The organism is Kitasatospora sp. NPDC094028 (assembly GCF_049543595.1).
In the GTDB taxonomy this organism is placed as follows: domain Bacteria; phylum Actinomycetota; class Actinomycetes; order Streptomycetales; family Streptomycetaceae; genus Kitasatospora.
This window is the reverse complement of record NZ_JBMVFA010000020.1, coordinates 1-115,343: the sequence shown is the minus strand read 5'-3', so window position 1 is coordinate 115,343 and position 115,343 is coordinate 1. Positions and strand designations below refer to the sequence as shown.

The 115,343-nt window shown below is 73.8% G+C and carries 95 protein-coding genes (1 of these 95 running past the window's edge); 65 read left to right on the top strand and 30 right to left on the bottom strand.

All coding sequences use genetic code 11. From position 1 onward, the window contains the following. Positions 1 to 479 carry the end of a regulatory protein RecX gene (locus ACPC54_RS26715; RefSeq protein WP_498968320.1) on the top strand. The gene continues 550 nt to the left of window position 1, outside the view, so 479 of the gene's 1,029 nt are visible here — the last part of the coding sequence; its start codon lies off the left edge, out of view; the stop codon is at positions 477 to 479. Between the two features lie 88 nt (positions 480 to 567). Here ACPC54_RS26715 and ACPC54_RS26710 read toward each other — a convergent pair whose 3' ends face one another. The 5 genes from ACPC54_RS26710 to ACPC54_RS26690 form a co-directional block, all read right to left on the bottom strand. Then, entirely contained in the window at positions 568 to 2,280 is a 1,713-nt protein-coding gene (locus tag ACPC54_RS26710) for an FAD-dependent monooxygenase (protein WP_498968319.1), read from the bottom strand. A gap of 122 nt (positions 2,281 to 2,402) precedes the next feature. Further along, positions 2,403 to 3,251, bottom strand: coding sequence for an amino acid ABC transporter permease (locus ACPC54_RS26705; protein WP_498968318.1), 849 nt, complete (start codon positions 3,249 to 3,251; stop codon positions 2,403 to 2,405). Beyond that, positions 3,248 to 3,898 (bottom strand): amino acid ABC transporter permease, encoded by a 651-nt coding sequence (locus ACPC54_RS26700; protein ID WP_498968317.1) that lies wholly within the window; start codon positions 3,896 to 3,898, stop codon positions 3,248 to 3,250. Before ACPC54_RS26700 ends, ACPC54_RS26705 begins: the two co-directional genes overlap by 4 nt. A gap of 51 nt (positions 3,899 to 3,949) precedes the next feature. Continuing rightward, positions 3,950 to 4,858, bottom strand: a complete 909-nt coding sequence (locus ACPC54_RS26695) for a glutamate ABC transporter substrate-binding protein (protein WP_498968316.1) — start codon at positions 4,856 to 4,858, stop codon at positions 3,950 to 3,952. A 118-nt stretch (positions 4,859 to 4,976) separates the two neighbouring features. Then, positions 4,977 to 5,750: an amino acid ABC transporter ATP-binding protein gene (locus ACPC54_RS26690; protein ID WP_498968314.1), complete on the bottom strand. Its 774-nt coding sequence runs from the start codon at positions 5,748 to 5,750 to the stop codon at positions 4,977 to 4,979. A gap of 385 nt (positions 5,751 to 6,135) precedes the next feature. On the opposite strand from ACPC54_RS26690, the gene ACPC54_RS26685 reads away from it, so the two are divergent. Continuing rightward, on the top strand, positions 6,136 to 6,894 hold the full coding sequence (locus ACPC54_RS26685; RefSeq protein ID WP_498968311.1) for a response regulator transcription factor: 759 nt from the start codon (positions 6,136 to 6,138) through the stop codon (positions 6,892 to 6,894). Positions 6,895 to 6,900: 6 nt separating this feature from the next. Beyond that, complete coding sequence (locus ACPC54_RS26680) at positions 6,901 to 8,343, top strand: sensor histidine kinase (RefSeq protein ID WP_498968309.1); 1,443 nt, start codon at positions 6,901 to 6,903, stop codon at positions 8,341 to 8,343. A gap of 33 nt (positions 8,344 to 8,376) precedes the next feature. Here ACPC54_RS26680 and ACPC54_RS26675 read toward each other — a convergent pair whose 3' ends face one another. Further along, positions 8,377 to 9,396, bottom strand: a complete 1,020-nt coding sequence (locus ACPC54_RS26675) for a TAXI family TRAP transporter solute-binding subunit (RefSeq protein WP_498968308.1) — start codon at positions 9,394 to 9,396, stop codon at positions 8,377 to 8,379. 96 nt (positions 9,397 to 9,492) lie between these two features. Between ACPC54_RS26675 and miaB the strand changes: the two genes are divergently transcribed. Then, a complete protein-coding gene (gene miaB, locus ACPC54_RS26670; protein WP_498968306.1) occupies positions 9,493 to 10,995 on the top strand; it encodes a tRNA (N6-isopentenyl adenosine(37)-C2)-methylthiotransferase MiaB in 1,503 nt (500 codons plus the stop codon). Between the two features lie 78 nt (positions 10,996 to 11,073). After that, positions 11,074 to 11,772, top strand: coding sequence for a class III extradiol ring-cleavage dioxygenase family protein (locus ACPC54_RS26665; RefSeq protein ID WP_498968304.1), 699 nt, complete (start codon positions 11,074 to 11,076; stop codon positions 11,770 to 11,772). A gap of 3 nt (positions 11,773 to 11,775) precedes the next feature. On the opposite strand, the gene ACPC54_RS26660 is transcribed toward ACPC54_RS26665, so the two are convergent. After that, the gene (locus ACPC54_RS26660) at positions 11,776 to 12,045 is read right to left on the bottom strand and encodes an antitoxin (protein ID WP_498968303.1); all 270 of its coding nucleotides are present in this window, start codon (positions 12,043 to 12,045) and stop codon (positions 11,776 to 11,778) included. A 169-nt stretch (positions 12,046 to 12,214) separates the two neighbouring features. Here ACPC54_RS26660 and miaA point away from each other — a divergent pair, with 169 nt between their 5' ends. From miaA to hflX, 5 genes are all read left to right on the top strand, one after another. Further along, the gene (miaA, locus tag ACPC54_RS26655) at positions 12,215 to 13,150 is read left to right on the top strand and encodes a tRNA (adenosine(37)-N6)-dimethylallyltransferase MiaA (RefSeq protein ID WP_498968301.1); all 936 of its coding nucleotides are present in this window, start codon (positions 12,215 to 12,217) and stop codon (positions 13,148 to 13,150) included. A gap of 228 nt (positions 13,151 to 13,378) precedes the next feature. Further along, positions 13,379 to 13,891 carry a hypothetical protein gene (locus tag ACPC54_RS26650; protein ID WP_498968299.1) on the top strand — a complete coding sequence of 171 codons (513 nt, stop codon included), beginning with the start codon at positions 13,379 to 13,381 and terminating at the stop codon, positions 13,889 to 13,891. A gap of 21 nt (positions 13,892 to 13,912) precedes the next feature. Next, a complete protein-coding gene (gene dapF / locus ACPC54_RS26645; protein WP_498968297.1) occupies positions 13,913 to 14,824 on the top strand; it encodes a diaminopimelate epimerase in 912 nt (303 codons plus the stop codon). 167 nt (positions 14,825 to 14,991) lie between these two features. After that, positions 14,992 to 17,244: a RelA/SpoT family protein gene (locus ACPC54_RS26640; RefSeq protein ID WP_498968295.1), complete on the top strand. Its 2,253-nt coding sequence runs from the start codon at positions 14,992 to 14,994 to the stop codon at positions 17,242 to 17,244. Between the two features lie 271 nt (positions 17,245 to 17,515). Further along, positions 17,516 to 19,018, top strand: a complete 1,503-nt coding sequence (gene hflX, locus ACPC54_RS26635) for a GTPase HflX (protein WP_498968294.1) — start codon at positions 17,516 to 17,518, stop codon at positions 19,016 to 19,018. Between the two features lie 115 nt (positions 19,019 to 19,133). On the opposite strand, the gene ACPC54_RS26630 is transcribed toward hflX, so the two are convergent. Together ACPC54_RS26630 and ACPC54_RS26625 are read right to left on the bottom strand one after the other, a co-directional pair. Continuing rightward, complete coding sequence (locus ACPC54_RS26630; RefSeq protein ID WP_498968292.1) at positions 19,134 to 20,246, bottom strand: trypsin-like serine peptidase; 1,113 nt, start codon at positions 20,244 to 20,246, stop codon at positions 19,134 to 19,136. A 77-nt stretch (positions 20,247 to 20,323) separates the two neighbouring features. Continuing rightward, the gene (locus ACPC54_RS26625; protein WP_498968290.1) at positions 20,324 to 21,520 is read right to left on the bottom strand and encodes a trypsin-like serine peptidase; all 1,197 of its coding nucleotides are present in this window, start codon (positions 21,518 to 21,520) and stop codon (positions 20,324 to 20,326) included. 354 nt (positions 21,521 to 21,874) lie between these two features. Here ACPC54_RS26625 and ACPC54_RS26620 point away from each other — a divergent pair, with 354 nt between their 5' ends. Genes ACPC54_RS26620 through ACPC54_RS26600 form a run of 5 tightly spaced genes read left to right on the top strand, consistent with a single transcriptional unit; the run spans position 21,875 to position 29,599 of the window. After that, positions 21,875 to 23,701 (top strand): IucA/IucC family protein, encoded by a 1,827-nt coding sequence (locus ACPC54_RS26620; protein ID WP_498968288.1) that lies wholly within the window; start codon positions 21,875 to 21,877, stop codon positions 23,699 to 23,701. Continuing rightward, positions 23,593 to 24,264 carry a GNAT family N-acetyltransferase gene (locus ACPC54_RS26615; RefSeq protein WP_498968351.1) on the top strand — a complete coding sequence of 224 codons (672 nt, stop codon included), beginning with the start codon at positions 23,593 to 23,595 and terminating at the stop codon, positions 24,262 to 24,264. The genes ACPC54_RS26620 and ACPC54_RS26615 overlap by 109 nt, the downstream gene beginning before the upstream one ends. A gap of 9 nt (positions 24,265 to 24,273) precedes the next feature. Then, on the top strand, positions 24,274 to 25,656 hold the full coding sequence (locus tag ACPC54_RS26610; protein WP_498968286.1) for a lysine N(6)-hydroxylase/L-ornithine N(5)-oxygenase family protein: 1,383 nt from the start codon (positions 24,274 to 24,276) through the stop codon (positions 25,654 to 25,656). Continuing rightward, a complete protein-coding gene (locus tag ACPC54_RS26605) occupies positions 25,634 to 27,466 on the top strand; it encodes an IucA/IucC family protein (protein ID WP_498968284.1) in 1,833 nt (610 codons plus the stop codon). Before ACPC54_RS26610 ends, ACPC54_RS26605 begins: the two co-directional genes overlap by 23 nt. Before the next feature lie 12 nt (positions 27,467 to 27,478). Next, positions 27,479 to 29,599, top strand: a complete 2,121-nt coding sequence (locus tag ACPC54_RS26600) for an ATP-dependent DNA helicase (protein WP_498968283.1) — start codon at positions 27,479 to 27,481, stop codon at positions 29,597 to 29,599. 132 nt (positions 29,600 to 29,731) lie between these two features. Here the strand turns inward: ACPC54_RS26600 and lexA are convergent, their stop codons facing one another. After that, positions 29,732 to 30,427, bottom strand: coding sequence for a transcriptional repressor LexA (lexA, locus tag ACPC54_RS26595; protein ID WP_208615482.1), 696 nt, complete (start codon positions 30,425 to 30,427; stop codon positions 29,732 to 29,734). 529 nt (positions 30,428 to 30,956) lie between these two features. Here lexA and nrdR point away from each other — a divergent pair. From nrdR to ACPC54_RS26535, 12 genes are all read left to right on the top strand, one after another. Beyond that, positions 30,957 to 31,454, top strand: a complete 498-nt coding sequence (gene nrdR / locus ACPC54_RS26590) for a transcriptional regulator NrdR (protein WP_498968282.1) — start codon at positions 30,957 to 30,959, stop codon at positions 31,452 to 31,454. 204 nt (positions 31,455 to 31,658) lie between these two features. Then, positions 31,659 to 34,547, top strand: a complete 2,889-nt coding sequence (locus ACPC54_RS26585; RefSeq protein WP_498968281.1) for a vitamin B12-dependent ribonucleotide reductase — start codon at positions 31,659 to 31,661, stop codon at positions 34,545 to 34,547. A gap of 109 nt (positions 34,548 to 34,656) precedes the next feature. Continuing rightward, entirely contained in the window at positions 34,657 to 35,247 is a 591-nt protein-coding gene (locus ACPC54_RS26580) for a Clp protease N-terminal domain-containing protein (RefSeq protein ID WP_498968279.1), read from the top strand. A gap of 259 nt (positions 35,248 to 35,506) precedes the next feature. After that, on the top strand, positions 35,507 to 37,294 hold the full coding sequence (locus ACPC54_RS26575; protein WP_498968277.1) for a sensor histidine kinase: 1,788 nt from the start codon (positions 35,507 to 35,509) through the stop codon (positions 37,292 to 37,294). Beyond that, on the top strand, positions 37,291 to 37,743 hold the full coding sequence (locus ACPC54_RS26570) for a roadblock/LC7 domain-containing protein (RefSeq protein ID WP_498968275.1): 453 nt from the start codon (positions 37,291 to 37,293) through the stop codon (positions 37,741 to 37,743). Before ACPC54_RS26575 ends, ACPC54_RS26570 begins: the two co-directional genes overlap by 4 nt. Then, positions 37,740 to 38,108 carry a DUF742 domain-containing protein gene (locus ACPC54_RS26565; protein ID WP_498968274.1) on the top strand — a complete coding sequence of 123 codons (369 nt, stop codon included), beginning with the start codon at positions 37,740 to 37,742 and terminating at the stop codon, positions 38,106 to 38,108. Before ACPC54_RS26570 ends, ACPC54_RS26565 begins: the two co-directional genes overlap by 4 nt. Beyond that, the gene (locus tag ACPC54_RS26560) at positions 38,089 to 38,796 is read left to right on the top strand and encodes a GTP-binding protein (protein WP_498968272.1); all 708 of its coding nucleotides are present in this window, start codon (positions 38,089 to 38,091) and stop codon (positions 38,794 to 38,796) included. The genes ACPC54_RS26565 and ACPC54_RS26560 overlap by 20 nt, the downstream gene beginning before the upstream one ends. Further along, on the top strand, positions 38,793 to 40,031 hold the full coding sequence (locus ACPC54_RS26555) for a cytochrome P450 (RefSeq protein WP_498968270.1): 1,239 nt from the start codon (positions 38,793 to 38,795) through the stop codon (positions 40,029 to 40,031). The genes ACPC54_RS26560 and ACPC54_RS26555 overlap by 4 nt, the downstream gene beginning before the upstream one ends. A 127-nt stretch (positions 40,032 to 40,158) precedes the next feature. Continuing rightward, the gene (locus ACPC54_RS26550; RefSeq protein ID WP_498968268.1) at positions 40,159 to 41,373 is read left to right on the top strand and encodes a cytochrome P450 family protein; all 1,215 of its coding nucleotides are present in this window, start codon (positions 40,159 to 40,161) and stop codon (positions 41,371 to 41,373) included. Positions 41,374 to 41,695: 322 nt separating this feature from the next. Continuing rightward, a complete protein-coding gene (locus ACPC54_RS26545; RefSeq protein ID WP_498968266.1) occupies positions 41,696 to 43,081 on the top strand; it encodes an ABC transporter substrate-binding protein in 1,386 nt (461 codons plus the stop codon). A gap of 272 nt (positions 43,082 to 43,353) precedes the next feature. Beyond that, positions 43,354 to 44,376 (top strand): carbohydrate ABC transporter permease, encoded by a 1,023-nt coding sequence (locus ACPC54_RS26540; RefSeq protein ID WP_498968264.1) that lies wholly within the window; start codon positions 43,354 to 43,356, stop codon positions 44,374 to 44,376. Next, positions 44,373 to 45,365, top strand: coding sequence for a carbohydrate ABC transporter permease (locus ACPC54_RS26535; RefSeq protein WP_498968262.1), 993 nt, complete (start codon positions 44,373 to 44,375; stop codon positions 45,363 to 45,365). The genes ACPC54_RS26540 and ACPC54_RS26535 overlap by 4 nt, the downstream gene beginning before the upstream one ends. A gap of 247 nt (positions 45,366 to 45,612) precedes the next feature. Here the strand turns inward: ACPC54_RS26535 and ACPC54_RS26530 are convergent, their stop codons facing one another. Continuing rightward, on the bottom strand, positions 45,613 to 47,154 hold the full coding sequence (locus ACPC54_RS26530; protein WP_498968350.1) for an MFS transporter: 1,542 nt from the start codon (positions 47,152 to 47,154) through the stop codon (positions 45,613 to 45,615). Positions 47,155 to 47,463: 309 nt separating this feature from the next. On the opposite strand from ACPC54_RS26530, the gene ACPC54_RS26525 reads away from it, so the two are divergent. From ACPC54_RS26525 to ACPC54_RS26515, 3 genes are all read left to right on the top strand, one after another. After that, a complete protein-coding gene (locus ACPC54_RS26525; RefSeq protein WP_498968260.1) occupies positions 47,464 to 48,123 on the top strand; it encodes a TetR-like C-terminal domain-containing protein in 660 nt (219 codons plus the stop codon). Positions 48,124 to 48,302: 179 nt separating this feature from the next. Further along, positions 48,303 to 49,001, top strand: coding sequence for a ribonuclease HII (gene rnhB / locus ACPC54_RS26520; protein WP_498968258.1), 699 nt, complete (start codon positions 48,303 to 48,305; stop codon positions 48,999 to 49,001). 101 nt (positions 49,002 to 49,102) lie between these two features. Then, positions 49,103 to 49,795 (top strand): hypothetical protein, encoded by a 693-nt coding sequence (locus ACPC54_RS26515; RefSeq protein ID WP_498968256.1) that lies wholly within the window; start codon positions 49,103 to 49,105, stop codon positions 49,793 to 49,795. A 240-nt stretch (positions 49,796 to 50,035) separates the two neighbouring features. Here ACPC54_RS26515 and ACPC54_RS26510 read toward each other — a convergent pair whose 3' ends face one another. Further along, on the bottom strand, positions 50,036 to 50,767 hold the full coding sequence (locus ACPC54_RS26510) for a hypothetical protein (RefSeq protein ID WP_498968254.1): 732 nt from the start codon (positions 50,765 to 50,767) through the stop codon (positions 50,036 to 50,038). 468 nt (positions 50,768 to 51,235) lie between these two features. Next, positions 51,236 to 53,431, bottom strand: coding sequence for a RecQ family ATP-dependent DNA helicase (locus ACPC54_RS26505; protein WP_498968253.1), 2,196 nt, complete (start codon positions 53,429 to 53,431; stop codon positions 51,236 to 51,238). 228 nt (positions 53,432 to 53,659) lie between these two features. On the opposite strand from ACPC54_RS26505, the gene ACPC54_RS26500 reads away from it, so the two are divergent. Then, the gene (locus ACPC54_RS26500) at positions 53,660 to 55,210 is read left to right on the top strand and encodes a DUF4192 domain-containing protein (RefSeq protein ID WP_498968251.1); all 1,551 of its coding nucleotides are present in this window, start codon (positions 53,660 to 53,662) and stop codon (positions 55,208 to 55,210) included. Positions 55,211 to 55,241: 31 nt separating this feature from the next. On the opposite strand, the gene ACPC54_RS26495 is transcribed toward ACPC54_RS26500, so the two are convergent. Beyond that, on the bottom strand, positions 55,242 to 56,555 hold the full coding sequence (locus tag ACPC54_RS26495) for an alpha/beta fold hydrolase (protein WP_498968250.1): 1,314 nt from the start codon (positions 56,553 to 56,555) through the stop codon (positions 55,242 to 55,244). Between the two features lie 646 nt (positions 56,556 to 57,201). On the opposite strand from ACPC54_RS26495, the gene ACPC54_RS26490 reads away from it, so the two are divergent. The 7 genes from ACPC54_RS26490 (at position 57,202) to ACPC54_RS26460 (ending at position 67,206) form a co-directional block, all read left to right on the top strand. Further along, entirely contained in the window at positions 57,202 to 59,355 is a 2,154-nt protein-coding gene (locus tag ACPC54_RS26490; protein ID WP_498968349.1) for an amylo-alpha-1,6-glucosidase, read from the top strand. A gap of 153 nt (positions 59,356 to 59,508) precedes the next feature. Beyond that, a complete protein-coding gene (locus ACPC54_RS26485; RefSeq protein ID WP_498968248.1) occupies positions 59,509 to 60,267 on the top strand; it encodes an NUDIX hydrolase in 759 nt (252 codons plus the stop codon). A 252-nt stretch (positions 60,268 to 60,519) separates the two neighbouring features. Further along, positions 60,520 to 61,866, top strand: coding sequence for a DUF8746 domain-containing protein (locus ACPC54_RS26480; RefSeq protein WP_498968246.1), 1,347 nt, complete (start codon positions 60,520 to 60,522; stop codon positions 61,864 to 61,866). Between the two features lie 3 nt (positions 61,867 to 61,869). Further along, positions 61,870 to 62,775 carry a hypothetical protein gene (locus tag ACPC54_RS26475; RefSeq protein ID WP_498968245.1) on the top strand — a complete coding sequence of 302 codons (906 nt, stop codon included), beginning with the start codon at positions 61,870 to 61,872 and terminating at the stop codon, positions 62,773 to 62,775. Positions 62,776 to 62,953: 178 nt separating this feature from the next. Next, on the top strand, positions 62,954 to 63,883 hold the full coding sequence (locus ACPC54_RS26470; protein ID WP_498968244.1) for a FadR/GntR family transcriptional regulator: 930 nt from the start codon (positions 62,954 to 62,956) through the stop codon (positions 63,881 to 63,883). A gap of 543 nt (positions 63,884 to 64,426) precedes the next feature. Then, positions 64,427 to 66,073: an RNA polymerase sigma factor gene (locus tag ACPC54_RS26465; RefSeq protein WP_498968243.1), complete on the top strand. Its 1,647-nt coding sequence runs from the start codon at positions 64,427 to 64,429 to the stop codon at positions 66,071 to 66,073. Between the two features lie 242 nt (positions 66,074 to 66,315). Beyond that, positions 66,316 to 67,206, top strand: a complete 891-nt coding sequence (locus ACPC54_RS26460; protein WP_498968242.1) for a S1 family peptidase — start codon at positions 66,316 to 66,318, stop codon at positions 67,204 to 67,206. A 234-nt stretch (positions 67,207 to 67,440) separates the two neighbouring features. Here ACPC54_RS26460 and ACPC54_RS26455 read toward each other — a convergent pair whose 3' ends face one another. Beyond that, the gene (locus ACPC54_RS26455) at positions 67,441 to 67,674 is read right to left on the bottom strand and encodes a DUF7455 domain-containing protein (RefSeq protein ID WP_498968240.1); all 234 of its coding nucleotides are present in this window, start codon (positions 67,672 to 67,674) and stop codon (positions 67,441 to 67,443) included. A gap of 538 nt (positions 67,675 to 68,212) precedes the next feature. Between ACPC54_RS26455 and ACPC54_RS26450 the strand changes: the two genes are divergently transcribed. The 6 genes from ACPC54_RS26450 to ACPC54_RS26425 all read left to right on the top strand — a co-directional run bounded on the left by ACPC54_RS26450 (position 68,213) and on the right by ACPC54_RS26425 (position 75,389). After that, positions 68,213 to 70,324, top strand: coding sequence for a DNA gyrase/topoisomerase IV subunit B (locus tag ACPC54_RS26450; RefSeq protein ID WP_498968238.1), 2,112 nt, complete (start codon positions 68,213 to 68,215; stop codon positions 70,322 to 70,324). A 156-nt stretch (positions 70,325 to 70,480) separates the two neighbouring features. After that, positions 70,481 to 70,966, top strand: a complete 486-nt coding sequence (locus tag ACPC54_RS26445; protein WP_498968237.1) for a DUF1453 domain-containing protein — start codon at positions 70,481 to 70,483, stop codon at positions 70,964 to 70,966. Between the two features lie 60 nt (positions 70,967 to 71,026). Next, positions 71,027 to 72,202 (top strand): sensor histidine kinase, encoded by a 1,176-nt coding sequence (locus ACPC54_RS26440; RefSeq protein ID WP_498968235.1) that lies wholly within the window; start codon positions 71,027 to 71,029, stop codon positions 72,200 to 72,202. Then, on the top strand, positions 72,199 to 72,894 hold the full coding sequence (locus tag ACPC54_RS26435; protein WP_498968234.1) for a response regulator transcription factor: 696 nt from the start codon (positions 72,199 to 72,201) through the stop codon (positions 72,892 to 72,894). Before ACPC54_RS26440 ends, ACPC54_RS26435 begins: the two co-directional genes overlap by 4 nt. 126 nt (positions 72,895 to 73,020) lie before the next feature. Further along, entirely contained in the window at positions 73,021 to 73,656 is a 636-nt protein-coding gene (locus tag ACPC54_RS26430) for a DUF485 domain-containing protein (RefSeq protein ID WP_498968233.1), read from the top strand. Positions 73,657 to 73,661: 5 nt separating this feature from the next. Beyond that, positions 73,662 to 75,389, top strand: a complete 1,728-nt coding sequence (locus ACPC54_RS26425) for a solute symporter family protein (RefSeq protein WP_498968348.1) — start codon at positions 73,662 to 73,664, stop codon at positions 75,387 to 75,389. A gap of 68 nt (positions 75,390 to 75,457) precedes the next feature. Here ACPC54_RS26425 and ACPC54_RS26420 read toward each other — a convergent pair whose 3' ends face one another. Next, positions 75,458 to 76,144 (bottom strand): response regulator, encoded by a 687-nt coding sequence (locus tag ACPC54_RS26420; RefSeq protein WP_498968232.1) that lies wholly within the window; start codon positions 76,142 to 76,144, stop codon positions 75,458 to 75,460. Next, the gene (locus tag ACPC54_RS26415) at positions 76,144 to 77,754 is read right to left on the bottom strand and encodes an ATP-binding protein (RefSeq protein WP_498968230.1); all 1,611 of its coding nucleotides are present in this window, start codon (positions 77,752 to 77,754) and stop codon (positions 76,144 to 76,146) included. Before ACPC54_RS26415 ends, ACPC54_RS26420 begins: the two co-directional genes overlap by 1 nt. Before the next feature lie 211 nt (positions 77,755 to 77,965). Between ACPC54_RS26415 and ACPC54_RS26410 the strand changes: the two genes are divergently transcribed. Genes ACPC54_RS26410 through ACPC54_RS26400 form a run of 3 tightly spaced genes read left to right on the top strand, consistent with a single transcriptional unit; the run spans position 77,966 to position 80,781 of the window. Continuing rightward, a complete protein-coding gene (locus tag ACPC54_RS26410; RefSeq protein WP_498968228.1) occupies positions 77,966 to 78,817 on the top strand; it encodes an ABC transporter ATP-binding protein in 852 nt (283 codons plus the stop codon). Further along, positions 78,807 to 79,679, top strand: a complete 873-nt coding sequence (locus ACPC54_RS26405) for an ABC transporter permease (RefSeq protein ID WP_498968227.1) — start codon at positions 78,807 to 78,809, stop codon at positions 79,677 to 79,679. The genes ACPC54_RS26410 and ACPC54_RS26405 overlap by 11 nt, the downstream gene beginning before the upstream one ends. Positions 79,680 to 79,725: 46 nt before the next feature. Then, positions 79,726 to 80,781, top strand: a complete 1,056-nt coding sequence (locus tag ACPC54_RS26400) for an ABC transporter substrate-binding protein (protein WP_498968226.1) — start codon at positions 79,726 to 79,728, stop codon at positions 80,779 to 80,781. A gap of 80 nt (positions 80,782 to 80,861) precedes the next feature. Here the strand turns inward: ACPC54_RS26400 and ACPC54_RS26395 are convergent, their stop codons facing one another. The 6 genes from ACPC54_RS26395 to ACPC54_RS26370 form a co-directional block, all read right to left on the bottom strand. Beyond that, entirely contained in the window at positions 80,862 to 81,764 is a 903-nt protein-coding gene (locus tag ACPC54_RS26395) for a ferredoxin family protein (protein WP_498968224.1), read from the bottom strand. A gap of 58 nt (positions 81,765 to 81,822) precedes the next feature. Continuing rightward, on the bottom strand, positions 81,823 to 82,512 hold the full coding sequence (locus ACPC54_RS26390) for a hypothetical protein (RefSeq protein ID WP_498968223.1): 690 nt from the start codon (positions 82,510 to 82,512) through the stop codon (positions 81,823 to 81,825). A 10-nt stretch (positions 82,513 to 82,522) separates the two neighbouring features. Next, positions 82,523 to 83,512 carry a hypothetical protein gene (locus tag ACPC54_RS26385; protein WP_498968221.1) on the bottom strand — a complete coding sequence of 330 codons (990 nt, stop codon included), beginning with the start codon at positions 83,510 to 83,512 and terminating at the stop codon, positions 82,523 to 82,525. Between the two features lie 12 nt (positions 83,513 to 83,524). Further along, positions 83,525 to 84,772 (bottom strand): hypothetical protein, encoded by a 1,248-nt coding sequence (locus ACPC54_RS26380; protein ID WP_498968220.1) that lies wholly within the window; start codon positions 84,770 to 84,772, stop codon positions 83,525 to 83,527. Positions 84,773 to 84,803: 31 nt separating this feature from the next. Then, positions 84,804 to 85,091, bottom strand: a complete 288-nt coding sequence (locus ACPC54_RS26375) for a hypothetical protein (protein WP_498968219.1) — start codon at positions 85,089 to 85,091, stop codon at positions 84,804 to 84,806. A 199-nt stretch (positions 85,092 to 85,290) separates the two neighbouring features. After that, entirely contained in the window at positions 85,291 to 87,741 is a 2,451-nt protein-coding gene (locus tag ACPC54_RS26370) for a DNA gyrase/topoisomerase IV subunit A (RefSeq protein ID WP_498968218.1), read from the bottom strand. 273 nt (positions 87,742 to 88,014) lie between these two features. Between ACPC54_RS26370 and ACPC54_RS26365 the strand changes: the two genes are divergently transcribed. From ACPC54_RS26365 to ACPC54_RS26355, 3 genes are all read left to right on the top strand, one after another. Further along, the gene (locus ACPC54_RS26365; protein WP_498968217.1) at positions 88,015 to 89,364 is read left to right on the top strand and encodes a M16 family metallopeptidase; all 1,350 of its coding nucleotides are present in this window, start codon (positions 88,015 to 88,017) and stop codon (positions 89,362 to 89,364) included. Positions 89,365 to 89,384: 20 nt separating this feature from the next. After that, complete coding sequence (locus ACPC54_RS26360; protein WP_498968347.1) at positions 89,385 to 90,749, top strand: M16 family metallopeptidase; 1,365 nt, start codon at positions 89,385 to 89,387, stop codon at positions 90,747 to 90,749. 319 nt (positions 90,750 to 91,068) lie between these two features. Next, positions 91,069 to 92,262, top strand: coding sequence for an RtcB family protein (locus tag ACPC54_RS26355; RefSeq protein ID WP_498968215.1), 1,194 nt, complete (start codon positions 91,069 to 91,071; stop codon positions 92,260 to 92,262). Positions 92,263 to 92,325: 63 nt separating this feature from the next. On the opposite strand, the gene ACPC54_RS26350 is transcribed toward ACPC54_RS26355, so the two are convergent. After that, on the bottom strand, positions 92,326 to 92,607 hold the full coding sequence (locus ACPC54_RS26350) for an HPr family phosphocarrier protein (RefSeq protein WP_471743451.1): 282 nt from the start codon (positions 92,605 to 92,607) through the stop codon (positions 92,326 to 92,328). Between the two features lie 229 nt (positions 92,608 to 92,836). On the opposite strand from ACPC54_RS26350, the gene ACPC54_RS26345 reads away from it, so the two are divergent. The 4 genes from ACPC54_RS26345 (at position 92,837) to ACPC54_RS26330 (ending at position 98,344) form a co-directional block, all read left to right on the top strand. Beyond that, the gene (locus tag ACPC54_RS26345; RefSeq protein WP_498968213.1) at positions 92,837 to 95,683 is read left to right on the top strand and encodes a bifunctional acetate--CoA ligase family protein/GNAT family N-acetyltransferase; all 2,847 of its coding nucleotides are present in this window, start codon (positions 92,837 to 92,839) and stop codon (positions 95,681 to 95,683) included. 94 nt (positions 95,684 to 95,777) lie between these two features. Then, positions 95,778 to 96,377, top strand: a complete 600-nt coding sequence (locus ACPC54_RS26340) for a DUF5998 family protein (RefSeq protein WP_498968211.1) — start codon at positions 95,778 to 95,780, stop codon at positions 96,375 to 96,377. 52 nt (positions 96,378 to 96,429) lie between these two features. Continuing rightward, a complete protein-coding gene (locus tag ACPC54_RS26335; RefSeq protein ID WP_498968210.1) occupies positions 96,430 to 97,617 on the top strand; it encodes an alkaline phosphatase family protein in 1,188 nt (395 codons plus the stop codon). Between the two features lie 70 nt (positions 97,618 to 97,687). Then, positions 97,688 to 98,344 carry a thymidine kinase gene (locus ACPC54_RS26330; RefSeq protein ID WP_498968209.1) on the top strand — a complete coding sequence of 219 codons (657 nt, stop codon included), beginning with the start codon at positions 97,688 to 97,690 and terminating at the stop codon, positions 98,342 to 98,344. 34 nt (positions 98,345 to 98,378) lie between these two features. On the opposite strand, the gene ACPC54_RS26325 is transcribed toward ACPC54_RS26330, so the two are convergent. Beyond that, entirely contained in the window at positions 98,379 to 99,122 is a 744-nt protein-coding gene (locus ACPC54_RS26325) for a VOC family protein (RefSeq protein WP_498968346.1), read from the bottom strand. A gap of 211 nt (positions 99,123 to 99,333) precedes the next feature. On the opposite strand from ACPC54_RS26325, the gene ACPC54_RS26320 reads away from it, so the two are divergent. Next, entirely contained in the window at positions 99,334 to 100,209 is an 876-nt protein-coding gene (locus ACPC54_RS26320; RefSeq protein ID WP_498968208.1) for a sulfurtransferase, read from the top strand. 93 nt (positions 100,210 to 100,302) lie between these two features. Here ACPC54_RS26320 and sepH read toward each other — a convergent pair whose 3' ends face one another. Continuing rightward, positions 100,303 to 101,385 (bottom strand): septation protein SepH, encoded by a 1,083-nt coding sequence (sepH, locus tag ACPC54_RS26315; RefSeq protein WP_498968207.1) that lies wholly within the window; start codon positions 101,383 to 101,385, stop codon positions 100,303 to 100,305. A 517-nt stretch (positions 101,386 to 101,902) separates the two neighbouring features. On the opposite strand from sepH, the gene ACPC54_RS26310 reads away from it, so the two are divergent. Continuing rightward, on the top strand, positions 101,903 to 102,781 hold the full coding sequence (locus tag ACPC54_RS26310) for a hypothetical protein (protein WP_498968206.1): 879 nt from the start codon (positions 101,903 to 101,905) through the stop codon (positions 102,779 to 102,781). A 20-nt stretch (positions 102,782 to 102,801) separates the two neighbouring features. Here ACPC54_RS26310 and ACPC54_RS26305 read toward each other — a convergent pair whose 3' ends face one another. Continuing rightward, positions 102,802 to 104,124 carry a D-arabinono-1,4-lactone oxidase gene (locus ACPC54_RS26305; protein ID WP_498968205.1) on the bottom strand — a complete coding sequence of 441 codons (1,323 nt, stop codon included), beginning with the start codon at positions 104,122 to 104,124 and terminating at the stop codon, positions 102,802 to 102,804. Between the two features lie 93 nt (positions 104,125 to 104,217). After that, positions 104,218 to 105,474 carry an MFS transporter gene (locus ACPC54_RS26300; protein ID WP_498968204.1) on the bottom strand — a complete coding sequence of 419 codons (1,257 nt, stop codon included), beginning with the start codon at positions 105,472 to 105,474 and terminating at the stop codon, positions 104,218 to 104,220. Positions 105,475 to 105,609: 135 nt separating this feature from the next. On the opposite strand from ACPC54_RS26300, the gene ACPC54_RS26295 reads away from it, so the two are divergent. After that, complete coding sequence (locus tag ACPC54_RS26295) at positions 105,610 to 106,767, top strand: ferrochelatase (protein ID WP_498968202.1); 1,158 nt, start codon at positions 105,610 to 105,612, stop codon at positions 106,765 to 106,767. Positions 106,768 to 106,798: 31 nt separating this feature from the next. After that, positions 106,799 to 107,617: an inositol monophosphatase family protein gene (locus ACPC54_RS26290; RefSeq protein ID WP_498968201.1), complete on the top strand. Its 819-nt coding sequence runs from the start codon at positions 106,799 to 106,801 to the stop codon at positions 107,615 to 107,617. A 120-nt stretch (positions 107,618 to 107,737) separates the two neighbouring features. On the opposite strand, the gene ACPC54_RS26285 is transcribed toward ACPC54_RS26290, so the two are convergent. After that, complete coding sequence (locus tag ACPC54_RS26285) at positions 107,738 to 107,923, bottom strand: hypothetical protein (RefSeq protein ID WP_030057688.1); 186 nt, start codon at positions 107,921 to 107,923, stop codon at positions 107,738 to 107,740. Between the two features lie 440 nt (positions 107,924 to 108,363). Here ACPC54_RS26285 and ACPC54_RS26280 point away from each other — a divergent pair, with 440 nt between their 5' ends. The 4 genes from ACPC54_RS26280 to ACPC54_RS26265 all read left to right on the top strand — a co-directional run bounded on the left by ACPC54_RS26280 (position 108,364) and on the right by ACPC54_RS26265 (position 112,406). Then, positions 108,364 to 109,017 carry a response regulator transcription factor gene (locus tag ACPC54_RS26280; protein ID WP_030057689.1) on the top strand — a complete coding sequence of 218 codons (654 nt, stop codon included), beginning with the start codon at positions 108,364 to 108,366 and terminating at the stop codon, positions 109,015 to 109,017. Positions 109,018 to 109,093: 76 nt separating this feature from the next. Then, positions 109,094 to 110,404, top strand: a complete 1,311-nt coding sequence (locus tag ACPC54_RS26275; protein WP_498968200.1) for a sensor histidine kinase — start codon at positions 109,094 to 109,096, stop codon at positions 110,402 to 110,404. Positions 110,405 to 110,650: 246 nt separating this feature from the next. Further along, a complete protein-coding gene (locus tag ACPC54_RS26270) occupies positions 110,651 to 111,634 on the top strand; it encodes an acyl-ACP desaturase (RefSeq protein WP_498968199.1) in 984 nt (327 codons plus the stop codon). 472 nt (positions 111,635 to 112,106) lie between these two features. Continuing rightward, positions 112,107 to 112,406 (top strand): DUF4193 domain-containing protein, encoded by a 300-nt coding sequence (locus ACPC54_RS26265; RefSeq protein ID WP_030285479.1) that lies wholly within the window; start codon positions 112,107 to 112,109, stop codon positions 112,404 to 112,406. A gap of 265 nt (positions 112,407 to 112,671) precedes the next feature. On the opposite strand, the gene ACPC54_RS26260 is transcribed toward ACPC54_RS26265, so the two are convergent. Then, positions 112,672 to 113,121 carry a DUF3093 domain-containing protein gene (locus ACPC54_RS26260; RefSeq protein WP_425265334.1) on the bottom strand — a complete coding sequence of 150 codons (450 nt, stop codon included), beginning with the start codon at positions 113,119 to 113,121 and terminating at the stop codon, positions 112,672 to 112,674. Between the two features lie 190 nt (positions 113,122 to 113,311). On the opposite strand from ACPC54_RS26260, the gene ACPC54_RS26255 reads away from it, so the two are divergent. From ACPC54_RS26255 to ACPC54_RS26245, 3 genes are all read left to right on the top strand, one after another. Next, the gene (locus ACPC54_RS26255; RefSeq protein WP_498968344.1) at positions 113,312 to 113,851 is read left to right on the top strand and encodes a PaaI family thioesterase; all 540 of its coding nucleotides are present in this window, start codon (positions 113,312 to 113,314) and stop codon (positions 113,849 to 113,851) included. Further along, positions 113,848 to 114,315, top strand: a complete 468-nt coding sequence (dut, locus tag ACPC54_RS26250) for a dUTP diphosphatase (protein WP_498968196.1) — start codon at positions 113,848 to 113,850, stop codon at positions 114,313 to 114,315. The genes ACPC54_RS26255 and dut overlap by 4 nt, the downstream gene beginning before the upstream one ends. 69 nt (positions 114,316 to 114,384) lie before the next feature. Then, the gene (locus tag ACPC54_RS26245) at positions 114,385 to 115,176 is read left to right on the top strand and encodes a DUF3710 domain-containing protein (protein ID WP_498968195.1); all 792 of its coding nucleotides are present in this window, start codon (positions 114,385 to 114,387) and stop codon (positions 115,174 to 115,176) included. Positions 115,177 to 115,343: the final 167 nt, after the last annotated feature.

The following is a 115,343-nucleotide window of genomic DNA, read 5'->3' as shown; positions in this document are numbered from 1 at the left end:
GCGCCCGGGACATCTGCCTGCGACTGCTGACCGGTGCCGCCAAGACCCGCAAGCAGCTCGCCGACGCCCTGCGCAAGCGGGAGATCCCGGAGGCCGTCGCGGAGGGGGTGCTGACCCGGTTCGAGGAGGTCGGGCTGATCGACGACGCCGCCTTCGCCGAGGCCTGGGTGGAGTCCCGGCACGCCGTCCGGGGCCTGTCCCGGCGGGCACTGGCCCAGGAGCTGCGCACCAAGGGCGTGGCCGCCGAACTGGTCGAGCGGGCCGTCGCCCACCTCGACTACGACGACGAGACGGAGGCCGCCCGGGCCCTGGTCGAGCGCAAGCTGCGGGCCACCCGGGGGCTGGACCAGCAGGCCCGGATGCGGCGGCTGGTCGGCGTGCTGGCCCGGCGCGGCTACTCGGAGGGCCTGGCCTTCCGGGTGGTGAGGGCCGCGCTGGAGGACGAGGCGGCGGGCGAGACGGCGGACGGCTTCGCGTAGCGGCGCGCGGGGGCACGTGGGGGGCACGTGAGGGGCATGCGGGGGGCGTGCTTCCACGCGCGGGCGCCGCCGGCCCGCCGGCCGTGCGTCAGCCGGTCGGGCCGACCTGTTGCCGGGGGGCGGGTTCCGGTTCGGGGGCGCTGGCGAGCGGGGCCGGGCCGCCGCGGGCGCGGTCGGCGAGGGCCAGCAGGTCCTCCGCTGCGGCGCCCTGGGTGACGCCGACCAGGTGCCCGTCCGGCCGGATCAGCAGCACGGTGTGCGGCCCGGCCTCCGGGTACTCCTCGGTGACCAGCACCTCGGCCGGCACCGGCAGCGCGGCGGCGACCTCGGCGAGCCGGGGCATCAGCCCGGCGCCGAGCCAGTGCTCGGCGGACCAGACGGCGGTGCCGGGGGCGACCAGCAGCAGCAGGAAGGTGGCGCCGAGCCGGGCGTGCAGGTGGTCCGGGGTGCCGTCGGCGGCGAGCACCGGCAGGTCCGGGACGAGCACGCCGGGCGCGGTGGCGGGCAGCAGTTCGCTGAGCGAGGTGGTGCCGCGCGCGCCGCGCTGCACCGGGACGCGCGCCGGCACGCCGGACGGCGCCGCCGGGTAGGCGGGCGCGCCGCCGAAGCGGCCGGTGCCGAGCTGGCCGTCGGCGAGCAGCGGGGCGTGCTTGCGGAAGCCGCCGACGAGCAGCGAGCGCCGGGTCTGCTGCCAGCCGCGCAGCGGGCGCAGCAGCGGCATGGACTGGTCGACGGCGCGCAGCCGGGCGCCGACCGCGCCGCGCCGTTCGGCCTCGTAGCCGTCCAGCAGCGAGCCGCCGGGCTGGGGGCCGCCGCTGTGGAGGTGCCAGGCGAGGGAGAGCCGCCAGGCGAGGTTGTCGGCGTCGCGCAGCCCGTCCGCGAGGTTCTGCATGCCGAGCGCGCCGTGCAGGTGGGCTGCGTCGCCGGCGAGGAAGCAGCGGCCGACCCGGAAGCGGGCGGCGAGGCGCTGCTGGGCGGTGTGGTCGGCGGCGGCGAGCAGTTCGTAGCGGGGGAGTTCGCCGCACCACCCGGTGAGGGTGGAGGTGACCCGGGTGAGCAGGGTGTCGCCGGTGACGATGCCGGGCCAGGTGGCGTGCGGGTCGACCTGTTCGGTGGGGTCGGGCCGGCCGGGGGGCAGTCGCCAGTCGAGCCGCCAGACGCCGTCCGGCAGCGGTCGGGCGGAGGCCTCGCGGTCGCCGCGCCACGGGGGTTCGCGGTGCAGCCGGGCGCCGTCGAAGGGCAGGTCGACCCGGACGGTGGCGATGGCGTTGCGGTCGACGGCCGGGCGGCCGGGGAAGCGGACCTTCAGCAGCTTGCGGACGGTGGATCTGGCGCCGTCGCAGCCGACCAGGTGGCTGCCGCGCCACCAGGTGGTCGAGCCGTCCTGGGTGCCGGTGGTGCGGACGCTGACGCCGTCGCAGTCCTGTTCGAGTTCGACGACCCGGTTGAGCGGGACGAGCTTGATCAGCGGGGTGCCGGTGAGCGCGTCGCGCAGGCCGCGCTGGAGGCGGTGCTGCGGCAGGTGGAAGGTGGGGGAGTCGGTGAGGTCGATCCGCAGCACTTCCTGGCGCCGCCGCCAGAGGGAGAAGGAGTCCCAGAGGGCGGAGTCGGAGACGGCCCGCGGGTAGCCGATCCGGGTCAGGAAGGCGGTGATGTCGGCGCCGAGGACGACGCTGCGCGGGCCCTCGGGGCAGAGGCCGGAGCCCTCGTCCAGGATGACGGTCGGCACCTCGTGCCGGGCGAGGGCGAGGGCCAGGGCCAGACCGACCGGTCCGGCCCCGACCACGATCACCGGGTCCATGAGGGGACCTCCGGGCACGAACCGGCCGATCGGCGGCCGTCAGGTACCGCTGCCGCATATGCCGCGTGGAAGCTCCCGGGAGGTGTCACGAAGAGCAATGCAACAGTTCACCTGCGTGTCCGTCAAGCAGCAGTCGAAGTGCGCCGGTTCGCGCCGCGGCGCCCGCGGGCCTCGATCCACCGCGCGAGCGCGGTGAGGAGCAGGCACAGCACGATGTAGATCGGGCCGATCACCAGGACCACCGGGATGTAGGGGAAGCCGGCGGAGTTGGTGGGCTGGCTCGCGATGGCCTTTCCGACGAACAGCAGCTCGTGGTACGTGATGATGAAGCCGAGCGAGGTGTCCTTGAGGGTGACGACCAGCTGGCTGATCATCGAGGGCAGCATCGAGCGGACGGCCTGCGGCACCAGGATGGTGGACATCACCTGGGTCTTGCGCATGCCGAGCGCGTACGCCGCCTCGCCCTGGCCGCGCGGTACGGCCTTGACGCCGCTGCGGATGATCTCCGCCTGGACCGAGCCGTTGTAGAGCGTGAGGCCGAGCACCAGGGCCCACATCGGGTCGGTGGCGAAGAAGGCGTAGTAGAGCGCGACGATCAGGATCAGCAGCGGCATCGCCCGGAAGAACTGGACGACGGCGGTGCACGCCCAGCGCACCGGCTTGTGGTCGGAGAGCTGGCCGGCGGCCAGCAGCGCGCCGAGGGTCAGCGAGAAGGCTGCCGCGAGCCCGAAGGCCTCCAGTGTGGCCAGCAGGCCGTCCAGGATCCGCTGCTGGACGGTGTTGTACTGGAACACGTCCCACAGGGCCTGGTTGAACTGGCCCTTGTCGTCGAGGGTGGTGTAGACGAACCAGAGCAGTCCGGCGACGCCGATCAGCGAGAGCACCCCGAACACCCGGTACCGGGCGCGGGCCCGCGGGCCGGGGGCGTCGTAGAGGACGTTGGCCGTCGCGGTGCGGTTGAAGGGACTCATCGGGCCACCGCCAGTCGGGACTCCAGGAAGCGGAACAGCGAGGCGACCGTCGCACTGATCAGCAGGTAGGCGCAGGCCACCCAGAAGAAGATCGCGAAGATCGAGTAGCCCTTCTCGGAGAAGGCCTGCTGGTTGCTGAAGATCTCGCCCACGCTGAACGCGCCGGCGATCGCCGAGTTCCTCGGCAGGGCGATGAACACACTGCTCAGCGGGGCCAGGACGGTCCGGGTGGCCTGCGGCAGCACCACCAGGGTGAGGGTCTGGCCGAAGCTCATGCCGAGGCTGCGGGCCGCCTCGGCCTGGCCCAGCGGCACGGTGTTGATGCCCGAGCGGATCACCTCGCAGACGAACGAGGCGGTGTAGCCGCCGAGCGCCACGACCGCGAAGGTCAGGTGGCTGAAGTGCACGCCGAGCCGGGGCAGGCCGAAGGTGACGGCGAAGAACAGCAGGGTCAGCGGGGTGTTGCGGAAGAGCGTCACCCAGACGGTGCCGAAAGCGCGCAGGACCGGGACCGGGGAGACCCGGAAGGCCGCCAGCAGGGTGCCCAGCAGCAGGGCGAGCAGCGCGCTGAGCGCGCTCAGCTCGATCGTCTGCAGGAAGCCGTCGCGGAACAACGCGAAGTTGTCGTCCTCGAACAGGAAACCCATCCGGCGGCCCTCCTCTCAGGAGTGGTCAGGAATGTCGGTCGGTGCGGGGGATCAGTAGCGTTCGAGGGTCGGCAGGGTGGCCGGCGCCGGGGAGCCGGACAGGCCGAGCGTCGCGTCGTAGGCCTTCTTCCAGTCGCCGTTGTCCTGGTGGGCCTTGATGGCGTCGTTGATCGCGTCGCGCAGGTTCTTGTCGTCCTTGTTCAGGCCGACGCCGTACTTCTCCTCGGTGAACGGCTTGCCGACGACCTTGAGCTGGCCCGCGAACTTGGAGGCGTAGCCCTTGAGGATGGCGTCGTCGGTGGTGACCGCGTCGACCTCGCCGGCCATCAGCTTGTCGACACAGGCCGAGTAGGTGTCGAACTGGGTGACCTTGGCGTTGTACTTCTGGACGTTCTTGATCGAGGTCGAGCCGGTCGCGGTGCAGATGTTCTTGCCGGCGATGGTGTCCGGGCCGGTGATCGTGGTGTTGTCGTTCTTCACCAGCAGGTCCTGGCCGGCGATGTAGTACGGGCCGGCGAAGGAGACGGTCTTCTTCCGCTCGTCGTTGATGCTGTAGGTGCCGACGTAGAGGTCGATCTGGCCCTTGGCGATGGCCGGCTCGCGCTGCGAGGAGACCAGCGTCTGCCACTTGATCTGCTGCGGGGTGAAGCCGAGGTCGGCGGCGATCATCTTGGCGATCTCGATGTCGAAGCCGCTGCGGTCGCCGCTGGCGACGTCCTCGAAGCCGAGGCCGGGCTGGTCGGCCTTGGCGCCGATGCTCAGCTGGCCGCGCTTCTTGGCCTCGGCGAGGATCTGGGAGTCGATCTTGACGTCGCTCTTGACCGTGTAGGTCGGCACCTTCGGGGCGTTGGCGGCGCTCGGGTTGGCGGCGTCGCTGGGGGAGCCGTCCTTGCCGCAGGCGGCGGTGGCGGTGAGCGCGACGGCACAGAGCGCGACGGCGAGGGTGCGGGAAGTCCTCATGAGGGTTGTTCTCCTGGGGGCTGGGCCACGGCATCAACCGGGCTCTGACGTCTGGAGTCGTGGCTGGGCAGGGCCCGTCGGCGGGATCGCCGGGGCGGCCCCGTGGGGGTGCGGAGCGTCAGTGGTGCAGGATCTTCGAGAGGAAGTCCTTGGCACGGTCGGAGCGCGGTGCGGTGAAGAAGGCGTCCGGGGTGTTCTGCTCGACGATCCGGCCGTCCGCCATGAACAGCACGCGGTTGGCGGCGGAGCGGGCGAAGCCCATCTCGTGGGTGACGACGACCATCGTCATGCCGTCCGCGGCCAGCTGGCGCATGACCTCCAGCACCTCGTTGACCATCTCCGGGTCGAGGGCCGAGGTGGGCTCGTCGAAGAGCATCACCTTGGGCTTCATCGCCAGCGCCCGGGCAATCGCCACGCGCTGCTGCTGGCCGCCGGAGAGCTGCGCCGGGTACTTGTGCGCCTGCGCGCCGACGCCGACCCGGTCCAGCAGCTCGTGGGCGGTCTTCTCGGCGTGCGAGCGGATCACCTTGCGGACCTTGACCTGGCCCATGACCACGTTCTCCAGCACGGTCTTGTGGGCGAACAGGTTGAAGTTCTGGAACACCATGCCGACCTCGGTGCGCAGCCGGGCGAGCTCCCGCCCCTCGGCGGGCAGCGGGCGGCCGTCGATCGTGATCCGGCCGGAGTCGATGGTTTCCAGCCGGTTGATCGTCCGGCAGAGCGTCGACTTGCCCGAACCGGACGGGCCGATCAGCACCACGACCTCGCCCTGGCGGATCTCCAGGTCGATGTCCTGGAGCACGTGCAGCGCGCCGTAGTGCTTGTTGACCTTGCTCAGCACGACCAGCGGGGCGGCTGCGGGGGTGGAGTCCTCGACCGGGCTCTCGGTCATCGCGCCTGCTCCCTAGTTGCTTGTCGAATCGCGCCTGCCCGGGGAGCTCAACTCCCTTGGGTGGCAATGGTGGTACGTAGACCGGGGGCCGCAGCCGGCGGAGCCGCAGCCCCCGGTGGGCCGACCTTAGGAGGGGTGACAGCGCCCCGTCAGCCGATCTGAGCGGAACTTGAGGATCACGAAACGGCCACACGTCCCGCGCGGACCGTTCGCAGCGCGGCCGATCGGGCATGTCACAGCGGGCGTTCGCGCCGGTGCTCCCCGTCCCCCGGCGGCCCGGTGTGCGGCCGTCCCTGGCGCCGGGCCGTCCACTGGCCCATACTGCGCAGGACCGGCACCGGAACGATCGGCCCGGTGATCACGCGGGGGAAGGAGGAGAAGCAGGATGCGACTACTGCTCGTCGAGGACGACGAACGCGTCGCCGCGGCACTCGTCGCGGTGCTGGGCCGGCACGGCTTCCAGGTCCGGCACGCCCGCAGCGGGCACGAGGCGCTGGACGCCCTGGTACCGGACGGCAACGAGCCGTTCCGGGTGGTGCTGCTCGACCTCGGGCTGCCCGACCGCGACGGCTTCGAGGTGTGCAGCCGGATCCGGGCCGGCAGCGGCGTACCGGTGATCATGGTCACCGCGCGCGCCGACATCCGCTCCCGCATCCACGGGCTCAACCTGGGCGCCGACGACTACGTGACCAAGCCCTACGACATGGGCGAGCTCCTCGCCCGCATCCACGCCGTGGCCCGCCGTGGCGCCGTCCCCTCCGCGGCGGCCGCGCCCGCGCCCGACGCCGTCCCGCAGCAGCGCGGCCCGCTGGAGTCCCGCGGCATCCGGATCGACCGGGAGCGCCGCCGGGTCAGCGTGGACGGCCGGGACGTGCCGCTCACCCGCAAGGAGTTCGACCTGCTCGCCCTGCTCGCCCAGAGCCCGGGCGTGGTCTACCGGCGCGAGCAGATCTTCAGCGAGGTCTGGCGCAGCGGCTGGGAGGGCAACGGGCGCACCCTGGAGGTGCACATCGGCTCGCTGCGCAACAAGCTCGCCCTGCCGGGCCTGGTCGAGGCCGTCCGCGGCGTCGGCTACCGGCTGATCCCCGAGTGCCCGGCGCCGGCCGCCGACCGGACGCCGCCCGCGACCCCCGCGGAGCACTGACCGCACGTGCGCACCCGCCTGCTCGGCATCCTGATCGCCCTCATGCTCTGCGTCCTGGCCGCCCTCGGGCTGCCGCTCGCGGCGGCGGTGGCGGCGGGCGAGCAGACCGCCGTGGTCGTCGACCGGCTCGACGACGCCGCCCGTTTCGCCCAGGACCTGCCCACCTCCGGCGCCGGCACGGTGGACTCCGCCCGTAAGGGCGACCCGGAGCCGGCCCCCGGCGACGTCAGCCGCCGGCACGCGATCGACGCCGAGGTGCGGCGCTACCACGACCTGTACGGCGTGCGCCTCGGCATCTTCCAGCGCGACGGGTCGCCGATCTCGGTCGCCCCCGAGGACTGGCGGGTGCCCGCCGGCGGCTGGGGCGCGCAGGCCTTCCAGGAGGCGCTGGACGGGCGGCGCAGCCACAACCCGCCGCAGGTCTGGCCGTGGACCGGGGACCGCACGCTCACCGTCGCCACCCCGGTGGTGCGCGACGGCGACGTGGTCGCGGTGGTGCTCAGCGAGTCCCCGACCGGGGCGCTGCGCACCCGGATCCTGCACAAGTGGCTGGTGATCGCCGGTGGCGAGGCGGCCGCCATGATCGTCGCGGTGTTGCTGGCCGTCCGGCTCACCGAGTGGGTGCTGCGCCCGGTGCGCACCCTCGACCGGGCCACCCACGACATCGCCACCGGCCGGATGGCCGCCCGGGTCGCGCCCGGCGGCGGACCGCCCGAACTCCAGCGCCTGGCACGGTCGTTCAACGAGATGGCGGACCACGTGGTGCTCGCCCTGGACCAGCAGAAGGCCTTCGTCGCGGACGCCTCGCACCAGCTGCGCAACCCGCTCGCGGCCCTGCTGCTGCGGGTCGAGGTGCTCGGCCTGGAACTGCCCGAAGGGCACGAGGAGGAGCTCGGCGGCGTCCGGGAGGAGGGCGCCCGGCTGGCCCGGGTGCTGGACGACCTGCTCGGCCTGGCCACCGCCGAGCACTCCCGCCCCGAGCCCGAGCAGACCGACCTCGCCCAGCTCGCGCTGGCCCGGGTGGACGCCTGGCGGCCGGTCGCCGAGCAGCGCGGCATCGAGCTGGGCTGGGACGGCCCGGCGCTGGCGGTCGGCATGGCCGACCCGATCGGCTTCGGCTCCGCGCTGGACGCGGTGGTCGACAACGCGCTCAAGTTCGGCCCGCCCGGCAGCCGGGTGCGGCTGCGGGTGTCGGTGCGCCGGGACGAGGTCGCGGTCACCGTCACCGACGCCGGACCGGGCCTGACCGAGGACGAGCTGACCCGGGCCGGGGACCGCTTCTGGCGCAGCCCGCGGCACCAGAACGTGGACGGCTCCGGGCTCGGCCTCTCGATCGCCCGGACCCTGCTGACGGCCGGCGGCGGCTCGCTCTCCTTCGCCCCGGTCAAGCCGACCGGGCTCGCGGTGACCCTGGCGGTGCCCCGGCCGGAGCGGGCCGTCGAGGACTGAGCGGGCCCCGGACGCGACCGTCGGGCCCGCCCGCTACGGCTTGACCGAGCGGTAGTAGCGCGCCGCGCCCTCGTGCAGCGGGAGCGGGTCGGTGTACACGGCGGTGCGCAGGTCGACCAGCTGGGCGGCGTGCACCTGGGCGCCGATCTGGTCGCGGCTGTCGATCACCGCCCGGGTCATCCCCTCGACCAGCCCCGGGTCGACGTCGTCCCGGGTGATCAGCAGGTTGGGCACGGCCACGGTGGCGACCGCGTCCTTCGGCTCGGCGTTCGGATAGGTGCCCTTGGGCATCGTCGCCGCCCGGTAGGCGTCCGAGCCGCTGCCCTCCGCCTTGTGCAGCGCCTCGGCGAGGTCGCCGAGCGGCACCACCCGGATCCGGACGTGCTCGGACAGGTCGGTGACCGCGCTGGTCGGCAGGCCGCCGGACCAGAAGAAGGCGTCCACCTTGCCCTCGCGCAGGTCCTCGACGGCCTCGCCGATGCCGACCGGCACCGGGACGATGTCGCGGTCCGGGTTCAGCCCGGCGGCGGTCAGCAGCCGCCTGGTCACCGGGGCCACCCCGGACTGGGGCTCGCCCACGACCACCCGCAGGCCCTTGAGGTCGGCCGTGCGCCGCACCGGCGAGTCGGCCGGGACGACCAGCTGCAGGTAGTCGTCGTACAGCCGGGCGATGGCGCGCAGCCGGTCCCGGCCCGGGCCGTGGTAGTCGGCGACGGCGTCGGCGGTGGCGATCGCGAAGGAGTCGCGGCCGGTGGCCACCCGGTCCAGGTTCTCCACCGAGCCGGCGGACTTGTCCAGGGCCAGCCGCACCCCCGGCATCGCCCGGGAGACGTGGGTCTGCAGCAGCCGCCCGTACCGGTCGTAGACGCCGCTGGCCGATCCCGTCGCGAACCGGGTCTCGCCCTGCGGGTAGCCGGGCGAGCGGCCCGCCGACAGCCACCAGCCGCCGAATCCCGCGAGCAGCAGCACCAGCACCAGCACCGTCCGCCACAGCGGGCTGCGGGCCGCGGCGCGGACGGCGGCGCCGAGACGGGGGACGGTGATGGGGGCCATGCAGGGATAGTGCCAGGCGCCCCGGCCGAACGGGAGGGGGAAGGAACGGGCGATGGGCCGGGAAAAGCGCTTCGCGGGTGCCCGTACCCTGGTCTGGTGAGCGGTGAGAGCGGATTGAAGAGCTACAAGGTCGTCACGCACGGCTGTCAGATGAACGTCCACGACTCCGAGCGGCTGTCCGGGCTGCTGGAGGAGGCGGGCTACGTCAAGGCCGGGCCCGAGGGCGACCCGGACCTGGTGGTGTTCAACACCTGCGCGGTGCGCGAGAACGCCGACAACAAGCTGTACGGCAACCTCGGGCAGCTCGCGCCGGCCAAGGGCCGCAACCAGGGCATGCAGATCGCCGTCGGCGGCTGCCTGGCCCAGAAGGACCGCGAGACCATCGTCAGCCGGGCCCCCTGGGTCGACGTGGTGTTCGGCACCCACAACATCGGCCACCTGCCGGCCCTGCTGGAGCGGGCCGCGGTCGAGAAGAAGGCCCAGGTCGAGATCCTGGAGTCGCTGGAGACCTTCCCCTCCACGCTGCCGACCCGCCGCGAATCCGCCTACGCCGCCTGGGTCGCCATCTCGGTCGGCTGCAACAACACCTGCACCTTCTGCATCGTCCCCGCGCTGCGCGGCAAGGAGGAGGACCGCCGCCCCGGCGACGTCCTCGCCGAGGTCGAGGCGCTGGTCGCCGAGGGCGTCATCGAGGTCACCCTGCTCGGCCAGAACGTCAACGCCTACGGCTCCGACCTGGGCGACCGCGAGGCCTTCTCCAAGCTGCTGCGCGCCGCCGGGCAGATCGAGGGCCTGGAGCGGATCCGCTTCACCTCGCCGCACCCGCGGGACTTCACCGACGACGTCATCGCGGCGATGGCCGAGACCCCGGCCGTGATGCACCAGCTGCACATGCCGCTGCAGTCCGGTTCGGACCGGGTGCTCAAGGCGATGCGCCGCTCGTACCGGCAGGAGCGCTTCCTCGGGATCATCCGCAAGGTCCGCGAGGCGATGCCGGACGCGGCGATCTCCACCGACATCATCGTGGGCTTCCCCGGCGAGACCGAGGAGGACTTCGAGGAGACGATGCACACCGTCCGCGAGGCCCGCTTCACCAACGCCTTCACCTTCCAGTACTCCAAGCGCCCCGGCACCCCGGCCGCCGAGATGGAGGAGCAGGTGCCGAAGGAGGTCGTCCAGGCCCGCTACGACCGGCTGATCGCCCTCCAGGAAGAGATCTCCTGGGAGGAGAACAAGAAGCAGGTCGGCCGCACCCTGGAGATCCTGGTCGCCGAGGGCGAGGGCAAGAAGGACGACAAGACCCACCGGCTCTCCGGGCGCGCGCCCGACAACCGGCTCGTCCACTTCACGAAGCCGGAGGAGCCGGTGCGCCCCGGCGACATGGTGACCGTCGAGATCACCTACGCCGCCCCGCACCACCTGCTGGCCGAGGGCCCGGCACTCGCGGTGCGTCGCACCCGGGCCGGCGACGCCTGGGAGAAGCGCCAGGCGAAGCCCGCCGCCAAGCCGGCCGGCGTGCTGCTCGGCCTGCCGAAGATCGGCGCCCCGGCCGAGCTGCCGCTGGCCGCCCCGGCGGGCGGGGCCTGCTGCGGGGACTGAGACGCGTGCGGTCCGGACGGCCCGGCGGGAGTTCCTACTCCTGCCGGGCCGTCCGGCTTCTTGGCTAGAGTGATCCGCATGCTGGTAGCCGCCGCCGTGTGCCCCTGTCCGCCGCTGCTCGTCCCCGAGGTCGCCGCCGGGGCCGCGCCCGAGCTGGACGGGCTGCGCGCCGCCTGCGCCGAGGCGCTGGCCGCGCTGGTCGCGGCCGAGCCGCAGCTGGTCGTGGTGGTCGGCACCGGGCCGGCGGCCGAGGTGTGGACCGAGGGCGGGGCCGGCTCCTTCCTGCGCTACGGGGTTCCGCTGGTGGCCAAGCTGCCCGGCGGCCGGGTCGAGGGGCCGGAGCTGGCGCCCTCGCTGACCGTCGGCGCCTGGCTGCTGGAGCACGCCGGCGTGGACCTGCCGACGCACGCCTGCGCGGTGCCCGCGGACGCCCCCGCCGACCGGATGCTCGGGCTCGGCCAGGGCCTGGCCGGGCTCGCCGACCGGGTCGCCCTGCTGGTGCTGGGCGACGGCAGCGCCTGCCGCTCGCTGAAGGCCCCCGGCTACCTGGACGAGCGGGCCGAGGGCTACGACGCCGCGCTGGCCGCCGCCCTGGGCTCCGCCGACCTGCCCGCCCTCGCCGCGCTGGACGCCGGGCTCGCCGCCGAGCTCAAGGCCGAGGGCCGGGCGCCCTGGCAGGTCCTGGCCGGCGCCGCGCAGGGCGCCGGCCTGACCGCGCGGCTCGGCTACCAGGACGCGCCGTACGGGGTCGGCTACTTCGTGGCGTCCTGGAGCTGATCGTCAGGCCTGCGGGGCCTGGCCCCCGCTCCCGCCGCTCCCGCCGTTCCCGCCGGGCTGCTCCGGCTTGTGGGCGAAGTCGTCCACCGCGCCCTTGGCCTTGCTGGCGCCGTGCTCGATCTTGTCGCTGTACTTGCCCTTGGTCGCCTTGTCGATCGCGCCGCCGGCCTTGTCGACCATGCTGTCGATCTGCTCGTGGTGCTTGCCCGCGAGCTCGCTGGCCTTCTCCTTGAGCTCCTCGGCCTTGCCCTTGAGGTTGTCCATCAGACCCATGGCGATCTCACCCTTCCTCGACTGTCTCCCTGCACAACGCCCGGGAAGGGCAAAGCGTTCGCAAAGAAGGTCGACGACGGAAACGGAGGAAACAGTCATATCGTCGCGCAGCCGGGGCCCGGCGGCAGCCCGGTCTCCGGGGCGTCCCCCGTTTTGCGAGACTGGAGCGGTGAGCAGCTCCCGTGTGATCAGCATCGTCGGCGCGACCGCCGCCGGAAAGTCCGACCTGGCCGTCGCCGTCGCCCGCAGCCTCGGCGGCGAGGTGATCAACACCGACTCGATGCAGCTGTACCGGGGCATGGACATCGGCACCGCCAAGCTCACCGAGGACGAGCGCGGGGGAGTGCCGCACCACCTGCTGGACATCTGGGACGTCACCGAGGCCGCCAGCGTCGCCGAGTACCAGCGGCTGGCCCGGGCCGAGATCGACCGGCTGCTCGCCGCCGGGCGCACGCCGGTCCTGGTCGGCGGCTCCGGACTGTACGTCCGGGCGGCGATCGACGAGATGGAGTTCCCCGGCACGGACCCGGCCGTGCGCGCCCGGCTGGAGGCCGAGCTGGAGCAGGCCGGCCCGTACGCGCTGCACCGGCGGCTGGCCGAGCTGGACCCGGCGGCCGCCGAGGCGATCCTGACCAGCAACGGGCGGCGGATCGTCCGCGCGCTGGAGGTCATCGAGATCACCGGGCAGCCGTTCACCGCCAACCTGCCGAGCAACACCGCCGTGTACGAGGCGGTGCAGATCGGCGTCGCCGTGCCGCGGCCCGAGCTGGACGAGCGGATCACGCTGCGGGTCGACCGGATGTGGGAGGCCGGGCTGCTGGACGAGGTGCGGGCGCTGGAGGCGGTCGGCCTGCGGGAGGGGCGGACGGCCTCCCGGGCGCTCGGCTACCAGCAGGTGCTCGACCACTTCGCCGGCGAGTGCACCGAGGACGAGGCGCGGGCCGAGACCGTGCGGGCCACCAAGCGCTTCGCGCGCCGCCAGGAGTCCTGGTTCCGGCGCGACGAGCGCATCCACTGGCTCTCCCGGCCGGCCGGCACCGACCCGGTCGAGCTGCTGGAGCGGTCCCTCGAACTGATCGGGCGTCAGGGAGTTCCGGCCGCCTAGCACGGGTTTCGGCCAATTCGGCGGTGCAGGTGCGCGCGCAGGTGGCCGTGCAGGACGAACCGGGGGTCACGGCCCGATCACGTGATGGCCACGGATCACCCGTCGACCCCGGTCAGGCCCGAACGGCCCCTCTGGACATGCCATCATCGATGGCGTAGGGGTCGGCCCGGGAGGGCCGGCCGTGCCCGGCCGCGAGTCCGCTCGTGTCGAACAGTCAGGGGAGGCCGTGTGTCGACGGGTACCGGCCCCGAACCCGGCCAGCGGGGAAGCGTCACCGCACCGGCCGAGGAGTTCGACGAGTCGACGATGGGCGACCTCCCCGTGCTGACCGGCCTGGAGGCACCCACCTCGTACGCCCTCGCGGTGCCCGCGCTGGACACCCACCTCCCGCCGGACGCCGCCGTGCACGAGCGGGAGATCCGCCCGCTGCGCCGGCTGCGCTGGTGGCAGATCCTGCCGATCGCCCTGCTCGGCACCCTCGGCTCGCTGATGTTCGCCTTCCCGCTCGCCTTCGGCTCGGCCGGGGCGCGCGCCACCATGGTCGGGATGCTCGGGCTGCTGTTCACCGCCGCCTCGTTCGGCTGGGGCGCGATGGCCGCCCGGCACGCCGGCTACCGGTGGCCCGGCCTGCCGCGCCGCGGCTCCGGGCAGCGGGCGAGCTGGCGGGCGATCGCCGTCTACACCTTGATCGCGCTGGCCGCGTGCGTGCTCGCGGTCTGGCGGGTCGCGTACCTGCGGTAGGGCCTCAGTACCCTAGGGAGGGTGAGCGCATCCTCCTTCCCGCAGGCCGGCCTCCCCTTCTTCAAGGGCCACGGCACCCAGAACGACTTCGTGATCCTCCCGGACCCGGACGGCGAGCTGGAGATCGGCCCCGCGGCCGTCGCCGCGCTGTGCGACCGCCGGGCCGGCATCGGCGGGGACGGGCTGCTGCGGGTGGTGCGCGCCGCCGCCGATCCGGCCGCCGAGCACCTGGCCGACCGGGCCGAGTGGTTCATGGACTACCGCAACTCGGACGGCAGCGTCGCCGAGATGTGCGGCAACGGCCTGCGGGTCTTCGCCCGCTTCCTGGTCGAGGCGGGCCTCGCGAAGCCCGGCGAGCTGGCGGTCGCCACCCGCTCCGGGGTGCTCACCGCGAAGGTCGCCGAGGACACCGCGGGCGGCACGCCCGGCGAGGTCACCATCGACATGGGCAAGGCCCGGCTGCCCGGGCCGGACGGCATCGAGGTCGCGGTCGGCGAGCGCCGCTGGCCCGCCCTGAACGTCAACATGGGCAACCCGCACGCGGTCGCCTTCGTCGAGAGCCTGGACCACGCCGGCGACCTGTACAGCGCGCCGCTCACCAGCCCCGAGGGGGCCTATCCGGAGGGCGTCAACGTCGAGTTCGTGGTGGACCGCGGCCCGCGGCACGTCGCGATGCGGGTGCACGAGCGCGGCTCCGGCGAGACCCGCTCCTGCGGCACCGGCGCGTGCGCCGTCGCCGTGGCGGCGATCCGCCGGGACGGCGCGGACCCGGCCGTCACCGGCGAGGCCGTCGCCTACACCGTGGACGTGCTGGGCGGCCGGCTGGTGATCACCGAGCACCCGGACGGCCGGGTGGAGATGACCGGGCCGGCCGTGATCGTCGCCGAGGGGCGCCTCGACGAGCGCTGGTGGGCGTCGCTGTCGCAGGGCTGAGGGCCCGGTTTGCCCAATTCGTGGGGCGACGAATCCCCCCGATCGGGTGATACCGGTCGCGGACGGGAATCACGGCATCGCGGAACGTGCTCTCCTCGGTAGCATGGACCACCGGGTCGATCACCCCTGGGGAGGGGCAGCACCCGGCGACCGTTGCCGGAGGTGCGATGACCATCGAAGCCGGGCAGCCCCTCGCGGGGCAGCCGACGACCGTACGGCAGGCCGGGGCCAGGCGGCCCCTCGGAGAGCTCGGCCTGGCCGCCCTCGGCCGGGCCGGGCGGGCCGCGTTACTGGCCACCGGCCGCCAGCCGGTCCCGGACGCGCTCGAACCGCTCGTCCGGGTCCACCGCGCCCACCATCCGCAGGCCGACCTCGGCCTGCTCGCGAGGGCGTACCGGCTCGCCGAGGCCAGCCACCGCGGCCAGAAGCGCAAGAGCGGCGAGCCGTACATCACCCACCCGCTGGCCGTCACCATGATCCTGGCCCAACTCGGCGCCGGGACGACCACCTTGGTCGCCTCGCTGCTCCACGACACCGTCGAGGACACCGAGTTGACGCTGGACCAGGTGGGGGCCGGGTTCGGGCCCGAAGTCGCCTACCTGGTCGACGGGGTGACGAAACTGGAGAAGGTCGACTTCGGCGCGGCCGCCGAGGCCGAGACCTTCCGCAAGATGCTGGTCGCCACCGGGGACGACGTCCGGGTCATGGTGATCAAGCTCGCCGACCGGCTGCACAACATGCGCACCATCCGGCACATGAAGCCGGCCAGCCAGGTGCGGATCGCCAAGGTCACCCGGGACGTGCTGATCCCGCTGGCCGAGCGGCTCGGCATCCAGGTGCTCAAGGCGGAGCTGGAGGACATCGTCTTCGCCACCCTGCACCCCGAGGAACACGCCTTCACCCGCGCCCTGATGGCCGGCCACGAGGCCGAGCCGGACGCGCTGCTGGAGCCCTTCGCCCGGCGGCTGGCCCGCCAGCTGGCCGAGGCCGGGGTGGCCGCCGAGGTCACCGTCCGGCCCCGGCACTGCGTCTCGCTGCACCGGGTGCTGCTGAAGCGGGCCGCCGCGCCCGGGCGGGACGGGCAGCCGCAGCGGCCGCAGCCCGCCGACTTCGGGCGGCTGCTGGTGGTGGTCGAGGAGAACGCCGACTGCTACGCCGTGCTCGGCGAGCTGCACACCTGCTGGACGCCGCTGCCCGGGGAGTTCAAGGACTTCGTGGCCGCCCCCAAGTTCAACCTCTACCAGTCGCTGCACACCGCGGTGGCGCTGGAGGGCGAGGTGGTCGAGGTGCTGGTCCGCACCCGGCGGATGCACGAGGTCGCCCAGACCGGGGTGGTCGCGCTCGGCGACCCGACCCCGGCCGGCGCCGCCCCGGACACCGACGAACTGGACCGCACCGACCCGGCCCGGCCCGGCTGGCTCAGCCGGCTGCTGGAGTGGCAGCAGGAGACGCCCGACCCGGACGCCTTCTGGTCCGCGCTCACCGCCGACCTCGCCGGGGACCGCGAGATCACCGTCGTGACCGAGACTGGCGAAACGCTTCAGCTCAGGGCCGGGGCCACTTGTGTGGATGCGGCCTACCTGCTCGGCGAGGAGACCGGGCACCGATGTATCGGTGCCCGGGTCAACGGTCGGCTCACCGCGCTGTCCACCGCGCTGCGCGACGGCGACGTGCTGGCCGTGCTCACCGAGGCCGCCACGGCCGGCGGGCAGCCCTCCGGGCCTTCCCCGCAGTGGCTGGAGCACGCCCGCACCCCCGCCGCACGGCTGGCCATCGAGCGCTGGCTGGCCGACCACCCGGACCGGCTGCCGGTGGTGGGCACCGGCCCCTCGGACGGCCCCTCCGCCGGGCAGCCCGGGCAGCCCGCCCCGGCCGCGCGCCGGGACGCCCGGGAGGCCCGGGACGCCCGGGACGCCCGGCGCGCGGGCGGCGGGCGGCGGGCCGCACCGGTCGCGGTGGCCGGGCGCCCCGGCGCGACCGTCCGGCTGGCCCGCTGCTGCACGCCCGTCCCGCCGGACGAGGTGGCCGGCTACCCGATCCGCGGCGGAGCGGTGGCGGTGCACCGGGCCGGCTGCCCCGCCGGGGAACGGATGCGCGAGGACGGCCGGGCCGTGCTGGAGGTCCGCTGGCGGCCGCAGGACGCGCCGGCGGCCGGCCACCGGGTCACCCTGCGGGCCGAGGCGCTGAACCGGCCCCGGCTGCTCGCCGACCTCACCGCGGCGATCTCCGCCGCGGGCGTCGGCATCGTCTCGGCGGAGGTCGAGCCGCCGCAGGAGCTGCGGGTGCGGCACACCTACACCGTCGAGCTGCCCGAGCCGGCCGCGCTGCCCGGCCTGATGCGGGCGATGCTCAAGGTGTCGGGCGTGTACGACGTGAGCCGGCCGCACGCGCCCGAGGGCGGGGTCGGGCGGCCGGGGTGACGGGCGCCGCGGGCGGCGGACATCCTGGGTGACCGGGGGATGACCCCGGGTGAAAAGGGGATGACCGGCCCACCCCGGGCATGCGACCATCATGGGGAATTCACGGCCGGTCCGCGGCGTTCTCAGGGCACAGGAGCCCCGGTGACACCGCGGCCCCGAGGGGTAGCTCACCTCACCCGGACGGTAGCCGGGGCGTCAGCTGGGCAGACTCCTTACGGGCCCGTACCGACGGTCCCCGACAGGCCACCCGTACCAGCAGCCAAAGGACAGAATGACCTCCACGTTCGAAGCCCGCGACCACGCCGACGCCCCGCGCCGCATCGACGGTCGGCGGGCGGAAGCCCTCATGGACGAGGACCTCGCGGCCATCGACGAGGACCTCGGCCACCACTACGACGGCGACCAGTACGACCGCAGTGAGCGCGCAGCCCTGCGCCGGGTCGCCGGCCTCTCCACCGAACTCGAGGACGTCACCGAGGTCGAGTACCGCCAGCTCCGCCTGGAGCGCGTGGTGCTCGTCGGCGTCTGGACCGACGGCACCCTGGAGGAGGCGGAGAACTCGATGGCCGAGCTCGCCGCGCTCGCCGAGACCGCCGGCTCCGAGGTGCTGGACGGCGTCATCCAGCGCCGTGACAAGCCCGACGCCGCGACCTACATCGGCTCCGGCAAGGCGCAGGAACTGCGGGACATCGTCGCCTCCAGCGGCGCCGACACCGTGGTCTGCGACGGTGAACTCACCCCCGGCCAGTTGATCCACCTGGAGGACGTGGTCAAGGTCAAGGTCGTCGACCGGACGGCCCTGATCCTGGACATCTTCGCCCAGCACGCCAAGTCCCGGGAGGGCAAGGCGCAGGTCTCGCTGGCGCAGATGCAGTACATGCTGCCGCGCCTGCGCGGGTGGGGTCAGTCGCTGTCCCGGCAGATGGGTGGTGGCGGCTCCGGCTCGTCCGGCGGCGGCATGGCCACCCGTGGCCCCGGTGAGACCAAGATCGAGACCGACCGGCGCCGGATCCGGGAGAAGATGGCGAAGCTCCGCCGGGAGATCGCCGACATGAAGAAGGGCCGCGACACCAAGCGCCAGGAGCGCAAGCGCCACCAGGTGCCGTCCGTGGCCATCGCCGGGTACACCAACGCCGGCAAGTCCTCCCTGCTCAACCGGCTCACCGGTGCGGGCGTGCTGGTGGAGAACGCGCTGTTCGCCACCCTGGACCCGACCGTGCGCCGGGCCCAGACCCCGAGCGGGCGGGTCTACACCCTGGCCGACACGGTCGGGTTCGTCCGGCACCTGCCGCACCACCTGGTCGAGGCCTTCCGCTCGACCATGGAGGAGGTCGCCGACGCGGACCTCATCCTGCACGTCGTCGACGGCTCGCACCCCGAGCCGGAGACGCAGCTGGCCGCCGTCCGCGAGGTCATCGTCTCGGTCGACGCGCAGAACGTGCCGGAGATCGTGGTGATCAACAAGGCGGACGCCGCCGACCCGCACGTGCTGCAGCGGCTGCTGCGCCGCGAGCCGCACGCCATCGTCGTGTCGGCCCGCACCGGCGCGGGCATGGACGAGCTGCTGCAGCTCATCGACGACGAGCTGCCGCGCCCGGCCATCGAGGTGCGGGCCCTGGTGCCCTACACCCAGGGCGCGCTGGTCTCCCGGGTGCACGCGGAGGGCGAGCTGATCGCCACCGAGCACACCGGCGAGGGCACCCTGGTGCACGCCAAGGTGCCGGCCGAGCTGGCCGCCGAGCTGGAGCTCTTCGCGGTGGCGCTGCAGGGCTGAGCGCACGACCGGTGACGCGAGGGGCCCCCGGGACAGCCGTCCCGGGGGTCCCTCGCGCGTCGGGGCGTGTTCGGGGCGTGTCTGGGGCGGGCCGGGGCGTGTCCGGGGGCGGGCGCTACTTCACGTTCTTGGCGAAGTAGTCGAAGGCCTGCTTCGCCTGGTCCTGCAGCGAGGGCCCGGCCAGGTACTCGGACGGGTTGCGGTTGCCGATCGAGGTGACGCTGATCAGGTTCGGCTTGCCGTCCCTGGTGATGAACCAGCCGCCGCCACTGGCTCCGCCGGTCATGGTGCAGCCGATCACGTACATCGGCGGGCGGGCCCGGTCGAAGGACAGCCGGGCCGGCCGGACGGCGGAGTCGCAGTGGTCCAGCTCCATGCCGTCGAACGGCCGCTCGGCCGGGTAGCCGTACGAGACGGCCGAGGTGATCTGCTCGCGCGGAGCGTTGAACCAGATCGGCACCGAGCCGCCGACCGCCTCCTCCAGCGAGGTGCCGCCCTCGCCGCGCACCCGGACGATCCCGTAGTCGAACTGGTCGTGGGCGCCGACGCCGCTCTCCTGCAGCCAGGTCGGCGAGACCATCGCCCGCACCGCCGTCCACCGGCCGTACGGGGAGACCTGCTGCTCGGTGTACGGCTTGCCGCGGCTCGCCTGGCCGTCCCGGTTGAAGGCCGGCACGAAGACGATGTTCTTCATCCAGCCGCCGCCCTTGCCCTCGTGCAGGCAGTGCGCGGCGGTGTAGACCAGGTTGCTCCTCCCCGGGTTGAGCGGGTCGGAGACCACCGTGCCGGAGCAGACCGCGTCGCCCTTGGGCGTGGTCACGAAGAGCTTGCCGACCACGGCGGTGGCCGGGCCGTACGGGTGCGGCTGCGGCGTGGCCGGGACGGCGGCCGGTGGGGCGTCCCGCTCGACGCCGCTCTGGGCGGGGGAGGACAGCGCGTACTCCTGCACCAGCCGGGGCCTGGCGCCCTCCATCCGGCCGGTCGACCAGAAGCCCTGGGCCACCTCGTTCGCGAAGCCGCTGTCGGCGACGAACCGGGCCCAGTCCTCCAGCTTCCAGCCGCTCAGGTCGCCCACGCTGGTGGGCGCGGCCTTGGGCAGCGCGAGCGGCGGGGCGGTCGCGCCCGGGGAGGCGTCCGGCCCGCACGCGGTCGCGGTGAGCGCGAGCGCGCCGAGCAGCGCGGCGGCGGCCGTCGCGGCCCGGCGGCGCGGGCCTTCGTTCCTGGGCATGCTGAGTCCTCCCCCGTGGTGCTTCGGTGCTCGGTACGGCAACCGGACGGCTGCCGGGCGGCTGTTCGCCGCGCGGGTCACTGCTTGCGGGCGATCCAGTCCAGGGCGTTCCTGGCGACGGTCTCCAGGTACGGGCCGCTGAGCGAGGTGTGCTCCTGGGTGCCGATCGAGGTGTTGCTGACCAGGGCGGTCTTCCCGTCCGGCATGGTCGCGAACCAGCCGCCGCCGCTGGCGCCCTGGGTCATGTCGCAGCCGATGGTGAGCATGGTCGGGCGCTTGGCGTCGAAGGACAGCCGGGTGGGCTTGCCGCCGACGCACTTGTACAGCTCCTGGCCGTCGAACGGCTTGACCAGCGGGTAGCCGGCGGCCCAGACGTCCAGCTTGTCGCGCGGCGCGTCGAACCACACCGGGACGGCCGAACCGACCGTCTCCTCCAGGGACTTGCCGGCGTCGTTCTGGTTGTGCACGCGCATCACCGCGAAGTCGTACTGGTTGGCCGCGTCGCCGCTGCCGCCGCCCTCGACCATCCACTGCGGCGAGGTGGTGACCTGGTCGGCCCACCAGGTGCCCAGGGGTGCCAGCTCGGACAGCGGGGCCCGCTTGCCGCCGCTGGAGGCGCCCGAGTTGTTGTAGGCGGGCACGAAGACCAGGTCCTTGTAGAAGGTGCCGCCCTTGCCCTCGTGCACGCAGTGGCCGGCCGTCCAGACCAGGTTGCTCTTCCCCGGGTGCTGCGGGTCGGTGATCACCGTCGCCGAGCAGTTCCCGCGGCCGCCCTTGGCGCTGAAGAACACCTTGCCGGAGGGCTGCTTGAGGTACGGGCGGGGCACCGGCACCGCCTTGACCACCGGCGGCTCCGGATCGGTCGCGCCGTCGTCCGCCGGGGAGCCGGCGGCGGTGGGCGTGGGCGTGGCCGGGGCGGGCTTCGCGGACGGCGGGGCCGGGTCCGCGGGCTTGGAGTCGCCCATCTTGTCCGGGTCCCAGAAGTCCTTCACCACCGGGTTCTTGAAGACGTGCTTGGAGGCCCAGGAGTCCCAGTCCTCGAACTTCCACTTCTTCAGGTCGTCCCAGGTCTTCGGCAGACCCTCCAGCAGGCTGGTCGGCAGGCCGGAGGGCAGGGTGATCCGGCCACCGGAGGCGGGCGAGTCGCTCGCGGGCGGCGGGCCCGCCGCGGTGGAACCGCCGTCGCCGGCCGGGCCGTCCGGCCCGCAGGCGCTCACCGCGAGCAGTGCCCCCGCGACCGCGACGGCGGCCAGGGACCGGTGGATCGTAGGCATCTGTGCACTTCCCCCTGTTGCTCGGTCGGCGGTGGCGTCGGGCTCCGGTACGCGGCTCGCCGCCCTGGAGTCTTCCACCGCCGTACAGGACGGCGGCGGCCGCCCCCCGGGTTGCGCGGGCGGGCGGAGGTCACCGATCCGTGACGCGGACCGGGCGGGTCCGTTGCCGCAGCAGGGTCCGCCGGGCCGGTGCGGGAGTATCACGGATCTTCACCTGGACGAGTGAGCCGCCCTTGTGATCACCCGTCAGGGATAGGTAACCCTTACCTGACGCGAAGGTCGCGAGCACCCGCCGAACCGCTCCCCGCCCCGCCGCCCGCGCGTCCGCACCCCCACGCGCACCAAGGAGCAGCCTTGAGCACCGCCCTCACCGGAGCCCCGCCCGTCCCGCCGCCGGCGGCGAGCCGGGACGACCAGCCCGGCCCCGACCCGCTGCTGCACCCCGACCCCGCCGTCGCCGCCGAACAGGCCGCCGTGGAAGCCCTGTTGCGGTGCTGGACCCGCGAGACCGGCGCCCTCCCCGGACCGGACGGCCGACTGCGGATCGCCGTCCTCGGCGGCGCCGCCCGGCTCTCCGCCGCCGTCCGCTACTGGTCGCCCGGCGGCTGGCACCGGTTCGGCCCGGCCGTCCTCGCGGTCGGCGAGGCGGACGACGCCCCCGCGGCCGCCGACGGCTGCGGGGCCCCCGTCGACGCCGTCACCGCCGCCGCCCTGCTCGCCGCCGCGGCCGCCGAACGGCCCGACCCCGGCCAGGTCGCCGACCTCGCCGCGCGGGTCGCCGACTCGGTCGTCCGCACCGCCGAGATCCTCGCCCACCACCGCACCGCGGGCCCGGCCGGCGGCCCCGAGCGCTCGCACTTCCTCGCCGCCGAACAGGCCCTGCTGCTCGGCCACCCGCTGCACCCCACCCCGAAGAGCCGCGACGGCCTCGGCCCGGCCCAGAGCGCCGCCTACTCGCCCGAACTGCACGGCGCCTTCCAACTCCACTGGTACGCCGTCGACCGCACCCTGCTCGCCGCCGGCTCCGCCGTCGCCGACACCGCCGACCGGCTCACCGCCGACCTGCTCGGCGGCGCCCTCCCGCTGCCGCCCGGCACCGCCGCCCTGCCGCTGCACCCCTGGCAGGCCCGCGAACTCGCCCACCGCCCGGCCGTCGCCGCCCTCCTCGCGGACGGGCTGCTGCGCGACCTCGGCCCGGCCGGCGACCCCTGGCACCCCACCTCCTCGGTGCGCACCGTCTACCGGCCCGGCACCCCGTGGATGCTCAAGCTCTCGCTCGGCCTGCGGATCACCAACTCCCGCCGGGAGAACCTGCGCAAGGAACTGCACCGCGGCCTGGAGATGCACCGGCTGCTGGAGAGCGGGCTGGCCGCCGAGTGGCAGGCCGCCCACCCCGGCTTCGACATCGTCCGCGACCCGGCCTGGATCGGCGTCGACCACCCCGGCCTCGGCGACCCGGGCGGCCTCGACACCGTGCTGCGCGCCCAGCCCTTCGCCCCCGCCGACCGCGTGCTCTGCGTCGCCGGGCTGGTCGCCGAACAGCCGCGCGGCACCGGCGACACCGTGCCCTCCCGGCTCGGCGACACCGTCCGGGCGCTCGCCGCCCGCACCGGCCGACCGCTGCGCACCGTGGCCGCCGAATGGTTCCTGCGCTACCTGGACGCCGTCGTGCTGCCCGTCCTCTGGCTGGACGGCCGGGGCGGCATCGCGCTGGAGGCCCACCAGCAGAACAGCCTCGTCCTGCTCGACCGGGACGGCTGGCCCAGCGGCGGCCGCTACCGCGACAACCAGGGCTACTACTACCGGGAGAGCGCCGCCGACCGGCTCACCGACCGGCTCCCCGGGCTCGGCGCCGACAGCGACACCTTCCTCCCCGACCAGGTCATCGACCACCACTTCGCCTACTACCTCGGCATCAACCACGTGCTCGGCCTGATCGGCGCCTTCGGCAGCCAGGGCCTCGCCGACGAGGACGTCCTGCTCGCCGGGCTGCGCCGCTTCCTGGCCGGCCCGCGCGCCGCCGCCACCGGCTCGACGCTGCCCGCGCTGCTGCTGGACGCGCCCACCCTGCCCTGCAAGGCCAACCTGCTCACCCGGATCAACGGCCTCGACGAACTGGTCGGCCCGGTCGCCACCCAGTCCGTGTACGTGGACATCCCCAACCCGGTGGCGGGCGCCTGATGTGGGAGGACGTGGCGGCGTGGGGCGCCGTCCCCACCCCGGCCGGCGAGTTCCGGCTCGGCCCCGTCCGGCTGCCGGCCGACCTCCCGCTGCTCACCGGCTGGATGAACGACCCCGACGTCGACGAGTTCTGGGCGCTCGCCGGGCCACCCGCCGTCACCGAACGCCACGTCCGGGCCCAACTCGACGGCGACGGCCGCAGCCTGCCCTGCCTCGGCCTGCTCGACGGCGAGCCGATCGGCTACTGGGAGGTCTACCGCGCCGACCTCGACCCGCTCGCCGCGCACTACCCGGCCCGGCCGCACGACACCGGCCTGCACCTCCTGCTCGGCCCCGCCGCCGCCCGCGGCCGGGGCCTCGGCGCCGTCCTGCTGGCCGCCCTCGCCGACCTGGTCCTGCGCCGACGCCCGGCCTGCGAACGGGTGGTGGCCGAACCGGACATCCGCAACCGGCGCTCCGTCCGGGCCTTCGAACGGGCCGGATTCCACGCCGCCGCCGAACTCGACCTGCCCGACAAGCGCGCGGCCCTGATGGTCCGTTCCCGAGAATCACCTTCTGCCTAGGACACCCCCGTGGACACCTCGACACCCCCGCCCCACGACCTGCTCGGCGTCGGCATCGGCCCCTTCAACCTCTCGCTCGCCGCGCTCGCCGAGCCCGTACCCGGACTGCGCACCCTCTTCTGCGAACAGCGCCCGGAGTTCCGCTGGCACCACGGCATGCTGGTGGACGGGGCCCGGATGCAGGTGCCGTTCCTCGCCGACCTGGTCTCCCTGGTCGACCCGACGAACCAGTGGTCCTTCCTCAACTACCTGCGCGACCAGGACCGGCTGTTCCCGTTCTACTTCGCCGAGCGCTTCCAGCTGCCCCGCCGCGAGTACGACCACTACTGCCGCTGGGCCGCCGAACGGCTGGCCAACTGCCGGTTCGGCACCGAGGTCACCGCGCTGCGCGCGGACGGAGACCTGTTCCTGGCCGAACTGACCGACACCGCGACCGGCCGGCGCTCCACCGTCCGGGCCCGCAACATCGCCCTCGGCGTCGGCACCCGGCCCGTGCTGCCCGAGGCCTTCGCCCGGCTCGACGGCCACCCGGGCGCCTTCCACTCCGCCGACTACCTGGACCGCCGGGCCGACCTGGCCGGCGCCCGGGACATCACCGTGATCGGCAGCGGACAGTCCGGCGCCGAGGTCTTCCTCGACCTGCTCCGCCGCCACGACGGCGACGGCGTCCGGCTGCGCTGGCTCACCCGCACCAGGGCGCTCGCCCCCATGGAGTACTCCAAGCTCGGCCTGGAACACTTCACCCCCGACTACACCCGCTACTTCCACAGCCTGCCCGGGCCAGTCCGGGACACCCTGGTCGCCGCCCAGTGGCAACTGCACAAGGCCGCCAGCGCCGAGACCCTCGCCGACATCCACGACCACCTCTACGAGCGGACCATCGGCCGCCCGATCGACACCGCCCCGGTCGAGATCACCCCCGGCACCGCCGTCACCGACGCCCGCCCCGGCCCCTGCGGCGGCCTCGAACTGCACTGCCGGCACACCGACTCCGGCGCCGCGCACGTGCTGCGCACCGACGCCGTGGTGCTCGCCACCGGCTACCGGGCGGCCCGCCCGGCCGCGCTCGAACCGCTCGCCGACCTGATCGACTGGGACGAGGACGGGCGCTACCGGGTCGACCTCGACCACCGGGTCGCCACCCGGCCCGAACTCACCGGCGGCCTGTACGTCCAGAACGCCGAACTGCACACCCACGGCGTCGGCACCCCCGACCTCGGGCTCGGCGCCCACCGCGCCGCCGTCATCCTCAACGCCGTCACCGGGCGGACCGTCCACCGGCTGCCCGACCGCACCGCCTGGACCGGCTTCGCACCGCCCCCCGCGGCCCGTCCGCACCCCACCGTCCCCCGACCCCAGGAGTTGACCCGTGCCGCAACAGCCGGCCGCTGAACCGCCGCTCTACCTGCCCCCGCACCTCACCGCCGGGCACTGGCAGCCGGCCGGCCGCGCCCTGCTGGCCAAGATGCTCGGCGAGTTCGCCTACGAGGAACTGCTCACCCCCGGCCCCGGCCCGACCGAGGGCCGGTACCGGCTGAAGCTCCCCGAGGCCGAGTACGCGTTCACCGCCCGGCGCGGCGCCTACGACAGCTGGCAGGTCGACCCGGACTCCGTCAGCTGCGACCGCCCGGACGGCCTCGACCCGCTGCGCTTCCTCCCGTACGCCCGGACCACCCTCGGCATGGGCGGCGAGACCACCGGCCACCTGATCCGCGAACTCGCCGCCACCCTCACCGCCGACGCCCGCCAGCTCGCCACCGCCCTCACCGCCGCCGAACTCGCCGACCTCGACCACCCCGGCATCGAGGGCCGGCAGGGCGGCCACCCCTGGATCGTCCCCAACAAGGGCCGGATCGGCTTCTCCGGCAGCGACGCCGCCCGCTGGACCCCGGAGGCCCGCAGCCCGCGCCCGCTGCCCTGGCTCGCCGTGCACCGCCGGCTCGCCCGCTACCGCGGCGTGCCCGGCCTGGAACGGCCCGAGCAGCTGTACGCCCGCGAACTCGACGACGTCGACGCGCTGCGCGCCGGGCTCGGCCCGGACGCCGACGACTACCTGCTGCTGCCCGTCCACCCCTGGCAGTGGGAACAGACGGTCCTGCCGCTGTTCGCGCCCTGGATCGCCTCAGGCGAGATCGTCCCGCTGCCCACCGACGGGGACCTGCGGCTGCCGCAGCAGTCCATCCGCTCCTTCTTCAACACCGACCGGCCCGAGCGCTGCACCGTCAAGCTGCCGCTGTCGATCCTCAACACCCTGGTCTGGCGCGGCCTGCCCACCGAACGCACCCTCGCCGCGCCCGCCGTCACCGCCTGGCTGCACGGGTTGCGCGACGGCGATCCGTACCTGCGCGACGAGTGCCGGGTCATCCTGCTCGGCGAGATCGCCTCCGTCACCGTCGACCATCCCGTCTACCGGGAGCTGCCCGAGGCGCCCTACCAGTACAAGGAACTGCTCGGCGCGATCTGGCGCGAACCGCTCGGCCCCCGCCTGGACGGCGGCGAACGGGCCCGCACCCTGGCCGCCCTGCTGCAGACCGGCTCGGACGGGCGGGCGCTCGCCGCCGAGCTGATCGCCCGCTCCGGGCTCACCCCCGCCGAATGGACCGGCCGGCTGTTCGCCGCGTTGCTGCCGCCGCTGCTGCACTTCCTCTACCGCTACGGCCTGGTCTTCTCCCCGCACGGCGAGAACGCCATCGTGGTCTTCGACGAGCGGGACACCCCGACCCGGCTCGCGGTCAAGGACTTCGTCGACGACGTCAACCTCAGCGACCAGGACCTGCCCGAGCTGCGCGGACTGCCCGCCGAGGTCGCCGGGGTGCTGCTGCGGGACGACCCGCAGGGGCTCTGCCAGTTCATCCACTCCGGCCTCTTCATCGGCGTCTTCCGCTACCTCGCCCCGCTGCTGGAGGCGCAGGCCGGGCTGCCGGAGCCCGACTTCTGGGCGCTGCTGGCCGCCGAGGTCCGCCGCTACCAGGCCCGCTTCCCCGAGCTGCGCGAGCGCTTCGAGCTGTTCGACCTGTTCCGGCCGCGGATCGACCGGCTCTGCCTCAACCGCAACCGGCTGCTGCTCGACGGCTACCAGGACCGGCCGCACCGCCCGCACGCCGCCCGGTACGGGACGGTGCCGAACGCGCTGGTGGGCGTGGACGTGCGCCGGCCCGCACTTCCGCCGCAACGGGACCGGATTGTCGCCCCCGCGCCGTAGGGTGGGAGGGTCATGACGAACGACTCCGAAACCCAGCTCCCCGCCGATGGCGACGCCACGGCCGAGGAGGCCGCGGCCGTCCCGCGCACGCGCATCCCCGAACTGCTGCACGCCGCGGTCGAGGCCGTCGGCGGGGTGGAGCGCCCCGGCCAGGTCCAGATGGCCGAGGCCGTCGCCGACGCCGTCGACCACGGCGAGCACCTGCTCGTCCAGGCCGGCACCGGCACCGGCAAGTCCCTCGCCTACCTGGTGCCGGCGCTCGCCCACGGGGACCGCGTGGTGGTCGCCACCGCCACCCTGGCGCTGCAACGCCAGCTGGTCGAGCGGGACTTGCCGCGTACCGTGGACGCCCTGCACCCGGTGCTGCGCCGCCGCCCGCTGTTCGCGATGCTCAAGGGCCGCTCCAACTACCTGTGCCTGCACCGGGCCAACGAGGGCACCCCGAGCGACGAGGGCGAGGGCCTGTTCGACCCGGTGGACGCGCTCGGCGGGCCCGCCGGCAAGCTCGGGCAGGAGGTGCTGCGGCTGCGCGACTGGGCCGACGAGACCGAGACCGGCGACCGGGACGACATGAGCCCCGGCGTCTCGGACAAGGCCTGGGCGCAGCTGTCGGTCACCTCCAAGGAGTGCCTGGGCGCCACCCGCTGCGCGTACGGGCAGGAGTGCTTCGCGGAGAAGGCCCGGGAGCGGGCCAAGCTGGCCGACGTCGTGGTCACCAACCACGCGATGCTGGCGATCGACGCGATCGAGGGCGCGCCGGTGCTCCCCGAGCACGGGCTGCTGATCGTCGACGAGGCGCACGAACTGGTCAACCGGGTCACCGGCGCGGCCACCGCCGAGCTGACCGTGGGCGCCGTCAACCGGGCCGTGAAGCGGGCCGCCCGGCTGGCCAACGAGAAGGCCGTCGACGCGCTGCAGGCCGCCGCCGAGAACTACCACGGCCTGATGGAGACCGCCCAGCCCGGCCGGGTCGAGGAACTGCCCGAGTACCTGGCGTACGCCGTCACCGCGATCCGGGACGCCGCCCGGCAGGTGATCACCTCGCTCGGCGAGACCCGCGACAAGGGGCTCAGCGACGAGGACGCGGTGCGCAAGCAGGCGATGGCGTCCGCCGAGACGCTGCACGAGACCGCCGAGCGGCTGCTGGAGGACTCCGAGTACGACGTGGTCTGGATCGAGCGCAGCGACCGGTACGGGCTGGGCACCGCCTCGCTGCGGGTCGCCCCGCTGAGCGTGTCCGGGCTGCTGCGCGAGGGCCTGTACAAGGAGCGCTCGGTCGTCCTGACCTCGGCCACCCTCAAGCTCGGCGGGGACTTCAACGGCGTGGCCGGCTCGCTCGGCCTGCCGAAGGAGACCAGGCTGCCGGACGAGCGCACGCCGGGGGACAACCCGGCCTCGGGCAGTGCTTCCGGCTCGGACGAGGAGGGCGTCCCGTACTGGCGGGGGCTCGACGTCGGCTCGCCGTTCAAGTACCCCAAGCAGGGCATCCTGTACGTCGCCAAGCACCTCACCGACCCCGGCCGCGACCCCGAACGGCCGGACATGCTCGACGAGTTGGCCGAGCTGATCGGCGCGGCCGGCGGGCGCACGCTGGGCCTGTTCTCCTCGATGCGGGGCGCCCAGGCGGCCGCCGAGGCGATGCGGGAGCGGCTGGACCACCGGATCCTGCTCCAGGGCGAGGACACCCTGGGCGAGCTGATCCGGGAGTTCGCCTCGGACGCGAGCACCTGCCTGTTCGGCACGCTCTCGCTCTGGCAGGGCGTGGACGTGCCCGGGTCGGCCTGCCAGCTGGTCGTGATGGACCGCATCCCCTTCCCGCGGCCGGACGACCCGCTGATGAGCGCCCGCCAGAAGGACGTCGAACAGCACGGCGGGAACGGCTTCATGGCCGTCGCGGCGACGCACGCGGCGCTGCTGATGGCGCAGGGCGCGGGCCGACTGGTGCGGGCGGCGGACGACCGGGGCGTGGTGGCGGTGCTCGACCCGCGGGTGGAGACCAAGCGGTACGGGAGCTTCTTCCGGTCCTCGATGCCGGAGTTCTGGTACACCACGGACCGCAACCAGGTGCGCCGCTCGCTGGCGGCGATCGACGCCTCGGCGGCGCCGGTGCGGCCGGTGGTGAAGCGGGGCTGACCGGTTTCGGCCGGTGCGTGACGACGGGCCGGTGCGTGACGACGGACGGGCGCGTGACGACGGAGGGGCTCCCCGCTGACGCGGTGGAGCCCCTTTCCGGTGGGTGTCGTGCGGTGGGTGTCGTGCGAGGGGTCAGAGGCGGCGCAGGACCGCGACGACCTTGCCCAGGATGGTCGCGTTGTCGCCGTTGATCGGCTCGTACGCCGGGTTGTGCGGCATCAGCCAGATCCGGCCGTCCTCGCGCTTGAGGCGCTTCACGGTGGCCTCGCCGTCGATCATCGCGGCCACGATGTCGCCGTTCTCGGCGACCGGCTGGCGGCGCACGGTGACCCAGTCGCCGTCGCAGATGGCCGCCTCGATCATCGAGTCGCCGCGCACGGTGAGCGCGAACAGCTCGCCCTCGCCCACGAGTTGGCGCGGCAGCGGGAAGACGTCCTCGACCGTCTGCTCGGCCAGGATCGGCCCGCCGGCGGCGATCCGGCCGACCAGCGGCACGTAGGAGGTCGAGGGCCGGCCGGCCGTCTCGGCGGTGTTCGGGCGGGCCACCTCGACGCCGCGGACCTCGTAGGCGCGCGGGCGGTGCGGGTCCCGGCGCAGGAAGCCCTTGCGCTCCAGGGCCATCAGCTGGTGGGCGACCGAGGAGGTGCTGGACAGGCCCACGGCCTGGCCGATCTCGCGCATGGACGGCGGGTAGCCCCGGCGCTGGACGGAGTCCCGGATGACCTCGATCACGCGGCGCTGGCGCTCGGTGAGGCCGGCCTCGTCGGTGCGGATGCCCGGGGGGCGCCCGGGCAGCGCGCGGGCGGGGGAGGGATGGGTCTCGTCCATCGCGGTGGAGTGCTCGATCGGCTGGTCGGGGACGCGGCCGGCGCCGGAGAGGGCCGCGCCGTTCAGGCGGTGGTCTTCACTACGGTCCATGCTGATGTCGACACCCTGCTGATTCGTGGTGCGCTGCCCCACCTTGAACTGGGAGTGTTCCTGCACCGGGATGGTGTTGCTTTCGATCGTGTTCACGGCGGCCCCTCTCGACGGCTGTCCTCTCCTTTTTCCAGCCCAACGCGCCTCCTATCGAAAGGTTGCGCCAAACACACGTTCGAGTGAATTATTCGGGAGTTGGCTGACTCGATCAAGGCTTTGTTGTACATCGATTAAATGTTCGACTCGAACGTGGCTCCGGAAGTCTAATCGGCGCCGACACGCCAGGGGTCCCGCTTCCCCCGCAGACCTAGATGTAGTGGCTACTCTCCTCTCCGTGCCCAGTACTAGTGGTCACGGCGCATGATCAGCTTGCCGATGCCCCGGGCACATCGCATAGACTCGACCGGTCCGCACGTCCTGCCAGGGAGGGATCTCTCAGGTGCACTGCCCCTTCTGCCGGCACTCCGACAGCCGCGTTGTCGACAGCCGGACCACCGAGGACGGCAGCTCGATCCGACGCCGCCGGCAGTGCCCGGACTGTGGCCGACGCTTCACCACCGTGGAGACCGCCGCGCTGATGGTCATCAAGCGCAGCGGGGTCACCGAGCCGTTCTCCCGGCAGAAGGTCATCACCGGCGTCCGCAAGGCCTGCCAGGGCCGCCCGGTCACCGAGGACGCCCTCGCGCAGCTCGGCCAGCGGGTCGAGGAGTGCGTGCGCGCCAGCGGCAACGCCGAACTGACCACCCACGACGTCGGGCTGGCCATACTCGGCCCGCTCAAGGACCTGGACGTGGTCGCGTACCTGCGCTTCGCCAGCGTCTACCAGGCGTACGACGGGCTGGAGGACTTCGAGGCCGCCATCGCGGAGCTCCGCGCCGAGCGGCCCGTCACCGAGGCGGACGAGGCCTGCGTGCCCGTTCCCGCCGCCGCGCCCTAGGAGGCGCGCCCCGGGCCCCTGCCGGGCCCTTCCGCACCACATCGGCCCTGCGGGGCCCCCGTGCGTCCGAAAACTGGGCGCAGAACACTACAAACCGTGCGTAGCGGGCGAGGTCTCCGCCTGCCCGCACACCGGAAGAACGAACCAGCGGTGCCCGGATTTTTCGGGGCACTTCGGGCGTTTGCCCAGGAGGAGGAGCGAGAAGTGACAGACACCACGAGCGGTTCCGCACGCGGGTCGAAGTCCGAGAAGGCCGCGGCGAAGGGTGCCAAGGCGGCCCCGAAGGGCGGTCTCCGGATGGAACGCATCCACACCACTCCTGGCGTGCACCCGTACGACGAGGTCAGCTGGGAGCGTCGCGACGTCGTCATGACCAACTGGCGTGACGGGTCGATCAACTTCGAGCAGCGCGGCGTCGAGTTCCCCGACTTCTGGTCGGTCAACGCGGTCAACATCGTCACGTCCAAGTACTTCCGCGGCGCGGTCGGCACCCCGCAGCGCGAGTGGAGCCTGAAGCAGATCATCGACCGCGTGGTGCTCACCTACCGCGCCGCCGGCGAGAAGCACGGCTACTTCGCCACCAAGGACGACGCCGAGATCTTCGAGCACGAGCTGACGCACGCCCTCCTCCACCAGGTGTTCAGCTTCAACTCGCCGGTCTGGTTCAACGTCGGCACCAAGCAGCCCCAGCAGGTCAGCGCCTGCTTCATCCTGTCCGTCGACGACTCCATGGAGTCCATCCTCGACTGGTACAAGGAAGAGGGCATGATCTTCAAGGGCGGCTCCGGCGCCGGCCTCAACCTCTCCCGGATCCGCTCCTCCAAGGAGCTGCTGTCCTCCGGCGGCAACGCCTCCGGCCCGGTCTCCTTCATGCGCGGCGCCGACGCCTCCGCCGGCACCATCAAGTCCGGCGGCGCCACCCGCCGGGCCGCCAAGATGGTCGTGCTCGACGTCGACCACCCGGACGTCGAGGCCTTCATCGAGACCAAGGTGAAGGAGGAGGAGAAGATCCGCGCCCTGCGCGACGCGGGCTTCGACATGGACCTCGGCGGCGACGACATCACGTCCGTCCAGTACCAGAACGCCAACAACTCCGTCCGCGTCAGCGACGAATTCATGACCGCCGTCGAGAACGGCACCGAATTCGGCCTGCGCGCCCGGATGACCGGCGAGGTCATCGAGACCGTCGACGCGAAGAAGCTCTTCCGCAAGATGGCCGAGGCCGCCTGGGCCTGCGCCGACCCCGGCATCCAGTACGACTCCACCATCAACCACTGGCACACCTGCCCGGAGTCGGGCCGGATCAACGCCTCCAACCCCTGCTCCGAGTACATGCACCTGGACAACTCCAGCTGCAACCTCGCCTCGCTCAACCTGATGAAGTTCCTCGGCGAGGACGACTCCTTCGACGCCGAGCGCTTCGCCAAGGTCGTCGAGCTGGTCATCACCGCGATGGACATCTCCATCTGCTTCGCCGACTTCCCCACCGAGAAGATCGGCGAGACCACCCGGGCCTTCCGCCAGCTCGGCATCGGCTACGCCAACCTCGGCGCCCTGCTGATGGCCACCGGCCACGCCTACGACAGCGAGGGCGGCCGGGCCCTGGCCGGCTCCATCACCTCCCTCATGACCGGCACCGCCTACCGCCGCGGCGCCGAACTCGCCGGCGTCGTCGGCCCGTACGACGGCTACGCCCGCAACGCGGCCGCCCACCGGCAGGTCATGAAGCAGCACGCGGACGCCTCGCTGGACGCCGTCTCCTTCGACGACCTGGACGCCCCGGTCTGGCTCGCGGCCAACAAGACCTGGCAGGACGTCCTGCGCCTCGGCGCGGAGAACGGTTTCCGCAACGCCCAGGCCTCGGTCCTCGCCCCGACCGGCACCATCGGCCTGATGATGGACTGCGACACCACCGGCGTCGAGCCCGACCTCGCCCTGGTCAAGTTCAAGAAGCTCGTCGGCGGCGGCTCGATGCAGATCGTCAACGGCACCGTCCCGCGCGCCCTCAAGCGCCTCGGCTACCAGGACGAGCAGATCGAGGCGGTCGTCGCCCACATCGCCGAGCACGGCAACGTGGTCGACGCGCCCGGGCTGAAGACCGAGCACTACGAGGTGTTCGACTGCGCGATGGGCGAGCGGGTCATCTCGGCCATGGGCCACGTGCGGATGATGGCGGCGATCCAGCCGTGGATCTCCGGCGCGATCTCCAAGACCGTCAACATGCCCGAGAGCGCCACGGTGGAGGAGATCGAGGAGATCTACTTCCAGGCCTGGAAGCTCGGGGTGAAGGCATTGGCGATCTACCGCGACAATTGCAAGGTCGGCCAGCCGCTCTCGGCCAAGAAGAAGGACTCCGAGGCCAAGGCCGAGGAGGCCCCGGCCGCCCCGGTCGCCGCGGTCGAGAAGGTCGTCGAGTACCGCCCGGTCCGCAAGCGCCTGCCCAAGGGCCGTCCCGGCATCACCACGTCCTTCACGGTCGGCGGCGCCGAGGGCTACATGACGGCCAACTCCTACCCGGACGACGGCCTCGGTGAGGTCTTCCTGAAGATGTCCAAGCAGGGCTCGACCCTCGCGGGCATGATGGACGCCTTCTCCATCGCCGTCTCGGTCGGCCTGCAGTACGGCGTGCCGCTGGAGACCTACGTCTCGAAGTTCACCAACATGCGCTTCGAGCCGGCCGGTCTGACCGACGACCCGGACGTGCGGATGGCGCAGTCGATCGTCGACTACATCTTCCGCCGCCTGGCGCTGGACTTCCTGCCGTTCGAGACCCGCTCGGCGCTCGGCATCCACTCCGTCGAGGAGCGCACGCGCCACCTGGAGACCGGCTCGTACGAGCCGCTGGAGGCCGAGGAGCTGGACACCGAGTCGCTGGCCCAGTCCGCCCCGGTGGCCGCCAAGCCCGTCGCCCCGGCCGCCGTCGAGGCGCCCAAGGCGGCCCCGAAGCAGGCCCACAACTCCACGGAGCTGATGGAGATCCAGCTCGGCCTCAACGCCGACGCGCCGCTCTGCTTCTCCTGCGGCACCAAGATGCGCCGCGCCGGCTCCTGCTACCTCTGCGAGGGCTGCGGCTCCACCAGCGGCTGCAGCTGATCGCACGCCGTGCTGAGGTTCGCCGGATGAGGTGAACCTGAGGGCGGGGCGAGGACTTCACGTCCTCGCCCCGCCCTTTTTTGTCGGTGCGGTTTGCTCGGCTGCGCGCATGACCAAGACCGCGACCCGAGCGCCGTGGCGGCCGATCCGTACGGCGGTGAGGCGCGGGCGGGCGGTGGTCACCGCCCAGGACGAGGCCGTGGGCCTGCGCCATGGCCACGTCGGCACGGAGCACCTGCTGCTGGCGATCCTCGGCATGCCGGAGGACCCGGCCGCCGCGGTCCTGGTCGACGCCGGGCTGGACCGGGAGGCCGCGCTCCGGGCGGTGCGCCGGCTGCTCGGGCCGGGCGACGACGCCACCGCGCTGGCCTCGATCGGGGTGGATCTGGACGCCGTCCGGGACGCCGTCGAGTCGGTGTTCGGGGAGGGTGCGCTGGACGCGCCCGAGGAGCGGCCGACGCGCCGCGGCCTGTTCGGGGCGGAGCGCAAGGGGCCGCGCACCCGGTTCACGCCCCGGGCGAAGAAGGCGCTGGAGCTGTCCCTGCGCGAGGCGCTGCGGCTGAAGTCGGGGGAGATCGCGCTCGGGCACCTGCTGCTCGGGCTGATCCGGGAGGGGGACGGGCTCGGGGCCCGGGTGATCGCCGACCACGGCCTGGACCTGCCGGCCGTCCGGCGGGCGGTGGAGGCGGCGCTGGCCTGAACGCGGACCCCCGGAAGGGGGGAGGAGGTCGCTGTGCGGTGGAGTCGGTGTGAATGAAGGAGATTGACCGTCAACTGGCGGCTTGAGGGCAATGTCTGAATCGATATGATCGGCCGAAAGCGTGAACCGATCAGCCGCCCGGAAACGTTTTGCGACGTCGCCGGGCGGTCTCGTATGCGCCCGCCCAGCTGCCGGCGGCGGCACGGTCGCCGCCCGCCGCCCGCGCCGCCGCCCGCCGACGTTGCCGAGGACCGCACCGATGAGAGAAGCCACCAGCCCTGACGGTCGGCCGCAGCGACGGCCCGCACCGCGCACCGTCGCCGTCACGGCGGCCGCCGTCCTGCTGGCGCTCGTGGCCGCGCCGGTCGGGATCGGCCGCGCCCTGGACGCGCACCAGCCGCTCACCGGCGTCGCGGTGGCCGCCGTCGCGGTGCTCTGGCTGATCGCGGTCGGCCTCGCGGCGACCGGCACCGAGCGCTCCCGCCGGCTGGCCGAGGACCTCGCCGCGCAGCAGGAGCGGACCCGGGCCGCGCTGGCCGCGGCCGACGCCGTCCGACAGGCCGAGCGGGCCGCCGTCGACCGCACGGCCGCCGCGCTCACCGAACGGGACGCCGCGCGCGCCGAGCTGGACCGGCTGCGGGCCGAGTCCGAGGCCGAACGGGCCGGCTTCGAGGCCGAGCGGACCGGGTTCGCGACCGAACGGACCGGCTTCGAGGCCGAGCGGGCGGCGGCCGAGGCCTTCCGGACGGAGGTCGAGGCCGAGCGCGCCGAGCTGGACCGGATCGCCGAGGGCGTGCTGCCCGAGGTGGTGAAGAAGCTCCGCGGGGGCGCGACCGTGGACAGCGCGCTGGCCGCCCACCGCAAGCACCCCCAGTACGCGCTGCTGCGCGTGGTCGGCGAGGAGGTCGGCCGGGGCGAGCGCCTGCGGGCCGCCGCGCTCGCGGTCTGCGCGACCGCCGCCGGGCGGGTGCAGGCGCTGGCCACGAGCATGCACGCCGAGCTGCGCGAGATGCAGCACCGGCACGACGAGGAGGTCCTCGGCGACCTGCTGCGCCTGGACCACTCGACCGCCCAGGCGGGCCGGATGGCGGACAGCATCGCGGTGCTCACCGGCGCCCGCTCGGGCCGCCGCTGGGCCAAGCCGATCGCCGTCGAGTCGGTGCTGCGCGGCGCGCTCGGCCGGATCGGCGCCTACCAGCGGGTGCGGTTGCACAACGCCAGCACCGCCGCGGTCGCCGGGTTCGCGGCCGAGGGCGTGATGCACGCACTGGCCGAACTGCTGGACAACGCCACCAACTTCTCCGCCCCGCCGGCCGAGGTGCACGTCTACGTCGAGGAGGTGCCGGCCGGGCTGGCGGTCACCGTCGAGGACAGCGGGCTGGGCCTGAGCGAGAGTTGGCTGCGCCGGGCCGAACAGGCCGTCTCCGCCGAGCCGCTGGACCTCGCCACGCTCTCCGCCGGGACGCGGCTGGGCCTCGCGGTGGTCGGCGTGCTGGCGCGCAAGCACGGGCTGCAGGTCTCCTTCCGGCCTTCGGCGCGCGGCGGCACGGGGGTGGTGATGCTGATCCCGCAGCAGCTGATCACCCACCTGACCCCCGCGCCCGCCACGGCCCCCGCGCCGGTCGTCGAATCCGCGCGCCCGGCGCTCACCGCCGCCCGCCCGGCGCCCACCCCGCTGCCGGCGGCGCCCGCCCCGGCGTCCGCCTCCACCGCGGCCGCGACACCCACCCTGCCGACACCCGCCCTGCCGACGCCCGCCGTGCCTGTGTCCGTGCCCGCCGTGCCCGCCGTGCCCGCACAGGGCGGGCCCACCCGGATGACCGACAGCGGCCTCCCGCAGCGCCGTCGCGGCCAGACGCTGAGCGCCACCACCGCTCCCACGCCAGCCCCGGCCGGGAAGCCCGTACGGACCGGCCCGGCGGGCGCCGCCGCCCGGTTCGGCGCGTTCCGCAAGGCGGCCCTGCCGGTCGCACCCGCCGTGGCCCCGGCCACGGACCCCGACACCACGCCCGACGCCTCCCCCGTCACCGAGAAGGATTCCGAATGAGCAGCGCCCCCGACCGTGACCTCGACTGGCTGTTGGAGAACCTGCTGGCGGCGACGCCCGGTGCCCGGCACGCCCTGGTGCTCTCCGCGGACGGCCTCAAGCTGTGCCACACCGCCGGGCTGAGCGCCGACCAGGCCGACCAGCTGGCCGCGATCGCCTCCGGGCTGCAGAGCCTGGCGCACGGCGCCTCGATCGAGTTCGGCGACGGCAGCGGGGGCGTGCGGCAGTCGATGACCGAGTTCCACGGCGGCATCCTGTGCATCGTGGCGGCCGGCGAGGGCGCGCACCTGGCGGTGGTCACGGACGACGAGGCGGACGTGGGCGTGGTCGGCCACAACATGCACGGCCTGATCGAGCAGATCGGCGTCCACCTGAGCGCGCCCGCTCGTGAGGCGGAGGCGGGGGCGGAGGCGGCGGACGGCGCCGCGCGAGAGAGCGCCGGGATATGACGGCCGGGTCGGTGCTGCCGGGCCGTGACGACGACCCGGACCGTCTGTACACCATCACCGGTGGCCGCAGCCGCTCGCCGGAGAACGCCTTCGACCTGGTCACCCTGATCGTCGCGGAGCGGCGGCCGGCGCCCGGGATGCAGTCGGAGCACGTCCGGATCCTGCGGATGTGCGAGGCCCCGACCGCCGTCGTGGAGGTGGCGGCGGAGCTGTCGCTGCCCGTCTCGGTGGTGAAGATCCTGCTCGGCGACCTGCTGGAGTCCGGGGCGGTCACCGCCCGTCACCCCAGGTTCGCGCCGAACAAGGCCCGGCTGCCCGACCTCGACACGCTGAAGCAGGTGCTGCATGGCCTCCAACGGCTCTGACTCCCGGCCCGCGGTGCGCACCCCGCTGCGGGCGACGGCCGACAACGCGCTGAAGATCGTCGTGGTCGGCGGCTTCGGGGTGGGCAAGACCACGCTGGTCGGTTCGGTCAGCGAGATCCGCCCGCTGAACACCGAGGAGGTGATGACCCGGGCGGGGGAGGGCATCGACCCGGCCGGCCTGCACGGCAAGCGCTCCACCACGGTCGCCTTCGACTTCGGCCGGATCACGCTCTCGGAGCGCCAGGTGCTGTACCTGTTCGGCGCGCCCGGGCAGGAACGCTTCTGGTTCCTCTGGGACCGCCTGTTCAGCGGTGCCCTCGGGGCCGTCGTGCTGGTGGACACCCGCCGGCTGGAGGACTCCTGGTACGCGATCGACCGGCTGGAGCACCACGGCACCCCGTTCATCGTGGCCCGCAACAACTTCGGCGAGCCGACCCACACGCTGGAGCAGGTCCGCGAGGCCCTGGACCTGTCGCCCGGCGTCCCGCTGGTGGACTGCGACGCCCGCGACCGGGACTCCGGCAAGCGGGTCCTGATCCACCTGGTCCACCACCTGGCCGCCCTCGCCGGGGCCGACGAGGCCGCCCTGGCCGCGATGGCACCGGTGGCGTCCACGGCGCCGGCCGTCGTGGCAGCCGCCGGCGCCGCCGGGGCATCCGACGCGATCTACGAGGAGAGCACCCCGTGACCGAGCCCGCCGTCACCCCGCCCCCGGGCTGCCCGGCGCACGCCGGCGCCACGCCGCTGTACGGGCCCCGCTTCCAGACCGACCCGGCCCAGCTCTACCGCGAGCTGCGTGCCGGGCACGGCCCGGTCGCCCCGGTCGAGCTGGCCGGCGGCGTGCCCGCCTGGCTGGTGATCGGCTACCGCGAGCTGCAACTGGTCACCGGCCAGCCGCAGCTGTTCGGCCGCGACTCCAGCCGCTGGCGCCTGTGGGACTCGGTCCCCGCCGACTGGCCGCTGAAGCCGATGATGGCCCCGGTGCCGTCGATGCTCTACACCGAGGGCGAGGAGCACGTCCGCCGCTCCCGGGCGGTCACCGACGCGCTGGCCGGCATCGACGCCTACGAGCTGCGCAAGCACGGCGAGGAGATCGCGGACCGGCTGATCGACGGGTTCGCCGGGCGCGGGGAGGCCGATCTGGTCGCCCAGTACGCCCACCTGATGCCGCTGCTGGTGCTGTGCCGGGTGTTCGGCCTGGACGAGGAGCGGGCGCCCGAGCTGGTCGACGCGGTGCTCACCATGCTGGACGGCGGGCCGGGCGCGCCCGCCGCCGCCCAGCGGCTGCTGGAGCTGATGGCCGAGGTGGTCCGGACGAAGGCCGAGCACCCGGGCGAGGACGTGGCCTCGCGGATGCTGGCCCACCCGGCGGGCCTGGCCCACGAGGAGGTCATGCGCGACCTGCGGGTGCTGCTGATCTCCGGCCACCAGCCGAGCTCGTACTGGATCTCCAACGCGCTGCGGCTGATGCTCACCGACGAGCGCTTCTCGGCCTCGCTGGCCGGCGGCCGGCGCAGCATCGGCCAGGCACTCAACGAGGCGCTCTGGGAGGACACGCCGGTGCAGATCTTCGCCGGCCGCTGGGCCACCCAGGACACCCAGCTCGGCGGTCAGCGGATCGCCGCCGGGGACATGCTCCTGCTCGGCTACGCCGGGGCGAACGGGGACCCGCTGGTGCGGCAGGCGGACGGCCGCCCCGCCGAGGGGAACCGGGCGCACATGAGCTACTCGTACGGCGAGCACGGCTGCCCGTACCCGGCTCAGGAGGCGGCCGAGGTGATCGCCACCACCGCGATCGAGGTGCTGCTGGACCGGCTGCCGGACCTGCGGCTCGCGGTGGCCGAGCACGCGCTCGTCTGGCGGCCGTCGGCCTGGGTGCGCGGCCTGGTGGCGCTGCCGGTCTCGTTCACCCCGGGGCAGTAGCGCCCGTCCCGTTCCGCGCGGGGGCGTGCGTGCTGGTCGTTCCCCACCGTCACCACCCGCTGTTCGCGAGAGATCCGACAGAGATCCGACAGAGATCCGCGAGAGATCCGAAAGAGAAGAGTCGCCGATGACCGCCGCCCCGGCCCCGATCGCCCTCGATCCGCTGGCCCGCGACAACGCCGCCGAGGGCGCCCTGCTGCGGGCCGCCGGCCCGGCGGTGCCGGTGGTGCTGCCCGGCGGGGTCGCCGCCTGGGCGGTCACGCGGCACGCGGCCGCCCGCGACCTGCTCACCGACGCCCGGCTGGTGAAGGACGCCCGGCACTGGGCGGCCTACCAGCGCGGCGAGGTGTCGCGGACCTGGCCGCTGATCGGGCTCGCGGTGCCCGGCCCGAGCATGGTCACCACGGACGGCGCGGAGCACCGCCGGCTGCGGGCGCTGGTGGCGCAGGCGTTCACCCCGCGCCGGGTCGAGCTGATGCGCCCGCGCGTCGAGGAGGTCACCCGCGCGCTGCTGGACGGCCTGGCGGCCGGGGAGCCGGTGGTCGACCTCAAGAACGCCTTCGCGTTCCCGCTGCCGATGACGGTGATCTGCTCGCTGCTGGGCGTGCCGGAGTCCGACCACGGCACGCTGCGCGACCTGTACGAGCGGTTCTTCGGCATCAAGCCGAACCCCGAGGGCATCCAGGCGACCGTCGCCGGGCTGAACGCCTTCGTCAACGACCTGGTGGCGCAGCGCCGTTCGGCTCCCGGCGAGGACCTGGCGAGCGCGCTGCTGGCGGCCGACGCCGAGGGCGGGGCGCTGACCGACGCGGAGGCGGCGGCCACCCTGCGGGTGATCATCGCGGCCGGCCACGAGACCACGGTGAACCTGATCGGCAACGCCGTCCGGGCGCTGCTGGCGCACCCGGAGCAGCTGGCGCTGGTGCGTTCGGGGCAGGTGTCGTGGGACGCGGTGGTGGAGGAGTCGCTCCGCTGGACGCCGCCGACCAGCAACTTCCTGTTCCGCTTCGCGGCCGAGGACATCCCGGTCGGCGAGGTGGTGATCCCGGCGGGCGAGCCGGTGCTGGTCTCGTACAACGCGATCGGCCGGGACCCGCTGCAGCACGGCGTGACGGCCGAGCTGTTCGACGTCACCCGGGATCCGGCCCGCCACCTGTCCTTCGGCCACGGCCCGCACGTCTGCCCGGGCTCGCCGCTGGCCCGGCTGGAGGCGGGGGTCGCGCTGCCGGCGCTGTTCGAGCGCTTCCCGGCGCTGTCGCTGGCGGTGCCGGACGGCGAGCTGCGGCCGAGCCCGTCGATGGTGGTGAACAGCCTGCTGGAGCTGCCCGTCCGGCTGTGCTGAGCCGGCTGTGCTGAGCCGGCTGTGCTGAGCCGGCTGTGCTGAGCCGACCGTGCTGAGTGATCGTTCCGAATGATCGTCATATCGACGGCCCCGCCCGGGTTTCGTGTGGGGCCGTTGGTGTGTCCGGGGGTTTCCGGTGGTCGCGGTCGGGGCACCGGTGGATGAAGGTCGACCACGGACCTCGACGGCGGCCGAGGGCTGGGCTACCGTCGTCGAATCGGTTCGGCCGCCGCTCGCCCGCGATCCCCGTACGCCCATCTTCCGTACAGCGCAATGTCGTTCAGCCCACAACCGGCAGTACGCCCTGGCGAGGAGGACCGCGTTGACCCTCAACCCGACCGCGCCGCACCCGAGTTCCCGCCGCCGCATGGTCGCCGTGCCCGCCCTGCTGGCGGCCCTGGCCCTGACCGCGGCCTGTTCCAACAGTTCCGACAGCGGCGGCGGTGGCGGTGGTGGCGCCGCCGCGACGCTGACCGGCGACTGTGCCAAGTACCAGCCGTACGCCGGGCATTCGGGCACCACGGTGACGATGTTCGCCTCCATCCTCAGCCCGGAGTCGGACAACCTGGAGAAGTCCTGGGCCGACTTCTCGAAGTGCACCGGGATCAGGATCAGCTACGAGGGGTCGAACGACTTCGAGTCCCAGCTGCCGGTCCGGGTGGCCGGCGGCAACACCCCGGACTTCGCGATCATCCCGCAGCCGGGCCTGCTGGCGCAGATGGTGAAGAGCGGCAAGGTGGTGAAGCCGCCGGCCCAGACCGTCGCCAACCAGGACAAGTGGAGCCCGATCTGGAAGACGTACGGCTCCGTCAACGGCACCTTCTACGCGGCGCCGATGAGCGCCAACATGAAGTCGCTGGTCTGGTACTCGCCGAAGGCGTTCAAGGCGGCCGGCTACGAGGTACCGAAGACCTGGGCCGACCTGATGGCGCTCAGCGACCGGATCGCCAAGGCGGGCGGCGCCAAGCCGTGGTGCGGCGGCATCGCCTCCGGCACCGCCACCGGCTGGCCGGCCACCGACTGGCTGGAGGAGGTGGTGCTGGGCACGTACGGCGGTGAGGTGTACGACCAGTGGGTCGGCCATCAGGTGAAGTTCTCCGACCCGAAGATCATCACGGCGATGAAGACCGTCGCCGACTGGATGCAGAACCCGGCCTGGGTCAACGGCGGCTACGGCGACGTCAAGTCGATCGCCACCACCACCTTCCAGGACGCGGGCGCGCCGATCCTCACCGGCAAGTGCGCGATGCTCCAGCAGGCGTCCTTCTACCGGGCGCAGTGGCCCAAGGGCACCGCCATCGGCCCGGACGGCGACGTGTTCGCCTTCCACCTGCCCGCGGTGAACCCGGCGATCCCCAACCCGGTCGAGGGCGGCGGCGAGTTCCTGGCCGCCTTCTCCGGCCGGCCCGAGGTGCAGGCGGTGCAGAACTACCTGTCCAGCGCGGACTGGGCGAGCAGCCGGGTGAAGACCGCGACCGGCTGGGTCTCGGCCAACCAGGGCGTGGACAAGAGCCTGTACACCGATCCGATCGACCAGCTCTCGGCCGCGGCGCTGACCGACCCGAGCGCGACCTTCCGCTTCGACGGCTCGGACATGATGCCGGCCGCGGTCGGCGCGGGGCAGGAGTGGAAGTCGCTGACCGCCTGGTTCGCCGAGGGGCAGTCGATCCAGAAGACCGCCGCCGACATCGACGCCGCCTGGCCGTAAGCCGTAAGCCGTAAGCCGTAAGCCGTAGGCCGTAAGCGGTAGGCCGTAGCCGGCCGGGAACACTGCCCGGCCCGCCCGCCGATCGGCCCGGAACGCCGCCCGGCCCGGAACGCCGCCCGGCACGCAGACCGGGGCGGCACCACGACCACCTGCCGAGGGCGGTGCGGGGCCACCCACCCGCACCGCCCACCCCCTCCCTCCCCCCACGCACACCACGATCGCGCACAGCGCGCGACCATCCGTGACCACCGGACTCGAAGGGGCGCACCGTCATGCCCGTACCCGGCCCACCGCCTCCCGCCGCCGCGCTCGCCACCGGCGCCTGGGGTGACGCGGCGGTGAAGTTCGGCAACACCATCGGCGCCGTCGCGGGCTTCCTCGGCATCCTGCTGGTGGTGTTCCTCGTCGCCGGCCGGGCCCGCGGCCGGCTGGCCCGCCCGCTCGCCGTGCTGGTGTTCCTCGGCCCGGCGGTGCTGCTCCTGCTGGTCGGCGTGGTGGTGCCGCTGATCCGGACGGTCTACCTCAGCCTGCACAACGACGACGGCTCCCGGTTCGTCGGCGGCGAGAACTTCGGCTGGGCCTTCACCACCGACTCGGTGCGCAAGGTGCTGCTCACCACCCTGGAGTGGCTGGTGGTCGTGCCGCTGGTCGCGACCGGCCTGGGCCTGGCGCTGGCGCTGCTGGTGGACCGGATGCGCGGCCAGGCGGTGTACAAGGCGCTGATCTTCATGCCGATGGCGATCTCGCTGGTCGGCGCCTCGATCATCTTCAAGTTCGTCTACGAGTGGCGCGGGCCCGGGCAGCGGCAGATCGGCCTGCTCAGCCAGCTCGCCGCCGCCGTGGGCTGGAACGACCCGCCGAACTGGATGCTCTCGCAGCCGTTGAACACCTTCCTGCTGATGGCGGTGATGGTCTGGGTGCAGACCGGCTTCGCCCTGGTGGTGCTGTCGGCGGCGGTCAAGGCGATCCCGTCCGAGGTGGTGGAGGCGGCGCGGCTGGACGGCGCGAGCGGGGTGCGGCTGTTCTGGTACGTCACCGTCCCGATGATCCGCACCACCGTGATCGTCGTCCTGACCACCGTCATGATCATCACCCTGAAGGCCTTCGACATCGTCCGGACCATGACCGGCGGCAACTTCGGCACCCAGGTCCTCGCCAACGAGATGTACTCGCAGTCCTTCGTGCAGTTCAACGACGGGCGGGGCAGCGCCCTCGCGGTGCTGCTCTTCCTCGCCGTACTGCCGCTGGTGGCCTACAACATCGTCCAGCTGCGGAAGGAGCGTGAGGTGCGGTGAGCACGCGTCAGGTGAGCGGGTATCCGGCGGGCGGGCACCCGGTGGACAAGCCCCCCGTGAGCAAGCCCCGGGCGGGCGCGGCCCAGGGGGCGAACCCGGTGCGGAAGGCCTTCAGCAGCCCGCTGGCCTCGGCGTTCGTGATCGCGGTGACGGTGCTCTGGACGATCCCGACGGTCGGCCTGCTGGTGACCTCGCTGCGCCCCAAACAGGACGTGACGGCGGACGGCTGGTGGAACGCCTTCCTGCACCCGGATCTCGGCCTCGGCAACTACCACTCGGTGCTCTTCGAGGGTGGCTCCGGCGTCTCCACCGGGCTGATGCCCTACCTGGTGAACTCGCTGGCGATCGCCGTCCCCGCGACGGTGTTCCCGCTGGCGCTGGCGGCGATGGCCGCGTACGCGCTGGCCTGGGTGCGGTTCCGGGGCAGCGACGCGGTGTTCCTCACGGTGTTCGCGCTCCAGGTGGTGCCGCTCCAGATGGCGCTGATCCCGCTGCTGCGGCTGTTCTCCGGCGGGGCGCACCTGGGTTCGCTGACGCTGGTCCCGGCGGTGGACCTGAAGGGCAGCTACGCCCCGGTCTGGCTGGCGCACACCATGTTCGCGCTGCCGCTGGCGGTGTTCCTGCTGCACAACTTCATCGCCCAGCTGCCGCGCGACCTGATGGAGTCGGCGGTGGTGGACGGGGCCTCGCACTTCCGGATCTTCCGCTCGATCGTGCTGCCGCTGTGCACGCCGGCGCTGGCCTCGTTCGCGATCTTCCAGTTCCTGTGGGCCTGGAACGACCTGCTGGTCGCGCTGACGTTCGCGGGCGGCACCCCGGAGGTGGCGCCGATGACGGTCCGGCTGGCCCAGCTGTCCGGGTCCTTCGGCGGGCGCTGGGAGCTGCTGACGGCCGGGGCGTTCCTGTCGATCGTGGTGCCGCTGATCGTCTTCTTCAGCCTGCAGCGGTACTTCGTGCGCGGGCTGCTGGCCGGTTCGGTCAAGGGCTGACGGCCGGTCGGGTCGGGGCGAAGTACGGCCGGCGCGCGTACGGCTGGGCGCGGGGCGGCGTACGGCCGGTCGGCGCCGCAACGGCGTACGGCCGGTCGGGGCCGCAACGGCGTACGGCCGGCCGGGGAGCGGGCTGCTCCCCGGCCGGCCGTACGCGGCACGTGGGTCGGGTCCGGATCGGGTGGTGCCGGTCCGGCGGTCCGGCCCGGTGGTGCCGGTTCACGGGCGCGGGCTCGGTGGCACCGGTTCAGTGCATCGCGACGCCGGAGGTCTCGGTCGGCAGGTCGCCCGGCTTGGCCTTGACCACGAGGAGCGCGACCAGGACGGCCACCCCGGCGAGCGCGGCGCCGACGACGAAGCCGTGCGAGATACCGTGGGCGAGCACCGAGTTGGCGGCGTCGGTGTGCGGCGGGAACTCGCCCTTGTCCTTGAAGTAGGCCAGCTGGTCCGGGGTGGCGGACTTCAGGAACCCGGGGGCCTGGGCCTGGCCCTCGGCCTTGGCGTAGTGCGCGAAGACCGTGGTCAGGATCGAGAGGCCGAGCGAACCGCCGATCTGCTGCATCGAGTTGAGCAGGCCGGAGGCGGCGCCGGTCTCCTCGCCGGGCACGCCCGCGACCGAGAGCAGCATCACCGGGACGAAGATCATTCCCATGCCGAGGCCGAAGACCACCGTGGGGCCGAGCACGCCGTCCAGGTAGCCGCTGTCCTTGTTCATCTGGGTCAGCCAGCTGAGCCCGATGGTGACCAGCAGCGCGCCGCCCGCCATGAACGGCTTCGGCCCCCACGTGGCCTGGAAGCGGGAGGCGATCTGCGCGGCGGTGATGATCGCCACGCTGATCGGCAGGAAGGCCACGCCGGCCCGCACCGGGCTGTAGTCGAGCGGGCCCTGCACGAACAGGACGACGTAGAAGAAGATGCCGAACATGGCCGCGGCGATGCAGAGCATCATCACCAGGCCGCCGGTGCGGTTGCGGTTGGCGAACAGGTGCAGCGGGGTGATCGGCTGGGCGGTGCGGTTCTCGACCACGAGGAACGCGGCCATCAGGACGGCACCAGCCGCGAAGGAGCCGAGCGTGACCGGGTCCGACCAGCCGTCCGAGGCGGCCCGGATGAAGCCGTAGACCAGGCCGACCAGGCCGAGCGTCGAGGTGAGCGCGCCGGGCAGGTCGAACTTGCCGTCCTGGCGCTCGGACTCGGTGATGTAGCGCGGCGCGGCGATCGCGATCAGGATCGCGATCGGCACGTTGACGAAGAACACCCAGCGCCAGTTCAGGTACTCGGTGAGCACGCCGCCGGCCAGCAGGCCGATCGCCGCACCCGAACCGGCCACCGCCGAGAACACGCCGAACGCCTTGTTGCGTTCCGGCCCCTCCTCGAAGTTGGTGGCGATCAGCGCGAAGGCGGTCGGTGAGCAGATCGCGCCGCCGATGCCCTGCAGGGCGCGGGCGGCCAGCAGGAGGTTGCTGTCCTGCGCGAAGCCGCCGAGCAGCGAGGCCAGGCCGAACAGCAGGGTGCCGAGGACGAACATCCGGCGGCGGCCGAGGATGTCGCCCACGCGGCCGCCGAGCAGCAGCAGCCCGCCGAAGGTCAGCGTGTAGGCGTTGATGACCCACGACAGGTTGGTGGTCGAGAAGTTGAGCGCGTCCTTGATGTGCGGGAGCGCGATGTTCACGATGGTGGCGTCGAGCACCACCATCAGCTGGGTGGCCGCGATGACGGCCAGGGTGATGCCCTTGCCGCGCCCCTGGCGGACCGGTGGTGACGAAGTCTTCTTGAGCGTGTCGGTGATAGCCACGAATGAGCCCCCTGCTGGCTACGTGCTCGGTGCTGTGCGTTCAGCGCCCCCGCCGGCCCTGGTGTGCTGCCCCGTGCCGGCGGGACTGGGAGAGAACGGGATCGTTCACTAATCTGGGACGATAGCTTGGCCCCGATTGTGAACGCAAGCGTTCCTTAGGAGTGTTGAACGGTGGCGATGGATCGACTGGTGCGGCGCCTCACGACGGACCGTGCGTCGGGCCGGACGGCCGCTGGACCCGCGCAGGCGAAAGCGGGGCCGAGCCCGGTGCCGATGGTGCCGGTCGTGCCGATGGTGCCGGTCGTGCCCGCTACGCGGCCGGGCGAGGAGCCGGGCCCGGCGCCCGCGTGCCCGATGCGGATCGCCCGGGAGGCACTGGCGCGGCCGGGGCGGCGCCGGGGGAAGGAGTTGGAGAATGCGATCTTCGAGGCCACACTCGACCAGCTCACCTCCGGCGGTTACGCGCGGCTGACGATGGAAGGGGTCGCCGCTGCGGCGCGGACCGGGAAGGCCGCGCTGTACCGGCGCTGGGCGTCCAAGGTCGAACTCGTCATCGACGCCTTGGACTCCACTCTCCCACGCCCTCATGGCGTGCCCGACCTCGGGTCCGCCCGTGCCGAATTGCTGCAGCTCATCGAGGTGTTCGCGGACTCGCTGAACTCCCGGGTGGGCAGCGCCCTGCACGCGCTGATGGGTGAGCTGTCCCAGCAACAGGCCGAGGTCTTCAAGGACTTCATCGTCCAGCGGGTGATCGAGCCGACCAAGGAGACCATCCTGGACATCCTCCGCCGCGGCGCCGAGCGCGGCGACGCCCGGCCCGGCGCGGCCAACCCGATGGTCGCCGACGTCGTGCCCGCGATGCTGCTGTTCCAGGTGAAGGTCGGCACCCGGGAGTACCTGGCGCCCGACTTCGCGGTCCGGCTGGTGGACGACGTGATGGTGCCGCTGATCCGGAACCCGTAGGCGCTCTGGGGCCTTCCGGCTCCGGGGCCTCCCGTTCGCGGCTCGCCGGGCGGTGGTGCGCCTGGCGGTGGTGCGTCCGGCGGCCTGTCGGTGGTCCGCCCGGTCGCGCTCCGCCGCCCGGCCCGGCCCCCGTCGTGACGGGCTTAGGCTGGAGGCTGTCCAGCTGAACGGAAGCCGCCATGCCCATCGTCCCCCCGACGCACTCCGTCGAACGCTCGCTCCGCCGGGCCGGCGCCAAGGTCGTGGTCGGTCTGGACGAGGTCGGGCGCGGAGCCTGGGCCGGCCCGGTCACCGTGGGCGCGGCCGTGACCGGCCTGCGCCGGGCACCGGAGGGGCTGACCGACTCCAAGCTGCTCACCGAGCTGCGCCGCAGGGCGCTCGCCCCCGTCCTCGCCGGCTGGGTCACCGCGTACGCGCTCGGGCACGCCTCCCCGCAGGAGTGCGACGAACTCGGCATGACGGCCGCCCTGCGGCTCGCGGCCGTCCGCGCCCTGGAAGCGCTGCCGGTCGAACCCGACGCGGTGATCCTGGACGGCAAGCACGACTACCTCGGCGGCCCCTGGCGGGTGCGCACGGTGATCAAGGGTGACCAGTCCTGCGTCTGCGTCTCCGCGGCCTCGGTCCTCGCCAAGGTCCACCGCGACACGATGATGGCCGAGTTGGGCGAGGATCACCCCGCGTACGGCTTCGCCGACAACGCCGGCTACCCGTCCCCGGTGCACCGCGCCGCGCTGGAGGAGTACGGCCCCACCGAGCACCACCGGCTCTCCTGGGCGTACTTGGACGCGCTGCCCAAGTGGCGCCACCTCAAGCGCGTCCGGGACACCGGCGGTGCCGATCAGGCGTGCGCGGACGAACAGCTGACGCTCGGTTTCTGACGTTGCGTCGGGAATTGCCCCGGGTGGGGTGAGCAACTCCGCGGTGCCCGATGGGTGGGGCGCCCGTGCGCGTTCGACCGGCATTTGATAGATATCCGGGTATGCCTGTCTTCCCCGAGGAGCCGGAGATTCACGAGAGCCTCCCGGGCCCCGGCGTTCCCTTCCCCCGCGAGTCGGACGCACAAGCCCTCCACACGCCCGCCACCGGCGGCGCGCCCGCCCCCGCAACCACCACCGTCGCCGCACCGGCCAGGGTGCCCGGCCCCCGCCCGGCAGCCCCGCGCCCGGCCCCGGCCCCGGCCCCGGCGCGGGCCGCCGGCTCCGGCGCGCCGCGACTGATCCCCAAGCCCGGTCCGGCGCCGCGCCGCCAGACCCCCGCCGCACCTCAGGTCGAGGTCCAGCGGATCGCTGCCACCCCGGCACAGGCGCTCGAACGCGCAGACGAGGCGGTCGACCGGCTGTTGGACGGCGGCCGAGACCCGGGTCAGATCCTGGTCCTGACGGTCGGCGAGGCGCACCCCTGGCAGCAGCACGAGCTCTCCTTCGGCGAGGAGCGCTACTGGGCGCAGCTCACCGAGGGCGGGGACGTGTTCTACGCGGACGCCGCGCTGGGCCGCCAGGCCCGCCGCGAGGCGGTCGTCCTGGTGGTCAACGGGGGCCCGGCCGCCCGGTCCGCCGAGGCGTACGCCAAGGCGCTCGGCCACGCGACCGCGCTGCTCGTGGTCTGCGGGGACGCCGGTCCGACCAGCACCCGTGCGGCCGGAGCCGCGCCGGGGCGCCGGGTCGACGCCTGACCGTCCGACTGTCCGACTGTCTGATCGCCTGATCGCCTGATCGCTGGGCCGTCCGGCCGTAGCCGTACCACCCGGGCCCGCAGGCCGTTCCGCCGCACAGGCGGGACGGCCTGCGGGGCTTCCCGGTCCGCTCGGGTCACCGGGTGCGCTCGGGCGTACGGTCCGTTCCGGCCGTTCCGGCGCGCGGGTGGTGTCGGGTGCGCGGTCCCGCCGTCGCGGTCCGCCCGTCGCGGTCCGGGCTCAGCGGGTGCCCGTGCGCCGGGCCGGTTCGACGGCCGCCACCCGGGCGGGAGCCCACGGCAGCTCGGGCGGACGCTCGGACGGGCGGGAGCGCTGCGGACCGTCCGCGCGCCTGGCCTGCTCGGCGGCCTGCTGCCGGGCGCGCTGGCTGCGCGGGGCGTCGTCGAGCGCCGAGCGCGGCGGCAGCTCCGTCACGGTGTGCACCGGCCCCTCCGCCCACGAACCCGCGTGCGGATTGCGTCCGCTCCGTCCGTCCCCGAGGATCTGCCAGCCCGCCGGGGTGAGCCCGATGTACGAGCCGCAGCGCAGGCCGTGCAGCACGGAGGCGTCCCGCAGCGCCCACATCCAGGCGCCGTCCTGCTCCGACCAGCCGGGCGCACCCTCGCGGCAGCGCAGCAGGACGGCCGTGCGGGTCGGGTGGGCGAGCCGCAGGTCGTGCGGGGTGATCCGGCGCAGGTGGGCGAGCAGGGCGTTCCGGTGCTGCCAGCCGTCGGTGTCGTGCGGCCAGGGGGTGAAGGAGGCCGAGGCGGCGAGGTGGTGGAGCGCGTCCAGGACGGCGACCACGACCGTGCCCGGCTGGGGCAGGTGCCGCTGGTGCAGCTCCAGGACGAACTCGCGCGGGTCGCCCAGCAACGGAATCCCCGAGGCGGTCCACGTCTCCAGGTCCAGCAGCCGTCTGGGCTCTGAACTCCGGGCGAGGGGATGTGGACCTCGGTCGATGCCGTTGATCACGATCCTCCTTCCTGGCCCGAGGGCAGGCGGGTGTCCGGGTACGCCGAAGGACAGGTCCAGCGGACCGGGCTTCGGGTACTCTCCGATTCTCGCGGCATCAGGGGTGAAGCGGCAATGACGAAATGATGAACGCCATCAGATGGCTCTGTGTCTGGCAGTTGCGGGCCGCCACTCCCCGTGTCGCCCCCGCCCGGGTGTCGACCTTGATCCGGGCCGCTCGGGGCGCACGCTGAACCGCTCGTCGCCTGGTGACAGCTCTCATTCGTTCGAGTGCCCTGTGTGATCGAAATCGCTCGGTCTGGCTCCTTTCCTTGAGCCATTCGAGTGAATGGCTCGGGCGATGTTCTCCGGCCGGCGCTCTGCCTTCCGGCCCGACCGGCGGCTGCCGGTCGCCGGTCGGGCCGCCTCCTCGTCCCTCCTGTGCGATCGCTCCGTCCTGGCCGCTCCCGCCCCGTCACTCCCGCCCGGTCACCCCTGCACGGCCAGCACCAGCGGCAGCACCGCGCCCGCTCCCGCCCGGCGCAGCAGCCGGGCCGCGACCGTGACCGTCCACCCCGAGTCGACCAGGTCGTCCACCAACAGCACCGGCCCGCCCGCGGCGGCCACCGCCTCCTCCAACCCGGGCGGCAACACCAGCGCGCCGGCCAGCGAGTGCAGCCGCTGGGCGCTGTTGCTGCGGGCCCCGTGCGGCGGCCGCCCGTCCGCGTACTCGATCCGGCCGAGCAGCGGCATCCGCCCGATCTCGGCGATCCGCGCGCCGAGGGTGCCGACCAGCTGCGGGCGGGTCGAGGAGGCCATCGTCACCACGCCGACCGGCCGCTCCAGCCGGGTGCCCTCCGCGGTGGCCGGGCCGGCCCAGCCGCCCGGCCCCCGGGCCCAGTCCGCGAGCACCGCGACCAGCGCGTCCACGACCTCGCCGGGCACCGGGACGTCCGGTGCCTGCTCGGCGAGCAGGGCGCGCAGCCGGTTGCCCCAGCCGATGTCGGACAGCCGGCCGAGCGCCCGGCCGGTCTCCGCCTGTTCGCCCGCCGGGATCCGGCCCTTGAGCGGCACACCGAGCGCGTCCATCCCGGTGGGCCAGAGCCGGCGCGGCTCGAAGCTCACGCCGGGGCGGCCGAGGGCGGCCCGGGCCGCCGCCAGCGTCTCGGCGGAGACGTCCGGGGTGTGCAGCGGGCCCGCGCAGTTGTCGCACCGCCCGCACGGCGCGGCCTGCTCGTCGTCCAGCTGCCGGCGCAGGAACTCCATCCGGCAGCCGGTGGCCGTCGCGTACTCGCGCATCGCCCGCTGCTCGGCCTCCCGGGAGGCCGCGACCTTGGCGTAGCGCTCGGTGTCGTACGCCCAGCTCTGCCCGGTGGCCGTCCAGCCGCCCTTGACCCGGCGGACGGCGCCGTCCACGTCGAGCACCTTGAGCATGGTCTCCAGCCGGGCCCGGCGCAGGTCCACCCGGGGCTCCAGGGCGGCGGTGGAGAGCGGGCGGCCGGCCTCGGCCAGCGCGTCGATGGTGCGGCGCACCTGCTCCTCCGGTGGGAAGGCCAGCGAGGCGAAGTAGCGCCAGATCGCCTCGTCCTCGCGCCCGGGCAGCAGCAGCACCTCGGCCCGGTCCACGCCGCGCCCGGCCCGGCCGACCTGCTGGTAGTAGGCGATCGGCGAGCTGGGCGAGCCCAGGTGCACCACGAAGCCGAGGTCGGGCTTGTCGAAGCCCATGCCCAGTGCGGAGGTGGCGACCAGCGCCTTGACCCGGTTGGCCAGCAGGTCGGCCTCGGCGGTGCGGCGCTCGGCGTCCTCGGTGCGGCCCGAGTAGGAGGCCACCGGGAAGCCGCGCTCGCGCAGGAAGGCCGTCACCTCCTCGGCGGCGGCGACCGTCAGGGTGTAGACGATGCCCGAGCCGGGCAGCCGGTCGAGGTGGTCGGCCAGCCAGGCGAGCCGGTGCGCCGGGTCGGGCAGGGCCAGCACGCCCAGGGTGAGGCTCTCCCGCTCCAGCGGCCCGCGCAGCACCAGGGCGCGCGCGTCGCCGGCGCCGGTGCCGAGCTGCTCGGCGACGTCCGCGGTGACCCGGGCGTTGGCCGTCGCGGTGGTGGCCAGCACCGGGACGCCGGCCGGCAGGTCGGCCAGCATGGTGCGCAGCCGGCGGTAGTCGGGGCGGAAGTCGTGGCCCCAGTCCGAGATGCAGTGCGCCTCGTCGACGACCAGCAGGCCGGTGGAGGCGGCCAGCTCGGGCAGCACCTGGTCGCGGAAGTCCGGGTTGTTCAGCCGCTCGGGGCTGACCAGCAGGACGTCGACCTTCCCGGCCGCGACCTCGGCCTGGACCTCGGCCCACTCCTCGGTGTTGGCCGAGTTGATGGTGCGGGCGTGGATGCCGGCCCGGCCGGCCGATTCGACCTGGTTGCGCATCAGCGCGAGCAGCGGCGAGACGATCACCGTGGGACCGGCGCCGCGGGCCCGGAGCAGGGCGGTCGCGATGAAGTAGACGGCGGACTTCCCCCAGCCGGTGCGCTGGACGACCAGGGCGCGGCGGTGGTCGACCACGAGGGCTTCGATGGCCGTCCACTGGTCCTCGCGCAGGGCGGCGCCGGGGCCGGCCAGCTCGCGCAGGACGGCCTCGGCCCGCGCCCTGACCTCGGCGCGGTCGGTGGTGGCGGTGGTGTGGATCTCGGGCTGCTGCATGGCGTCCATGTAACCCCGAGCCGCCGACAGGGGGCGAATGCCGACCTCGGCGGGGAGCGGAATGCGGGGTGGAGGTCATCCGTTCATCTGCTGAACGTCCGTCAAAATTCACTCGACGGAGTGGGTTTGATGTACTCCGAATGGGCGAAGAGGAATTCGGGGCCGGAGTTATCCACAGGAAAGCGAATGCTTCGGCGGCGTCGTCGGATCGCGCGCACTCTTGCGGCCATGAACGCGATGAACAACGAACACGTCATCCTGTCCCTCGGCCCGGCCTCCGGCCACCGGCCGGTGATCATGCGGGGCCCGGCCGACATGGCCGAGCTGCTGCCCTACCTCCTGGGCTTCTACCCCGACGACAGCATCGTCGCGGTCGGGCTCCAGGGCCCCGACCTGCATCAGGGCGGGGTGATCCGGGCCGACCTCCCGGCCGACCCCGCGCTGTGGCCCACCGCGGCGGACGAGACGGCCGCCCTGCTGGTCGCGCTCTCCGAGCGGCACGGCATCCGTCCGCTGCAGGTGCTCCTCTACCTCTGCCGGGACTCGGCCACGCCGCACGCCCCGCCCGCGGTGGACGGGCTGCGGCCGCTGTCGGACCACCTCCGCGCCGCCTTCGGGCGCAGGGGAGTGGCCGTCAAGGAGTCGCTGTGCGTCTCGGACGGCCGCTGGTGGTCCTTCCTCTGCCGGGACGAGGGCTGCTGCGACCCGGCCGGCAACCCGGTGCGCAGCGGCCCCGACCCGGGCCCGGCGGCCGCCGCCGCGACCGTCGCGGGGCTGGTGCCGCGCGGCAGCCGGAAGGCGATCGTCGGCGCGCTGGCCCCGATCGACCCGCCGGGGGCCGGTGCCCAGCGCGAGGCCCTGGGCCGGGCGGTGGCCGCCGCGGGCGCCGTCACCCGGGAGCAGGGCGCCGCCCTGCTCGACCAGGTCTTCGCCGAGTTCGCGGCCGGAGCCCGGGAGGTAGACGAGGAGCGGGCGGCCCGGCTGCTGGTCGCTCTGCGGGACCGCCTCACCCGGGACCGCGGCGTCGAGTACGCCCGGCCCGCCGAACTGGCCCCCGCCGAGCGGCTCTGGCGGTTCCTCGCCCGGCGGGCCGTGCCGCCCTTCGAGGACTGCGCGGCCGCCCCGCTGACCTTGCTGGCCTGGGCTTCCTGGGTCGCCGGGGACTCGGCGACGGCCCGTGTCGTGCTCGGCCACGTCCTCCGGCTGGCCCCGGGCTACCTGCTGGCCGAGCTGCTCTACGAGTCGCTGAACGACGGCCTGGCGCCGGAGGCGCTGATGGCCGCCGTGGAGGCTCAGCGGTGCCGGCGGGAGGAGCGGGCGCCCGGTCCGTCGCGGCCCGCCGACCGGCCGCAGGCGCCCGGAGCTCCGGAGCCGGGTGCTGCTCCCGAGGCCCCGGAGCCGGGAGACGCGCCCGCCGGGCGGTCCGATCCGGCGCCGGGCGGGCACCGGCGGCGCCGGGGTGTCCGGCGGAAGGGGGCGGCGCCTCGGCCGGGCCCGGGCGCGCCCGGGCCCGAGGGAACCGCCGGGCCGGCCGGGCCGACCGGGCCGGCCCCGGAGGGCGGCGGAGCGGGGCCGGTCGCCCTGCTCCCCGCGCCCGGGCCGGTGGCCGGGGAGACGGGGGCGACCGAACGGCGGCCCACCCGGGGCGTCCGGCTCGGCCGGTCGGCCGCCTGCGCCTCCACCGCCGACCGGTCGGCCACCGCGACCGGGGCCGGCACCGGCCTGCATCGGCGCCGCGGCTGCCGGCGGGAAGCGGGAGGGGGCCGCCATGCGCGCTGACCTCCTCGCGCCCCCGCCGGGGCGGCGCGCGCTACGCCTCGCCGTGCGCCATCTTGATCAGGCGGTCCAGCACCTTGCCGCCGCTCAGCCGCAGGCCGTCGTGCTCCCACTCGTTGGTGATCCAGACCCGCAGGCCCCGCACGGCACGGGCGGTCTCCAACGAGGCGGGGGTGTCGACGTACATGTCGTCGTGGTAGACCGCCGCCACGACGGGCACGGCGTTGGCGGCCAGCCGCGCCGGGTCGTACAGGTCGGGCCAGTCGGTGCGGGCGGCGAGCAGCTCCGCGGTCTCCTTCAGCGGGCGCAGCGCCGGGTCGGTGTCGAACATCCAGGGGTAGATCATCTCCCCGGTGAACAGCACCGGGGCGTCGGAGTCCAGCGCGGCCCGGGCGTCGAACTGCGGGAAGTCCTTGCGGAGCCGCTCGGCCGACCAGGCGGTGCCGCCCTGGTCCACCGACCGCTGCCCGTAGATCGACTCGTGCAGGACGGCGTACAGCGGGCCGCCCGCGAAGGACAGCTGGGCCTGGGCGCCGGTCAGGAAGGTGTCGGAGAGTTCGGGCCCGGCCGCGCCCTCCACCCAGGCCTCCTCCAGCAGGTAGTGCAGGGCGCCGGAGCCGCTGCCGCCGCCCAGCATCAGGCCGAGCGCCTGGAACGCCTCGACGGTGAGCAGCCCGCCGTCCGGCAGGGTCGCGGGCTCGGCGGCGAGGTGCGCGGCGATCCGTCGTACCGCCTCGACGTCCTGCGGGAAGCGGGCGTAGTGGGCCTCGTTCTTGCCGACCACGCGCGGGTAGGCGGTCCGGTAGACCTCGTCGGCGGGGGTGGTCAGGCCCGCGAGGCCGCCGGTGATGAAGGCCTCGGTCAGGCCCTCGGGGGCGATGGAGAGGTAGGTGAGGGTGCAGAAGCCGCCGAAGCTCTGGCCGAGCACGCTCCAGCGCCGGTCGGCGCCGAGCAGCCGGTGCCGGATCAGCTCGGCGTCGCGCACGATCGAGTCGGCGCGGAAGTGCGCCAGGTAGTCGGCCTGCTCCTGGGGGCCGCCGCGGCGGGCGAGCGACTGCCGGTTCGCGGGCGTGGACCGCCCGGTGCCGCGCTGGTCGAGCAGGAGCACCCGGTAGTCGTCCAGGGCGCGGTCCAGCCAGGAGTCCCGGCCGAGCGGGCGGGCGGCCTTGCCGCCGGGCCCGCCCTGGAGGAAGAGCAGCCAGGGCAGGTCGTCCCGCTCGCGGCCGGCGGCGACCACCTCGCGGGCGTACACCGCGATCTGCTCGCCCTCCGGGGCGGCGTGGTCGAGGGGCAGCTGGAAGACGTGGTCGGTCGTGACAATCCCGGGCAGCCGGCTGGCGGTGGACATGCAACTCCTCGGTCTCTGCTGGTCACAGCGGTGGTGTCGCGATTCACGGGATCGCCGGGTGCGGGCGCCGCGACCCCCGCACCGTATCCTGACCGCGGTCGAGCGGCCGTTCGACCACCACCACCCACGTCGAGCACCGGTCGTACTGTCGGATCCGTATGCGAACGGCCCATGCGGCGCGGCCCCGGCAATGGGTGGACGGCGGCGGCAGCACCCGAGTGACGGGCCCGGCCGGGCGGGGCCGCGGTTGCCCCGCGGCGTGACCTGGAGGCCGCCTGCGGCGTTCACCCCGGGGGCCACGTGCCCGGACGGCGCCCGTCCGGACACCGCTCCCCGGGCGGTACGTGCCACCTCGCCGGGGCGTTCGCGTCCCGGGGCGACGGGCCCGACGACGTCCGGGCCGACCGGCGGGCCCGCGGTGTCGGCCCGTAAGGTCGGCGCGGCGCCGGTACCGGCCCGGTACCGCGCACGGCACGACCGGCGCCACGCACGGCGCCACCCGGCACCGGGCACGGTCGAGCACGGCAAACGGCCTGCGGGGCACCCCGCCGACCCGGCACCATCAGCAGGCGATCGAGCATGCTCGCGGCCCACCGGCCAGACCCGGCCACCGGACCGCCGAGGGGAGGAGAGTCCGGTGACCGCCATGAGGCCACCACGGGCCGTGCCGGCCGAGAGCGTGGCCGGCGTGCCGAGACCGGCCGGCCGGCCCGACCAGGCCCCGCCCGCCCAGCCCTTCGGGCCCGCCACGCCCGGCGGTGCACCGGTCGGCGCACCCGTGGGCCCGGGCCGCCCGATGGCCCCGCCGCGCCCCCAGCCCCCCGCCGCCCACCACGCGGTGCTCTGCGTCAACGCCCCCGGGATGGCCGCCTCCGGCCCGGACGGCCAGCTGCGCGGCCACGGCCTGCACGGCTTCTACCGCCACGGCGTCCGGGTGCTCGCCCGGATGGAGCTGCGGCTGGGCGGCATGGAACCGCTCCCGCTCCTGGGCACCCTGACCAGCACCGCCCAGGCCCGCTTCCTCGGCACCGTCCGCCTCCCCGGGGACCTCGACCCGGACCCGGCGCTCACCGTCGAGCGGCTGCGCCACGCGGACGGCGTGGAGACCGTCACGGTGCGCAACACCGGCGGCCGCCCGGCCCGGCTGCCGCTGGAGATCGCGCTCGGCACCGATCTCGGCCCGGTGGCCGAGATCGCCGCGGGCCACCGCCCGCCCGACCTGCCGGGCCAGGTGCAGTCCGCCGGGCTGCGCTGGACCGGCCCGGCGCACAGTGCCGTGGTCAGCGCCAAGCCCTCCCCGCACGCCGTCCTGGCCGGCGCGGGGGTGCTCCGCTGGGACCTGGAGGTCCAGCCCGGCGCCCGCTGGTCGGTCGAGCTGCGCGCCGAGCTGGAGAGCACCGCCGCGGGCCCGCGCCCGCCCGGCGGGCGCGGCACCGGCGTCCCGCTGCCCTGGGCCGAACCGGAGGTCCGCAGCGACGACCCCCGCGCCGTCCCGCTGGTCACCCGCTCCCTGGACGCCCTCGGCGGGCTGCTGCTCGCGGACCCGGACCGGCCGACCGACCTCTACCCGGCCTCCGGCGTGCCCTGGCGTTTCGGCCTCGCCCCGGCCGACGCGCTCTGGGCCGCCCGGCTGACCCTGCCGCTCGGCACCCGGCTCGCCGCCGGCACCCTCCGGGCGCTGGCCCGCCGGCAGCAGCTCACCGCCGCCCCCGGCCGCACCGAGGGGCTGCTCCCCGGCGCCCTGCGGCACGGCGGCCCCGAGCTGCCGCCCTCCTGCACCGCCACCGAGGCCACCCTGCTCTTCGTCACCGTGCTGGCCGAGGCCTGGCGCTGGGGCCTGCCCCGGGCGGAGGCGGTCGAACTGCTGCCGACCGCCGAGCGCGCCCTGGTCGCCCTGCGCGAGGGCCTGGTCGACGGCTTCGTCACCGATCTGAGCCGCCCGGCGCAGGACCATTCCGCCCACCCGGTGCCCGCCCGCGCCGAGGTCCAGGCCCAGGCCCACCGGGCCGCCCTGCACGGAGCCGAGCTGCTGGAGGCCTTCGGCCGCCCGGGTGCTGAGCAGTGGCGCGGCTGGGCCGCCGAGCTGCGCGGCCGCTTCCGCGAACGGTTCTGGATCGACGACCTCTCCGGCGGCCGGCCTGCCGCCGGGCTCGCCCCCGGCGGCCAGCCGCTGCCCGCCCTGGCCTCCTCCCTGGTGCACCTGCTCGACACCGGGCTCGCCGCGGACGGCGGCCGCCACGAGAGCCTGCTGGACCGCGAGCAGACCCGGCTGTTCGCCCAGCGCCTGGCCGCGCCCGAGCTGGACAGCGGCTGGGGCCTGCGCACGCTCAGCGCCAAGTCCCCCCGGTTCAACCCGCTCGGCCACCGCAGCGGTGCGGTGCGGGTGCACGAGACCGCGCTGGCGATCGCCGGGCTCGCCGAGGCCGGCCACGAGAACGAGGCCGGCGCACTGCTGGAGGGCCTGCTCGCCGCGGCGGCCCACTTCGACGGGCGGCTGCCCGAGATGTACGCGGGGGAGCAGCGCACCCCCGGTTGCCCGCCCGTGCCGCACCCGGCCGCCTGCCGCCCGGCGGCGGTCTCGGCGGCCGCCGCCGCGCACGCCGTGTTCGCACTCGCCGGGGTGCGGCCCGACGTCCCGGGCGGCCGGGTGCTGGTCCGCCCGGCCAGCACCGCGCCGCTCGGCGAGCTGGAGCTCACCGGGCTGCGGGTGGCGGGGGAGCCCTTCTCGGTCCGGGTCAGCCGGATCGGGGTGGCGATGGTGGAGGAGGCGCCTGCTGAGCTGCAGCTCGTCGCCCGCTGAGCCGGCGGCGAGCCGCCTGCGGCCCGCGGGCCGCCCGTGCGCGAACCGTGCGCGCGACGGGGCGGCGCGGGCGGCGCGGGCGGGGCGCCGGGTGCCGCGCGGCCCGGCCGAGGGCCTGTCCTTATCGTCAGAGAGACGACTATGATCGTCGCCATGTCGCGCTACGATCCGTCGGCCTTCCCCCCGTTCGCTGTCACGGTTGACCTGGTGGTGCTGACGGTGCGCGACCACTCGCTCTGCGCCCTGCTGGTCAGACGAGGTGAGCCGCCGTTCCAGGGGTACTGGGCGCTGCCCGGCGGCTTCGTCCGCCCGGACGAGGGCCTGGCCGAGGCAGCCTCCCGGGAACTCGCCGAGGAGACCGGTCTGCGCGCCCACTCCGCCCCCGGTCACGAGGCGGTCGGCCCGGCCACCGCGGGCGCCCACCTGGAGCAGCTGGCCACCTACGGGCACCCGCAGCGCGACCCCCGGATGCGGGTGGTCAGCGTCGCCTACCTGGTGCTCGCCCCCGACCTGCCGACCCCCCGGGCCGGCGGCGACGCCAGCAGCGCCCGCTGGGCCCCGGTCGGCGAGCTGCTCGGCCAGAGCCCGGCGGACGGCGTCCCGCTCGCCTTCGACCACGGCCTGATCCTCGCGGACGGCGTAGAACGCGCCCGCTCCAAGATCGAGTACTCCTCGCTCGCCACCGCCTTCTGCCCGACCGAGTTCACCGTCGGCGAGCTGCGCCGGGTCTACGAGGCGGTCTGGGGCGTCGTGCTGGACCCGCGGAACTTCCACCGCAAGGTGACCGGAACCCCCGGCTTCCTGCTGCCCTCCGGCGGCACGACGACGCGTCAGGGCGGCCGCCCGGCCCAGCTGTTCACCGCCGGCGGTGCGACCGTGCTCAATCCGCCCATGCTGCGCCCGGAGTCCTGAGTCCTGAGTCCTGAGCCCGGAGCCCGGAGCCCGGAGCCCGGCCAATCCCGTCACCCCGTGCGGGAATCGCAGGATCGGATTGTCCCCTGATCGGGTGAGCCGGACGGCCGCCCGGCCCGTCCCGCCGCCGTAATGCCCGGAATCGCCCCCGCCGCCCCCTAATGTGCTGGCGCGAGGCCGTGCGGGCACGCCGGCCCACCAGGGGGCGCCGCGCGTCCAGTGGACCGGCCGAAGGCATGGGAGCAGCCAGCGATGATCCAGAGCACCGGACTGACCAAGGTCTACCGAAAGGGTGCCCCGCCCGCCGTGCTCGACCTGACCTTCGACGTCCGGCCCGGCATGGTGACGGCGCTGCTCGGCACCGAGGAGGCGGGCAAGACCACCGCCCTGCGGCTGATGCTCGAACTCGAACGCGGTCAGGGCGTCACGCTCTTCGGCGGCCGCCCGTACCGCCGGCTGCGCCGGCCGGAGCGCGAGGTCGGCGTGCTGCTGCCGGGGCCGGGGGAGGGCGCCGCGGCGGTCGCCGGCCACCCGGGGCGCACGGCGCGCGGCCACCTGCGGATGCTCGCGGCGGCGGTCGGCGTCCCCGCCCGGCGGGCCGACGAACTGCTGGAGCAGACCCGGCTGGCCGCCGTCGCCGGGCAGCGGCTGCGCAGCTTCTCGCCGGGCATGCACCGCCGGCTGGCCCTGGCGGCCGCCCTGCTCGGGGATCCGTGCGCGCTGCTGCTCGACGCGCCGACCGAGGGGCTGTCCCCGCGCAACGTCGAGTGGTTCCACTCCTTCCTGCGCTCCTTCGCCGTCGCGGGCGGGACGGTCCTGACGACCACCCGCACCCCGCAGGAGGCCGCGCAGCTCGCCGACCGGGTGATCACCCTGGACCGGGGCCGGCTGGTGGCCGACCAGCCGGTGACGGAGTTCCGCCGCACCAGGCTCAGCCCCGAGGTGGCCGTCCGGGGGCCGCAGATGGCCCGGTTGGCGGACCTGCTGGTCGGCCAGGGCGCCGAGGTGCGCCGGGACGGCAGCGTGGGCCTCGCGGTGGCCGGCCTCGACCGGACCGAGATCGGCGAGCTCGCCTACCGCAACGGCATCATGCTGCACGAGCTGGCCGACCGGGTGGTCGAGCAGCCGGTGCCCCGGGCCGCCCTGCCGGTCGCCTCGGGCCGCTCCGGGCACCTCCGGGTCCAGCACGGCGAGCCGTCAGAGACGCCGCCCGGGGAGTCGCCCGCAGGGCCGTCCGAGGCGCAGTCCGAGGCGCAGTCCGAGGAGCCGCGGCGGGAACCGGACCAGCCGCCCGCCCCCGCCCTGCCCGCCCTGCCCGTGGCGCCGGTGGCCGCCGGCGGCGCCCGCGCGCTGCGCGGCGCCGCCCCGCGCCGGGAGGAGCCGGCCGCCCCCACCGTGGCCGTGGACCGGCTCTTCCGCGAGGGCCCCGGCGACCGGCCGCACCCCGTCCGGTCCGGGGCGGTCGGCCGCCGGACGAGCGCGGCCGACCTGCTCACCGACGACACCGTCCGGCTGAGCCGCCCGGCCCGCCCCGCCGCGGGCGCCGCCCCCGCCCTCCCCGCCCTCCCCGCCACCCCCGACGACCACCGGAGCGAGTGAACCGTGCGTGTCCTGGCCTACGAGCTGCGCCGGCTGCGCGGCCTGCGTTCCACCTGGCTGCTGCTGGCCGCCGTGCTGGTCGGCGACGCCGCCGTGGCCGCCGTGCTGGCGAGCCAGACGCCGTCCGGCCCGATGGCCGCCCCGGCCGGGGTGCGGCTGCTGACCGCCGCCGTCCCGCTGATCCCGCTGCCCTTCGCGGCGCTCGGGGCGGGCGTGCTGGGCGCGCTGTCGTACGGGCACGAGGTGCGCCACCCGGGGCTGCCGGCCTCGCAGGTGGCGTACGCGCGCCGGGTGCGGCTGCTGCTGGCCAAGCTGCTGGTGGTCGGCCCGGTGGCGGCGCTGCTGGCGCTGGCCACGCTGCTGCTGGACACGGTGGCCGTGCACCTGGCGCTGCCGTCCGGGGTGACGGTGGCGGCCTGGGCGGAGCCCGGCGCGCTGTCGGCCCGGGTGTCCGGGGCGCTGACCGGCGCCGGCCTGTCCGGGTTGGACGACCTGCCGGGGGCCTTCGCCCCGGTGGCACTGGTGGCCGGCCACGGCGTGCCGGCCGCCCTGCTGGCCTTCGTCCTGCTGACCGTGGTGGCGGCCTGGACCGGGGTGCTGACCGCCTCGCTGACCCGCAGCGCCGCGGCCGGGGTCCTGCTGCTGTGCGCGCTGCCGCCGCTGCTGGAGTCCGGCGTGGCCCTGTCGCTGCGCCGGACGGGCCGGCCGTGGCCGGGCCGGGCGGCCGAGCTGCTGCCGTTCCAGTCCGGCATCGAGTGGGCGTACGGCTGGGTGTACGGCGGCACCCGCGGGGCGACGGCCGGGGGCGCGGCGCTGACCGATCCGGCGCTGCTCGCGGCGGTGGCGGCCCCGGCCGTCCTGCTGCTGCTCGCGGCCCTGCTGCTCCAGGCCCGCCGCCGGGCGCTCTAAGCCGCTCCCCGAGCCGCTCCCCGGACCGGCCTTCGGACCGGTCCGCGGCCCTGCCCCGGCACCGGCCCGCCGGGGCGGTGGGCGCCCCGAACTACCAAGATCGACCAGCAGTGACCGCAATGCGTGGTTCTTCCCGATAAGAAGTCAATGATCCAGTCACGGTCGATCACCCTTTCGTGTGCTTTTCACGAGAATTCTCAAGCTGTGCCTGCCGATCGCCGACAAAGGAGGCGTGAACACCCTTGCGCACCCCACCATGACCCCCGCCCGTTCCGCCGAAGGGCCCATCGGCTCCGGCGAGCTGGACCGCTTCTCCTACGCCGACCGGCCGACCCCGCCGGCGCCCCGCTGGGAGGGCGCCGAGTCCGAGCTCTCCCGGGTCGGCCGCAAGACCACCAGCAGCCGCGGCCGGGGCCTGCACGGCCAGCTGGTCCAGCAGCTCGGCCAGATGATCGTCTCCGGCGACCTGGGCGCCGACCGCCCGCTGGTCCCCGAGGAGATCGGCCAGCGCTTCGAGGTCTCCCGCACCGTCGTCCGCGAGTCGCTGCGGGTGCTGGAGGCCAAGGGCCTGGTCAGCGCCCGGCCGAACGTCGGCACCCGGGTCCGCCCGGTCGGCGACTGGAACCTGCTGGACCCGGACATCATCGAGTGGCGCGCGTTCGGCCCGCAGCGGGACGAGCAGCGCCGGGAGCTGTTCGAGCTGCGCTGGGCGATCGAGCCGCTGGCCGCCCGGCTGGCCGCCGGCCACGGCCGGGAGGACGTCCAGCAGCGGCTGGTCGAGCTGGTCGAGATCATGGGCCACGCCGCCGCCCAGGCCGACCTGTCGACCTACACCCGGGCCGACGCCGAGCTGCACGCGCTGATCCTGCAGATGGCCGGCAACCGGATGCTGGAGCACCTGTCCGGGATCGTCACCTGCGCGCTGCAGGTGTCCGGCGGCCCGGCGATCTCCTGCGAGCGGCCCTCCGAGCCCTCGGTCGGCCTGCACGCCCGGCTGGTGGACGCGCTGGGCGCCGGCGACGGCACCGCCGGCGAGGCCGCGATGCGGGCGCTGCTCACCGTCCACCCCGAGATCGAGCCCTCCGTCCCCGCTCCCCGGGAGCACTGAGCGGCCCGGTCCGGTGCGCGGAGGCGCCGTGTGCCGCCCGCCCCGCCCGTACGTCCGTCCCCACCGCCGCTCCCCGTCGCCGTCCCGATGGGCCCGCCGCCCGGCGGGCGCGTCCCGGGGCCCTCCGGCCGCCTTCGCGGTGCCGCCCGGAGGGCCCCTGCGCGGCGGGGGCGGGAGCCGGTCGGAACGCCGGAGGGGACGGCGCCGCGTGCGGTAGCGTCCATGCCAACGACTTTCGGCGCGAGTGCGCGATGATGGACTCCGGCCCCGTGGCCGCGGGCACCCGAGGGGTGTGACCCGCGACACGAAGGCCATGCGTAACACTTGACGAGTAGCAGCGATGTGTCCTGAGCGGAAGCAGCTCCGGAATAACGCCAACATGTCAGAACGCTGTGTTGGTCCGCGGCGCTGCTGCCGTCCCGTAGACCCCAGTCCTCAAGCCCGAGTCGGTCGGAATCGACAGCGCGCGCCCAGGCACGCGATCTCCTTCCCCGCCCGCTCGGGCGGCCGGTACGGGTTCGAGTCCACTCATCGTCCGAGAGGTTGTTCGTGTCGGCCAGCACATCCCGTTCACTTCCCCCCGAGATCGCCGAGTCCGCGGCTCTGCTGGCGCTCATCGAGCGGGGCAAGGCCCAGGGGCAGATCGCCGGTGACGACGTGCGCCAGGCGTTCGAGGCGGACCAGATCCCGGTCACCAAGTGGAAGAACGTCATGCGCAGCCTCAACCAGGTGCTGATTGAGGAGGGGGTGGACCTCATGGTCAGCGCGGCCGAACCGGCCGGCGCCAAGCGCAAGAGCGTTGCTGCCAAGAGCCCCACCAAGCGCACCGCCACCAAGGCGGTCACCACCCGGACCCCGGCCGCCCCCGCGGCCCCGACCAAGCCGCCCGTGCGCATCGCGCCCGGCGCGCCCGTCGCGGCTCCGGCCGTCGCGGCCGCCGCCGCGCCGGCCCCCACGGTCTCCGCCGAGATCACCGTCGAGGCGACCACCGTCGTCACCGAGGTGAAGGCGACCGTGGCGAAGAAGGCCGCCCCGGCCAAGAAGGCCGCGGCCAAGAAGACCGCCGCGCCGGCCAAGAAGGCCGCCGCCAAGAAGACCGCCGCCGGCAAGACCGCCAAGGGCGACGAGGAGCTGCTCGGCGAAGAGGAGCTGCTCGAGGACGTCGCGCTGCCCGGCGACAAGCCGGGCGAGGAGGCGGAGCCCGAGGAGGAGTCGCAGGGCTTCGTGCTCTCCGACGACGACGAGGACGACGCGCCGGCCCAGCAGGTCGCCGTCGCCGGTGCCACCGCCGACCCGGTCAAGGACTACCTGAAGCAGATCGGCAAGGTCCCGCTGCTCAACGCCGAGCAGGAGGTCGAGCTCGCCAAGCGCATCGAGGCCGGCCTGTTCGCCGAGGACAAGCTCTCGGCCGCCGACAAGCTCGCCCCCAAGCTCAAGCGCGAGCTGGAGATCATCGCCGAGGACGGCCGCCGGGCCAAGAACCACCTGCTGGAGGCCAACCTCCGCCTGGTGGTTTCGCTGGCCAAGCGCTACACCGGCCGCGGCATGCTGTTCCTGGACCTGATCCAGGAGGGCAACCTCGGTCTGATCCGTGCGGTCGAGAAGTTCGACTACACCAAGGGCTACAAGTTCTCGACCTACGCGACCTGGTGGATCCGTCAGGCGATCACCCGCGCCATGGCCGACCAGGCCCGCACCATCCGCATCCCGGTGCACATGGTCGAGGTCATCAACAAGCTGGCCCGCGTCCAGCGCCAGATGCTCCAGGACCTGGGCCGCGAGCCCACCCCGGAGGAGCTGGCCAAGGAACTCGACATGACCCCCGAGAAGGTCATCGAGGTCCAGAAGTACGGCCGCGAGCCGATCTCGCTGCACACCCCGCTGGGCGAGGACGGCGACAGCGAGTTCGGTGACCTGATCGAGGACTCCGAGGCGGTCGTACCGGCCGACGCGGTCTCCTTCACCCTGCTCCAGGAGCAGCTGCACTCGGTGCTGGACACCCTCTCCGAGCGCGAGGCCGGCGTGGTCTCGATGCGCTTCGGCCTGACCGATGGTCAGCCGAAGACGCTCGACGAGATCGGCAAGGTGTACGGGGTCACCCGTGAGCGCATCCGCCAGATCGAGTCGAAGACCATGTCGAAGCTGCGCCACCCGTCGCGCTCCCAGGTGCTCCGCGACTACCTGGACTGATCGGCCGCACAGCGTCACCCGGAGGCCCGGAACCGGTACGGTTCCGGGCCTCCGGGCTGTCCGGGCCCGCCCCGGGAGCCGTTCGGGCGGGCCCGGACGGCCGGTCCGTCAGCGTCCGGGTGGCGCTTGTCGCCCGTCCGGGTGGCGGCATGCCGGTAACCGGTCGCACCGCGTAGTCGGTCACCTACGCTGTGCCGGTTGCCTGCTGCCGAGCCGACTGGAGCCTCACGGTGCTGCCCGACGTGGACCGCGCTGACCTGCCGACCCCCGCCCCGACCCGCCCGGACCTGGGCCCCGCCCGCGACGGGCGGCGGCGCCGCCGGGCCGCCGTCCTGGCGCTGCTGGCCGCCGTACCCGTCCCGCTGTTCGCGCTCGGCACGGCCGGCCCGGCCGAGGCACAGCGCCGGGTGGTCGGCGGCGACGCCGTGAGCATCGACGACCACCCGTGGATGGTGGCGCTCTCCAGCCGCCAGCAGTTCGGCAGCGGCCACTCCGGCCAGTTCTGCGGGGGAGCGCTGGTCACCCCGACCAAGGTGGTGACGGCCGCCCACTGCTTCTACGACGAGTCCAGGGGCGCCCGGGCGGACCGGCCCGGCCTGAAGGTGATCGTCGGCCGGGACGACATGCGCGGCTCGGCGGGCCGCGAGGTCGCGGTGCGGTCGGTGTGGATCCACCCCGACTACTCGTTCTCCGCCAACATGAACGACGTCGCGGTGCTCACCCTCGCCGAGTCGCAGGGCTCCCGTCCGGTGATCGACCTGATCGGCCAGGGCGAGAGCGGGCCGTACGCGCCCGGGACGCGGGCGCAGGTCTACGGCTGGGGCGACACCACCGGGCGGGGGGACTACTCACCGGTGCTGCGCGGCGTCGAGGTGTCGATGATCGCGGACCAGACCTGCGCGCACGCCTACCCGGGCGGGCAGGACGGCAAGTTCGACGCCCGCGGCATGGTCTGCGCGGGCGAGGAGAAGGGCGGCAAGGACGCCTGCCAGGGCGACAGCGGCGGCCCGCTGGTGGTCGAGGGCCGGCTGGTCGGCCTGGTGTCCTGGGGGACGGGCTGCGCCGAGGCCGCCCACCCCGGGGTCTACACCCGGATCTCCTCGGTCACGGACAAGGTGCGCTCGGCGCTGTGACGCCCCGGCGGCGGCGTGACCGCGCGGTCACGTTCTGACGTCGCGTCGGGTGGCGCCGGCCGAACGCGGGGGAAGCGGCCGGAGAACGGTGCCCCCGGGTCGCGGAGGCCCGGGAGCGGAAACGACGGAGCCGGGCGAACGGCCCCCGAGGGGGTCGATCGCCCGGCCCACCGGTCGCACGTGGTGTGCGACCGGACACAGCTCGACGTTGTCTGGCTGGTGCGGCGCCCGGGATCAGCGCTCGTCGTCGGCGGCCGTCGCGGTGGTGGTGCCGGACAGGCGGCCGCTCTCGTCCTGTATCTCCACGGCGATCTTCTTGAGCTCGGGCTCGAACTTCCGGCCGTGGTGGGCGCAGAAGAGCAGCTCGCCGCCGCTTGCGAGAACGACGCGCAGGTAGGCCTGGGCGCCGCAGCGGTCGCAGCGGTCAGCCGCGGTGAGCGGGCTCGCAGGGGTCAGAACAGTAGTCACGTCGCCTCTTCTCTAGCTCGACGAGCTGTCGTACCAGGGTCAACATCCAACCAGGTCGAAAACGTTCCCGCTCGTGGCTTTTCTTCTCTGAGGATTCTGCTGTGTTGATGAGGAGGTGCCCCGGGCGCCGGTGGTTCATGCGTACCGGATCCCAGGAGCGGACCGCGGCTCGAACGCCCGATCGGGACCGGGTGCGAGGTCCGCGTAGCATAATCCTCTGCCGGGTTGGAGCATAAGCCCCGTCCCGGGCCCCGGTAGCCTGCATCACAGCAGTTCCGGAGCCTGCGCCCGGCCCCACGATCCGCCAGGACCGGTGCTACCGGGAGGAGATGGCGCCCCCGGGGGCCACACCCGGGCGCGGTCCTTGTTCGCGCAGCGCGTACAAGCCGCGCGGGGCCGGCCTGCTGTGCTGCGCACCCGGCGGAGGGGTGCGAGCACACTGGGCGACGGATGTCGGTGCGGCGTGCTGCACTGGCGGACGGTCCGGATGTGTCCGGATGTGACCGATGAGACAGAACTTCACCGAGGAGAGTGCCGCGTGAGTGCCGAAACGACCGTGCCGTCCGCGCTGCTGGCCGGCGACGACGGTTCCAACTACACCGCGCGGCACCTGCTCGTCCTGGAGGGCCTGGAGGCCGTCCGCAAGCGCCCCGGCATGTACATCGGCTCCACCGACAGCCGCGGCCTGATGCACTGCCTCTGGGAGATCATCGACAACTCCGTCGACGAGGCGCTCGGCGGCTACTGCGACCGCATCGAGGTCCTGCTGCACCCCGACTCCTCGGTCGAGGTCCGCGACAACGGGCGCGGCATCCCGGTCGACGTCGAGCCCAAGACCGGGCTGTCCGGCGTCGAGGTCGTGATGACCAAGCTGCACGCCGGCGGCAAGTTCGGCGGCGGCTCGTACGCGGCCTCCGGCGGTCTGCACGGCGTCGGCGCCTCCGTGGTCAACGCGCTCTCCGCGCGCCTGGACGTCGAGGTCGACCGCAACGGCCACACCCACGCGATCAGCTTCCGCCGCGGCACCCCCGGCATCTTCACCGAGGCCGGCCCGGACGCGCCGTTCGAGCCCGCCAACGGACTCGCCAAGGCCCGCAAGGTCCCCAAGACCCGCACCGGCACCCGGATCCGCTACTGGGCCGACCGGCAGATCTTCCTCAAGGACGCCAAGCTCTCCCTGGAGAACCTGCACAGCCGCGCCCGGCAGACCGCCTTCCTCGTCCCCGGCCTGACCATCGTCGTGCGCGACGAACGGCTCACCGAGAGCGAGCAGGTCGAGGAGTCGGTCTTCCACTACGACGGCGGCATCGCCGAGTTCTGCGAGTTCCTCGCCCCCGACAAGCCGGTCTGCGACGTGCTGCGGCTGCACGGCGAGGGCACGTTCAAGGAGACCGTGCCCGTCCTGGACGAGCTCGGCCACATGACCCCCACCGAGGTCACCCGCCAGCTCGGCGTGGACATCGCGCTGCGCTGGGGCACCGGTTACGACACCACCCTGCGGTCCTTCGTCAACATCATCGCCACCCCCAAGGGCGGCACCCACGTCACCGGCTTCGAGCGCTCGCTGGCCAAGACCGTCAACGAGGCGCTGCGCGCGGCCAAGCTGCTGCGCGTCGCCGAGGACGACATCACCAAGGACGACGCCACCGAGGGCCTCACCGCCGTCGTCACCGTCCGGCTCGCCGAGCCGCAGTTCGAGGGCCAGACCAAGGAGGTGCTCGGCACCTCGGCGGCCAACCGGATCGTCGCCGCCGTCGTCGCCAAGGAACTGAAGGCCTTCCTCACCTCGGCGAAGAAGGACCAGAAGCTCCAGGCCCGGGCCGTCATGGAGAAGATCGTCGCGGCCGCCCGCACCCGGGTCGCCGCCCGACAGCACAAGGAGGCCCAGCGCCGCAAGACCGCGCTGGAGACCAGCTCGCTGCCCGCCAAGCTGGCCGACTGCCGCAGCGACGACGTCGACCGCAGCGAACTCTTCATCGTCGAGGGCGACTCGGCGCTCGGCACCGCCAAGCTCGCCCGCAACTCCGAGTTCCAGGCGCTGCTGCCGATCCGCGGCAAGATCCTCAACGTGCAGAAGGCCTCGGTGAGCGACATGCTCAAGAACGCCGAGTGCGCCGCGATCATCCAGGTGATAGGGGCCGGTTCCGGCCGCACCTTCGACATCGACCAGGCCCGCTACGGCCGGGTCATCTTCATGGCCGACGCCGACGTCGACGGCTCGCACATCCGCACCCTGCTGCTCACCCTCTTCCACCGCTACATGCGGCCGATGGTCGAGCAGGGCCGGGTCTTCGCCGCCGTGCCGCCGCTGCACCGGATCGAGCTGACCAACCCGAAGCGCGGCCAGGAGAAGTACCACTACACCTACTCCGACGCCGAACTGCGCTCCACCCTGCTGGAGTTCCAGCGCAAGAACATGCGCTGGAAGGAGCCGGTGCAGCGCTACAAGGGCCTCGGCGAGATGGACGCCGACCAGCTGGCCGAGACCACCATGGACCCGCGCCACCGCACCTTGCGCCGGATCAACCTGGGCGACCTGGAGCAGGCGGAGCGGATCTTCGACCTGCTGATGGGCAACGACGTCGCTCCGCGCAAGGAGTTCATCGTCGACTCGGCGGCCACCCTGGACCGCTCCCGCATCGACGCCTGACCGCGGCCGTCCGCGAGGGCCCTCCACCCGTGGGTGGAGGGCCCTCGCGTCGGTGCTTCCACCCGCGGTCCACCTCGGCGCCGATCAGTCGGGAACGCCGGATCCGTAGCGTCGGAGAGGTCAGCAGCACGCCTCTCCTGAGGACGGGGAAATCCGATGACTGGTCTCGTCAATCTCGTGGTGATCGCCGCCGTGGTGGTCCTGGTGGTCCAGCGGCAGATGCGCGCCCAACGCCTGGACGGGGAGCGCCGCTTCTGGGTGCTGCCGCTGGTCCTGGGAGTGCTCGCGCTGCGGGACCCGCAGATCATCGACCACCAGCACACCGCGCTGTCGGTCGGGCTGCTGGCGGCCGGGCTGGTCGCCGTGCTCGCGATGGGGTCGGTCTGGGGCTGGACCGTCCGGATCTGGCGGGACGCGGACGGGTCCGTCATGGTCAAGGGCACCAAGGCCACCCTGGCCGCCTGGGGCGGGATGATCGCCGTCCGGATCGGGATCTACGCGGTCGGCTCGGCGCTGGGCGTCCACCAGTCGGGCAGCTCGCTGATGCTCGGCATGGCGGTCCTGCTGCTGGTCCGCTCGATCGTGGTGAACTGGAGGGCCCGGTCGCTGGAGCCCGCGCGGGCCGCCGCCGTCCTGCACTGAGCCGCCGTCATCGCACCCGTCGTCACCGCACCCCACTTCGTGAGCACCGAGGAGGCACCCGTGGCCGGGTGGCACTGGACCCGCTGGCCGTCCCGCGAGGGGCTGGAGCGCGAGGCCGAGAGCCGGCCGCGGCGGGTCCTCACCGTGTTCGGCCGGACCGTCCTGCTGGTCATCGTCGGCTGGGGGACCTTCTCCGGCGGCAGGTACGCCGGCTGGGCGGTGCCGAGCGCGGCGGCCGGGCTGGCCGCAGCCGTCACGCTCTGCGCGCTCTACCTGCGCGCCACCCGGGAACAGCGCCCGGCGGCCTCGTATCTGCTGTCCGCCGCGCTGGTCGGCGGCGGCTGGCTCGCCAACGCGGGGACGGCCTACACGCTGGCCGACTTCCTCTGGATCGGGCTGTCCGTGACGGTCCTGATCCGGCTGCCGCTCGCACCCGCGCTGCTCGCCGCGGCGGCCGCGCTGGGCTCGTACGCGGCGGCCTCCCCGGCGAGCTGGCTCAGCGTCGCCGCCACCCTCGGCGGTTCCGTCCTGGTCGGCTATCTGTTGCGACTGGACATCGAGGCGCGCGGCACCGCCCGCCGGCTGCTCGCCCAGGAACGCGCCGCCCGCGCGGCGGAGGCGGAGAGCGCCGCGCTCGCCGAACGGGCCCGGATCGCCCGGGAGATCCACGACGTGCTCGCCCACAGCCTGTCCGCGCAGCTCGTCCACCTGGAGGCCGCCCGGCTGATGCTGGACGCCGGGACGGACCGCGAGCAGATCCGCGAACGGGTGGTCGCCGCCCGGCGGATGGCGCAGGACGGCCTGGTCGAGACCAGGCAGGCGCTGTCCGCGCTGCGCGGCGAGTTCACGCCGGTCGGGGAGTTCCTGGTCGAGTTGGCCGACCGGGAACGGGCGACGCTCACCGTGGCCGGCACCCCCCGGCCGCTCGCCGCCGAGGCCGCCCTCGCGGTGCGGCGCACCGCGCAGGAGGCGGTCACCAACGTCCGCAAGCACGCGTCGGGTGCCCGCTGCTCGGTCGAACTGCGCTACCTGGACGACGCGGTGGAGCTGGAGGTGCGCAACAGCCGGGCGCCGCGCGGCGAGTCGGCCGGCCGGCCGGCGTCCCGCGAGCTGGCCGACAGCGGCAGCGGGTACGGTCTGCTGGGGATGCGCGAACGCGCGGAACTGCTCGGCGGCACCCTGCTGGCGGGCCCGGAGGACGGAGGGTGGCGCGTGCTGCTGCGGGTGCCGGCATGACCGGTGGAGCGGTCACCAGGGTGCTGGTGGCGGACGACCAGACCGTGGTGCGCGAGGGCATCGTGATGCTGCTGGGGCTGCTGCCCGGCATCGAGGTGGTCGGCGCGGCCGCGGACGGGGAGGAGGCCGTCGCGCTGGTGGAGCGGCATCACCCGGACGTGGTGCTGATGGACCTGCGGATGCCGCGGGTCGACGGCGTCGAGGCCACCCGGCGGATCCGCGCCGAGCACCCGGGTACCGAGGTCGTGGTGCTGACCACCTACGCCGACGACGAGTCGCTGTTCCCCGCGCTGCAGGCCGGCGCGCGCGGCTACCTCACCAAGGACGCCGGCGGCGAGGAGATCGCCAAGGCCATCGCGGACGTCCGGGCGGGCGCGGCCGGGCTCTCGCCGCAGATCCAACTCCGGTTGCTGGAAAGGCTGTCGGAGAAGCCGGACCGATCGGCGCCGGCCGCCGAGCGGCCCGCCGCCGGGCCGGCGGAGCTGCCGGACGGGCTGACCGCGCGGGAGGCCGAGGTGCTCGCGCTGATCGCCCAGGGGCTGTCCAACACCGAGATCGCCCAGCGGCTGTTCGTCAGCCCGGCGACCGTGAAGACGCACATCAACAACCTGTTCGCCAAGACCGCCGTCCGGGACCGGGCGCAGGCCGTCGCGTACGCGTTCCGACACGGAATCACCGGTATGCAGCAGTAGTGCGATGAGCGTCCGTCAGATCATCCACCACCTCATCGAGTGAAGGTATCTGCGATGGTCACGGACGGTGTCCGGGCGCCTCCATCATGGTTCGGGTCAGAACGTCCGGCCGGTCCAGGAGCAGCAGTGCCACAGCAGCAGACGAGCAGTCCCGGGCAGGGACAGCGATTCGACTGGTGGGCCGCTCCGGCCGCCGCCAGCGCGTCCGACCCCTCGGCCGCGCACCGCCGAACGGCGGTACCGGCGCAGCAGCCGCCCGCCCGTCCGGCGGCACCCGCCCGGCCCGCCCCCGCCGAGCCGCCGGCCGTGCCGCTCCCGGCCGCACCGCTCTCGCCGCCGTCGTCGGCACCGTCGTCGGTGCCGCTCCCGGCGTCCGGGCCCGTACCGGCGCAGGTGCCCGCGCCCGCGCGCGTCGTCGGGCCGGCCCCGGCGGCCGCCGCCGGCCCCGACAGCGCCGAGGTCTACCGGACCGTCCAGGCCAGCGCGGCCTTCCAGGACATCCGCCGCGGCTACCGCACCTTCGTCTTCCCGGTCAGCGGCGCCTTCCTCGGCTGGTACCTGCTGTACGTGGCCGCGCAGGCCGCCGCCCCCGGCCTGATGCGCACCGAGGTGGCCGGCCCGCTCAACGTCGCCTGGCTGCTCGGCCTGCTGCAGTTCGCCACCACCTTCCTGCTGACCTGGCTCTACGCCCGCAACGCCCGGACCAAGCGCGACCGCGCCGCCCTCGGCCTGCGCTGGGACACCCAGGACCAGCTCCGGTGAGCGCCGTGACCGCGGTGACCAGCACCGCCACCCCGCCGCCCGTCGCCCCCACCGGCGACCACCACGACCTCGCGATCGCGCTGTTCGCGGTCATCGTCCTGGTCACCCTCGGCATCACCCTGTGGGTCGGCCGCCGGGGCAACGCCGCCGAGGACTTCTACGCCGGCGGCCGCGGCTTCACCCCGCTGCAGAACGGCTTCGCCCTCTCCGGCGACTACCTCTCCGCCGCCTCCTTCCTCGGCGTCGCCGGGCTGATCGCCCTGTACGGCTACGACGGCGTGCTCTACAGCATCGGCTTCCTGGTCGCCTGGCTGGTCGTGCTGATGCTGGTCGCCGAACTCGTCCGCAATGCCGGCCGGTACACCCTCGCCGACGTCCTCGCGCTGCGGCTGCGCCGGCGCAGGGTCCGGGCCGCGGCCGGCGGGGCCAGCGTCGTCGTCACTTTGCTCTACCTGGTCGCCCAGATGGTCGGCGCCGGCTCGCTGGTCGCCCTGCTGCTCGGCACCAACAGCACCGGGGCCCGCACCTGGGCCATCATCGCGGTCGGCGCGCTGATGATCGTCTACGTCACGGTCGGCGGGATGAAGGCCACCACCTGGATCCAGATCGTCAAGGCCTTCCTGCTCATCGCCGGCTCGGTGCTGCTCACCGTCCTGCTGGTGGCGCGCTTCCACGGCGACCTGTTCGCGCTGATGCGCCAGGCCGCCCAGCACAGCGGCGCCGGCCACCGCTACCTCGAACCGGGCCTCAAGTACGGCGCCACCTTCACCAGCCGACTGGACTTCTTCAGCCTGGGCCTCGCCCTGGTGCTGGGCACCGCCGGCCTGCCGCACATCCTGTCCCGCTTCTACACCGTGCCCACCGCCCGGGCCGCCCGGCGCTCCACGATGTGGGCGATCGGGCTGGTCGGCGGCTTCTACCTGATGGCCATCGTGCTCGGCCTGGGCGCCACCGCGCTGGTCGGCTCGGCCGAGGTCCGGCACGCCAACTCGGCCGGGAACACCGCCGTCCCGCTGCTCGCCCTGGTGCTCGGCGGCGGCAACGGCAGCACCGGCGGCGTGGTGCTGTTCGCCCTGATCTCGGCGATCGCCTTCGCCACCATTCTCGCCGTGGTCGCCGGGCTGACCCTGGCCTCCTCGGCGGCCTTCGCCCACGACATCTGGGCCGGGGCCTGGCGCGGCCGCCCCCGCCGCCGGCCGCTGCTGCGGCGCGGCGTGGTGCCCGGCACCCGCCCGGCCGAGGCGGCGCCCGCCGCGGACGGGGCCGCCGACGCGGACCCGGTCAGCGAGCACGAGGAGGTCCGGGTGGCGCGGATCTCGGCGGTCGGGATCGGCGCCGCCGCGATCGCGATCAGCCTCTTCGCCCAGCAGCTGAACGTCGCCTTCCTGGTCGGCCTGGCCTTCGCGGTGGCCGCCTCCGCGAACCTGCCGGTGCTGCTGTACAGCCTGTTCTGGTCGCGGTTCACCGCCCGCGGGGCCGTCTGGTCGGTGTACGGCGGTCTCGTCCCGGCGATCGTGCTGGTGTTCTTCTCGCCGGTCGTCTCCGGCACGAAGGTGGCGCTCTTCCCGGGCATCGACTTCCACTGGTTCCCGCTGGAGAACCCCGGGATCGTCTCGATCCCGCTCGGCTTCCTGGCCGGCTGGCTCGGTACCGTCACCTCGCCCGAGCCCGCCGACGCGGACCGTTTCGCCGAACTGGAGGTGCGGGCCCTCACCGGTGCGGGCGCGGCCTGAGTGCCGCGCCTCGGGGAACCCCGGCGGTCCTGGGGCCGCCGGGGTTCCCCGTGTCCGGCGCCGGCCGGCTAGCGCTGGACGGCGAGGCCGTAGCGGTGCTCCGGGCGGCCGGTGTCGCCGTAGCGCAGGGTCAGCCGCAGCCGGCTGTCCCGCTCCAGCTGCTTGAGGTAGCGCTGCGCCGTCGAGCGGCTCAGACCGGTGGCGTCGGCGACCTCCTGGGCGGACAGCGGCCGGGCCGCCCGCCGCAGCACGCCGAGCACCAGGTCGGTGGTGGGCGCCGAGTGGCCCTTGGGCAGCGGGCCGGCCGGGACGGCGGCGCTGCGCAGGGTCGCGAACAGCCGGTCCACCTCGTCCTGGCCGGCCTCCCGGGCGGGGGCGGCCAGCGCGTGCCGCAGCTGCGCGTACGCGACCAGCTTCTCCCGCAGCCCGGCGAAGGTGAACGGCTTGACCAGGTACTGCAGCGCGCCGTGCTGCATCGCGGCGTGCACGGTGGAGACGTCCCGGGCGGCGGTCACCATCATCACGTCGCAGGACACCTGCCGCTCCCGCAGCCGGCGCACCAGCGCGAGGCCGGTCTCGTCCGGCAGGTGGTGGTCGAGCAGCAGCAGGTCCACCGGTCGGCGCTCCAGCGCGGCCAGCGCCTCCCCGGCCGAGTGCGCGGTGCCGGTCACCCGGAAGCCCGGCACCCTGGCCACGTACGCGGCGTGCACGTCGGCGACCCGGAAGTCGTCGTCCACCACGAGTACGTCGATCATCACGCCTCCGCGAGCTGAGTGGTGAGCAGGGCCTCGGGCAGCTCGACGGTGAACCGGGCGCCGCCGAGCGGCCCCGCGTCGAGCACGATCCGGCCGCCGGTCCGTTCGACCAGCCGCCGCACCATCGCCAGGCCCAGTCCGCGCGGGCGGTGCGCGGGCGCGTCCTTGCTGGTCCACCCCTCTTCGAAGACCTGCTCGCGCAGCTCCTCCGGAACGCCCGGGCCGCTGTCCGCGACCTGCAGCAGCAGGGTGGAGCCGGCCGCGGCCAGGCTGACCTCCACCCGGCCGCCCCCGCTCGGGGCCCGCCCGGCGGGCCCCAGGGCGTCCACCGCGTTGTCGATCAGGTTGCCGAGCACCGTCACCAGCGCCCGGGCGTCCACCACCGCGTCCGGCAGGTGCGCGGCCGGGGCGAGCAGCAGCCGCACCCCGCGCTCGGCGGCCACCGCCGTCTTGCCGGCCAGCAGTGCGGCGACGTGCGGGTCCCGCACCTGCTCGGCGATCCGGCCGGCCACCACGGCGTGCGAGCCGGACTGCTCCGAGATGAACGCCACCGCCTGCTCGTGCCGGCCCAGCTCCAGCAGCCCGAGCAGGGTGTGCATCCGGTTGGCGTGCTCGTGGTCCTGCGCCCGCAGTGCCTCGGTGAGGCTGCGAGTGGTGTCCAACTCGCGGACCAGCGACTCCAGTTCCGTCCGGTCGCGGAGGGTGACCACGGCGCCGTGCCCGTCCGTCGCCATCCGGTTCACCACCAGCACCCGGTCGTCCCGGACGGCCGGCAGGTCGGTGCCGGTGATCCGCCCGGTCAGCACGTCCGCGAGCCGGCCCGGCGGCAGCACCTCGGTGATCGGGCGGCCGGTGCTGTCCTCCGGCAGGCCGAGCAGCCGGACGGCCTCGTCGTTGGCGATCCGGACGCGGCCGTGCTCGTCCAGCGCGACCATGCCCTCGCGGATGCCGTGCAGCATCGCCTCCCGCTCCACCAGCAGCGCGGAGATGTCGGCCAGCGCGATGTTGTGGGTGCGGCGCTTGAGTCGGCGGGCCAGCGCGAGCGTGGCGACGGTGCCGGCGGCCAGGCCGGCGCCCGCGCACAGCAGGATGCCGGTGAGCATCTTCAGCAGCCGGCGGCGGATCGAGTCGTCGCTGATGCCGACCGACACCTCGCCCACGATCCGGCCGTCCGCCGCGCGCAGCGGCACCTTGCCGCGCGCGGTGCGGCCGAGCGTGCCGTCCTGGATCGCGGTGACGCTGCGGCCGCTGAGGGCGGGCTCCGGGTCGGTGCTGACCCGGTGGCCGATCCGGACCGGGTCGGTGTGCGAGAGCCGGATGCCGTCCAGGTCGGTGACCACCACGAAGCTGGCACCGGTGGCCAGCCGGATCTGTTCGGCGTTGCGCTGCACCGTCGCCGAGTCGCGGGCCTCGGCGGCGCGGGCGATCACCTCGTCGGTGGCGGTGGCCTGGGCGATCGACAGCGCGCGCTGCATCGCGTCGTGGTCCAGCTCGTTGCTCACCGGGGCCAGGAACAGGCCGGCGGTCACGGCGGTGACACCGACCGTGACGACGGTCTGGCCGAGCAGCAGCTGGGCGAAGACCCGGCGGGGCCAGCGGGGGAGCTTCATCCGGGCCTCCTCTCGACGGGGGGCGGGGCGGGGGTCGGGACACCCTGGGTTTCCGGCGTGTTTCTGTCAGCCGCGTCCCCGCAGTTGTAGCGCAAGCAAAACGAGCAGAACACCCCTCAATGCGGAGAAGTCGCACTACGCGAAGAAGGCTCCCGCCGGGGCCGGGCCCGCTCCTACCGTTTCGGGGCAAGCACCGACCCCGGAGGAAAGCATGAGCGAGCGAAGCGAGGCGGGGGGCGTGAGGACGACCCCGGCGATCGAGCTGATCGGTGCGACGAAACGGTTCCGCACACCGTCCGGCGCCCTGCACACCGCTGTCCGCGATCTCGATCTGACCGTCGCCCAGGGCGAGTTCGTCGCCGTCGTCGGCCCGACCGGTTGCGGCAAGTCCACCACCCTGACCCTGGTCAGCGGCCTGGAGGAGCCCACCGAGGGCGACGTCCGGGTGTACGGCGAGCCGGTCCGCGGGATCGACCCCAAGGTCGGCTTCGTGTTCCAGCAGGACGCCGTCTTCCCGTGGCGCACCGTGCTGTCCAACGTGACGGCCGGCCCGCGCTTCCGCGGCGTGCCCGCCGCCGAGGCCAGGGAGCGGGCCCGGGACTGGCTCGGCCGGGTGGGCCTGGCCGCCTTCGAGGACCGCTACCCGCACCAGTTGTCCGGCGGCATGCGCAAGCGCGTCGCGCTCGCCCAGACCTTCGTCAACGACCCGACGATCCTGCTGATGGACGAGCCGTTCTCGGCGCTGGACGTGCAGACCCGCGCCCTGATGTCCGACCAGCTGCTGGAGCTGTGGGCCGGCACCGGTTCTCCCAGAAACGCAGCCTCGGTCGTGTTCGTCACCCACGACCTGGACGAGGCCATCGCGCTCGCCGACCGGGTCGTCGTGATGACCGCCGGGCCGGCCACCGTCAAGGAGGTCTTCACCGTCGACCTCCCGCGCCCGCGCACCGTGGAGGCCGTCCGACTGGAGCCGAGGTTCGTCGAGCTGTACCGCGAGATCTGGGCCTCGCTCGGCGAAGAGGTCCGCATCACCCGGGAGAGAGGAGCGGGTCGTGCCGCCTGAGACCGCGCCGGCCGCCGGCACCGCACCGGCGGCCCCCGCCACCAGCCGGACCGAGGCTCGCCAACGAGCCGCCCGCAACCGGAAGTTGAGCGTTCATGCGGCGCGCGCCGCCGTCCTGTTCGGCTTCCTCGGGCTCTGGGAGGTGTGCGCCCGTGGCGGCGTCATCGACCCGTTCAACTTCTCGCAGCCGTCGAAGATCTGGGACCAGATCTGGCAGTGGACCACCCACGGCACCGCGCAGGGCTCGCTCGGCGAGCAGATCGGCTACACCCTGTACGAGGCGCTGGCCGGCTGGGTGGTCGGCGTGATCGGCGGCGTGCTGCTGGGCATCGCGCTCGGCCGGATCCGCTTCCTGGCCGACGTGTTCGGGCCCTACATCAAGGTGCTCAACGCCATCCCGCGCATCGTGCTGGCCCCGATCTTCCTGATCTGGTTCGGCCTCGGGCCGGCCTCCAAGGTCGCCTCCGCCGTGGTGCTGGTGTTCTTCCCGGTGTTCTTCAACGCCTTCCAGGGCGCCCGCGAGGTCGACCGCAACCTCGTCGCCAACGCCCGCATCCTCGGCGCCTCCCACCGCAAGGTCACCCTGCAGGTGGTCATCCCGGCCGCCACCACCTGGATCTTCACCAGCCTGCACGTCAGCTTCGGCTTCGCGCTGATCGGCGCCATCGTCGGTGAGTACATCGGCGCCACCAAGGGCCTCGGCCTGCTGGTCGCGGCCGCCCAGGGCACCTTCAACGCGGCCGGCGTGTACGCGGCCATGACCATCCTCGCCGTCGTCGCGCTGCTCACCGAGGGGCTGCTGACCTTCGCCGAGAAGAAGCTGTTCCGCTGGAAGCCCGCCGACGCGGGCGACGGCCGCTGATCCCCTCCAGAGCCAGAGAGGCACCCCCACCATGCGCCCGAACCCGATGAACAGAGTCGCTGCCGTCGGCCTCGCCGCCGCCCTGCTGCTCCCGCTCACCGCCTGCGCCAACGACGCCGCCCAGTCCACCCACGGCGCCGCCCCGGCCGGGCAGAAGGTCGACGGACCGACCGTCAAGATCATGGTCGGCGGCCTGGACAAGGTCATCTACCTGCCCGCCATGCTCACCCAGCGGCTCGGCTTCTTCGCCGAGGCCGGCGTCAACGTCGAGCTGATGAGCGAGCCCGCCGGCGTCAACGCCACCACCGCGCTGCTGGCCGGCGACGTCCAGGGCGCGGTCGGCTTCTACGACCACACCATCGACCTGCAGGCCAAGGGCAAGCACGTCGAGTCCGTGGTGCAGTTCTCCCAGGCCCCCGGCGAGGTCGAGATCGTCTCCGCCAAGCAGGCCGACGCGATCCGGTCCGGCGCCGACTTCAAGGGCAAGAAGCTCGGCGTCACCAGCATCGGCTCCTCCACCGACTTCCTCACCAAGTACCTCGCGGTCAAGAACGGCACCGCCGTCAGCGAGTTCAGCCCGATCTCGGTCGGCGCCGGCCAGACCTTCATCGCCGCCCTCCAGCAGGGCAGCATCGACGCCGGGATGACCACCGACCCGACCGTCGCCAACATCCTGGACAAGAACCTCGGCAAGGTCCTCTACGACCTGCGCACCCCCGAGGGATCCCGCCAGGCACTCGGCGGGCTCTACCCCTCGTCGGCGCTCTACATGAACACCGACTGGGTGGAGAAGAACAAGGACACCACCCAGAAGCTCGCCAACGCCTTCGTCAAGACCCTCAAGTGGATGTCCACCCACAGCGCCCAGGAGATCGCCGCGAAGATGCCGGCCGACTACGCGCAGGGCGGCGTCGAGCAGTACGCGGCCGCGATCAAGGCGACGCTGCCGATGTTCACCACGGACGGCGTGATGCCGGCGGACGGGCCGAAGACGGTGCTCGCGGTGCTCGCCGCCTTCCACCCGGACGTCAAGGGCAAGGAGGGGAACATCGACCTGGCCAGGACGTACACCACCGCGTTCGTCGGCAAGGCCACCGGCTGAGGCCGCTTCGGTCTGAGTCCCGACCGCCGCGGTCCCGCGCTCACCCCCACGGGCGCGGGGCCGCTCCCGTCCTCGACGCCTCAGACCCCGCGGACGGACAGCACGTCCATCCGGGACGGTGTCACGGGCGCCTTGCCACAGCTCTCCGGGCGCGCCGGTTCGCCGAACGCCTCGATCACGTCCACCTCCCAGGCCCGGCCGTCCCGGTGCAGCACCCCGACCAGCCAGCGGCCCGCGCCGTCCGGGCGCTGCGCCACGGTCAGCACGTCCACCGCGGTCTCGCCGGTCGCCAGCCGCACCGCGTGCTCGGCCGCCTGGCCCGGGCGCTCCCAGCCCGAGCAACCGCGCGACCACTCCGGCACCACGCGGCCGGCCGCCGTCGCGGCCAGCACCTCCTTCGCGGTCACCGGGGTCAGCCGTCCGTACGCGTAGCCGTACGGCAGCACCAGCATGGTGGGGGCGAAGCGGTGCCCGCCCAGGTGGGTGACCTCCCACACCTCGCTGTGCGCGGCCGCCGCCAGCTCCGCCGCGAGCGGGCGGCCCTGAAGCGCGCAGCAGCGGTCCCGGCGGCCGTTGGTGCACACCAGCGCCACCGGGCCGCCGACGTGCTCCACCCCGAAGCCGGTGTGGTCGCCGGCGCCCAGCGCCGCGAAGTCCAGTTCCAGCAGCTCCGCCGGATCCGTGACCTGCGCCCGGCGCACCCAGCCGCGGCCCGGCACGGTGTGCGCCACGATCACCTCGTGCCGCGCGGTCGGCAGGCAGTCCGCGTGCCGGCCGGGCCGCCGGATCAGCGCCGCCCGGACACCGGTGCCCGCCGCGGCCGCGTCCAGCGCGCGCCCGGTCGCCGGGTCGAGGTGGCTCTCGCGGAGCGCCTTCGCGCCCCACGGGCCGTTCTGCTCGATCAGCAGCCAGGTGGTCGCCACCGCCGCCGTGGCGGTCAGCGGCTCCGACAGTTCGCGCGACGCGCTCGCACAGGTGCTCACCGGCGCAAGGCTACCCGCAGGCCTCCGGCCGGGCCCGGCCCGGCCTGCCCGGCTCCGCTCAGCCGAAGGCGGCCCGGACGCGCGCGGCCAGCGCCTGGTCGGGAGGCCCGGCCGGCCCCGTCGCGTACCGGAGGTCCGCGAACTCCAGGTACAGGTTGCGCACGACGCCCGCGAACAGCTCCGAGTACAGCTCCCACTCCTCGGGGCACGGGGTGCTCAGCTCCAGCGTCAGCAGTTCGGTCTCGTTCGGCAGCGGCAGGTGCACCTGGATGAGCGAGACGGTCGGCTCGCGGCCGTCGTCGAGCGGCGCGGCCAGGGCGTCGATCACCGCGACCGCCCGTCCGGCGGGCAGGTCGATCGCGGTCACCTCCGCGCCCGGGCGGGCGCGGGCGAGGCGGGTGAGCAGGAAGTCGACGGCGCCCGGGTGGTCGGTGCCGACCAGCGGGCAGACCGAGGCGGTGATCGCCGCCGAACTCGGCCGGCCGTCCACCTCCACCAGGCAGACGCCCGCGTAGATCACCCCGGCCTCGCCCATCGGCGGGATCAGCTCGGCCAGCAGGGTGGCCCAGCCCAGCCGGACCTCGGCCGGGTCGACGGCCAGCACCTCGCAGGCCAACTCCCACAGTTCGGCGGCCACTTCGTCCTCGGTGCCGAACAGGGGCAGGTCGTGGAAGGCGGGCGGGACGACGAACCGGATGTGCAGCTGCGCGCTCCCGTCGGAGCCTGCCGCGACGGGCGTGCCGGACATGGCGGCCCCTTCAGTAGGACTTGCGGATCTTGGTGTTCACGGTCAGCCAGGACGGCAGCCGCGGGGGGACCGGCACGCCGTACGCCTGCGCGTCGTGCAGCAGCTCCCGGTAGGCGGCGGCGGGCTCGCGCACCCCGGAACGGCGCCAGCTGCGGTGCGTCCACAGCGCGGGCGGGGTGGCGAGGGCCCCGAGGGCGGCGAGGGCGGTGATCCAGGTGAGCATCAGCCTGCGCCCGTGGGCGTCGGCGGCGGGCGGCAGGCCGCAGGCCAGGGCGGCGGCGAGGGCCACCCCGAGCGCGGCGGTCAGGGCCCATCCGTTCCAGCGCCGGACGGCCGTGCGTTGCGCGGTGAGCAGCGCCCGGACGGCCTGCTCGTCCAGGAAGTCGATGCCGTGCGGGGCGCCGAGCGCGCGGGCCCGCTCGGCGAGCACCGGGTGGCGGTGGAGCTGGTCGGCCGGGAGTACCGGGAACGTCCGGTCGATCGCGGGGCCGTCGTACGGTCGGGCCTCGGCCGTCCGGGCCGGCCCCGGCAGCGGTGCCGGCGCGGCCGGTACCGGCCAGTCGGCGGGGATGCGGATCTCCAGGCCGGCGGCCCGGGCCCGGTCCAGCAGGCCGATGTACAGGGTGAAGCGGACGGCGGCCGCCTGCTTGTCCGTGTCCCGGGACGAGCCCAGGCCCCAGAGCACGAGCCCGGCCGGGATCGCGGCGATCGCCGCCACCAGGGCGGCGACCTGTTTCGGATCCGCCGGCGAGTGCATCGTGGCGCCGACGATCGCGGCCACCGCGATCCCGCCGAGGACGAGCATCGCGCCGGCCTCGGTGTGCCACGCGAGGTCGTTGCGCAGCCGCAGGTGTCTGGTGACGACGTCGCGGGCGGCGTCGTCGTCCAGCAGGTTGACGCCGTACCGCTGGTTCGCCCGCCGGGCGGCTTCGGCGATCTCGGGTACGGCGGCCAGCTGCCCGCCCGCCACGGGCAGGGGCACGTAGTCGTATCGGACCATCGGGTCCTCCGCTCAGGCGAGGGCGTTCAGGAACGGTTCGGGGGAGGGGTGCGGCGGGCCCGGGGCCCGGACCTCCTGCCCGCGCTTCCTGTCCTCGTGCAAGCCGAAGGACAGGCCGCCCGCCTTGACCGGGAGGGTCACGGCGCGGGGGTCGACTTCGACGCCCGTCTTCCGGAGCCCCGCCAGGATGCCCTTGGTCGACAGCGGATTGGACGTCATCTCGAACAGCCCCGCACCGGCACCCTTGACCCGCTCGACCCCGCCGGCGCCCTTGGACGCCTGCACGTCGTCGGCGAAGTTCCTGACGACCTTGGTCGCGATGTTGCCGCCCTCGACCCGCGCGGCCGTCCGGCCGGCGGTGGCGAAGCCCTTGACGGCGCCGAAGCCCGGAAGCGCCCCGAGCCCGTCCAGGCCGATGGACAGCCACGGCACGTCCTGGCCGCGGGCCTTGGCGATGCCGTGCCCGGTCCCGGCGGCCAGGCTGGTCAGCGCGGCCGCGCCGCCGAGGACCGGTGCGGCGCCCGGCACCCAGGACAGGGCCAGCGCCGCGATCGCCAGTCCGGCCGAGATCCTGGACAGGGCGTCGGCGTGGTCGGCCAGGAAGTCCAGGGACTTCTGCCAGGCGTGCTCCACCTTGTCCAGCAGCCGCTTGAACAGGCCCGGGTCCGGCGGGTGGTGGCGGGACGCCTCCATGATCGCCCGGGCGGCGGCCTCGGCCTTGTGCCGGTGGTCGTCGAGCTGCCGGTGGGCGCGGGAGATCAGCTCGTCGAGCTGGTGGTGCCCGCTCAGGCTGGCTCCCAGGGCCGCCTCGAACTGCGTCTGCGTCCGCATCATCACGTTGTCGGCGGGCTGTTGCGCGCCGGGCTGCCGGTACGAGTCCAGGGTGCGGCCGAGGGCGGCGAGCCGGTCGTCCGTCCCGGACAGCCGCGAGCGCAGTTCGACGGCCTCGGCCTCCATCGCCCGGCCGGTGGCGGCCATCCCGGACAGCTGGGTGTGCCAGGTCTTCAGGGCCCGCGAGCAGGCGGCCATCGAATCGTGGCCCTGGGCGAGGTACTCGGGCAGCCGGCCCAGTCTGCTCGCGAACCTGCGGGCCGCTTCGCCCTCCCAGGCGCCGCCGTCCGCGCCGATGCCGGCGAGCGCGTGCCGCAGCTCCGCCAGCTCGGCGGCGACGGCGTCGACGTCCGCGTACATCCTGGCGATGGCGCCGAGGTCCCCGGGGGCCGGGCAGAACCCGAGACCGGGCCAGTTCTTGTCGGTCATGGATCGGTTCCCCGCTGGTGGTGTGGCCGGTCTACGTGAAGCCCTGGGTGGTGCCCTGCTCGTTCCCGCCGTACGTCTCCAGGGAGGCGTCCAGGCCCTCGTGCAGGCCGTGGGCGAGCTTGGACATCCGGCCGATGCCGCCGTGCCAGTGGTCCTCGAAGCCCTTGCAGGCGGAGTCCAGGCGCTCGGTCCCCAGCTGCTCGCCCCTGCCGAGGTTCCGCAGGCGTTTCGCGGCCGAACCCATCCGCTCGCCGCATTCCCCCAATTGTCGGGAGACCGACCTCATCCGGGCCAGGTCGATCTTGAAGTCCTCGGCCAACTCCCAGTCCCCTCAGGGCTCGTGCCGCTCGGTGTCGAGACTCAAAGCTAACCCGGGAAACCGGTGGGTTCGTACCGGCACTATCACCTGACAGGCGTTCCTCCGAAAATCCGACATCTTTGGAGAATGCGAAGGGGAGGTGCACCGGACATCTCCGGTGCACCTCCCCTTCCAGGACCCGCGCGCTACGGGCGCCCGATCACGCCGGCCCGGCGACCACCGCGATCGGCGCCGTCACCGGCGTGCCCGAACCGTCCCGGCGCGAATCCCGCTCCGGCAGGTCCACCGGCACGCCCTTCGCCGTCGCCGCCCGCGCCGGCACCGCACCCGCCCAGGCGAACGCCAGACCGTCCTCGCCCCGCAGGAAGCGCTGGCAGCGCACACCGCCCGTCGCCCGGCCCTTGCGCGGGTACAGCTCGAACGGCGTCACCTTCCACGACACCTGCTCGTCGCCCGCGAGCGTCCCCGAAGCCGCCGCCACCGAGACCACCACCGCGTCCGCCGCCGGATCCACCGCCGTGAACGACAGCACCCGCGCGCCCTCCGACAGCTTGATGCCCGCCATGCCGCCCGCCGGACGGCCCTGCGGACGGACCTGGCCCGCCGGGTACCGCAGCAGCTGCGCGTCCGAGGTGATGAAGACCAGGTCCTCGTCGCCCGTGCGCAGCTCGACCGCGCCCACCAGCTCGTCACCCTCCTTGAGGGCGATCACCTCGAACTCGTCCTTGTTCGCCGGCCACTCCGGCACCACCCGCTTCACCACGCCCTGCACCGTGCCCAGCGCCAGACCCGGCGAGGACTCGTCCAGCGTGGTCAGCCCCAGCACCCGCTCGTCCGCCTCCAGCCGCAGGAACTCGCCCACCGCAGCACCGCCGGCCAGCGTCGGCGACGGCGTCGGCGGCAGCGCCGGCAGATCGATCACCGGCAGCCGCAGCACCCGGCCCGCCGACGTCACCACACCCACGTCCGCCCGCGCCGTCGCGTGCACCGCCGAAACGATCACATCGTGCTTGGCGCGCTTCTCCGACTCCTCGAACGGCTCCCCGTCCGCCGTCCGCGCCAGCAGACCCGTCGACGACAGCAGCACCCGGCACGGATCGTCCGCCACCTCCAGCGGCACCGCCAGCGCCGCGGACGGCGCCGCCCCCGCCTCCAGCAGCACCGTGCGCCGCTCGGTGCCGAACTGCTTCGCCACCGCGCCCAGCTCCGACGACACCACGCTGCGCAGCCGCGCGTCCGACTCCAGGATCTCCGTCAGCTCCGCGATCTCCGCCGTCAGCTTCGCCTTCTCCTGCTCCAGCTCCACCCGGTCGAACCGGGTCAGCCGGCGCAGCGGAGTGTCCAGGATGTAGCCGGTCTGCGTCTCCGACAGCGAGAAACGCTCCATCAGGCGCTCCTTCGCCTGCTGCGCGTTGTCACTCGACCGGATGATGGCGATGACCTCGTCGATGTCGACCAGCGCCACCAGCAGGCCCTCGACCAGGTGCAGCCGCTCCTCGCGCTTGCGGCGACGGAAGTCGCTGCGCCGGCGCACCACCGTGAACCGGTGGTCGACGTAGACCTCCAGCAGCTCCTTCAGACCCAGCGTCAGCGGCTGCCCGTCCACCAGCGCCACGTTGTTGATGCCGAAGGTCTCCTCCATCGGCGTCAACTTGTACAGCTGCTCCAGCAGCGCCTCCGGCACGAAGCCGTTCTTCACCTCGATCACCAGCCGCAGCCCGTGCTCGCGGTCGGTCAGGTCCTTGACGTCCGCGATGCCCTGCAGCTTCTTCGCGTTGACCAGGTCCTTGATCTTCGAGATGACCTTCTCGGGGCCGACGTTGTACGGCAGCTCCGTCACCACGATGCCCTTGCGGCGGGCCGTCACCGCCTCGATCGACGTCGTCGCCCGGATCTTGAACGTGCCGCGGCCCGACTCGTACGCGTCCCGGATGCCCGACAGGCCCACGATCCGCCCGCCGGTCGGCAGGTCCGGCCCCGGCACGAACCGCATCAGCGTGTCCAGGTCCGCGGACGGGTGCTTGATCAGGTGCCGCGCCGCCGCGACCACCTCGGACAGGTTGTGCGGCGGCATGTTCGTCGCCATGCCCACCGCGATGCCCGTCGCGCCGTTCACCAGCAGGTTCGGGAACGCGGCCGGCAGCGCCAGCGGCTCCTGCTCGCTGCCGTCGTAGTTCGGGCCGAAGTCGACGGTGTCCTCGTGGATCGACTCCACCATCGCCATCGACGCCGCCGTCAGCCGCGACTCGGTGTACCGCATCGCCGCCGGCGGGTCGTCATTGCCCAGCGAACCGAAGTTGCCGTGCCCGTCGATCAGCGGCAGCCGCATCGAGAACGGCTGCGCCATGCGCACCACCGAGTCGTAGATCGAGGCGTCGCCGTGCGGGTGCAGCCGGCCCATCACCTCGCCCACCACGCGGGCGCACTTCACGTGCGCTCGGTCCGGACGCAGGCCCATCTCGTTGGCCTGGTACAGGATCCGCCGGTGCACCGGCTTCAGACCGTCCCGCGCGTCCGGCAGCGCACGCGAGTAGATCACCGAGTAGGCGTACTCCAGGAAGGAGCCCTGCATCTCGTCCACGACGTCGACGTCGAGGATCCGCTCCTCGAAGTCTCCGGGCGGCGGGGTCTGCGAACTGCGGCGGGCCATCGCGGCGGGGCTCCCTTACGTGTCGCTGGCGGTGTGCTCGATCGAAAATCGGTCGGTCCCGGTCGGACCCGGTCTCAACCGGCCGCGGGCCCCGTCAACAGGGCGCGGCGCCCCCATTGTGGACCCTCGCACCGACACTCCCGGCCAGCGCCCCTCTTCCGCCCCTGGCGAACGCCCCGTCCGCGCGGACACGAACGCACCCCTCACGCGTTGCACCACAATGGGGGACGCCACACGAACCCCCGACATCGACGACGGGAAGGACCCGAGCGCATGGCCAACCCGGCCCCCGCCTCCCCCCGAGGCATCGCCATCACCGAGCACCGCCTGGCCAACGGCCTGCGCGTCGTCCTCTCCGAGGACCACCTCACCCCGGTCGCCGCGGTCTGCCTCTGGTACGACGTCGGCTCCCGCCACGAGGTGGAAGGCCGCACCGGCCTCGCCCACCTCTTCGAGCACCTGATGTTCCAGGGCTCCGCCAACGTCTCCAACAACGGGCACTTCGAACTCGTCCAGGGCGCCGGCGGCTCGCTCAACGGCACCACCAGCTTCGAGCGCACCAACTACTTCGAGACCATGCCCGCCCACCAACTGGAGCTCGCCCTCTGGCTGGAAGCCGACCGCATGGGCTCGCTGCTCGCCGCCCTCGACGACACCTCCATGGAGAACCAGCGCGACGTCGTCAAGAACGAGCGCCGCCAGCGCTACGACAACGTCCCGTACGGCACCGCCTTCGAGAAGCTCACCGCGCTCTCCTTCCCCGGCGACCACCCGTACCACCACACCCCCATCGGCTCCATGGCCGACCTCGACGCCGCCACCCTCGACGACGCCCGCGCGTTCTTCCGCACCTACTACGCGCCCAACAACGCCGTCCTCTCCGTCGTCGGCGACATCGACCCCGAGCAGACCATCGCCTGGGTCGAGAAGTACTTCGGCAGCATCCCCGCCCACGACGGCAAGCAGCCCCCGCGCTCCGGCGAACTCCCCGACACCATCGGCCGCGAGATCCGCGAACAGCTCCACGAGGACGTCCCCTCCCGCGCCCTCATGGCCGCCTACCGGCTCCCGCACGACGGCACCCGCGAAGCCGACGCCGCCGACCTCGCCCTCACCATCCTCGGCAGCGGCGAATCCAGCCGCCTCTACAACCGGCTCGTCCGCCGCGACCGCACCGCCGTCTCCGCCGGCTTCGGCCTGCTCCGCCTCGCCGGCGCCCCCAGCCTCGGCTGGCTCGACGTCAAGACCTCCGGCGACGCCACCCTCGACCAGATCGACGCCGCCGTCGACGAGGAACTCGCCCGCTTCGCGGCCGAAGGCCCCACCCCCGAGGAACTCGAACGCGCCCAGGCCCAGATCGAGCGCGAATGGCTCGACCGGCTCACCACCGTCGCCGGCCGCGCCGACGAACTCTGCCGCTACGCCGTCCTGTTCGGCGACCCCAAGCTGCTCAACGACGCCCTCCCCAAGGTCCTCGACGTTACCGCCGAAGAGGTCCAGGCGATCGCCAAGGCCCGGCTCAACCCCGACAACCGGGCCGTCCTCGCCTACGAGCCGACCGCCACCGACGACGAGACCGACGACGACACCGCTGCCACCGAAGAGGAGGGTGCCGCCGCATGAGCACCGACTACGTCCCCGCGATGACCTTCCACCCCCAGCCCCAGCCCGGCACCCCCACGCCCTGGGCCTTCCCCGCCCCCGAGCGCACCACCCTCGGCAACGGCACCACCGTCCTGCACTGCCACCGGCCCGGCCAGCAGCTCGTCGCCGTCGAGGTCCTCCTCGACGCCCCGCTCGCCGCCGAACCCGAAGGCCTCGACGGCGTCGCCGCCATCCTGGCCCGCGCCCTCAGCGAAGGCACCGACACCCTCACCGCCGAGGAGTTCGCCGCCGAACTCGAACGCGCCGGCGCCACCCTCGACGCCCACGCCGACCACCCCTGCATCCGCGTCTCCCTGGAGGTCCCCGCCTCCCGGCTCCAGCGCGGCCTCACCCTCCTCGCCGACGCCCTGCGCGCCCCCGCCCTCCCCGAGGAGGAGATCGAGCGCCTCGTCGCCAACCGCCTCGACGAGATCGTCCACGAGCAGGCCAACCCCGCCCGGCGCGCCGTCAAGGCCCTCTACGCCGAACTCTTCGACACCGCCGACCGGCTCTCCCGGCCCCGCGCCGGCACCGCCGACACCGTCAAGAGCATCGACCGCGCCGCCGTCCAGGCCTACTACCAGGCCCACGTGCGCCCGGCCACCGCCACCGTCGTCGTGGTCGGCGACCTCACCGGCACCGACCTGCCCGCCCTGCTGGAGAGCACCCTCGGCACCTGGACCGGCACCCCCGCCCAGCCCGCCGAACTCGCCCCCGTCACCGCCGACGACCGCGCCCGCGTCCTCATCGTCGACCGCCCCGGCTCCGTGCAGACCCAGCTGCTCATCGGCCGCATCGGCCCCGACCGCCACGACGACGCCTGGCCGGCCCAGATCCTCGGCACCTACTGCCTCGGCGGCACCCTCACCTCCCGCCTCGACCGCGTCCTGCGCGAGGAGAAGGGCTACACCTACGGCGTCCGCGCCTTCGCCCAGCCGCTGCGCTCCGCCGCGGACGGCAGCGGCCGCTCGCTGCTCGCCATCAGCGGCTCCGTCGACACCGCCTCCACCGCCCCGGCGCTGGAGGACACCTGGACGATCCTGCGCACCCTCGCCGCCGAGGGCCTCACCGACGCCGAGCGCGACGAGGCCGTGCAGTTCCTGGTCGGCGTCGCGCCGCTGAAGTACGAGACCGCGGGCTCGGTCGCCGGCACCCTGGCCGACCAGGTCGAGCAGCACCTGCCGGACGACTACCAGGCCGAGGTCTACCGGCAGCTCGCCGAACTGCCCACCGCCGCCGCCACCGAGGCCGTCGTCGCGGCCTTCCCGCCGGAGCGCCTGGTCACCGTCCTGGTCGGCGACGCCGCCGAGATCGCCGACGCCGTGCGGGCGCTCGGGATCGGCGAGGTCACCGTCGTCAGCTGACGCGTTCTCCCAGTCCGGCCCGGTGGAGCACCCGCTCCACCGGGCCGGACGCGTGTTAAATCCGTTGCGCGCGCCGGACGTTCCGTGGATAGATGTTCCCCGACGCACAGAGCGTGCGAACCGCGGACGAAACGAAGGGAGGCGGTCACCATGCGGGTCGAGCGAACCATACGACGACGCTCCCCAAGGCCGTATCTCCCCTGTCCCGCCCTGGCCGCCTGAGCGCGCCCACCCCTGAACTTCCCCGAGCCGCACCGGGATCCGTATGCGCGCGGCACTCCTTCGTACGAACCACCCGACCCGTGGAGGTCGTTCAACCATGACGTACACCGAGGTACCCGGCATCCGGGTCCCGATCCGGATGTGGACCGACCCGGCGACGGTCGAGGGCGCGGCCATGCAGCAGCTGCGCAACATCAGCTCGCTGCCCTGGCTGCACGGCCTCGCCGTGATGCCCGACGTCCACCTGGGCAAGGGCGCGACGGTCGGCTCCGTCATCGCCATGAAGGGCGCGGTCTGCCCGGCGGCGGTCGGCGTCGACATCGGCTGCGGGATGAGCGCGGTGAAGACCTCCCTCACCGCCAAGGACCTCCCGGACGACCTGTCCCGCCTGCGCTCCAAGATCGAGCAGGCCATCCCGGTCGGCCGCGGCCTCCACACCGACCCGGTCGACCCGACCAAGCTGCACGGCTTCCGCGCGACGGGCTGGGACGACTTCTGGCACCGCTTCGACGGGGTGGCCGAGGAGGTCAAGTGGCGCCGCGAGCGGGCGATGCAGCAGATGGGAACGCTCGGCGCCGGCAACCACTTCATCGAGCTGTGTGTGGATTCCACCGGTGTGGTGTGGCTGATGCTGCACTCCGGGTCGCGCAACATCGGCAAGGAGCTGGCGGAGCACCACATGGGCGTCGCCCGGTCGCTGCCGCACAACCAGGGCCTGGTGGACCGGGACCTCGCGGTGTTCATCGCGGACACCCCGCAGATGAACGCCTACCGCCAGGACCTGTTCTGGGCACAGGAGTACGCGAAGCACAACCGCGCGCTGATGATGGGGCTGTTCCAGGACGTCGTCCGGCGTGAGTTCGTCAAGGCGAAGGTCACCTTCGACGAGGTCATCAGCTGCCACCACAACTACGTGGCGGAGGAGCGCTACGACGGCGTCGACCTGCTGGTCACCCGCAAGGGCGCGATCCGGGCCGGCTCCGGCGACTACGGGATCATCCCCGGCTCGATGGGCACCGGCTCCTACATCGTCCGCGGCCTGGGCAACAAGGAGGCGTTCAACTCCGCCTCGCACGGCGCCGGCCGCAAGATGAGCCGCACCGCCGCGAAGAAGCGCTTCACCACGCGGGATCTGGTCGACCAGACCAAGGGCGTGGAGTGCCGTAAGGACAGCGGCGTCGTGGACGAGATCCCGGGCGCCTACAAGTCCATCGAGAAGGTCATCGAACAGCAGAAGGACCTGGTCGAGGTGGTCGCGCACCTCAAGCAGGTGGTCTGCGTGAAGGGCTGACCGAAACCGATCGGGGTGCCGCCACGGTGTGGCGACACCCCGATCGGGTGCGTGCTGGGAGGCTCAGGCCGCGGCGGGGAGCTCGTCGAGGCCTTCCTGGACGAGCTTCGCGAGGCGGTCGAGGGCGTCGTCGGCGTTCTCGGCGTCGGAGGCGAGGACGACCTCGTCGCCGCCCTGGGCGCCGAGGCCGAGCAGGCCGAGCATGGAGGCGGCGTTGACGGGGTTGCCGCCCGGCTTGGCGATGGTGATCGGCACGCCGGTGGCCGTGACGGCCCGGACGAAGACGGAGGCGGGACGGGCGTGCAGGCCCTCGGCCCAACCGATGGTGACGCGGCGCTCAGCCATGAGACGTGCCTTTCCGGTGAAGCTGGTCACGGCCGCGCTCTGGGGGAGCCGGGGGGAACGGCCGTGTTGTCTAGACCAGTGTTGCACGCAGGCGGCCGCCGTGAGCCGCCGCGTTCGGGAGTTGTGATTGTTTCTTTTCGGGGCATAAGGCCCGGTCGCGGGCCCTGTCCACCCTGCCGCGAGCACACACCCGGCGCCATTCGGCCCGCCGCCGGATAACCTGACGATCGTGGACGACTCCGCGGCAGCGAACCCCGACCAGCCGGACTACCCGCAGCACTGGGAAGCCGACATCCTGCTGCGTGACGGCGGTACGGCGCGGATCCGGCCGATCACTCCCGGCGACGCCGAGCGGCTGGTGGAGTTCTACGGACACGTCTCCGAGCAGTCCAAGTACTTCCGTTTCTTCGCCCCCTACCCCCGGCTCTCCGACAAGGACGTCCGCCGCTTCACCCATCACGACTTCGTGAACCGGGTCGGCCTGGCCGTGGTGATCCGGGACCGCTTCATCGCGACCGTCCGCTACGACCGGATCGACGCCGAGGGCCGCCCGTCCGAGACCGGCACCGACGCCGAGGTGGCCTTCCTCGTCCAGGACGCCCACCAGGGCCGCGGCGTGGCCTCCGCCCTGCTGGAGCACATCGCCGCGGTGGCGCAGGAGCGCGGCATCCGGCGCTTCCAGGCGGAGGTGCTGCCGGAGAACCGGAAGATGGTGAAGGTCTTCACCGACGCCGGCTACACCCAGCACCGCAGCTTCGCGGACGGCGTGGTGCACCTGGAGTTCGACCTCGAACAGACCGAGCGCTCGCTCGCCGTGATGCGCGCCCGCGAGCACCGCGCCGAGGCCCGCTCGGTGCAGCGGCTGCTCACTCCGCGCTCGGTCGCGGTGATCGGGGTCTCGCGCAACCCGCAGACGGTCGGCCGGGCCGTCCTGCGGGACCTGCTGGGCAGCTTCGACACCGAGTTCGAGAGCCGTTACGAGCCCAAGGACACCCCCCGCGCCGTCTACGCGGTGAACCGCAACGCCCCGCCCGGCACCGAGTTGGACGGCGTCCCGGTGCACCGCTCGATTCTGGACATTCCCGGGCCGGTGGACCTGGCCGTGATCACCGTCCCGGAGGGCGCCGTCCCGGCGGCCGTCGCCGAGTGCGGCGCGCACGGCGTGCAGGGCCTGGTGGTGCTGACCGCCGGGTACGCGGAGACCGGCCCGGAGGGCCGGGACCGGCAGCGCGCGCTGGTGCGCCAGGCCCGCGCGGCCGGGATGCGGGTGATCGGCCCGAACGCCTTCGGCCTGATCAACACCGACCCGGACCTCCCGCTGAACGCCTCGCTCGCCCCGCACCTGCCGGAGCGCGGCGGCTTCGGCATCTTCTGCCAGTCCGGCGCGATCGGCGTGGCCCTGCTGGAGGCGGCCCACCGGCGCGGCCTCGGCGTCTCCTCGTTCGCCTCGGTCGGCAACCGGGCGGACGTCTCCGGCAACGACTTCCTGCAGTACTGGGCGGAGGACGAGGCCACCGAGGTGGTGCTGCTCTACCTGGAGTCCTTCGGCAACCCGCGCAAGTTCACCCGGATCGCCCGCCGGCTGGCCGCCGCGAAGCCGGTCGTGGTGGTCAAGGGCGCCCGGCACACCGGCAGCCTTCCGCCCGGGCACGCCGTCCCGGTCACCGCCAGCGGCCTGCGGGACGCGACCGTCGACGCGCTGTTCGAGCAGGCCGGCGTGATCCGGGTGGCGACCATCACGGAGCTGTACGACACCGGTGAGCTGCTGGCCCAGCAGCCGCTGCCACCCGGGGACCGGGTCGCCGTGGTCGGGAACTCGGACTCGCTGGGCCTGCTCACGTACGACGCCTGCCTGAGCGCGGGCCTGCGTCCGCGCACGCCCGTCGACCTCACCACGGCCGCGACCGGCGAGAACTTCCGGATCGCACTGGACGTCGCGCTGGCCGATCCCGCGGTGGACGCGGTGATCGCCGTCGCCATCCCGCCGATCGGTACCTCCGCGCACGCCTTCATGGGCGGCCGGCTGACCGGCCCGGACGACCCCGAGATGGGCTCGGACGATCCCGAGATCGCCACCGCCCTGCTCGAAGCGGGCGTGCGCGCACGGGAGTTGGGCAAGCCTCTGGTGCTCGCCCACCTGGCGCTGACCGACCTGCCGGTACGGCTGCGCCCCGGCGGCGTCCCGGCGTACGCGGCGCCCGAGCGCGCGGTGCGCGCCCTCGCGCACGCCGTGCACTACGCGCAGTGGCGGCGCCGCACCGCCGCGGCGGAGGAGACGGCGCGCGTCCCCGAGCTGGACCGGATCGACGAGCCGGGCGCCCGCGCCCTGGTCGAGGCGGCGCTGAACACCCGCACCGCGACAGCGGCCCGCACCCAGCCGGGCGGCGCCCGGATCACCCTGCCGGACGACGGGGCCCGCGCGCTGCTGGCCCGCTACGGCATCGACGTCTCGCCCGCGCTGCCCGCCCCGGACGAGCGGACGGCCGTCGAGGCGGCGGCCGCGCTCGGCTACCCGGTGGCCCTGAAGGCGACCGCCCCGCACCTGCGCCACCGACCCGACCTGGGCAGCGTCCGACTGGACCTCACCGACGAGGCGGGCCTGCGCCGGGCCCACCGCGAGCTGGACTCGCTGCTCGGCGGCGCCGCGCAGGCCGAGCTGGTGGTGCAGCGGATGGCGCCGCGCGGCGTTGACACCGTGATCGGCGCCACGGTGGATCCGGCGGTCGGCGCGATCCTCTCCTTCGGGCTGGCCGGCGCCCCCGCCGAACTGCTGGGCGACCTCGCGCACCGGCTGGTCCCGGCCACCGACCAGGACGTGGCCTCGCTGGTCCGCGAGGTGCGGGCGGCGCCGCTGCTGTTCGGCTGGCGCGGCGCCGAGGCGGTGGACACCGGCGCCCTGGAGGAGCTGCTGCTGCGGGTGTCGCAGCTGGTGGACGACGTGCCGGAGATCGCCTCGGTGGACCTCGAACCGGTGGTCGTGGCCCCGCACGGACTGGCGATCCTTGGGGCGCGGGTGCGCATCGCGCCGCTGCCCGTCCGGAGCGATCTGGGCCCGCGCGCGATGAGCACGCTGTAACCTTCCTTGGTTGTGCCCCGCTCGCGGGCGCCTGTTGTCCGAAGCTCGGCGCCGCGCCGCCCGCTTCGTCGGCGGACCATGCCAGGATGGAGTTATGGCGAAGACCGGTACCACCACCACTCAGGACCTGCGCTCGGCGATCGAGCGCAGCGGCTACTACCCGGCCCTGGTGTCCGAGGCGGTGGAGTCCGCGGTGGGCCCCGAGCCGATCAGCTCCTACCTGGTGCACCAGGAGACCACCTTCGACGCGAACGAGGTGCGCCGGCACGTGACGGTGCTGGTGCTGACCCCGACGCGGTTCGTGGTGAGCCACACGGACGAGCAGTCGGGCGCCGAGGGCAGCCCGGCGGTGCCGTACGCCACGACGTCGACGGAGAGCGTGCGGCTGGACCGGATTGGCTCGGTCGTGGTGAGCCGGATGGTGGCGAACCCGGAGACGTACACGCCGGGGACGCTGCCGCGCGAGGTCGTGCTGACGATCGGCTGGGGGGCGGTGCAGCGCCTGGACCTGGAGCCGGCCGGCTGCTCGGACCCGAACTGCGAGGCGGACCACGGCTACACCGGTTCGGCGACGGCCGACGACCTGTCGCTGCGGGTGAGCGAGGCCGGCGACGGCCCGGAGACGGTCGCCCAGGCGCTGGCCTTCGCCCGGGCGCTGTCCGACGCGACGATCGACAACGGCCCGCGGGCCTGATCCACCGCAGCTCCCCAGTTCCAGAGCTTCCGCCCGCGACGAATCCGGTTCCATGTCCTTCGCTTCCCCCGACGGCTACGACGCCTTCGAGATCCTTGACCCCGCCGCGGCCCCCGCGCCCCTCTACGGCAGCGGTTCGCTGTGCGACCTGCTGCCCTCGGTGGCGGCGGGCCTCGGCGTGCCGGGGTTCACCGCGACGCTGCCGATCGCCCCGGCGGACCGCGCGGTGGTGTTCCTGGTGGACGGCCTGGGCTGGGAGCTGCTGCTGCGCCACCCCGAGTACGCGCCGTTCCTGTCCTCGCTGGTCGGCAGTTCGCTGGGCGGCACCGGCCGTCCGCTGACGGCGGGTTTCCCCTCGACCACGGCGACCTCGCTGGCTTCGGTCGGCACCGGTACTCCGCCCGGCCTGCACGGGTTGGCGGGGTACACGGTGGCGGTGCCGGGCGCCGGCTACCTGATGAACCAGCTGCGCTGGCAGCCGCACACCGATCCGGGGGCGTGGCAGCCGTACCCCACGGTGTTCGAGCGGACGCACGAGGCGGGGGTGGCGACCGCGCAGGTGTCCTCCCCGCTGTTCGCGCAGACGCCGCTGACCAGGGTGGCGCTGTCCGGCGGCACCTTCCTGGGCCGGACCACCGGCGAGGAGCGGATGGACCTGGCGGCCTCCTGGCTGGCCGAGCACGACCGGGCGCTGGTGTACACCTACGTCAGCGAGCTGGACGGCGCCGGTCACCGCTTCGGGGTGGACTCCGACGAGTGGCGGATGACGCTGGACGCGGTGGACCGGCTGGCCCGCCGGCTGGCCGAGCAGCTGCCGCCGCGTTCGGCGATGTACGTGACCGCCGACCACGGCATGATCGACATCGCCCCGGAGGACCGGATCGACTTCGACGAGGACTGGGAGCTCGGCGCCGGCGTGGCCCTGCTGGGCGGCGAGGGCCGGGCCCGGCACGTGTACGCGGTGCCGGGTGCGGCGGCCGACGTGCACACGGTGTGGAGCGAGGTGCTGGGCGACCGGATGTGGGTGGCCACCCGGGACGAGGCGATCGCCGCGGGCTGGTTCGGCCCGGTGGTGGACGAGCGGGTGTACGGGCGGATCGGTGACGTGGTCGCCGCGGCGCGCGACGACATCGCGATCATCGCCTCCCGCAACGAGCCCGGCGAGTCGGCGATGATCGGCCTGCACGGCTCGATGACTCCGGTCGAGCAGTTCGTGCCGCTGCTCGAAGTCCGCGGCTGATCCGTGACCCCGACCCGTGTGCGCCCGAGGCGCCCGAACCCCCTTGATGTGAAAGGCCTTTGCTCCACCCATGGCTGAACTGGTGTTCTTCTCGGGCACGATGGACTGCGGCAAGTCGACGCTGGCGCTGCAGATGGACCACAACCACACGGCGCGCGGTCGGCAGGGGGTCATCCTGACCCGCAACGACCGGGCCGGTGCGGCGACCATCTCCAGCCGGCTGGGCCTGCGCGCGGAGGCGGTCGAGGTGACGGACGACTTCGACTTCCACGCGCACGTGGTGCACCGCCTCTCGGCGGGTGGCCGGGTGGACTACCTGATCTGCGACGAGGCGCAGTTCTTCGCGGCCGAGCAGGTCGACCAGCTGGCCCGGGTGGTGGACGAGCTCGACATCGACGTCTACACCTTCGGCATCACCACGGACTTCCGCACCCGGCTGTTCCCCGGCTCGCAGCGCCTGATCGAGCTGGCCGACCGGGTGGAGGTGCTGCAGGTGGAGGCGCTGTGCTGGTGCGGTGCGCGGGCGACCCACAACGCCCGGACGGTCGGCGGGGTGATGGTGGTCGAGGGCGCCCAGGTGGTGATCGGCGACATCTCGGTGAGCGAGGACGAGGTCGGCTACGAGGTGCTGTGCCGCCGCCACCACCGCCGCCGGCTGACCGCCGCGACGGCCCGCGCCTCGGTGCTCTCCCCGGACGTGCTGCCCTTCGAGGAGCAGCAGGTCTAGGCCGCGGGGGCCGCAGCGGGGGCGGGCGGGCGACTCACGCCCCCACCTCCAGGACGGAGAAGTGCCCGCCCTGCGGGTCGGCCAGCCGGGCGGCGCGGCCGCGCGCGGTGTGGTGCGGCTCGACCAGGACGCGGCCGCCGAGTTCGACGGCCTGGTGGGCCGTCAGTTCGGCGTCCGGGACGGCGAAGTGGGTGCGCCAGCGCGGCGGGTGGCCGCGCAGGTCGGCGTGGTGCCGCAGGCCGGCCGCCGGGCGGCCGTGGACGAGCAGCGCGGATTCCTCGGTTCCGGGCCGGACGGGCCGGTCGAGCACGGTGGCGTAGAAGGTGGCGGCGCCTTCGGCGTCGGGGGTGAGCAGTTCGGACCAGGCGGGCCCGCCGGGTGTGCTGCCGGCCTCCCGGCCGGGGTGCTCCTCGCCCTGCCAGAGGCCGAAGACGGCGCCGGAGACGTCGGCGGCGATGGCCATCCGCCCGGCGCGCTCGGCCTGGAGGGGGCCGACGGCGACGGTTCCGCCGCATTCCCGGACGAGTTGGGCGGTGCGGTCGGCGTCGTCCACGGCGAAGTAGGTGGTCCACTGCACCGGGAAGCCGGTGGCGGTGGAGACGCCGAGACCGGCGACCGGTTCGCCGTCCAGCTCGGCCCGTACGTAGGCGCCGAGTTGGCCGGGGCCGGGGGTGTACGTCCAGCCGAGCAGGGCGCCGTAGAAGGCGCGGGCTCCGGGCAGGTCGTCGGTCAGCAGGCTGACCCAGCAGGGCGTGCCCTGGGCCAGTCGGAGTTCCACCGCGGGCAATGCGGGCCTCCTCGTGGGTGGTTGGCGCACGGGAATCCTCGCGCGCGAGGGTGATGCTTCCACCCTGGCGCGCGCCCAACCCTCGGGCCGCGCGGAAAGTCCGGCAAAGAGCGCACAAAGAGCGGCGCGTCGGGCGCGCCCCGGCCCGGAAGGGGGTCCGGACGGCACGCCCCGGAGCCGGTGCTGCGCGACAATGGCCCGCATGACCACCTTCAACGACGGTTCTCCGCTGATCTCCGCGGCCGAGTTGGCGCGGGCACTCGGCTCGGCCCGCCCGCCGGTGCTGCTGGACGTGCGCTACCAGCTGGTCGGTGCCGCGCCGGGCGGCCCGACCGCCGCCGAGGAGTACGCCGCCGGGCACCTGCCGGGCGCCCACTTCGTCGAGCTGGACCGGGACCTCGCGGCCCCGCCCGGTGCCCCGGGCCGGGGCGGGCGGCACCCGCTGCCGGACCCGGAGGAGTTCGGCGCGGCGATGCGCCGCTTCGGGGTGAGCGGCGAGCGCCCGGTCGTGGTGTACGACGGCGCGGCCTCGATGGCGGCGGCCCGCGCGTGGTGGCTGCTGCGCTGGGCGGGGCACCGGGACGTCCGGGTGCTGGACGGCGGCTTCGCGGCCTGGCGGTCGGCGGGTCTTCCGGTGACGACCGAGCTGCCGGAGCCGGCCGAGGGCGACTTCAAGGCCGTGCCGGGTCGGCTGCCCACGGTGGACGCGGACGGCGCCGCGGCCCGGGCCCGGTCCGGTCTGCTGCTGGACGCCCGGTCGGGCGAGCGCTACCGGGGCGAGACGGAGCCGGTGGACCCGAGGGCCGGGCACGTTCCGGGCGCGGTGTCGGCGCCGACCACGGAGAACGTGGGCCCGGACGGGCGGTTCCGGCCGGCCGCCGAACTGGCGGCCCGGTTCCGTGCGCTGGGCGCGGGGGAGCGGGAGACGGCGGTGTACTGCGGTTCGGGTGTGACGGCGGCGCACCAGATCCTGGCGCTGGAGGTGGCGGGCCTGTCCGCCACGCTGTACCCGGGCTCGTGGAGCGAGTGGTCGAGCGACGAGAGCCGCCCGGTGGCGGTGACCGACCAGCCGGGCTGATCCCGGGCCGGCGGTCGGTGCCGGTGGGCCGGCGGGCGGCAACGGTGAAGGGGCGGAAGGCCGATGGCCTCCCGCCCCTTCACCGTGCACGTCCTATTCCTGCTTCTTGCGCCGGCTGCCGAAGACGATCTCGTCCCAGCTGGGCACGGTGGCCCGTCGGCCGGGCCGGACGCCGTCCGCCTCGGCCTGCCGGTCGGTGGTGCCGACCAGGCGCTCGCGGTGCGGGGCGACGGCGCGCGGCATCAGGATGTCGGCGTAGGCCGAGCCCGCGCCGACCGCCGGGGCGGCGGCCGCGGCGGCCGGTTCCTCGTTCGCCTCGGCCACCTCGGCGGGCACCGGTTCGATCGGGGCGGGGCCGCCGACCGCGAGGTCGCCGCGGAAGGCGGGCACGACATCGAGCAGGCTGGTCAGCGAGTCCCGGGACTCGGCGGTGGCCTCGCGCGACTCGCGGACCTCGCGGGCCGACATGATGCGGTCGGCGGAGGGCCGGTCGATCATCGGGCGGGGCGGCCGGTCCTGGGGGAGCCGGGCGATCCGCGGGATGAACGGGAAGACCGACTCCTCCTCGCGCTCGACGTTCTCGCCGATCAGCGCGCGGGCCTCGTCGTCGTTGGGCTGGACCAGGCGCCGGGGCGGGTCGTACGTCCAGGAGGCGCTGCGGCCCTCGCCGTCGGCACGGTAGGAGAGGATGACCTCCCAGGTGCCGTCGTCGCGCCGCCAGGAGTCCCAGCGTTCGGTCTCCTTCTCGGCGCCGCGCAGCGCGAGCCGTTCGGCGACGGCCTCGCCGAGCTGCGGCCCGGTGGTCTCGCCGTTGCGGCGGATGGCGGTCTTGCGGGCGCGCTCGGCCATGAAGGCGCGCTCGGCGAGGACCGGTCCCTCGAAGCGGCGGACCCGGTCGACCGAGATGCCGGCGGCCTGGGCGACCTCCTCGGCGGAGGCACCGGCTCGTATCCGCGCCTGGATGTCCCGGGGGCGGAGGTGGCTCTCGACCTCGATCTCGATCTGGCCGAGGCGCGGCCGGTCGCCGCGGATGGCGGCGCGCAGCCGCTCGTCGATGGGGAGGGTGTACTCCGTGCTGTCGGCAGCCTTGAGCACCAGCCGTGTGCCGTCGTTGCTGACGGCCACAACCCGCAGTTCGGGCACGGTTACCTCCCGGGTGGTGCCTGCCGACGTCACCTGCGTCGCTGCTCCCGTACTGAGTGTGGCCTGCCCGCTCGCGACTGGCCACAACCTTGCTGAGTTCCCCGGCGTGTCGGGCTCACGCCCGCGCATGCCGCTGTGGCACGGTTGCCTTTTTGCCACGTCATCCGTCGACGTCGCGCCTGGGTGTCCCGGCCGTCCTCGCACACGGAGTGTTCGCGACGATCCGGGACCGGCGTCGCCGTGCGTGCCTGCTCCGTGGCTCTTCGTCAGACTGCCGGTGTGAGCGCAGTCGACAAGTCGACCCAGGGGTCAGGCCTTACGAACAGTACTCCATTCGTGGCATCCGAAGGGGCGGCTCGCCGCTCAAGTCTCCCGCGATTCACGGGAATCTCAAGAGCGCGCGCCCCCAACGGCGAACCATCGGCGGATGAACGGTGATCATCTTCACACAATCCGGAGGCGGAGAACCGCATTTTCGCCCCTTGTGTCCTTCTTTGGGCAAGATGGAGTGACTTGTTCGAAGAACAGTCGTACGGACCGAGGGATGTCGATGTCGGAGCGGGGCCCCGCCGAGGAGGGCGGCAAGGACGAGCGCAAGCGGATCGATCTGAGTGTGGCTCAGGTCGCGGCGAGTGCGCTGGCCGCGGTGGCGGGGGCCCTGTTGGCCTCCGAACTCGGGGTGTACGGCACGATCATGGGCGCCGCGGTGGTGAGCATCGGGGCGACCACCGGCGGCGCGGTGTTCCAGCACCTGTTCCGGCGGACCGGCGAGCAGCTGCGCGAGGCGGTGGACCGGGGGCCGAACCAGACCGCGAACACGCTGCGCCAGGCGCCGGCCGAGCAGACGGAGGCGGCCGGACCGGCGGGGCCGCCGGTGATCTCGGCGGAGTGGAACGAACCGCGGGTGGTGCGGGCCCGCCGGCGCTGGACCTGGAAGTCCTGTGCGGCGGTGTCCGGCCTGGTGTTCGTGCTGGCGATGGTGCCGATCACGGCCTTCGAACTGGCCACCGGGCAGCCGGTGTCGGCGACGGTGAAGGGCGAGTCCGGGAACGGGACGTCCTTCGGCGGCACGGTGACGCCCAAGTCCTCGACGCCGCAGGACGCCCCCGCGGAGCGGCCGTCCACCGGCGGCGGGCGCGGTTCGGCGACCGAGGCGCCGTCCGGCGGCGCCTCGGCCCCGGCGAGTCCGCGGCCGGGCCGGGAGCCGAGCGGCACCCCGAGCGCCGACCCCGGTGGGTCCGGTGGGTCCGGTGGGTCCGGCGGCGGCGCCTCGCCCACGGCGGTCCCGAGCGCCTCGCCGTCCGCCGGCGCCTCCCCCTCCGCGGGCGGCGGGAAGCCGACCGGCGAGGCCACGCCGCAGCCGCCCGTGCCGAGCGGCGCGCCGGCGCACGCGACGGCGGGCCCGCAGCCGCCGACCGCGACGCCGTAGTCGGCCGTGGTCAGGCGTGGTCAGGCGCCGAGGATGCGGCGCAGGTGGTCGTTGCCGAAGACGCGCCGCGGGTCGACCTCGTCGCGCAGTGCGGTGAAGTCGGCGAAGTGCGGGTAGACGCCGGCCAGGTACTCGGCGTCGCGGGTGTGCAGCTTGCCCCAGTGCGGGCGGCCCCGGTGGGCGGTCATCAGCTGTTCGACGCCGGTGAAGTAGCCCTGGTCGGTGGTGCCCCGGTAGAGGTGGACGGCGATGTAGGCGGTGTCCCGGCCGGAGGCGGTGGACAGCCAGAGGTCGTCGGCGGGGGCGAAGCGCACCTCGACGGGGAAGCTGACCTTCCAGCGGGAGCGTTCCACCAGGGCCTTCAGCTCGCGCAGCACCTCGGCGACGGCGGCGCGCGGGACGGCGTACTCCATCTCCACGAAGCGGACCTTGCGCGGGCTGGTGAAGACCTTGTACGCGGTGTCGGTGAAGCTGCGCTCGGACCAGGCGCGGCTGGCCAGCGCGGCGATGGTCGGGATGGAGCCGGGGAAGCGGCGGCCGACCCGGCAGGCGCCCTCCCAGACGGTGTTGGAGAGGAAGTCGTCCTCCAGCCACTCCTTGAACCGGGGCAGCGGGGCGGCCGGCCCCTGGCTGCGGTTGTTGCGCTTGGTGGAGCAGCGGTCGGTGTGCGGGAACCAGTAGAACTCGAAGTGCTCGTTGACGGCGGTGAGGTCGTCGAGGCGTTCCAGCACCTCGTCGAAGGCCATCGGCTGCTCGTGCGCGGTGAGCAGGAAGGCCGGTTCGACGGCGAGGGTGAGCGCGGTGATCACGCCGAGGGCGCCGAGGCCGAGCCGGGCGCCCTGGAAGAGCCGGGGGTTCTCGGTGGGGGAGCAGGTCCGGACGGTGCCGTCGGCGAGGACGATCTCCAGGGCGCGGATCTGGGCGGCGAGCGAGCCGGAGTCGCGGCCGGTGCCGTGGGTGCCGGTGCTGGTGGCGCCGGCCACGGTCTGGACCTCGATGTCGCCCATGTTGGTGAGGGAGAGGCCCTCGGTGGCGAGCATCCGGTTGAGGCGGTGCAGCGGGAAGCCGGACTCGATGGTGATGGTGCCGGCCGCGCGGTCGATGCCGCGGACGGCGGTGAGTGCGTGGGGCCGCAGCAGGAGGCCGTCGCCGGGGGAGGCGATGGCGGTGAAGGAGTGGCCGGAGCCGGCGGCCTTGACGGTGCGGCCCTGCTCGGCGGCGCGCAGGATCTCCGCGGCGAGCTCCTGCGGGGTGCCGGGGGTGGCCGTCCGGGTGGGGCGGGCGCTCTGGTTGCCCGCCCAGTTGGTCCAGCGGGTCGGGGTCGCGGTGCTGGCCTGGGGCATTGCGCTGCCTCCTGCTCCGTGCGCTTCGACGAAGTGGCGGCATGCCGCCCTACCCGTGGGTAGGCCCACGGGTAGGGCGAGAGATTAGTCAGCTCACCGTTCGGCGTCTACGGGCTGTGCCCCGGTGGCGGCCGCCTCCTGGGCGGTGAGCCCGGCGCGCAGCCGGCCGAGGCCGGCGAGGGCGGCGACCACGCCGAGGAGGCCGGCGGTGAGCGGTACCCAGTAGCCGGCGGCGGCGCCGGAGGCGTCCACCACCCAGCCGGCGGCGGAGGAGCCGACCGCGACGCCGAGGGCGAGGCCGGTGGTGGTCCAGGTCATGCCCTCGGTCAGCTGGGCGGCCGGGACGAGCCGTTCCACCAGGGCCATCGCGCTGATCAGGGTCGGGGATATGGCGATGCCGGCGACCAGCAGCGCGGCACCGACCGCGACCAGCCCGCCGATGCCGTGCACGGCGTGGGCGGCCAGCACCAGCGGCACCATGCTGACCGCCATGAACACCACGCCGCCGAAGAAGCGCACGGCGAGCGAGCCGGTGAGCTTGAGGGTGCCGAAGACGACGCCGGCCAGGCAGGAACCGAGCGCCCAGAGGGCGAGGATCACGCTGGAGATCGGCTTGTGCCCCTGGGCGTCGGCGAAGGCGACGGTGACGACCTCGACCGAGCCGAAGATCGCACCGGTGGCGACGAAGGTCAGGATCAGCACCTGGAGGCCGCGATTGAGGATGACCGAGCCGCCCTCGTGCCGGGCGCCCGGGTGGACGGGCGGCTCGGTGGAGCGCTGCCCGGCGAACAGCAGCACGCCGAGGGCGAGGAAGATCCCGGCGAGCAGCACGCCGGCCTCGGGGAAGACGGAGGTGGCCAGGCCGATGGAGAGGATCGGGCCGACGATGAAGCAGACCTCGTCGACGACGGCCTCGAAGGAGTAGGCGGTGTGCAGCTGGTCGGCGTCGTCCCGGTAGAGGTGGGCCCAGCGGGCGCGGACCATGGCGCCGGTGCTGGGCATGACGCCCATCCCGGCGGCGAAGACGAACAGCGTCCAGTCCGGGGCGCGCAGTCGGGCGCAGAGCAGCAGGCCGACCACGGCGCCGATGGTGAGCGCCATGGCGGGGACGATGATCCGGGCCTGCCCGTGCCGGTCGACCAGCCGGGAGACCTGCGGGCCGAGGACGGCGGCGGAGACGGCCAGGGTCGCGGAGACCAGGCCCGCGACGCCGTAGGAGCCGCGCAGCTGGGACAGCATGGTGACGATGCCGATTCCGGTCATGGAGATCGGCATCCGGGATATGAAGCCGGTGGAGGAGAACGCCAGGGTGCCGGGGGCGGCGAAGATCCGGCGGTAGCTGGAGAGCACGGGGGAGCTCCGGACGGAGAGGGGTAAGGAACGACGCTGGTATAGACAGCTTACGTACGTTGGCAAACAGTATTTTCCGGACAGCCGCGCGGCCCCGGCCACGACGTCCGGCCCCTCAGTGGCAGGATCGGTGCCATGTCCGACGCGCGCAAACCCTCACCGTCCGGCGCCGCTCCCGCTGCGGCACAGCCGTACGACGCCCTGCTGCTGCTCTCCTTCGGCGGGCCCGAGGCCCCCGAGGACGTCGTCCCGTTCCTGGAGAACGTCACCCGCGGCCGGGGCATCCCCAAGGAGCGGCTGAAGGAGGTGGGCCGGCACTACTTCCTGTTCGGCGGGGTCAGCCCGATCAACGAGCAGAACCGCGAGCTGCTCGCCGCGCTGCGCAAGGACTTCGCCGAGCACGGGCTGGACCTGCCGGTGTACTGGGGCAACCGGAACTGGGCGCCCTACCTGGTGGACACCCTGCGGGAGATGGCCGCGGACGGCCACCGCCGGATCGCCGTGCTCGCCACCAGCGCCTACGCCGGCTACTCGGGCTGCCGCCAGTACCGGGAGAACCTGGCCGACGCGCTGGCCACGCTCGCCGAGGAGGGCGTGCCCGCGCTCACCGTCGACAAGCTGCGGCACTTCTACAACCACCCCGGCTTCGTCCGGCCGATGATCGACGCCACCCTGGCCGCCCTGGACGAGCTGCCCGAGGCCGTCCGCCCCGGCGCCCGGATCGCCTTCACCACCCACTCCATCCCGGAGGCGATGGCCGAGGCCTCCGGCGCCCCGGACGACCCGGCCCGCGGCCGGCCCGGCGGCGCGTACGTCGCCCAGCACCTGGACGTGGCCCGGCTGATCGCCGCCGCCCTCGCCGAGCGCACCGGCGTCGCCGACCGGCCGTGGGAGCTCGTGTACCAGAGCCGCAGCGGCGCCCCGCACATCCCGTGGCTGGAACCCGACATCTGCGACCACCTGGCGGCGCAGCACGCGGACGGCGCGCCCGCCGTGGTGATGGTCCCGATCGGCTTCGTCTCGGACCACATGGAGGTCAAGTACGACCTCGACACCGAGGCCGTCGCCAAGGCCGCCGAGCTCGGCCTGCCGGTGGCCCGGGCCGCCACCGTGGGTGCCGACCCGCGGTTCACCGCCGCCGTGCGCGAGCTCGTCCTGGAGCGGGCCGCCACCGAGCGCGGCGAGGGCGTGACCCGCTGCGCGCTGGGCGGTCTCGGCCCCAGCCACGACGTGTGCGCGGTGGCCTGCTGCCCGAACCCGCGCGCCCCGCGCCCGGCCGTCGCCGAGCGCTGACACCCGCCCCGCCCCACCGGAGGAGAATCCCGTGACCGCCCCCGCCCTGCCCGACGACCGGCTCCTCGACGACCTGCTGGACGTCGCCCTGGACGCGGCCCGGCAGGCCGGCGCCCTGCTGCGCGACGGCCGCCCCGCCGACCTGGGTGTGGCCGGCACCAAGAGCAGCCCGGTCGACGTGGTGACCGAGATGGACCTCGCCTCCGAGAAGCTCGTCCTGGAGCTGATCACCGAGCGCCGCCCCGAGGACGGCTACCTCGGCGAGGAGGGGGCCGAGCGCCCCGGCACCAGCGGGGTGCGCTGGGTGGTCGACCCGCTCGACGGGACGGTCAACTACCTGTACGGGCTGCCCTCCTGGGCGGTCAGCGTGGCCGCCGAGCTGGACGGCCGGGCGGTCGTCGGCGTGGTGTACGCCCCGGCGCGCGAGGAGCTGTTCCACGCCGTCCTCGGCCGGGGCGCCCGGCTGAACGGCCGGCCGGTCTCCGCCCGCCCGGCGCCGCCGTGGGGCCAGGCGCTGATCGCCACCGGCTTCAACTACGTCCAGCCGGTGCGGGTGCGGCAGGCCGAGGTGCTGCTGGCGCTGATGCCCGAGGTGCGGGACGTCCGGCGGGGCGGGGCCGCCGCCGTCGACCTGTGCGACGTCGCCGCCGGGCGGCTGGACGGCTACTACGAGCGCGGCCTCGCCCCCTGGGACCGCGCGGCCGGCTGCCTGATCGCCACCGAGGCCGGCGCGCTGACCGGCGGCCGCCCCGGCCACGGCCCGGACGCCGAGCTGACCGTGGCGGCCGCCCCCGGCGTGTACCAGCCGCTGCAGGAGCGGCTGGCCGCGCTGCGCGCCTGGGCGGACTGAACCGCCGGCCCTCGGGGCGTTTCCGGCATGCGAAGAGCCCTGGCATACGGGGGGTGCCAGGGCTTGGGGTTTCGCACGGCCCCCGCAGGGCCGCAGGTGCCGGAGGACCGGCGTGTCGGGTCAGGCGGCGGTGCGGTGGCGCTCCAGCACGGTGTCCACGCCATGCTCGGCGGCCAGACGACGCAGGTCGTCCAGCTCGGACTGCTCCACCTCGGCGAGGAACTCGTCCCCGGCCTCGATCGCGCGGTGCAGGTCCTGCTCGGCGTTGGCTATGCGCTGCAGGATTCCGGCCTTGAAGGCGTCCATACGGGCCCCCTTACTGTGTCGGACGTGCACGGTCGTGCGCTCTCCGCCCCGAGGTGGTCCAGCCGGTGAATGCGCCCGGGCCGAAGTGGTGGATCTCCGGTCGGACGCGGAGACGGCCCTCGGCCGCTCCCGGTGACGTCCCAGCCCCAGGGCCGGCGCGGATGAACGCACGGCGGGTGGGTGCGATCGGCTGAAGGCCAGATCGCGGGTGTGCAGCTGTCCTCCCCGCCCCCGGGGCCGGGAAACCTCCCGGCGCGAGAAAGTTGCCCGGGTCACAGTCCAAACGGAACGGTCCCGATACGAACGGTCACCGTCCGGGGCGCACGCTCCGTGCCTGCGAGGCAGCTTATCGCTGCTTTACCGCAGGACCAGGCAGGATGGGGGCACCGTCGGAGCCGCGCGTCCGCTTCCGGGGCCGGCCTGGAGAAGGGACAACCACCGTGCGGGTTCTCGTCGTCGAGGACGAGCAGCTGCTCGCCGAGGCCGTCGCCACCGGCCTGCGCCGCGAGGCGATGGCCGTCGACGTGGTGTACGACGGGGAGGCCGCGCTCCAGCGCATCGCGGTCAACGACTACGACGTGGTCGTCCTGGACCGCGACCTGCCGCTGGTGCACGGCGACGACGTCTGCCGCAAGGTGGTCGAGCAGGGCCTCGCCACCCGGGTGATCATGCTGACCGCCTCCGGTGACATCAGCGACCGGGTCGAGGGCCTGGAGATCGGCGCCGACGACTACCTTCCGAAGCCGTTCGCCTTCAGCGAACTCGTCGCCCGGGTCCGGGCACTGGGCCGTCGCGCGACCATCCCGCTGCCCCCGGTGCTGGAGCGCGCCGGCATCTCGCTCGACCCCGGTCGGCGCGAGGTGATCCGGGACGGCCGGACCGTCCAGCTCGCCCCCAAGGAGTTCGCCGTCCTGGAGGTGCTGATGCGGGCCGGCGGCGCCGTCGTCTCCGCCGAGCAGTTGCTGGAGAAGGCCTGGGACGAGCACACCGACCCGTTCACCAACGTCGTGCGCGTCACCGTGATGACGCTGCGCCGCAAGCTCGGCGACCCGCCGGTGATCGTCACCGTGCCGGGCTCCGGCTACCGGATCTGACCACGGAGTCCGCCTCCCCGCGCACTCCCCGTCGCAACCCCGCGCCCGCCCCGGCGGACGCCCCGAGAGGACCGTCATGACCACCCCGCCCCCGGTCGGCGGGCCCTCCGGCGCGCCCGCCGGCGGCCCGCGCCCCGTCCCGCCGAAGCCCATCCTGCCGCCGCGCCAGCCCCGCCAGGACACCTACGCGCCCGGCGACGGGATGCTCGCCTGGCTGCCGTTCCGCCCCACCATCCGGATGCGGCTGACCCTGCTCTACGGCGGAATGTTCCTGATGGCCGGCGTGGTGCTGCTGCTGCTGATGTACTTCTTCGTCCGCCAGGCGCTGCACGACGTGGCGCCGCAGCAGTTCACCTTCAGCGCCCGCCTCCCCAACGGCAGCCTGTCGTCGACCTTCTACGTCAACGGCACCCCGATGACCAGCGACGAGCTGAACACGGCGCTCGCCGCCAACCACGACCTGCGCTCCACCTCGGCCCTCAACACGCTGCTGCAGAAGTCGCTCACCGTGCTGGTCTGCCTCGCCGTGATCGCCTTCGCGGCCGGTTACGCGCTGGCCGGCCGGGTGCTGCGCCCGCTCGGCCGGATCACCCGCACCGCCCGCGACGTCGCCTCCTCCGACCTGCACCGGCGGATCGAGCTGGACGGCCCGGACGACGAGCTCAAGGAGCTCGCCGACACCTTCGACGGCATGCTGGACCGGCTCGACCGCTCCTTCGACTCCCAGCGCCGCTTCGTCGCCAACGCCTCGCACGAGCTGCGCACGCCGCTGGCGATCAACCGCACCCTGCTGGAGGTCCAGCTCTCCGACCCGGCCGCCTCGCCCGACCTCCAGCAGCTGGGCAAGACCCTGCTGGCCACCAACGAGCGCAGCGAGCAGCTGGTCGAGGGCCTGCTGCTGCTCGCCCGCAGCGAGAACGAGCTGACCGACCGCCGCCAGGTGGAGCTGTCCGAGGTGGCCACCCGGGCGCTGGAGCAGACCCGGGGCGAGGCCGACAAGCGCGAGGTCGAGCTGCGCTCCAAGCTCGACCCGGCCGTGGTCGGGGGCAACGGCGTGCTGCTGGAGCGGCTCGCGCTGAACCTGCTGCAGAACGCCGTCCGGTACAACACCCCCGGCGGGTGGGTGGAGCTCGCCACCGCCGAGGTGCCCGGCGGCGGCGAGCTGGTGGTCTCCAACACCGGCCCGGTGGTGCCGGGCTACGAGCTGGAGCACATCTTCGAGCCGTTCCGCCGGATCAAGGGCGCCGACCGCACCCGCAGCGACAAGGGGGTCGGTCTCGGCCTGTCCATCGTCCGCTCGGTGGTGCGCGCCCACGGCGGCACCATCGAGGCCACCCCGCGCGCCGGTGGCGGCCTCACCATGCGGGTGCGCATCCCGAAGCCCTGATCCCCGGTCCGGTCGCGCACCGGCCGCCACCAGCCACGTTCCAAGCCGCCCCCGTCAGGCCCGTCAAGACGACATAAGGCCTGACGGGGGCGGCTTGTTTTTTCCCGCCCCGGCAACTTACGGTGTCGTAACCTACGCAACCGTAAGTGCGTCCTCCGGTGTGCCCGAGTCCGTGCCTCCGGCGGAGCGTCGAGTGCCCGCCCAACGCGCCCGTCCCGCGCGTGACCGTCTCCCGGGAGCAAGACCGTGACCATCGCCCCAGTGCAGAGCAGCACCTCGCTCGGATCGAGCGGCTGGACCGACACGCGGCTGATCCTGGCCCTCGAAGAGGTCGTGGAGAAGGAGCTCGACCGCCACCTGGCCGTCGCCAAGGAATGGATGCCGCACGAGTTCGTGCCGTGGAGCCAGGGCCGCGACTTCGACGGCGTGCTGGGTGGCGAGGCCTGGGCGCTGGAGCAGTCCCAGGTGACGTCGCTGGGCCGGGTCTCGCTGGTGGTGAACCTGCTGACCGAGGACAACCTGCCCAGCTACCACCACGAGATCGCCACCATGTTCGGCCGCGAGGGCGCCTGGGGCACCTGGGTGCACCGCTGGACCGCGGAGGAGGGCCGGCACGGGATAGCCATCCGCGACTTCCTGCTCGCCACCCGGGCCGTCGACCCGGTCGAGCTGGAGCGGGCCCGGATGAACCACATGTCGGAGGGCTTCGAGTCCGACAACGCGCACAGCATGCTGCACTCGGTCGCGTACGTGGCCTTCCAGGAGCTGGCCACCCGCATTTCGCACCGCAACACCGGCAAGTACGCCGGCGACCCGCTGTGCGAGCAGCTGCTGGCGAAGATCGCCAACGACGAGAACCTGCACATGGTCTTCTACCGGAACCTGCTCAAGGCCGCCCTGGAGATCGCCCCCGACGAGGCCATGCGGGCCATCCGCGACGTGGTCACCGACTTCCGGATGCCCGGCCACGGCATCCCCGGCTTCGAGCGCGCCGCCGCGCAGATCGCCCTCGGCGGGGTGTACAACCTGCGCATCCACCACGACGACGTGCTGCAGCCGGTGCTGCGCCACCTGCGCGTGATGGAGCTCGGCGGGCTGGGCGCGGAGGGCCTGCTGGCCCAGGACGAACTCGGGACCTTCCTGGACGGACTGGACACCCAGGCGCGCCGCTTCGAGGAGCGCCAGCAGGCCAAGCTGGCTCGCCAGGCGGCCCGCCGGGCCGCCGAGTAGGTTGGCTCCCGGAGCGGTCGGAGTGGGTGGATTTTCCGCGGTTTGCCCCGGAAGATTCTGAACGTGACCAAGGTCACACCGTGTCGCTCCACGTTTCCGGTTGACCCCGGAGAGTGATGATCGCTTTCGGGTTGTCGGTCGCGGTCCGTGACCGGATTCGGCCCTCCGGTCGGTCCGAAGGATTGACCGGCGCCCCTGGTGGGCAAGGGAATGGGCGGGTGCCGCAGCGCCCGCCGGTCACCGTGCGTGGCCGAAGATTCGGCTCCAGGGCCGGGTTGTGATGGCCCAGCGTGAGGCCCGTCGAGCCCCGATGGATCACCCCAACGGCCCCCCGGCTGAGTGTCGATTGAGTAACAGGGCTTGAAGTAAGGCAAAATCTCGCCCTCGGGTCGGGCACAAGAACGACCCCCCATGCGTTACGTGCGCTGGAGATACCGCACACACCGCACAACCCGGAGGGGGAGAGCGAACAATGGCAACGGACTACGACACCCCACGCAAGACCGACGACGAGCTCAACGAAGACAGCATCGAGGAACTCAAGGCTCGGCGGAACGACAAGGGCGGCAGCTCGGTCGACGTCGACGAGTTCGACGCGGCCGAGGGCATGGAACTGCCGGGCGCCGACCTCTCCAACGAGGAGCTCGCCGTCCGCGTGCTCCCGAAGCAGGCGGACGAGTTCACCTGCATGAGCTGCTTCCTGGTGCACCACCGCAGCCAGCTCTACAGCGAGAAGAACGGCAACCCGATCTGCCGGGACTGCGGCGCCTGAGCACCGCAGCGGACATCGCCCGGCGCCCGCGGCTCCCGCGGGACCGGCACACCGTCCCTTCCGGCCCCGGGCAGCGGGGCCGGACGGCAGACCCGGGAGCCACCCGCACGGGCGGCGCCGGCAGGACGGAGTCGGGCGGCGGCAACGCCGCCCAGCACGAAGTCGTAGGGACGGTCCCGCAGCCGCGGAACCGTCCCTCTCCGTTGTGAACGGGCCCCGGTCCTCCGGGGCCCGTCGTCATGTCCGGGCACTCAGCCCGGGGCGCTCAGGTACGGGCGCCGCGCCGGGCCTCCTCCAGCGCCGCGGCCAGCTTCATCGGCGAGCGGGTCGACAGGTAGAGGTACGGCGTCGGGTCGGCCGGATCGGTCACCTCGACCCGCAACGCGGTCGGGACGTAGCTGCGCAGCAGCATGAAGGCGCGCGGATCGGCCTTCGGACCGCGCCAGGCCGCGGCCTCGGCCGGGCTCAGGGCCTGGGCGGCGCCCAGGGCGTCCACCGGGATCCGGGCCGGCCCGGCCACCAGCGAGCCCTGGACCACCCGGATCCGGGCGGAGCCGTAGCTGCTGATCGCGACCGCGCCGGCGGCCACGCCGACCACCAGCCCGATCAGTGCGGCCAGGCCGCCGACCCGGATCAGGATCAGCGCGAGGGTGAGGCCGACTGCGACCGGAAGCAGCCACCAGGAGCGCGGCACCGTGAGGCGTTCGTCGTACATGCCCTCCATTGTGGGCGCCCTGACGGCCCCGGCGGCACGCCGCCCCCACCGGAGGCCCGGCTACCGCTGGGTAGGGTGGGTTCCCGTGACCGGTTCGCCATCCCCCACCACCCCCGCCGACCGGCCGGCGCTCGCGACGCCGCCCGCTCCGGCCGCCTCCACCCCCACCACCCCGCCGCCGGACGCCGTCCTGCCGGAGCGCCACCCCGAGGCGCCCGCCCCCGGCACCCACCTCGGCTCCCACTACGAGCACTGCTTCGGCTGCGGCCCGCAGCACCCCGGCGGCCTGCGGATCGACGCGGTCGCCGGCGAGGGACTCGACGTCACCGCCGAGTTCACCGTCCGGGACGTCCACCAGGGCGGCCCCGGCCTGGCCCACGGCGGCGTGCTGACCACGGCGATGGACGAGACCCTCGGCACGCTCAACTGGCTGCTGCACATCCCCGCCGTGACCGGCCGGCTGGAGACCGACTTCCTCTCCCCGGTGCCCGTCGACTCGGTGCTGCACCTGCGCGCCTGGGTCACCGGCGTGCACGGCCGGAAGGTCTACAGCGCCGCCGAGGCACGGATCGGCGGCCCGGACGGACCGGTCGCGGTGCGCGCGCAGGCGCTCTTCATCCAGGTCAAGCTGGAACACTTCACCACGCACGGTCGTCCCGAGGACATCGAGAAGGTCCTCGACGACCCGGACCTGATGAAGCGCGCACGAGCCTTTGAGGTGAACCCTTGAGCGAGACCCCCCGCCAGCCGCTGGACGTCCTGATCCGGCGGATCGACCCCGAGCTGCCGCTGCCCGCGTACGCGCAGCCCGGCGACGCGGGAGCCGACCTGCGCACCACCGTCGACGCCGAACTCGCCCCCGGCGAGCGGATCGTGCTGCCCACCGGCATCGCGATCGCGCTCCCGGACGGCTACGCGGCCTTCGTCCACCCGCGCTCGGGGCTCGCAGCTCGTTGCGGCGTTGCCCTCGTGAACTCCCCGGGGACGGTCGATGCCGGGTACCGTGGAGAGATCAAGGTGATCGTCGTCAATCTGGACCCGCGCGAGGGGGTCAGCTTCCGCCGAGGGGACCGGATCGCCCAGCTGGTCATCCAGCAGGTCGAGAAGGCCCGCTTCCACGAGGTGGCCGAGCTGCCTGGGTCGGCACGCGCCGAGGGCGGGTTCGGGTCGACCGGCGGCCACGCCGCGGTCTAGCATTCCCGCGGCCTCGCAGGAAGCCGAGCAGGTATTCGCATCGGTCTTGGACCGGGAAGGACAGTGACCGTGTTCCGTCGTCGCCAGAAGAGCGAGGACGCTGTCGAGCAGCTCGCCGACGACGCCATCAGCGCCGACGAGACGGCCGATGACGTCGAAGGTTCCGCCGAGAGCGAGAACGTGACCGAGCTGGACCCGGCCGACAAGGTCGGCCTGCCGCCGGCCCCGCGGCCGGACGGCCCGTGGGACAGCTCCGAGCTGGAGAACCCCGAAGAGGGCCGCGTCGACCTCGGGGGCCTGCTGGTCCCGGGTGTCGAGGGCATGGAGCTGCGCGTCGAGGTCGCCGGTGACGCGATCGTCGCGGCGACGCTCGTGCTCGGCAACAGCGCCATCCAGCTCCAGGCCTTCGCCGCCCCGAAGTCCGAGGGCATCTGGGGCGAGGTCCGCGAGGAGATCGCCAACGGCATCACCTCCCAGGGCGGCATCGTCGATGAGGAGGAGGGCGAGCTGGGCTGGCACCTCCGTGCCCAGGTTCCGGTGCAGCTGCCGGACGGCACCCAGGGTGTGCAGCTGGTGCGCTTCGTCGGCTGCGACGGGCCGCGCTGGTTCCTGCGCGGCGTGATCTCGGGCCAGGCCGCCGTGCAGCCCGAGATGGCCGGCATCCTGGAGCAGGTCTTCCGTCAGACGGTCGTCGTGCGCGGTGACAGCCCGATGGCTCCCCGCGACCCGATCGTGCTGAAGCTTCCCGAGGACGCGCAGATGGTCGCGGACGGTGGCGGGGCGGCTGCCGCCTCCGCGGAGAACCGCTTCGGCTCGCTCGACCCGTTCGCGCGCGGCCCGGAGATCACCGAGGTCCGCTGACCGTTCACCGGTCGTTCGCCGATCGCCCCCGTCCGGAAGCCCGGGCGGGGGCGATTTGCATGTGACGTGCCTGTCCCCGTACAGTTCCGGAGTCGCCGCGGGAGACCGGGGCGACAACGCGGAAAGTGAATCCGATGAATGAAACTCCGGAAAACGGAGCGGAAAAC

What these genes read in the sequence shown, in the direction of transcription:
- ACPC54_RS26710 (WP_498968319.1), bottom strand. Translation starts at nt 2,280, where the DNA reads ATGGACCCGGTGATCGTGGTCGGGGCCGGACCGGTCGGTCTGGCCCTG.
- ACPC54_RS26705 (WP_498968318.1), bottom strand. Translation starts at nt 3,251, where the DNA reads ATGAGTCCCTTCAACCGCACCGCGACGGCCAACGTCCTCTACGACGCC.
- ACPC54_RS26700 (WP_498968317.1), bottom strand. Translation starts at nt 3,898, where the DNA reads ATGGGTTTCCTGTTCGAGGACGACAACTTCGCGTTGTTCCGCGACGGC.
- ACPC54_RS26695 (WP_498968316.1), bottom strand. Translation starts at nt 4,858, where the DNA reads ATGAGGACTTCCCGCACCCTCGCCGTCGCGCTCTGTGCCGTCGCGCTC.
- ACPC54_RS26690 (WP_498968314.1), bottom strand. Translation starts at nt 5,750, where the DNA reads ATGACCGAGAGCCCGGTCGAGGACTCCACCCCCGCAGCCGCCCCGCTG.
- ACPC54_RS26685 (WP_498968311.1), top strand. Translation starts at nt 6,136, where the DNA reads ATGCGACTACTGCTCGTCGAGGACGACGAACGCGTCGCCGCGGCACTC.
- ACPC54_RS26675 (WP_498968308.1), bottom strand. Translation starts at nt 9,396, where the DNA reads ATGGCCCCCATCACCGTCCCCCGTCTCGGCGCCGCCGTCCGCGCCGCG.
- ACPC54_RS26665 (WP_498968304.1), top strand. Translation starts at nt 11,074, where the DNA reads ATGCTGGTAGCCGCCGCCGTGTGCCCCTGTCCGCCGCTGCTCGTCCCC.
- ACPC54_RS26660 (WP_498968303.1), bottom strand. Translation starts at nt 12,045, where the DNA reads ATGGGTCTGATGGACAACCTCAAGGGCAAGGCCGAGGAGCTCAAGGAG.
- ACPC54_RS26640 (WP_498968295.1), top strand. Translation starts at nt 14,992, where the DNA reads ATGACCATCGAAGCCGGGCAGCCCCTCGCGGGGCAGCCGACGACCGTA.
- hflX (WP_498968294.1), top strand. Translation starts at nt 17,516, where the DNA reads ATGACCTCCACGTTCGAAGCCCGCGACCACGCCGACGCCCCGCGCCGC.
- ACPC54_RS26630 (WP_498968292.1), bottom strand. Translation starts at nt 20,246, where the DNA reads ATGCCCAGGAACGAAGGCCCGCGCCGCCGGGCCGCGACGGCCGCCGCC.
- ACPC54_RS26625 (WP_498968290.1), bottom strand. Translation starts at nt 21,520, where the DNA reads ATGCCTACGATCCACCGGTCCCTGGCCGCCGTCGCGGTCGCGGGGGCA.
- ACPC54_RS26600 (WP_498968283.1), top strand. Translation starts at nt 27,479, where the DNA reads ATGACGAACGACTCCGAAACCCAGCTCCCCGCCGATGGCGACGCCACG.
- lexA (WP_208615482.1), bottom strand. Translation starts at nt 30,427, where the DNA reads ATGGACGAGACCCATCCCTCCCCCGCCCGCGCGCTGCCCGGGCGCCCC.
- ACPC54_RS26580 (WP_498968279.1), top strand. Translation starts at nt 34,657, where the DNA reads ATGACCAAGACCGCGACCCGAGCGCCGTGGCGGCCGATCCGTACGGCG.
- ACPC54_RS26575 (WP_498968277.1), top strand. Translation starts at nt 35,507, where the DNA reads ATGAGAGAAGCCACCAGCCCTGACGGTCGGCCGCAGCGACGGCCCGCA.
- ACPC54_RS26570 (WP_498968275.1), top strand. Translation starts at nt 37,291, where the DNA reads ATGAGCAGCGCCCCCGACCGTGACCTCGACTGGCTGTTGGAGAACCTG.
- ACPC54_RS26565 (WP_498968274.1), top strand. Translation starts at nt 37,740, where the DNA reads ATGACGGCCGGGTCGGTGCTGCCGGGCCGTGACGACGACCCGGACCGT.
- ACPC54_RS26560 (WP_498968272.1), top strand. Translation starts at nt 38,089, where the DNA reads ATGGCCTCCAACGGCTCTGACTCCCGGCCCGCGGTGCGCACCCCGCTG.
- ACPC54_RS26550 (WP_498968268.1), top strand. Translation starts at nt 40,159, where the DNA reads ATGACCGCCGCCCCGGCCCCGATCGCCCTCGATCCGCTGGCCCGCGAC.
- ACPC54_RS26540 (WP_498968264.1), top strand. Translation starts at nt 43,354, where the DNA reads ATGCCCGTACCCGGCCCACCGCCTCCCGCCGCCGCGCTCGCCACCGGC.
- rnhB (WP_498968258.1), top strand. Translation starts at nt 48,303, where the DNA reads ATGCCCATCGTCCCCCCGACGCACTCCGTCGAACGCTCGCTCCGCCGG.
- ACPC54_RS26515 (WP_498968256.1), top strand. Translation starts at nt 49,103, where the DNA reads ATGCCTGTCTTCCCCGAGGAGCCGGAGATTCACGAGAGCCTCCCGGGC.
- ACPC54_RS26505 (WP_498968253.1), bottom strand. Translation starts at nt 53,431, where the DNA reads ATGCAGCAGCCCGAGATCCACACCACCGCCACCACCGACCGCGCCGAG.
- ACPC54_RS26500 (WP_498968251.1), top strand. Translation starts at nt 53,660, where the DNA reads ATGAACGCGATGAACAACGAACACGTCATCCTGTCCCTCGGCCCGGCC.
- ACPC54_RS26495 (WP_498968250.1), bottom strand. Translation starts at nt 56,555, where the DNA reads ATGTCCACCGCCAGCCGGCTGCCCGGGATTGTCACGACCGACCACGTC.
- ACPC54_RS26490 (WP_498968349.1), top strand. Translation starts at nt 57,202, where the DNA reads ATGAGGCCACCACGGGCCGTGCCGGCCGAGAGCGTGGCCGGCGTGCCG.
- ACPC54_RS26485 (WP_498968248.1), top strand. Translation starts at nt 59,509, where the DNA reads ATGTCGCGCTACGATCCGTCGGCCTTCCCCCCGTTCGCTGTCACGGTT.
- ACPC54_RS26480 (WP_498968246.1), top strand. Translation starts at nt 60,520, where the DNA reads ATGATCCAGAGCACCGGACTGACCAAGGTCTACCGAAAGGGTGCCCCG.
- ACPC54_RS26445 (WP_498968237.1), top strand. Translation starts at nt 70,481, where the DNA reads ATGACTGGTCTCGTCAATCTCGTGGTGATCGCCGCCGTGGTGGTCCTG.
- ACPC54_RS26435 (WP_498968234.1), top strand. Translation starts at nt 72,199, where the DNA reads ATGACCGGTGGAGCGGTCACCAGGGTGCTGGTGGCGGACGACCAGACC.
- ACPC54_RS26420 (WP_498968232.1), bottom strand. Translation starts at nt 76,144, where the DNA reads ATGATCGACGTACTCGTGGTGGACGACGACTTCCGGGTCGCCGACGTG.
- ACPC54_RS26415 (WP_498968230.1), bottom strand. Translation starts at nt 77,754, where the DNA reads ATGAAGCTCCCCCGCTGGCCCCGCCGGGTCTTCGCCCAGCTGCTGCTC.
- ACPC54_RS26410 (WP_498968228.1), top strand. Translation starts at nt 77,966, where the DNA reads ATGAGCGAGCGAAGCGAGGCGGGGGGCGTGAGGACGACCCCGGCGATC.
- ACPC54_RS26400 (WP_498968226.1), top strand. Translation starts at nt 79,726, where the DNA reads ATGAACAGAGTCGCTGCCGTCGGCCTCGCCGCCGCCCTGCTGCTCCCG.
- ACPC54_RS26390 (WP_498968223.1), bottom strand. Translation starts at nt 82,512, where the DNA reads ATGTCCGGCACGCCCGTCGCGGCAGGCTCCGACGGGAGCGCGCAGCTG.
- ACPC54_RS26385 (WP_498968221.1), bottom strand. Translation starts at nt 83,512, where the DNA reads ATGGTCCGATACGACTACGTGCCCCTGCCCGTGGCGGGCGGGCAGCTG.
- ACPC54_RS26380 (WP_498968220.1), bottom strand. Translation starts at nt 84,772, where the DNA reads ATGACCGACAAGAACTGGCCCGGTCTCGGGTTCTGCCCGGCCCCCGGG.
- ACPC54_RS26370 (WP_498968218.1), bottom strand. Translation starts at nt 87,741, where the DNA reads ATGGCCCGCCGCAGTTCGCAGACCCCGCCGCCCGGAGACTTCGAGGAG.
- ACPC54_RS26365 (WP_498968217.1), top strand. Translation starts at nt 88,015, where the DNA reads ATGGCCAACCCGGCCCCCGCCTCCCCCCGAGGCATCGCCATCACCGAG.
- ACPC54_RS26360 (WP_498968347.1), top strand. Translation starts at nt 89,385, where the DNA reads ATGACCTTCCACCCCCAGCCCCAGCCCGGCACCCCCACGCCCTGGGCC.
- ACPC54_RS26355 (WP_498968215.1), top strand. Translation starts at nt 91,069, where the DNA reads ATGACGTACACCGAGGTACCCGGCATCCGGGTCCCGATCCGGATGTGG.
- ACPC54_RS26350 (WP_471743451.1), bottom strand. Translation starts at nt 92,607, where the DNA reads ATGGCTGAGCGCCGCGTCACCATCGGTTGGGCCGAGGGCCTGCACGCC.
- ACPC54_RS26340 (WP_498968211.1), top strand. Translation starts at nt 95,778, where the DNA reads ATGGCGAAGACCGGTACCACCACCACTCAGGACCTGCGCTCGGCGATC.
- ACPC54_RS26335 (WP_498968210.1), top strand. Translation starts at nt 96,430, where the DNA reads ATGTCCTTCGCTTCCCCCGACGGCTACGACGCCTTCGAGATCCTTGAC.
- ACPC54_RS26330 (WP_498968209.1), top strand. Translation starts at nt 97,688, where the DNA reads ATGGCTGAACTGGTGTTCTTCTCGGGCACGATGGACTGCGGCAAGTCG.
- ACPC54_RS26320 (WP_498968208.1), top strand. Translation starts at nt 99,334, where the DNA reads ATGACCACCTTCAACGACGGTTCTCCGCTGATCTCCGCGGCCGAGTTG.
- ACPC54_RS26310 (WP_498968206.1), top strand. Translation starts at nt 101,903, where the DNA reads ATGTCGGAGCGGGGCCCCGCCGAGGAGGGCGGCAAGGACGAGCGCAAG.
- ACPC54_RS26305 (WP_498968205.1), bottom strand. Translation starts at nt 104,124, where the DNA reads ATGCCCCAGGCCAGCACCGCGACCCCGACCCGCTGGACCAACTGGGCG.
- ACPC54_RS26295 (WP_498968202.1), top strand. Translation starts at nt 105,610, where the DNA reads ATGTCCGACGCGCGCAAACCCTCACCGTCCGGCGCCGCTCCCGCTGCG.
- ACPC54_RS26285 (WP_030057688.1), bottom strand. Translation starts at nt 107,923, where the DNA reads ATGGACGCCTTCAAGGCCGGAATCCTGCAGCGCATAGCCAACGCCGAG.
- ACPC54_RS26275 (WP_498968200.1), top strand. Translation starts at nt 109,094, where the DNA reads ATGACCACCCCGCCCCCGGTCGGCGGGCCCTCCGGCGCGCCCGCCGGC.
- ACPC54_RS26265 (WP_030285479.1), top strand. Translation starts at nt 112,107, where the DNA reads ATGGCAACGGACTACGACACCCCACGCAAGACCGACGACGAGCTCAAC.
- ACPC54_RS26260 (WP_425265334.1), bottom strand. Translation starts at nt 113,121, where the DNA reads ATGTACGACGAACGCCTCACGGTGCCGCGCTCCTGGTGGCTGCTTCCG.